78 protein-coding genes (1 of these 78 cut by a window edge) are annotated in these 87,719 nt (G+C 45.5%); 45 read left to right on the plus strand and 33 right to left on the minus strand.

Annotated elements, in window-relative coordinates:
- Together AB4154_RS02340 and rpmE are read right to left on the minus strand one after the other, a co-directional pair.
- On the minus strand, positions 1–480 hold the 5' portion of the coding sequence (locus AB4154_RS02340) for a malic enzyme-like NAD(P)-binding protein (RefSeq protein WP_019821524.1). The gene continues 810 nt to the left of window position 1, outside the view; the window shows 480 of its 1,290 coding nt (coding positions 1–480); it begins with the start codon at positions 478–480; the stop codon falls past the left edge of the window.
- Between the two features lie 334 nt (positions 481–814).
- Entirely contained in the window at positions 815–1,033 is a 219-nt protein-coding gene (gene rpmE, locus AB4154_RS02345) for a 50S ribosomal protein L31 (RefSeq protein WP_004737142.1), read from the minus strand.
- Positions 1,034–1,365: 332 nt separating this feature from the next.
- Between rpmE and priA the strand changes: the two genes are divergently transcribed.
- The 3 genes from priA (at position 1,366) to AB4154_RS02360 (ending at position 5,474) form a co-directional block, all read left to right on the plus strand.
- Entirely contained in the window at positions 1,366–3,567 is a 2,202-nt protein-coding gene (gene priA / locus AB4154_RS02350; RefSeq protein ID WP_102429021.1) for a primosomal protein N', read from the plus strand.
- Between the two features lie 240 nt (positions 3,568–3,807).
- Positions 3,808–4,812, plus strand: a complete 1,005-nt coding sequence (gene cytR, locus AB4154_RS02355; protein ID WP_017061147.1) for a DNA-binding transcriptional regulator CytR — start codon at positions 3,808–3,810, stop codon at positions 4,810–4,812.
- 122 nt (positions 4,813–4,934) lie between these two features.
- Complete coding sequence (locus AB4154_RS02360) at positions 4,935–5,474, plus strand: SPOR domain-containing protein (protein ID WP_017061148.1); 540 nt, start codon at positions 4,935–4,937, stop codon at positions 5,472–5,474.
- Positions 5,475–5,582: 108 nt separating this feature from the next.
- On the opposite strand, the gene AB4154_RS02365 is transcribed toward AB4154_RS02360, so the two are convergent.
- Positions 5,583–5,843 carry a hypothetical protein gene (locus AB4154_RS02365; protein ID WP_017061149.1) on the minus strand — a complete coding sequence of 87 codons (261 nt, stop codon included), beginning with the start codon at positions 5,841–5,843 and terminating at the stop codon, positions 5,583–5,585.
- A gap of 298 nt (positions 5,844–6,141) precedes the next feature.
- Between AB4154_RS02365 and hslV the strand changes: the two genes are divergently transcribed.
- The 4 genes from hslV to rraA all read left to right on the plus strand — a co-directional run bounded on the left by hslV (position 6,142) and on the right by rraA (position 9,754).
- A complete protein-coding gene (gene hslV / locus AB4154_RS02370; RefSeq protein WP_004729692.1) occupies positions 6,142–6,690 on the plus strand; it encodes an ATP-dependent protease subunit HslV in 549 nt (182 codons plus the stop codon).
- A gap of 58 nt (positions 6,691–6,748) precedes the next feature.
- The gene (hslU, locus tag AB4154_RS02375) at positions 6,749–8,089 is read left to right on the plus strand and encodes an HslU--HslV peptidase ATPase subunit (RefSeq protein ID WP_017061150.1); all 1,341 of its coding nucleotides are present in this window, start codon (positions 6,749–6,751) and stop codon (positions 8,087–8,089) included.
- Positions 8,090–8,244: 155 nt separating this feature from the next.
- Positions 8,245–9,162 carry a 1,4-dihydroxy-2-naphthoate polyprenyltransferase gene (locus AB4154_RS02380; RefSeq protein WP_017061151.1) on the plus strand — a complete coding sequence of 306 codons (918 nt, stop codon included), beginning with the start codon at positions 8,245–8,247 and terminating at the stop codon, positions 9,160–9,162.
- A gap of 73 nt (positions 9,163–9,235) precedes the next feature.
- Complete coding sequence (gene rraA, locus AB4154_RS02385) at positions 9,236–9,754, plus strand: ribonuclease E activity regulator RraA (RefSeq protein ID WP_372122104.1); 519 nt, start codon at positions 9,236–9,238, stop codon at positions 9,752–9,754.
- A gap of 97 nt (positions 9,755–9,851) precedes the next feature.
- Here the strand turns inward: rraA and zapB are convergent, their stop codons facing one another.
- Positions 9,852–10,094: a cell division protein ZapB gene (gene zapB / locus AB4154_RS02390; RefSeq protein ID WP_008219652.1), complete on the minus strand. Its 243-nt coding sequence runs from the start codon at positions 10,092–10,094 to the stop codon at positions 9,852–9,854.
- 324 nt (positions 10,095–10,418) lie between these two features.
- On the opposite strand from zapB, the gene glpX reads away from it, so the two are divergent.
- The 3 genes from glpX (at position 10,419) to AB4154_RS02405 (ending at position 12,715) form a co-directional block, all read left to right on the plus strand.
- Positions 10,419–11,426: a class II fructose-bisphosphatase gene (glpX, locus tag AB4154_RS02395; RefSeq protein WP_017061153.1), complete on the plus strand. Its 1,008-nt coding sequence runs from the start codon at positions 10,419–10,421 to the stop codon at positions 11,424–11,426.
- Between the two features lie 198 nt (positions 11,427–11,624).
- The gene (locus AB4154_RS02400; RefSeq protein WP_017063674.1) at positions 11,625–12,245 is read left to right on the plus strand and encodes a metalloregulator ArsR/SmtB family transcription factor; all 621 of its coding nucleotides are present in this window, start codon (positions 11,625–11,627) and stop codon (positions 12,243–12,245) included.
- 122 nt (positions 12,246–12,367) lie between these two features.
- Complete coding sequence (locus AB4154_RS02405) at positions 12,368–12,715, plus strand: DUF3135 domain-containing protein (protein ID WP_017061155.1); 348 nt, start codon at positions 12,368–12,370, stop codon at positions 12,713–12,715.
- 61 nt (positions 12,716–12,776) lie between these two features.
- Here AB4154_RS02405 and AB4154_RS02410 read toward each other — a convergent pair whose 3' ends face one another.
- Together AB4154_RS02410 and AB4154_RS02415 are read right to left on the minus strand one after the other, a co-directional pair.
- Positions 12,777–13,205, minus strand: coding sequence for a DUF805 domain-containing protein (locus AB4154_RS02410; RefSeq protein WP_017063673.1), 429 nt, complete (start codon positions 13,203–13,205; stop codon positions 12,777–12,779).
- 45 nt (positions 13,206–13,250) lie between these two features.
- The gene (locus AB4154_RS02415) at positions 13,251–13,598 is read right to left on the minus strand and encodes a 5-carboxymethyl-2-hydroxymuconate Delta-isomerase (RefSeq protein ID WP_017061157.1); all 348 of its coding nucleotides are present in this window, start codon (positions 13,596–13,598) and stop codon (positions 13,251–13,253) included.
- A 249-nt stretch (positions 13,599–13,847) separates the two neighbouring features.
- Between AB4154_RS02415 and tpiA the strand changes: the two genes are divergently transcribed.
- Positions 13,848–14,618: a triose-phosphate isomerase gene (gene tpiA / locus AB4154_RS02420; protein WP_017061158.1), complete on the plus strand. Its 771-nt coding sequence runs from the start codon at positions 13,848–13,850 to the stop codon at positions 14,616–14,618.
- Between the two features lie 149 nt (positions 14,619–14,767).
- On the opposite strand, the gene pfkA is transcribed toward tpiA, so the two are convergent.
- From pfkA to AB4154_RS02435, 3 genes are all read right to left on the minus strand, one after another.
- Positions 14,768–15,730, minus strand: coding sequence for a 6-phosphofructokinase (gene pfkA / locus AB4154_RS02425; RefSeq protein WP_017061160.1), 963 nt, complete (start codon positions 15,728–15,730; stop codon positions 14,768–14,770).
- A 317-nt stretch (positions 15,731–16,047) separates the two neighbouring features.
- Positions 16,048–16,956, minus strand: a complete 909-nt coding sequence (gene fieF / locus AB4154_RS02430) for a CDF family cation-efflux transporter FieF (protein ID WP_050649603.1) — start codon at positions 16,954–16,956, stop codon at positions 16,048–16,050.
- 164 nt (positions 16,957–17,120) lie between these two features.
- A complete protein-coding gene (locus tag AB4154_RS02435; RefSeq protein ID WP_017063671.1) occupies positions 17,121–17,630 on the minus strand; it encodes a CpxP family protein in 510 nt (169 codons plus the stop codon).
- A gap of 178 nt (positions 17,631–17,808) precedes the next feature.
- Here AB4154_RS02435 and AB4154_RS02440 point away from each other — a divergent pair, with 178 nt between their 5' ends.
- The 4 genes from AB4154_RS02440 (at position 17,809) to trmL (ending at position 21,128) form a co-directional block, all read left to right on the plus strand.
- The gene (locus tag AB4154_RS02440; protein WP_017061163.1) at positions 17,809–18,498 is read left to right on the plus strand and encodes a response regulator; all 690 of its coding nucleotides are present in this window, start codon (positions 17,809–17,811) and stop codon (positions 18,496–18,498) included.
- Complete coding sequence (cpxA, locus tag AB4154_RS02445) at positions 18,498–19,877, plus strand: envelope stress sensor histidine kinase CpxA (RefSeq protein WP_102333890.1); 1,380 nt, start codon at positions 18,498–18,500, stop codon at positions 19,875–19,877. Before AB4154_RS02440 ends, cpxA begins: the two co-directional genes overlap by 1 nt.
- A gap of 76 nt (positions 19,878–19,953) precedes the next feature.
- The gene (locus AB4154_RS02450; RefSeq protein ID WP_372122106.1) at positions 19,954–20,571 is read left to right on the plus strand and encodes a superoxide dismutase; all 618 of its coding nucleotides are present in this window, start codon (positions 19,954–19,956) and stop codon (positions 20,569–20,571) included.
- Positions 20,572–20,648: 77 nt separating this feature from the next.
- On the plus strand, positions 20,649–21,128 hold the full coding sequence (trmL, locus tag AB4154_RS02455; protein WP_009844716.1) for a tRNA (uridine(34)/cytosine(34)/5-carboxymethylaminomethyluridine(34)-2'-O)-methyltransferase TrmL: 480 nt from the start codon (positions 20,649–20,651) through the stop codon (positions 21,126–21,128).
- Between the two features lie 135 nt (positions 21,129–21,263).
- Here trmL and AB4154_RS02460 read toward each other — a convergent pair whose 3' ends face one another.
- A complete protein-coding gene (locus AB4154_RS02460; protein WP_012604974.1) occupies positions 21,264–21,788 on the minus strand; it encodes an FxsA family protein in 525 nt (174 codons plus the stop codon).
- Between the two features lie 284 nt (positions 21,789–22,072).
- On the opposite strand from AB4154_RS02460, the gene aspA reads away from it, so the two are divergent.
- The 11 genes from aspA (at position 22,073) to AB4154_RS02515 (ending at position 36,721) form a co-directional block, all read left to right on the plus strand.
- Positions 22,073–23,524, plus strand: a complete 1,452-nt coding sequence (gene aspA, locus AB4154_RS02465) for an aspartate ammonia-lyase (RefSeq protein WP_017063668.1) — start codon at positions 22,073–22,075, stop codon at positions 23,522–23,524.
- 180 nt (positions 23,525–23,704) lie between these two features.
- On the plus strand, positions 23,705–25,012 hold the full coding sequence (locus AB4154_RS02470) for an anaerobic C4-dicarboxylate transporter (RefSeq protein ID WP_017061168.1): 1,308 nt from the start codon (positions 23,705–23,707) through the stop codon (positions 25,010–25,012).
- Positions 25,013–25,522: 510 nt separating this feature from the next.
- Complete coding sequence (locus AB4154_RS02475) at positions 25,523–26,971, plus strand: YfcC family protein (protein ID WP_017068849.1); 1,449 nt, start codon at positions 25,523–25,525, stop codon at positions 26,969–26,971.
- Positions 26,972–27,776: 805 nt separating this feature from the next.
- Positions 27,777–29,000 carry an arginine deiminase gene (gene arcA / locus AB4154_RS02480; RefSeq protein WP_017062724.1) on the plus strand — a complete coding sequence of 408 codons (1,224 nt, stop codon included), beginning with the start codon at positions 27,777–27,779 and terminating at the stop codon, positions 28,998–29,000.
- A 73-nt stretch (positions 29,001–29,073) separates the two neighbouring features.
- Complete coding sequence (gene arcC, locus AB4154_RS02485; protein WP_017062723.1) at positions 29,074–29,985, plus strand: carbamate kinase; 912 nt, start codon at positions 29,074–29,076, stop codon at positions 29,983–29,985.
- Between the two features lie 141 nt (positions 29,986–30,126).
- Positions 30,127–31,137: an ornithine carbamoyltransferase gene (locus AB4154_RS02490; RefSeq protein WP_017062722.1), complete on the plus strand. Its 1,011-nt coding sequence runs from the start codon at positions 30,127–30,129 to the stop codon at positions 31,135–31,137.
- Between the two features lie 493 nt (positions 31,138–31,630).
- Positions 31,631–32,560: an aspartate carbamoyltransferase gene (gene pyrB / locus AB4154_RS02495; protein ID WP_004729720.1), complete on the plus strand. Its 930-nt coding sequence runs from the start codon at positions 31,631–31,633 to the stop codon at positions 32,558–32,560.
- A 15-nt stretch (positions 32,561–32,575) separates the two neighbouring features.
- Positions 32,576–33,040 carry an aspartate carbamoyltransferase regulatory subunit gene (pyrI, locus tag AB4154_RS02500; RefSeq protein ID WP_059021942.1) on the plus strand — a complete coding sequence of 155 codons (465 nt, stop codon included), beginning with the start codon at positions 32,576–32,578 and terminating at the stop codon, positions 33,038–33,040.
- Between the two features lie 327 nt (positions 33,041–33,367).
- Positions 33,368–33,856 carry an arginine repressor gene (locus tag AB4154_RS02505; protein ID WP_017063664.1) on the plus strand — a complete coding sequence of 163 codons (489 nt, stop codon included), beginning with the start codon at positions 33,368–33,370 and terminating at the stop codon, positions 33,854–33,856.
- A gap of 175 nt (positions 33,857–34,031) precedes the next feature.
- Entirely contained in the window at positions 34,032–35,879 is a 1,848-nt protein-coding gene (locus tag AB4154_RS02510; RefSeq protein ID WP_372122108.1) for a protein-disulfide reductase DsbD, read from the plus strand.
- A gap of 212 nt (positions 35,880–36,091) precedes the next feature.
- On the plus strand, positions 36,092–36,721 hold the full coding sequence (locus AB4154_RS02515; protein ID WP_017062717.1) for a response regulator transcription factor: 630 nt from the start codon (positions 36,092–36,094) through the stop codon (positions 36,719–36,721).
- On the opposite strand, the gene AB4154_RS02520 is transcribed toward AB4154_RS02515, so the two are convergent.
- Complete coding sequence (locus AB4154_RS02520) at positions 36,718–38,469, minus strand: potassium/proton antiporter (RefSeq protein WP_017066561.1); 1,752 nt, start codon at positions 38,467–38,469, stop codon at positions 36,718–36,720. The genes AB4154_RS02515 and AB4154_RS02520 overlap by 4 nt on opposite strands.
- A 448-nt stretch (positions 38,470–38,917) precedes the next feature.
- Here AB4154_RS02520 and AB4154_RS02525 point away from each other — a divergent pair, with 448 nt between their 5' ends.
- From AB4154_RS02525 to AB4154_RS02540, 4 genes are all read left to right on the plus strand, one after another.
- Positions 38,918–39,184 carry a DUF4212 domain-containing protein gene (locus AB4154_RS02525; protein ID WP_010435433.1) on the plus strand — a complete coding sequence of 89 codons (267 nt, stop codon included), beginning with the start codon at positions 38,918–38,920 and terminating at the stop codon, positions 39,182–39,184.
- Positions 39,185–39,194: 10 nt separating this feature from the next.
- Positions 39,195–40,898, plus strand: coding sequence for a sodium:solute symporter family protein (locus tag AB4154_RS02530; protein ID WP_017062715.1), 1,704 nt, complete (start codon positions 39,195–39,197; stop codon positions 40,896–40,898).
- A gap of 200 nt (positions 40,899–41,098) precedes the next feature.
- Entirely contained in the window at positions 41,099–41,485 is a 387-nt protein-coding gene (locus AB4154_RS02535; protein WP_017068852.1) for a hypothetical protein, read from the plus strand.
- A gap of 12 nt (positions 41,486–41,497) precedes the next feature.
- Positions 41,498–42,883: a class II fumarate hydratase gene (locus tag AB4154_RS02540; RefSeq protein WP_372122110.1), complete on the plus strand. Its 1,386-nt coding sequence runs from the start codon at positions 41,498–41,500 to the stop codon at positions 42,881–42,883.
- A 117-nt stretch (positions 42,884–43,000) separates the two neighbouring features.
- Here AB4154_RS02540 and AB4154_RS02545 read toward each other — a convergent pair whose 3' ends face one another.
- Positions 43,001–46,432 carry a PAS domain-containing hybrid sensor histidine kinase/response regulator gene (locus AB4154_RS02545; RefSeq protein ID WP_032545914.1) on the minus strand — a complete coding sequence of 1,144 codons (3,432 nt, stop codon included), beginning with the start codon at positions 46,430–46,432 and terminating at the stop codon, positions 43,001–43,003.
- Between the two features lie 118 nt (positions 46,433–46,550).
- Positions 46,551–47,747 (minus strand): 3-phenylpropionate MFS transporter, encoded by a 1,197-nt coding sequence (locus AB4154_RS02550; RefSeq protein WP_017062710.1) that lies wholly within the window; start codon positions 47,745–47,747, stop codon positions 46,551–46,553.
- Positions 47,748–47,979: 232 nt separating this feature from the next.
- Between AB4154_RS02550 and AB4154_RS02555 the strand changes: the two genes are divergently transcribed.
- The 9 genes from AB4154_RS02555 (at position 47,980) to fis (ending at position 57,769) form a co-directional block, all read left to right on the plus strand.
- Positions 47,980–49,812, plus strand: a complete 1,833-nt coding sequence (locus AB4154_RS02555) for a DUF294 nucleotidyltransferase-like domain-containing protein (RefSeq protein WP_102429028.1) — start codon at positions 47,980–47,982, stop codon at positions 49,810–49,812.
- A gap of 10 nt (positions 49,813–49,822) precedes the next feature.
- A complete protein-coding gene (locus tag AB4154_RS02560) occupies positions 49,823–50,455 on the plus strand; it encodes a 3'-5' exonuclease (protein WP_017062708.1) in 633 nt (210 codons plus the stop codon).
- A gap of 218 nt (positions 50,456–50,673) precedes the next feature.
- Complete coding sequence (acs, locus tag AB4154_RS02565; RefSeq protein ID WP_048605453.1) at positions 50,674–52,623, plus strand: acetate--CoA ligase; 1,950 nt, start codon at positions 50,674–50,676, stop codon at positions 52,621–52,623.
- Between the two features lie 323 nt (positions 52,624–52,946).
- Positions 52,947–53,396, plus strand: coding sequence for a type II 3-dehydroquinate dehydratase (gene aroQ, locus AB4154_RS02570; protein WP_010435475.1), 450 nt, complete (start codon positions 52,947–52,949; stop codon positions 53,394–53,396).
- A 74-nt stretch (positions 53,397–53,470) separates the two neighbouring features.
- On the plus strand, positions 53,471–53,923 hold the full coding sequence (gene accB / locus AB4154_RS02575; RefSeq protein WP_017062707.1) for an acetyl-CoA carboxylase biotin carboxyl carrier protein: 453 nt from the start codon (positions 53,471–53,473) through the stop codon (positions 53,921–53,923).
- A gap of 15 nt (positions 53,924–53,938) precedes the next feature.
- Positions 53,939–55,282, plus strand: a complete 1,344-nt coding sequence (gene accC, locus AB4154_RS02580; protein WP_102429029.1) for an acetyl-CoA carboxylase biotin carboxylase subunit — start codon at positions 53,939–53,941, stop codon at positions 55,280–55,282.
- Between the two features lie 170 nt (positions 55,283–55,452).
- Positions 55,453–56,340: a 50S ribosomal protein L11 methyltransferase gene (gene prmA, locus AB4154_RS02585; RefSeq protein WP_372122112.1), complete on the plus strand. Its 888-nt coding sequence runs from the start codon at positions 55,453–55,455 to the stop codon at positions 56,338–56,340.
- A 140-nt stretch (positions 56,341–56,480) separates the two neighbouring features.
- Positions 56,481–57,449, plus strand: coding sequence for a tRNA dihydrouridine synthase DusB (gene dusB / locus AB4154_RS02590; RefSeq protein WP_032546269.1), 969 nt, complete (start codon positions 56,481–56,483; stop codon positions 57,447–57,449).
- Positions 57,450–57,472: 23 nt separating this feature from the next.
- Positions 57,473–57,769: a DNA-binding transcriptional regulator Fis gene (gene fis, locus AB4154_RS02595; protein WP_004729744.1), complete on the plus strand. Its 297-nt coding sequence runs from the start codon at positions 57,473–57,475 to the stop codon at positions 57,767–57,769.
- Positions 57,770–58,280: 511 nt separating this feature from the next.
- Here the strand turns inward: fis and AB4154_RS02600 are convergent.
- From AB4154_RS02600 to zntR, 7 genes are all read right to left on the minus strand, one after another.
- Complete coding sequence (locus AB4154_RS02600; protein ID WP_019820774.1) at positions 58,281–58,541, minus strand: hypothetical protein; 261 nt, start codon at positions 58,539–58,541, stop codon at positions 58,281–58,283.
- Positions 58,538–58,858 carry a hypothetical protein gene (locus AB4154_RS02605; RefSeq protein WP_108187361.1) on the minus strand — a complete coding sequence of 107 codons (321 nt, stop codon included), beginning with the start codon at positions 58,856–58,858 and terminating at the stop codon, positions 58,538–58,540. Before AB4154_RS02605 ends, AB4154_RS02600 begins: the two co-directional genes overlap by 4 nt.
- A gap of 238 nt (positions 58,859–59,096) precedes the next feature.
- A complete protein-coding gene (locus tag AB4154_RS02610) occupies positions 59,097–59,384 on the minus strand; it encodes a hypothetical protein (RefSeq protein WP_133154716.1) in 288 nt (95 codons plus the stop codon).
- Between the two features lie 84 nt (positions 59,385–59,468).
- Positions 59,469–61,241 carry a DUF5906 domain-containing protein gene (locus tag AB4154_RS02615; protein WP_102459170.1) on the minus strand — a complete coding sequence of 591 codons (1,773 nt, stop codon included), beginning with the start codon at positions 61,239–61,241 and terminating at the stop codon, positions 59,469–59,471.
- A gap of 263 nt (positions 61,242–61,504) precedes the next feature.
- Positions 61,505–61,687: an AlpA family transcriptional regulator gene (locus AB4154_RS02620; protein WP_108187358.1), complete on the minus strand. Its 183-nt coding sequence runs from the start codon at positions 61,685–61,687 to the stop codon at positions 61,505–61,507.
- Between the two features lie 191 nt (positions 61,688–61,878).
- Positions 61,879–63,081, minus strand: a complete 1,203-nt coding sequence (locus AB4154_RS02625; RefSeq protein ID WP_372122115.1) for a tyrosine-type recombinase/integrase — start codon at positions 63,079–63,081, stop codon at positions 61,879–61,881.
- A 400-nt stretch (positions 63,082–63,481) separates the two neighbouring features.
- Positions 63,482–63,922: a Zn(2+)-responsive transcriptional regulator gene (gene zntR, locus AB4154_RS02630; protein WP_017062704.1), complete on the minus strand. Its 441-nt coding sequence runs from the start codon at positions 63,920–63,922 to the stop codon at positions 63,482–63,484.
- A gap of 325 nt (positions 63,923–64,247) precedes the next feature.
- Here zntR and purH point away from each other — a divergent pair, with 325 nt between their 5' ends.
- Together purH and purD are read left to right on the plus strand one after the other, a co-directional pair.
- Positions 64,248–65,855 (plus strand): bifunctional phosphoribosylaminoimidazolecarboxamide formyltransferase/IMP cyclohydrolase, encoded by a 1,608-nt coding sequence (gene purH, locus AB4154_RS02635; RefSeq protein ID WP_372122117.1) that lies wholly within the window; start codon positions 64,248–64,250, stop codon positions 65,853–65,855.
- 133 nt (positions 65,856–65,988) lie between these two features.
- Positions 65,989–67,278, plus strand: coding sequence for a phosphoribosylamine--glycine ligase (gene purD, locus AB4154_RS02640; protein ID WP_372122118.1), 1,290 nt, complete (start codon positions 65,989–65,991; stop codon positions 67,276–67,278).
- Positions 67,279–67,460: 182 nt separating this feature from the next.
- On the opposite strand, the gene AB4154_RS02645 is transcribed toward purD, so the two are convergent.
- Positions 67,461–68,159 (minus strand): DUF1481 domain-containing protein, encoded by a 699-nt coding sequence (locus AB4154_RS02645; RefSeq protein ID WP_017063655.1) that lies wholly within the window; start codon positions 68,157–68,159, stop codon positions 67,461–67,463.
- 47 nt (positions 68,160–68,206) lie between these two features.
- A complete protein-coding gene (gene hupA, locus AB4154_RS02650; RefSeq protein ID WP_004729753.1) occupies positions 68,207–68,479 on the minus strand; it encodes a nucleoid-associated protein HU-alpha in 273 nt (90 codons plus the stop codon).
- A gap of 270 nt (positions 68,480–68,749) precedes the next feature.
- Between hupA and AB4154_RS02655 the strand changes: the two genes are divergently transcribed.
- A complete protein-coding gene (locus AB4154_RS02655; protein ID WP_017068860.1) occupies positions 68,750–69,916 on the plus strand; it encodes a CNNM domain-containing protein in 1,167 nt (388 codons plus the stop codon).
- Between the two features lie 80 nt (positions 69,917–69,996).
- On the opposite strand, the gene AB4154_RS02660 is transcribed toward AB4154_RS02655, so the two are convergent.
- Positions 69,997–70,584, minus strand: a complete 588-nt coding sequence (locus tag AB4154_RS02660; RefSeq protein WP_017062699.1) for a YjaG family protein — start codon at positions 70,582–70,584, stop codon at positions 69,997–69,999.
- Between the two features lie 71 nt (positions 70,585–70,655).
- Between AB4154_RS02660 and AB4154_RS02665 the strand changes: the two genes are divergently transcribed.
- Positions 70,656–71,582 carry a D-2-hydroxyacid dehydrogenase gene (locus AB4154_RS02665; protein WP_017063654.1) on the plus strand — a complete coding sequence of 309 codons (927 nt, stop codon included), beginning with the start codon at positions 70,656–70,658 and terminating at the stop codon, positions 71,580–71,582.
- Positions 71,582–72,175: a uracil-DNA glycosylase family protein gene (locus tag AB4154_RS02670; protein ID WP_372111773.1), complete on the plus strand. Its 594-nt coding sequence runs from the start codon at positions 71,582–71,584 to the stop codon at positions 72,173–72,175. The genes AB4154_RS02665 and AB4154_RS02670 overlap by 1 nt, the downstream gene beginning before the upstream one ends.
- A gap of 103 nt (positions 72,176–72,278) precedes the next feature.
- On the opposite strand, the gene hemE is transcribed toward AB4154_RS02670, so the two are convergent.
- Both hemE and nudC read right to left on the minus strand, forming a co-directional pair.
- The gene (gene hemE / locus AB4154_RS02675; RefSeq protein WP_017060530.1) at positions 72,279–73,346 is read right to left on the minus strand and encodes a uroporphyrinogen decarboxylase; all 1,068 of its coding nucleotides are present in this window, start codon (positions 73,344–73,346) and stop codon (positions 72,279–72,281) included.
- Between the two features lie 300 nt (positions 73,347–73,646).
- Positions 73,647–74,456, minus strand: a complete 810-nt coding sequence (gene nudC / locus AB4154_RS02680; RefSeq protein ID WP_372122120.1) for an NAD(+) diphosphatase — start codon at positions 74,454–74,456, stop codon at positions 73,647–73,649.
- A gap of 165 nt (positions 74,457–74,621) precedes the next feature.
- Here nudC and AB4154_RS02685 point away from each other — a divergent pair, with 165 nt between their 5' ends.
- Entirely contained in the window at positions 74,622–75,119 is a 498-nt protein-coding gene (locus AB4154_RS02685; protein WP_032545724.1) for an Rsd/AlgQ family anti-sigma factor, read from the plus strand.
- 330 nt (positions 75,120–75,449) lie between these two features.
- On the opposite strand, the gene rpoC is transcribed toward AB4154_RS02685, so the two are convergent.
- The 8 genes from rpoC to secE all read right to left on the minus strand — a co-directional run bounded on the left by rpoC (position 75,450) and on the right by secE (position 87,470).
- A complete protein-coding gene (rpoC, locus tag AB4154_RS02690; RefSeq protein ID WP_017060527.1) occupies positions 75,450–79,652 on the minus strand; it encodes a DNA-directed RNA polymerase subunit beta' in 4,203 nt (1,400 codons plus the stop codon).
- Positions 79,653–79,744: 92 nt separating this feature from the next.
- Positions 79,745–83,773 (minus strand): DNA-directed RNA polymerase subunit beta, encoded by a 4,029-nt coding sequence (gene rpoB / locus AB4154_RS02695; RefSeq protein WP_017065638.1) that lies wholly within the window; start codon positions 83,771–83,773, stop codon positions 79,745–79,747.
- Between the two features lie 235 nt (positions 83,774–84,008).
- Positions 84,009–84,377 (minus strand): 50S ribosomal protein L7/L12, encoded by a 369-nt coding sequence (rplL, locus tag AB4154_RS02700; RefSeq protein ID WP_017060525.1) that lies wholly within the window; start codon positions 84,375–84,377, stop codon positions 84,009–84,011.
- 57 nt (positions 84,378–84,434) lie between these two features.
- A complete protein-coding gene (gene rplJ / locus AB4154_RS02705; protein ID WP_372122123.1) occupies positions 84,435–84,929 on the minus strand; it encodes a 50S ribosomal protein L10 in 495 nt (164 codons plus the stop codon).
- 250 nt (positions 84,930–85,179) lie between these two features.
- Entirely contained in the window at positions 85,180–85,884 is a 705-nt protein-coding gene (gene rplA, locus AB4154_RS02710; protein WP_017063651.1) for a 50S ribosomal protein L1, read from the minus strand.
- A 4-nt stretch (positions 85,885–85,888) separates the two neighbouring features.
- Entirely contained in the window at positions 85,889–86,317 is a 429-nt protein-coding gene (gene rplK, locus AB4154_RS02715) for a 50S ribosomal protein L11 (protein ID WP_010435555.1), read from the minus strand.
- 213 nt (positions 86,318–86,530) lie between these two features.
- Positions 86,531–87,079 (minus strand): transcription termination/antitermination protein NusG, encoded by a 549-nt coding sequence (gene nusG / locus AB4154_RS02720; RefSeq protein WP_010435556.1) that lies wholly within the window; start codon positions 87,077–87,079, stop codon positions 86,531–86,533.
- A gap of 13 nt (positions 87,080–87,092) precedes the next feature.
- On the minus strand, positions 87,093–87,470 hold the full coding sequence (gene secE / locus AB4154_RS02725) for a preprotein translocase subunit SecE (RefSeq protein ID WP_010435558.1): 378 nt from the start codon (positions 87,468–87,470) through the stop codon (positions 87,093–87,095).
- Between the last annotated feature and the right edge of the window lie 249 nt (positions 87,471–87,719).

Raw genomic sequence — 87,719 nt, forward strand, 5'->3', positions numbered from 1 at the left:
CTCAAAACAGTCTGGTGCTTTGATGTCTTCCAGGTTAATACCGCCGAATGTATCTGCGATATTCGCAACTGTATCAACGAACTCATCGATTGTGCGGTGTTTTACTTCAATATCGATAGAATCTAAACCAGCAAAACGCTTAAACAGGAGCGCTTTGCCTTCCATAACAGGTTTAGAAGCAATAGGGCCAAGGTTACCTAGGCCAAGAATCGCTGTACCGTTAGAGATAACTGCAACCATGTTGCCTTTACCTGTGTACTTATAAACGTTATCAACGTTCTGTGCGATCTCGCGAACAGGCTCAGCCACGCCTGGGCTGTATGCAAGTGCTAGGTCTTCTGCAGAGTTTGCAGGCTTCGTCAGTTCTACGGCAATTTTGCCTGGAATTGGGAACTCATGGTAATCAAGAGCTTGCTGACGGAATTGTTCTTGAGGTGATAATTCTTGAGAGGATTGAGCTTGGCTGCTGTCTTCAGACATAGGTGTAGGTTCCTAGGATATTATTATTTGGGGGATCTTGTTCATGTTAATGGATGTACTTCAAAGTTCCTAGGTGGTTGAAGCCTCTGTCTCATTAAAAAACGAGATTTCACTACTAATAAGACCAGTGAGCAGTTGAAATTACTATCGCTTGTTGAAGTTTCGTGCTGAATTTTGGTGAAGAGAGATACGCAAGGAATTGCCCTGAAATAGAATAGAGAGGCAACTTATCGTTGGGTGAGAGTGATGCTTGAATAGAAGTCAGTGCTTTCTCAAATTACAGGCAACAAAAAAGGACACCGAAGTGTCCTTTTTCATGTCTAAATAGCGAGAATTACTTCTTGCTAGAAAGAGCACCGAAACGCTTGTTGAAGCGATCAACACGGCCGCCAGTATCTACGATACGTTGCTTACCAGTGTAGAACGGGTGACATTTGTCACATACGTCTAGGTGGATTGATTCTTTTGCTAGCGTTGAGTTGAACTCAAATGTGTTGCCGCAAGAACAAGTTGCAGTAACTGCTTTGTATTCTGGGTGGATTCCAGCTTTCATGGGATAACCTCAAGTAGGCCGTGTCGCTATACGATTCTAAGCCGCACACCACACGTAGTTTAAAAAAAGAAATAAAGACACCGCATCGACACAAAAGAGTGATGAAGCCATACCTTTAAGGCGCAGTATAGTAATGAATCTATAAAGCAGGATCAACCGATTTGATACATTTTTCACCAATTCTCTCTTTATTTCCTTTATCGGCCTGAGATTTCGGGCTGTCGTTGTCGGTATACGCTAACTCGCCGCCTTCATCCAAACTGCTTCTCGAATTTAACCGCCTTATCCTTTAGACTGTTCGCTCTCGTCAACTCAGATAAAGCCGTCCCTTTATGCGTCCAATGATTGCCCGCGTGGCACTGCCTGTTCCACTCGACAAGCAGTTCGATTACAAGATTCCAAACCACCTATTCCCGATTATTGGTGGTCGCGTCTCTGTGCCTTTTGGACGACAAACCTTAACTGGGATTGTCACGGCTCTGGTTAACGAATCAGAATTCGAGCTAGATAAGCTCAAGCCCATTAAAGCCTTATTAGACAACCAACCCGTTTGGCCGGAATCTGTCTATTCACTGTTAATGTGGTGCAGTCAGTTTTATCAGTACCCCCTTGGCGAAACCTTTGCTAACGCCCTTCCGAGCGCTCTAAGAAAAGGCAAAGCCGCCGACTTCGCGACGCTGGTTGAGTGGCAGTTAACACCATCAGGCAAAGACCAACTGATGCAAGGTTTTGGTCGCGCGGTCAAGCAAGCCAAAGTGATGCACATGCTTGAGCACGGTCCGGTTCCTCATCAAGAGTTCATTGATGAAGAAGTTGGCAGTGCCGTACTCAAAACGCTAGAAGAGAAAGGCTGGATTGAATCAGTAGAGAAAAAGCCAAAACGTCAGCCATGGCCAGTTGAACTTGAGAATGACCAAGACAAACCTAAGCTCAATGCCGAACAAGCCATCGCGATTGCGACCGTAAATAGCCAAACCGACTTTGGTTGTTTCCTGTTAGAGGGCGTTACTGGCTCAGGTAAGACCGAGGTTTACCTGAATATGATTAAGCCGATTCTCGATCAAGGTAAACAAGCGTTAGTGCTCGTGCCCGAGATTGGTCTCACTCCTCAAACGATTAACCGCTTTAAGCGACGCTTTAATGTGCCTGTTGAGGTTATCCACTCAGGTTTAAACGATTCAGAACGCCTGAATGCGTGGTTATCGGCGCGCGATAAAATAGCAGGCATCGTGATTGGTACCCGTTCAGCTCTGTTCACGCCATTTGCTGACCTAGGTATTATCATTGTCGATGAAGAACACGACGCGTCTTATAAACAGCAAGATAGCCTGCGCTACCACGCTCGTGATGTGGCGATCATGCGTGCGCACAAAGCGCAGATCCCGGTTGTGTTAGGCTCTGCAACTCCAGCATTTGAAACACTGCACAACGCTCAAATAGGTAAATACAGTTATCTCACCCTGACTTCACGTGCAGGTGTCGCACTGCCGACCACCAATAAGGTGTTGGATGTTAAAGGTGAATATCTAGAAAGTGGTTTGTCTGCGTCGTTAATTGCAGAGATGCAAAGACACCTCAAAGCTGGCAACCAAGTGATGCTGTTCCTCAATCGTCGAGGGTTTTCTCCGGCATTAATGTGTCACGATTGTGGTTGGACAGCCGAGTGTAAACGTTGCGATGCTTACTACACCTATCACCAATACAGCAATGAGATGCGCTGCCACCACTGTGGTTCTCAGCAGCATATCGTGCACAATTGCCAAGGCTGTGGGTCTGCAAACTTAGTGACAGTGGGTGTCGGGACCGAGCAGTTAGAAGCTCAACTTGGTCAACTATTCCCTGAATACAAAACCATTCGTATTGACCGCGACAGCACCCGCCGTAAAGGCAGCTTAGAAAGCGCGCTCGAGTCGATTCGTAAGGGTGAATTCCAAATTCTTATCGGCACGCAGATGCTTGCTAAGGGTCACCATTTCCCTGACGTGACACTTGTGGCGTTATTGGATGTGGATGGCTCTTTATATAGTAGTGACTTCCGTGCCTCTGAACGTCTTGCCCAGCTATTCATCCAAGTAGCGGGACGCGCAGGACGAGCAAGCAAACCCGGTGAAGTGATCTTACAGACTCACCACCCAGAACATGGGTTGTTGCAAGCCTTGCTACACAAAGACTATAACCACTTTGCTCAGACGGCACTGGCAGAGCGTAAGCAAGCAATGTTACCGCCCTATACCTTTATGACGCTGTTTAGAGCAGAAGCCAATGACACTCGCTTGGTGGAAGAGTTCTTGCGTCAGGTTCGTCACACATTGGAATCGCACCCTCTGTTTGACCAATATTGCATGGTGTTAGGGCCAACCCCGGCTCCGTTAGCAAAACGAGCGGGCAAATCGCGCTGGCAGTTAATCTTACAAACTCAGACGCGCTCGTTAATGCAGAAGCTATTGATGAGTGCCAAGCCGGCCATCAATATGTTACCTGCTGCGAAAAAAGTTCGCTGGTCACTCGATATTGAGCCGCAAGATTTGAGTTAAACCCACTTGGGTTAAAACTAATGATAAGTTTGTTCACAAATATTTCATATTTCTCGTGAGCAACTTCACACTAGTCATGTGATTTTTGTTAATCTAGCCGTAACTTTACACGGATTAAACGAATAAAATATTGCAATAAAAAAAGTGTTAGCAACACTTTCATAATATCTATTCGATTACATTTATTATTCACGCCTTAGATGCTTAGGCGACAAAGGAACTTAAAAGAGGGTTTAATTTATGGCGACAATGAAGGATGTTGCCCAGCTAGCAGGCGTCTCAACAGCCACGGTATCACGTGCATTGATGAACCCTGAGAAAGTCTCAGTTTCGACTCGCAAACGAGTAGAAACAGCAGTACTTGAAGCTGGATACTCACCCAATACATTAGCTAGAAACTTACGTCGCAACGAATCAAAAACCATCATCACTATTGTTCCTGATATCTGTGACCCTTATTTCGCCGAGATCATTCGTGGTATCGAAGATGCCGCAGTAGAAAATGATTACCTTGTTCTACTGGGTGATAGCGGCCAGCAAAAGAAGCGCGAGTCTTCGTTTGTTAACTTAGTTTTCACCAAACAAGCCGACGGCATGTTGCTGCTGGGTACTGACCATCCGTTTGATGTCAGCAAACCTGAACAAAAGAATTTACCGCCGATGGTAATGGCGTGTGAGTTTGCCCCTGAGCTTGAACTGCCTACGGTACACATCGATAACCTGACCTCTGCCTTTGAAGCGGTGAACTACCTAGCTCAGTTAGGTCATAAGCGTATTGCTCAAATTTCAGGACCAGTATCGGCAACACTGTGTAAGTTCCGCCAACAAGGCTACCAGCAAGCGCTGCGTCGCGCCGGAGTCTCAATGAATCCAGCCTATAGCACGGTCGGTGACTTCACCTTTGAAGCGGGCGCTCAAGCGGTTCGTCAATTACTGGCACTTCCTGAACAACCTACAGCTATCTTCTGTCACAACGATGCGATGGCGATTGGTGCGATTCAAGAAACGAAGAAGCTGGGCTTGCGCGTTCCTCAAGACCTATCGATTGTCGGCTTCGATGACATCCAATTCGCTCAATACTGCGATCCACCGCTAACCACCATTTCTCAGCCTCGTTATGAGATTGGACGCCAAGCGATGTTGATGATGCTTGATCTATTAAAAGGCAACGATGTGCAAGCAGGTTCGCGTCTGCTTGAAGCTAAATTAGTGGTTCGAGGCAGTACAGCGCCACCTCGAATATAACCCTTAGAAATACCCTTATAAATCTGCGGCACATTTTGATGTGCCGCTTCCATTTCTGCACTATTATCCTCGCGCAATCTGGATTACCATGAGGGCAGAATCAGCAACTATTGAATTGTCTTGTGGCTAATAGAGATTATGTAAAGCGCGGTCGTGGCACGAAAAAACCGACCAAAAAACAAGCCCCTCGCCGTAAACCTTGGCGCAGTGGTCTTTTGGCGATCCTCCTTGCCGGTGGTTTTGGTTACGGACTTTACCTATTGAGTAATGATCCTGAGCCGCCTGCACCAACGCCTGTGGCAACCAAACCAAAACCTAAGCCAAAACCAGCGAAAGTGATTCCGCCACCTCCTGAAGAGAAGTGGGACTACGTTGAAACGCTGCCAAGCCGCGAGATTGAAGTAAAAGCCAAAGAGCAACAGATCTCTAAGATCCCTTACATCATGCAGTGTGGCGCTTACAAAACCTCGTCGCAGGCAGAAGCACGTAAGTTGGATATTGCCTTCCAAGGTATCTCAAGTGAGATCCGCAAGAAAGATGGCAGTAGCTGGTACCGTGTGGTTTTAGGGCCATACAAGTTGAAGCGTGACGCAGAACGCGATCGCCATAAGCTGCAACGAGCGAAAATTGAACCTTGCGCTATTTGGAAAGACGGGTCTTAATCAACTCAATATATAATAGGGGGAAGAGGATTCCCCCTATTGCTGTTTGAAAGCGTTCAATAGTTCATCGCACAAGCAATACCAGTATGTTAATCAAAAGAGTGCGTTTTAACGAAACTGAGGTACTTGTTCGTAGTACTCAAGCCCAAAGTCAGTCAGGTAGACCTGCTCCTTATTTATCTCGATGTAACCAAAAAAATCCAAGTGCGCTAAAACGTTAGGAAATGGACGTTTAAGAAAAACGTTGACCGAGTTTTTTAGATGTTCTGTTGAACACTCGCCCGCCTCCTGATACATCAGATGATGCAGTATAGACAGCTCATCCAGATCCATATCTCTATTAAAAAAACTGATATTGTCACTATTCATCACACTACTCCTTATGCAGTGAATACCACTGATTAGTGAACATCATTCCTTATAAATCAAACAAAAAGTGTTAACCATTTCACGTTAGAAATTTGTTTTATCTTTTTTTATATTTATCACAAACTATTAACCCACCAACCCTTGCCACACATAGGCTCAACAGGTAATGGATGTTTGAAACAACTGGTAACATTTAGTTTTTTTGATATGACATACCATTAAAAGTGGCACTTGAATTCATGATAGTGGAGCCACATATAAGTAGTAACCATAAATAATAATCAAAAGAGGTCGACTCGTGACTACCATTGTATCTGTACGTCGTAATAATAAAGTCGTCATCGCGGGTGATGGACAAGTATCTCTGGGCAATACAGTAATGAAGGGCAACGCCCGTAAAGTACGTCGCCTATACAACAACAAAGTACTGGCCGGTTTTGCTGGCGGTACGGCTGATGCTTTCACGCTATTCGAAAAATTTGAAAGCAAGCTGCAAATGCACCAAGGCCATCTCACCAAAGCGGCAGTTGAGCTAGCGAAGGATTGGCGTAGCGACCGTGCTCTACGTAAGTTAGAAGCACTGTTAGCAGTAGCGGATGAGACCGCTTCACTGATCATCACAGGTAACGGTGACGTAGTTCAACCTGAGAACGACCTGATTGCGATCGGTTCGGGCGGAAACTTCGCTCAAGCAGCCGCTACTGCACTATTAGAAAATACTGATTTAGATGCGCGTGAAATCGCAGAAAAGTCGCTGAACATTGCAGGCGACATCTGTGTCTTCACCAACCATCACCACACTATTGAAGAACTAGAAAGCACCGTTGAGCTGCCAAAGCCAGAGTAACGACCGCTTCCATCAATAACGTTGTATTCAACAGTGATTAAAGAATTAAGGAAAAACCATGTCTGAGATGACTCCTCGCGAAATTGTTCACGAACTCAATCGCCACATTATCGGCCAAGACAACGCTAAGCGCTCAGTGGCTATCGCTCTTCGTAACCGCTGGCGGCGTATGCAGCTTGAAGAAAGCCTACGTGTTGAAGTATCGCCAAAAAACATCCTGATGATTGGCCCAACGGGTGTAGGTAAAACTGAAATCGCTCGCCGCCTAGCGAAATTAGCAAACGCGCCTTTCATCAAGGTAGAAGCGACTAAGTTCACCGAAGTGGGTTACGTTGGTAAAGAAGTTGAAACCATCATCCGTGATCTAACGGACGTTGCGATCAAGATGACGCACCAACAAGCGATGGAAAAAGTACAATACCGCGCTGAAGAACAAGCTGAAGAACGCATTCTTGATGCCCTTCTACCACCAGCGCGTGATGCTTGGGGTCAGAACGAGCAATCAACTGAAGACACAACCTCTTCAAACACTCGTCAGATTTTCCGCAAGAAACTGCGTGAAGGTAAGCTAGATGACAAAGAGATTGAAGTTGATGTAGCCGCACCGCAAATGGGCGTTGAAATCATGTCACCTCCAGGCATGGAAGAGATGACAAACCAGCTGCAAGGCATGTTCCAAAACCTAGCGGGCGACACCAAGAAAAAGCGTAAGATGAAAATCAAAGACGCATTCAAAGCACTGACGGAAGAAGAAGCTGCGAAGCTTGTGAACCAAGAAGAGCTGAAAGAGAACGCGATCTTCAACGCTGAAAACAACGGCATCGTATTCATCGATGAGATCGACAAAATCTGTAAGCGTGGCGACAGTTCAGGCCCAGATGTATCTCGCGAAGGTGTTCAGCGTGACCTACTGCCTCTTATCGAAGGCAGCACAGTATCAACCAAGCACGGTATGGTTAAAACTGACCACATCTTGTTTATCACATCAGGCGCATTCCAAGTGGCTAAGCCATCTGACCTGATCCCTGAGCTACAAGGTCGTCTACCAATCCGCGTAGAACTTGAAGCACTATCAGCACATGACTTCAAACGCATCCTAACTGAGCCAAAAGCATCTCTAACAGAGCAATACATTGCCCTAATGAAAACAGAAGATGTCAACATTGAGTTCACTGAAGATGGCATCAACCAGATTGCGGACGCAGCATGGCGCGTAAACGAAACCACTGAGAACATCGGTGCGCGTCGTCTACACACAGTGATGGAGCGTCTAATGGATGAGATTTCATTCGAAGCAACAGACAAAGCTGGCAGCAAGCTAGTGATTGATGAAGCTTACGTAACATCGAAACTTGGCGAATTCGTTGAAGACGAAGACCTAAGCCGCTTCATCCTGTAGCACACCAAACTCTAACTTATTGCTCTATCTCAAAGAAATAGCAGCTAATAAGCGAATTCAAGGCCCACTTTCGAGTGGGCTTTTTATTACCCGAAAAATGGGCGTATACTCAAATCACAGTATGAAACGAAGACTTACAAAGAATTAGACCTACGATGAAACAATCTCTACTGATCTGGCTTGATGCCGCACGACCAAAAACTCTGCCTCTCGCACTTGTCTCTATTCTTACAGGAAGTAGTTTAGCGTTCGCCGGTGGTCAGTTTTCTTTATCGATAGCCCTACTGGCATTTTTAACCGCCACCCTATTACAGATTTTATCGAACCTAGCCAATGACTATGGCGACGCCGTAAAAGGCACAGACAACGAAAATCGTCTGGGGCCAACACGTGCCATGCAATCTGGCGCGGTAACAGCGAAAACCATGAAGCAAGCGATCATCCTCAACATCGTGTTTACTATGGTCGCTGGGCTGATTCTTATTTTTCATGCCTTAACCTCGATTGAAAGTATCTTATCTTTCATTGCGTTAGGCATATTAGCCATTGTTGCTGCCATCGCTTATACCGTCGGTAATAAGCCTTATGGCTATATTGGCCTTGGCGACTTATCGGTATTTATCTTCTTCGGTTTATTAGGTGTTTCAGGGACTTACTTCTTGCACACTGGCCATGTTGAACCAAGCCTATTCCTTCCGGCATTGGGCTGTGGCTTGATGGCGGTTGCGGTACTCAATATCAACAACATGCGTGATATCGAAAACGACAGCGAATGTGGTAAGCGCACCATGGCGGTTCGCCTAGGACAACGCAAAGCCAAACACTATCATTTTGCTCTGCTTGGCCTCGCCCTTGCGTCTTTCGCTATCTACCTGCTTATTCAAGAAAAGCCGGTCTGGATCAGCCTGCCGTTTTTGCTGAGCATTATTATTGTTTACAAGCATGGCAAAGCCGTTTGGGAAACCGAAAAGCCAGCGCAAATTGCACCAATGATGCCCGTGATTGTGAAATGCTCACTGGTCACTAACCTATTGTTTGCAGGGGTTGTCGTAGCTCAAACTCTATTGAGTTAAATGAGACTAATCATTGCAAAGGGATCAAGCGCCGATATACTCAAAGTAAGCTCATTGTTCAAAAGGTATACTAATGGAATACAACACTTCAGCACTGTGCGACATATATTTGGATCAAGTTGATGTCGTGGAGCCAATGTTCAGCAACTTCGGTGGACGTGCATCCTTCGCAGGACAGATCACGACATTAAAGTGTTTTGAAGACAACGCTTTGATTCGCTCTGTACTAGAGCAAGACGGTCTGGGGCGTGTGTTGTTAATCGATGGGGGCGGCTCACTACGTAAAGCGCTGATCGATGCTGAGATAGCCCTACTTGCCGAAGACAATGAGTGGGAAGGGATTGTGGTTTACGGGTGCGTTCGTGAAGTCGATGAGCTTGAAGACATGAACCTAGGTATCCAAGCCTTGGCTTCTATCCCTGTTGGTGCGAGCCAAGCAGGTGTCGGTGAATTAGACGTTCCAGTGAACTTTGGCAGCGTGACCTTCTTACCTGAAGATTACCTCTACGCAGACAACACTGGCATCATTCTTTCTGCCGAACCTCTAGATGTAGAACTCGATTTGGATGTCGAGGAAGAAGACGTCGAGTAACTCTCACTCAGCTTCAAATAATAAAACAAATCATAAGAACACAAACAAAAACGCCCGCTACTGAGTAGCGGGCGTTTTTTTAAATCTGAAGAGTCGATTACTCTACTTCATCCATTTTACCAAGAAGGTTACGGATGCGATCTTGCCATGCTGAATGCTCTTCCTGCATTTGCTGAGTTTTTTGCTCTAGCTCGTGACGGCTTGCTTTAAGCTCACCAGCTTCTGTTGCTAGTGCTTGTTTCTCTTCTTTAAGCTCTTCCACTTCCATTTGAAGAAGTGCAATTGTATCTACTGCTGTTTGAATTTTTGCTTCTAGCTGCTCTAGTACTTCAAAAGACATTCTGGCCTACCTTTAAGTTATCCGTTTGATGGTGAAGGTTCACTCCACTTATTTCCCCATTCTACTCAGCAGAGCAAGGATAAACACTCAATATATTCGATATTTTGCGCCATTCGATGAAAAAAACAGCGCTTTTTACCGAATATTGACGTGAACGATTACCGCCACAACGGCAAACCGATTATTTTGATGAATAATAACTGTTTTCCACTGCGAATTGATCGAGAGCAATCTCCAAAAAACAAAAAGGCAAACGTTTCCTTTTGGATATGGTAAAATTCGCCGCGAAATTTCTATTCCCCCTTTGAAAATTTTGGAGTCCGCATGAAACGCGATTTAGCAATGTCATTCTCTCGTGTCACAGAAGGTGCAGCACTAGCTGGTTACAAGTGGCTTGGCCGTGGCGATAAAAACGCTGCAGATGGCGCTGCTGTAGAAGTAATGCGTAGCCTATTAAACAAAACCGAAATTAGCGGTGAGATTGTTATCGGCGAAGGTGAAATCGATGATGCACCTATGCTATACATCGGCGAAAACGTAGGTGTGGGCGGCGACGCTGTCGACATCGCAGTTGACCCAATTGAAGGGACACGCATGACAGCAATGGGCCAATCAAATGCATTGGCTGTATTGGCTGCGGGCGAAAAAGGCAGCTTCCTTAAAGCGCCTGATATGTACATGGAAAAGTTGGTTGTTGGCCCTGGCGCTAAAGGCGTGATTGACCTAGAACTGCCACTAACAGAAAACCTAGAAAACATCGCTAAAGCACTAGGTAAAACACTTGATACTCTAGTCGTAACCACGCTTGCTAAGCCTCGTCATGATCAAGTCATCGCCGACATGCAAGCAATGGGCGTTCGTGTATTTGCTGTGCCAGACGGTGATGTTGCGGCTTCTATCTTAACCTGTATGCCAGACAGTGAAGTAGACGTCATGTACTGCATCGGCGGCGCACCTGAAGGTGTGGTCTCGGCGGCGGTAATTCGCGCACTCGACGGCGACATGCACGGTCGTCTTCTACCTCGCCACGAAGTGAAAGGCGACACAGAAGAGAACCGCAAGCACGGTGAACTTGAACTTGAGCGCTGCGCAGAAATGGGCGTAACGGCGGGTATCGTATTGAAGATGGAAGACATGGCACGCAGCGACAACGTTGTATTCTCAGCAACAGGCATCACTAAGGGTGACTTGCTAGAAGGTATTTCTCGTCAAGGTAATATCGCAACCACAGAAACCCTGCTTATCCGTGGCCGCTGCCGTACAATTCGCCGCATCAAATCTATCCACTACCTAGAGCGTAAAGATCCAGAAGTAGTAGGTCATATCCTGTAAGCCTAAATTCGGTGAAACAGAATATTCCAAGGCTGATACCTAGTATCAGCCTTTTGTTTTATTAGCGCACCAGAATCTGACCATGGCAGCCAATAGAGTAAAACGCTATCTATAGAGTAAATTATCATCAATATAGTAAATGGTTTGCTTTATAAACACCTTGCCTCATAATAGTAAGGTTCATTAGGTAGGGATAGTATGAAAACAAGCGACAGAATCTTACAGACCATTAAGCGTCAAGGCGCGGTAACCGCGAAACAACTGTCAGAAGAATTTGGCATGACGACAATGGGGGCAAGGCAACATCTGCAAAGCCTGGAAGATGACGGTATTCTTGCGTTTCATGATGTGAAAGTGAAAGTGGGTCGCCCGACTCGCCACTGGTCCCTGACTCAACAAGGTCATAACCAATTTTCAGACCGACATGGTGAACTCACCATTCAAGTGATTGATGCTGTCGAGAATCTATTTGGTAAAGAAGGGCTGGCTAAGGTTGCTGCCGAGCGTGAACAACACACTCTTAAGCAGTATCAAACTGCGCTGTCTGGCTGTGATTCACTCATCAGCAAGCTTAAAAAACTCACCCAGCTTCGTGAAGACGAAGGCTACATGGCTGAGCTTCAAGAGCATGATGATCACTACATCTTGATTGAGAACCACTGCCCTATCTGTAAGGCTGCAACTCGCTGCCCTAGCCTGTGCCAATCTGAGCTCAACGTGTTTACTGAGTTACTAAAAGATGAGTGTCACGTGAGCCGTACAGAGCACATCATTGCTGGCGAACGACGCTGCACTTACACCTTAACACCCGCCCTTTGATTGCAAAGGTAATCGGCTAATACCGTCTCAATATTGAGAAAATACAAATAGATTAAAATTTGTACAGATTTCTTTCTTAAGCTTAGAGCATATGAAACACGCTTAATGCTAAGGAAGGAATGATGGCGCATCCACAACCCGCTCAAAAACTGCCACCCTTTGATGAACTTGTCCAACTCGCGAAAAGCGACCCGAAAGCATTCAATCAATTCAAACACGAGATGTGCGAACAGATGATTTGTTCGGCTTCAGACGTGATGCAAGACCGACTTCGTGCGCAGCAAAGTCACATCGACTTAGTGGTTAGCCGTTGTAAAAACCCACACCACGCCAATGTCGTACTCATGCAAGAGCTGCGCTGTCAGGTCTGTAAGTTCCAAGATGCACTCGAAGGGCGCTGCGGCTTTGAAGAATCTCTGCCTGAAAATGTCGTGCCTTTTAAGCCGAATACCGAACCTAAAATGTACTGAAATTAGCAAAGCACTAAAAAGAAAAAGGGAGCGTAATGCCCCCTTCTTATTGGTTCGCTGTTCAATATTTACATGGGTCTTCGCCGTAGTCATTACGGCCTTCTGTACCTTTCAACAAACCACACTCAATCAGAATCCAGAAACCACACACTAATGCCGCGACGGTTGCCGCCATATGAATTGGCGATACCGGCTCTGTCGTCGTTGCAACCATTGGCGAAGCTAAACGACCCAATACTAATGGCACATTCAATAGTAGCCAGTAATTAGACTTATTGCGGTCGTGCCAGCGCTTAGCGGTTACCGCAAGGTCTGGGATCACAAGCATCAATAGGATGATTGGTAGCAGGATATAAGAGTAAGCAGGGAACAACACAGAGATACCTGAAGCAAAACCGGTAATCGCTATGTAGTAGAAAACATTCCAAATCCAGTAAGTCTTACGACCAATTCTCCCCTTGAAAGAGAGCAGTAATTCTTTCATCGACATCTTAAATACTCAAATTTATACGCCGCTAAAAGTCAGCAGCAATGGTTAGTTTATTACTTTTTGAAAGCAACTTTTATCCATATCACGAATATTCACCGTTAAGCTTCTTACATGACTCGCTTGTTCTTGCAGGATCTGCATTAACGATCGTGACAATTCTCGCTTTTGCTCTTCCGTTCGTCCCGAAAGTAACTCAAAGCTGATATGAATAAAGTCTACACTATCTTCCTCATCACCGACCAACCAATTATGGCAACGCAGTGAACGAGATTTCACTGATGGCACATCAAACAAGCCACATGTGAGAGCGACTTGGTGGAGATCTTCCAGTAAGCCTTGGATATTTACTCGCTCATCCACTGAATTGGAGTACTCTAGAACTAGATTCGGCATTGTTACTTCCTGTTGTTAACGCAATCGTTTGTCCCTTAATAACAACTAACGATGAAAAATCCGAGAAGTTAGCTATTATTCTGTCTGCCGGATCACTGATATATGCTCAAAATCTACTCTGACCATTGAGTAAGATCCAAGAAAGTCATGACCACAGTCATGATCTGTTGATATTAATCTGTTATATTATTTCGTAATAAAGTTTACTTTTTTACATTCGATTTATTTAAATACTTTGGAGATATTCCTATGCGTCATCCTGTAGTTATGGGTAACTGGAAACTAAACGGCAGCAAAGAAATGGTTGTTGATCTACTAAACGGTCTTAACGCTGAACTTGAAGGCGTAACAGGCGTAGACGTAGCAGTTGCTCCACCAGCACTTTTCGTTGATCTAGCAGAGCGTACGCTTACTGAAGCGGGCAGCGCGATCATCCTAGGTGCTCAAAACTCTGACCTAAACAACAGCGGTGCATTCACTGGCGACATGTCTCCAGCAATGCTTAAAGAGTTCGGCGCATCTCACATCATCATCGGTCACTCTGAGCGTCGTGAATACCACAACGAATCAGATGAGTTCGTAGCTAAGAAATTCGCATTCCTAAAAGAGAACGGCCTAACTCCAGTTCTTTGTATCGGTGAATCTGAAGCACAAAACGAAGCAGGCGAAACTGTTGCAGTATGTGCTCGTCAACTTGACGCTGTTATCAACACTCAAGGTGTTGAAGCTCTTGAAGGCGCTATCATCGCTTACGAACCAATCTGGGCTATCGGTACTGGTAAAGCAGCTACAGCTGAAGATGCACAGCGCATCCACGCTCAAATCCGTGCACACATCGCAGAGAAATCTGAAGAAGTTGCTAAGAAAGTTGTTATCCAATACGGCGGTTCTGTTAAGCCAGAAAACGCAGCAGCTTACTTCGCACAACCAGACATCGACGGTGCTCTAGTTGGCGGCGCAGCTCTAGACGCGAAAAGCTTCGCAGCTATCGCTAAAGCAGCAGCTGAAGCAAAAGCTTAATTTAAACCTCACCGTTTAGATTAGATGAAAGGTCAACTTAGGTTGGCCTTTTTTATTACCTGTCGTTTCTGAAACCCAAACGGCAGGCACAAAAAAACCGCTGAATAATCAGCGGTTTTTAAATTCTTTAAGAGAACGCTAAGCGTGGCTTAGAACAACTCTTCTGCAACGCGGAACAGCTCAGAACGGTCTGGATTCTGCATGTTCTCGATACAATCGATGATGTCGTGGTGAACAAGTTCTTCTTTCTCGATACCCACACAACGACCACCGTGACCTTCTTGAAGAAGGTGAACAGCGTAGTTACCCATGCGAGAAGCCAATACACGGTCAAATGCAGTAGGACGACCACCACGTTGGATGTGACCAAGAACCGTTGCACGAGTTTCACGACCTGTTGAAGATTCAATCTCTTTAGCCAGTTCGTTAGCATCCATCATTAGCTCAGTTAGAGCGATGATTGCGTGCTTCTTACCTTTCGCAATGCCATCTTGGATGTTGCTGATAAGCTGTTCTTTATCTAGGCCAGTCTCTGGAGTAATGATGTACTCACAACCACCCGCGATTGCTGACATAAGCGTAAGATCACCACAGTGACGGCCCATGATTTCAACAATAGAAATACGTTGGTGAGAAGAAGACGTGTCACGTAGACGGTCAATTGAATCAATAACAGTGTTAAGCGCTGTTAGGTAACCGATTGTGTAGTCAGTACCCGCGATATCGTTATCGATTGTGCCTGGAAGACCGATACATGGGTAACCCATTTCAGTCAGCTTCTTAGCACCCATGTAAGAACCGTCACCACCGATAACAACAAGTGCTTCGATACCGTGCTTCTTAAGGTTCTCAATGCCTTTCTCACGAACAGCAACGTCTTTAAATTCAGGGAAACGTGCAGAACCTAAGAAAGTACCACCACGGTTGATCACGTCAGATACGCTTGAACGGTCAAGCTTTTCGATACGGTCTTCAACAAGGCCTTGGTAGCCATCGTAAATACCGTAAACTTCAATGCCAACTGATAACGCAGTACGAACAACGCCGCGAACTGCTGCGTTCATACCTGGAGCGTCACCACCACTGGTCAAAACACCGATCTTCTTAATCATGCTCACCCTCGATTTTTGGGAATCTATTATTCAATTCTTGTTCTTGCTGATTGTATATCAACAAGATTTTAAATCTATATTTGTGCGTTATGTTACATTTCCTCAACAGGAATAGCACTCAAATCGCGTAAAATTATGTAACATTTCTACTTCTGTAAGAGTATTACAGTTTTACTCAATAACTTTGTTGATTCACATCAGAATCAACATTAATTGTTACTAAGGTGGTTTTTGAATCACCTAACAGTTAATAATTTTTACTCACTTTAGTTCAAAAGCCACTCACTTACCATTTGCCCGCTGATTTTTAGCACGCATTACCACGAGTGGAATTTCTGCTGCTTCTCTGGTCCAAATACGACCGAATACGGGTCTTGGTGAATTAATACATCAGCATCAGGGAACACGGAGATAAGCTTAGCCTCTACTTCGTCAGAAATGCGATGCGCTTCAATAAGTGGGATATTATCTTCCAATTCTAGATGCAGTTGGATGAAGCGTATTGGCCCCGAGCGACGCGTTCGTAATTGATGCACACCCAACACGCCTTCCACGCTCAATGATGTCTCTTTAATCTGTTTCAGCTCATCATCTGGCAGCTTATGATCAAGCAGAGACTGAACCGCTTCCATCGCCATTTGATAAGCGCTGTACAGAATGTAGATACCGATACCGACCGCGAATACTGAGTCCGCCTGACCAATCCCAAACCAGCTCAATGCCAGTGCCAGCATGATCGCAGCGTTCATATAAAGGTCTGATTGATAGTGCAGAGAGTCGGCCGCAATAGCTTGGCTGCCCGTTTTGTTGACCACATGTTTTTGGAAGCGAACCAGACCAAAGGTCATCACTATCGCGAACAGGCTGACGTAGATACCAATTTCTGGAGAGTTCAGTTCATGAGGTCGGAAGAAGCGCTCAATACCATTGAGAATAAGGAAACATGCAGAGCCTGAAATAAACATTGCCTGCGCTAATGCAGCGAGAGATTCAGCCTTACCATGACCAAAGGTGTGCTCTTTGTCGGCAGGCTGCAGAGAGTAACGAACCACGATAAGGTTAACGACAGAGGCCGCGATATCCAGCATTGAATCCACGACGGAAGCCAACAGACTCACGGAACCTGTCACCCACCAAGCTGCGACTTTCACTATCAATAAAATAGTGGCGATGGTGGTGGCTGCCCAAGCGGCGAGCGTAACTAAACGTGCGTATTCTTGTTTCATGACTTGGCTATAAAGTGACTGATAGCACAAAGTATAACCTGCAAACCACCAATTGAATATGACAGCCATGATGTAAAACATTCATTTTTAAGGATCAAAAAAAGCGACACTCGGCCGCTTCTTTCTAAACACTTTCATTCAACGCTGATTTTTCAAGCAATGAATTACTTGTCTTTGTTCATGCGTTTTCCCATTTTGTCAGCACACTTAGTCATGCGCTCTTGTTGGATTTCTTTCAGTTGAGTCTTTTGCTCAGCCGTTAGTACGCTCATCATTTGGTGTTGCTTCTTAAGCATTGCTACGCGACGCTCAGTTTGCTTCTCAACCATTTGGCTTGCTAGGTCGTTTGCTGCTGCTTCGTCAAAGTTGTCAGCAAGTACCAATGCTTGAACCTTTTCGTGATGCGCTTTCATTTGCGCCATTTTTGCCGTTTTGTTTGCACCGCGCTTTGCTTTCATCTCAGCACGGTCTGCTTCACGCATCTCTTTTAACTGTTCTTTTTGAGCGTCGGTTAGGTCTAGTTGGCGCATTACTTTTTTATCGAAACCGCCACACTTGTCGTGCATACCTTTGTGGTCACCTTTATCACCACCACCGTAAGCATACGCGCTTGCTGTACCAAAAATAAGTGGAAGTGCCGCAGCTGCTAGTACAAGTTTCTTAGTCATTTTCATAATTGTTGCCTCAATTCGGTATAATAAGTCATGTGTTGCGTCTGTTTCTCAGCGCTTGAATATAGATTAGTCTTTCCCTCGTAAAGTGACGTTTAGAAAGCGTAAAGAATCGTAAAGAGTGAAAGTTGACGAATAATTAGCAGTATTATTAACCTAACTAAATGATTAAGGCTTCCCAATGGCGAACATTCTTCTTATTGATGACGACACCGAGTTGACCAGCTTACTCAAAGACATTCTGAGCTTTGAGGGCTTCACTGTTTCCGAAGCCAATGATGGCTATGCAGGGCTGGAAGCTATCAATGATGAGATTGACCTGATTCTTTTGGATGTGATGATGCCGCGTCTTAATGGCATGGAAACACTAAAGAAACTGAGAGAAAATTGGGAAACACCAGTGCTGATGCTGACCGCAAAAGGCGAAGAGATCGACCGTGTGATTGGTCTTGAACTTGGCGCGGATGATTACCTGCCTAAACCTTTCAGTGACCGAGAGTTGTTAGCGCGTATTCGAGCTATCTTGCGTCGTACTCAAACCAACACCGCACCTAAGGCGGCCAGTGATAGAGTTCAATATCAAGACATCGAAGTCTTCCCTGGCAAACAAGAAGCCTACTGCAATGGGGAGCTCATCGACCTCACCACAACCGAGTTCGCCCTACTGAGTCACCTTATCCAAAACCCAGGGCAAGTGATCACCAAAGAAGCATTGAGTTTGGATGTGCTGGGTAAAAGGCTCGCAGCGTTTGACCGCGCGATAGACATGCACATCTCTAATCTACGTAAGAAGATTCCTGAGCGCACTGACGGCAAATCACGCATCAAAACCTTACGAGGCCGTGGCTACTTATTGGTAGAGGAAGATTAATGCGTATACCTAAAATCACCAGCTTATATGGACGTATCTTTGCTATCTTTTGGTTCACCATGTTACTGGTGCTTTTGTCGGTGCTGTCACTTCCCCATTTAGACCCTCGAGTCGCGCGAGATGTGCCCGCAGATCACCTCGATAAACTCGAGCGTATCGCTAAAATCACAGAGAAACGCTACGCCAAAGAACCTAATCTGGGCAAGATTGTCTTCCAACTGGAGGCACCACGCAGCCGCAAGGATTCTAGAGCTCGCATCTACCTGACCGATCTTGAGGGCGCAGTCCTTACCTCGAAAAGGCATTCAGACTATAAGCTAAAGGCGATTCGTAACTTTGTTACCTCGATTGATAACCCTGAGATGCCGAAGCAAAAACTCTACGGACACTACATGGTCGCAGGGCCAGTGCCAATTACTCTCGCTGGTGAAGAGTTGCTGATGTATGCCGGAGTGAAGTGGAACCAACCACCGCCATTCTTACTGCGCCTGTTTGATAGACCTCTGCAGCTATTGCTTGCCGTGATGTTGGCGAGTACCCCGCTATTACTTTGGTTAGCTTGGGCACTGAGTCAACCCGCTCGCAGGCTAGAACGCGCGGCACAACGCGTGGCGAAAGGTCAATTCGAGGTCGATCCAACACTCGAAAAAGGTACTTCAGAGTTCAGACAAGCTGGTGAAAGCTTTAACCAGATGGTAGAAGCGGTAAACCAGATGATTTCGGGGCAACAACGCCTGCTCTCTGATATCTCACACGAACTGCGCTCGCCACTGACACGTCTTCGCATGGCCAATGCACTGGCGATTCGTAAACAAGGCGAGAGCCAAGAGTTAGAACGCATTGATACCGAAGCACAGCGTTTGGAACAAATGATCAGTGAGCTGCTAACGCTATCTCGTATGCAGGTCGACAGCCATATTACTCGTGAGGTTCAGCCTATCTCGAGCCTATGGGAAGAGATCTTAAAAGACGCAGAGTTTGAAGCCGAACAGATGGGCAAACAACTGACGTTCTCGGAGATCCCAGAACGCTCTATTTCGGGGAACCCTAAACTGCTGATGAGTGCGCTAGACAACATTACACGCAATGCCATCTACTACGGTAAAGACCAAGTGGATGTACAGTTCCATGTGGTTCAAGATCAGCTGACGATTTGTGTGAACGATAATGGCGATGGTGTACCAGAGGATGAGCTGGATTCTATCTTCAGACCTTTCTATCGCGTTTCCACTGCCCGTGATCGTAATACCGGCGGCACAGGTCTTGGATTAACCATTACTGAAAGTGCGATTCGCCAACACAGCGGAACCATCACCGCAACCCGCAGCCAGCTCGGTGGATTACAACTCGAAATCACCCTGCCTATCTTACCGGTGTAATACCCCCACAAAGATCACAGTTGATAATGATTGTCATTATCATTATGGTAAATCCTCTAATTAAGGAGGATTTACCATGTCGCACACTTTCCCTGCTTTACCCTACGCTTACGATGCCCTAGAGCCTTACATTGACGCTAAGACAATGGAAGTGCATTACAGCAAGCACCATAGAACCTACTACGATAAGTTTGTTGCGGCGGTGTCTGGCAGCGAGCTAGAACAGCAATCTCTGACCGAGATCTTTGCCAACATATCTCAGCACAGCCCTGACGTGCGTAACAATGGTGGTGGCTACTACAATCACATCTTGTATTGGAATTGCATGTCGCAAGACGGTGGTGGTGAACCTACGGGCGAGCTTGGTGAGGCTATCAAGAGTACCTTCGGTGATTTCGAGACATTCCAAGATCAGTTCGCCCAAGCGGCGATCAATACCTTTGGCTCCGGCTTTGCTTGGCTAGTGGTAGAGCAAGGGCAACTGAAAATCATCTCGACCTCAAAGCAAGACAACCCATGGATGGATACCATCGCTAGCAACGGTGAGCCGATTCTTGCATTGGATGTTTGGGAACACGCCTACTACATCAGCTACCAAAACCGTCGCCCTGATTACATCAACGCATGGTGGAATGTGGTGAATTGGAAGGCGGTTTCTGAAAACTACGCACAAGCACTCGCGAATAAAGCATAAGCTAATGGTGGTGAACTGTACTCACTCAGCTTGCCACCGTATACTCGGGCTATCTTTGATTACTCTTGTGAACCAACATGTTTGATATCGCTCTATACGAACCAGAAATTGCACCCAATACGGGTAACATCATCCGCCTATGTGCTAACTGCGGCGCAAATCTGCACCTGATTGAACCGCTTGGCTTTGATTTTGAAGAGAAGAAGGTTCGTCGTGCTGGCTTGGATTACCACGACCTTGCGCGAGTTAAGCGTCACAAGAACCTAGAAGCTTTCCTTGAGTATCTAGAGAATGAACGTGAGGGTGATTTCCGCATCTTTGCTTGCACCACAAAAACGACAGGCCACCACGTTGATGCGAAATTCCAACAAGGCGATGTGCTGATGTTTGGCCCTGAGACTCGCGGCCTGCCTGCTGAGTTCATTGAAAGCATGCCAATGGAGCAACGTATTCGTATTCCAATGATGCCAGACGCACGCAGCCTCAACCTGTCTAACGCAGTGGCAATCATTGCTTTTGAAGCATGGCGACAAATGGGCTTTGAAGGCGCGGTATAACCGAACGCTCAAACTGCCTGTTATCTGTAATCGCTAATGCGCAATAAAAAGGCTCTTACCATTATCACTTTCTTGCGAAGGATAAAGGTAAGAGCCTTTTCTGTTTTCCCTCTATATAAAGAGAGAAAAAATTAATTAGTTTAAGCGGTTACGATCGTTGTCGTCGTCTTTCTTCTCAAACTCACCTTCAAAGGTGTTGCCGTCTTTTGATTGGTCAGATGGATCGCGATTGAATGGGTCTTGTCCAAATGGGCTCTGGCCAAAACCAGCTTGTCCACCGGCATGGAAACCACCAGACATGTTGGTCACCACCATTTTTTCCATCATTTTCTTGGCAATCATCGCTCTTGGTGCTGGCAATAATACCAACATACCGAGTGCGTCCGTCATAAAACCCGGAGTCAGCAGCAATACACCGGCAACTGCAAGCATCACGCCTTCAAGAATCTGTTGTGCTGGCATTTCGCCTTGTTGCAAACGACCTTGCACAGACATAAGTGTCTGAATGCCTTGGCTACGAACCAGCGATGCACCCACAAATGCAGTGATCAAAACCAACGCAATAGTTGGCCACAATCCTAAGAAGCCACCAACTTGAATAAATAGCCCAATCTCAATGATGGGTACGAAGATAAATAGTAATAATAAGATAGGAAACACACGCCCTCCTTTGTTACTTGCAGTTTACGCTGAAAGCCCTAACAATCTCAAATTTATCCTGTAAATAAGCGTGTTTATTGACCAAGAATAACTTTGCAAAATATTGACGAAACAAAACCGAAAAAGGTGATCCACTTAATATTTTTATGCGCTAAGTACAGTATCATGTGCCACATAAGTCAGGACGGATTTATCAGCCCAATATTCTAGCGAACGGAGTATTTGCACACAGAATAGGCTAATAACTAACTATATAATCAGAATAATTCTCTAAGGATCCTGTTATGGCTACTCAATCAGAAGCTCAAGTTGAAGCTCCTCAAGCTACTCGTCTCGAAGAAGATCTATTAGGTCAACGTCATGTTCCGGCTGATGCTTACTACGGCATCCACACTCTACGCGCAGTTGAAAACTTCAACATCTCAAATGTAACGATCTCAGATGTACCTGAATTCGTTCGCGGTATGGTGATGACTAAGAAAGCGGCGGCTTTAGCAAACAAAGAGTTAGGTGTAATTCCAAGCGAAGTGGCTAAATACATCATCCAAGCTTGTGACCTAATTCTAGACACGGGTAAGTGCATGGATCAGTTCCCATCGGACGTTTTCCAAGGTGGTGCTGGTACTTCTGTAAACATGAACGCAAACGAAGTTGTTGCGAACGTGGCTCTTGAACTTATGGGCAAAGAAAAAGGCCAATACGAGTTCATCAACCCGAACGACCATGTAAACCGCAGCCAATCTACAAACTGTGCTTACCCAACTGGCTTCCGTATCTCTGTTTACAACAGCGTTCGTAAACTGATTGATGCGATCGAATACCTAAAAGGTGCATTCGAGCTTAAGAGCCAAGAATTCAACACGATTTTGAAGATGGGTCGTACTCAGCTTCAAGACGCAGTTCCAATGACGGTTGGCCAAGAGTTCCACGCTTGGGCTGTAACCATCAATGAAGAAATCAAAAACCTAGAATACACTTCAAAACTACTGCTTGAAGTAAACCTAGGCGCAACGGCTATCGGTACAGGTCTGAACGCAGCACCGGGTTACCAAGGCCTAGCAGTGAAACACCTAGCAGAAGTAACAGGCCTAGAGTGTGTAGCGGCTGAAGATTTAATCGAAGCAACGTCTGACTGTGGCGCATACGTAATGACGCACGGCGCACTTAAGCGTCTAGCAGTTAAGCTATCTAAGATCTGTAACGACTTGCGTCTACTTTCTTCAGGTCCACGTACTGGTTTGAACGAGCTAAACCTACCTGAACTGCAAGCAGGTTCTTCAATCATGCCTGCTAAAGTAAACCCAGTTGTACCTGAAGTAGTAAACCAAGTTTGCTTCAAAGTTCTAGGTAACGACAACACGGTTTCTTTCGCTGCGGAAGGTGGTCAACTTCAACTGAACGTAATGGAACCTGTTATTGCACAAAGCATGTTTGAGTCTCTAGACATCCTAACAAACGCTTGTGTGAACCTACGCGACAAGTGTGTAGACGGCATTACGGTGAACAAAGAAGTATGTGAAGCGCACGTATTTAACTCTATCGGTATCGTCACTTACCTAAACCCATACATTGGCCACCACGAAGGTGACATTGTTGGTAAGATCTGTGCAGAAACAGGTAAGAGTGTTCGTGATGTAGTTCTAGAACGCGGTTTATTGACCGAAGAAGAACTTGATGACATTTTCTCTGTTGAAAATTTGATGCATCCTCAGTATAAAGCGAAGCGCTACGAATAAAGTTAGCGAGAAAGGGTTCCAAACGGAGCCCTTTTTTAGGCTCCAATACGGTTAACCATGATTATTTTGTGGATTTCCGTTGGTTGCGCTTTTGCCAAATTGAATCTAAACCATAGAACTATTATGTGAACATTCCAGCGGCGAATGTTCACATAATAAAATCTAAATGAGGTGTTACTTATGATTGCAGTAGAACTGTTTGTCGTCCTGCTCTTTATCTTTTTGGGGGCCAGAATTGGCGGTATCGGTATTGGTTTTGCCGGTGGTGCTGGTGTTATTGCCCTTTCACTTATTCTTGGCGTTCCAACAAGCCAATCTTTCATCCCGATCGACGTAATCTTGATCATCATGTCAGTTATCACCGCAATTGCTGCAATGCAAGTTGCTGGCGGTATGGACTGGTTGGTACAAATTGCCGAAAACTTTTTGCGTAAACACCCTGAACGCATCACCTTTTACGCGCCGATTGTGACCTTTGTAATGACATTAATGGCGGGTACTGGTCACACAGCATTCTCTACGCTTCCTGTTATTGCAGAAGTAGCGAAAGGCCAAGGTGTTCGTCCTTCTCGTCCACTGTCTATCGCAGTTGTCGCTTCTCAAATTGCTATCACAGCTTCGCCAATCTCGGCTGCAGTTGTGGCTTTCGCAGCAATGTTGGCACCATTTGGTGTTGATTACCTAACGCTATTGATGGTTTGTATCCCAACAACCTTCATCGCTTGTATGGTTGGTGCGGTTGTTGCTAACTACATGGGTAGCGAATTGAAAGACGATCCTGTTTATCAAGAACGTCTAGAGAAAGGTCTAATCAAGCTAGCAACAGAAGAGAAACGCGAAATTCTACCTACAGCGAAGAAAGCAACGTACATCTTCCTAGCTGCAATTGGTTTCGTGGTTTGTTACGCAGCGGCTATCTCTAGCTCTGTTGGCCTAATTGAAAACCCGGCGCTAGGTCGTAACGAAGCGATCATGTCTGTAATGCTGGCAGCAGCAGCGGCTATCGTGATGTTCACTAAGATTGATGCAGCGAAGATTTCTTCAGCACCAACGTTCCGTTCTGGTATGACGGCATGTGTATGTGTACTTGGTGTGGCTTGGTTAGGTTCAACGTTTGTAAACGCACACGTTGCTGAAATCAAAGACGTAGCAGGCGCTCTACTGGCTGACTACCCATGGATGCTGGCTCTTGTTCTGTTCTTCGCTTCTATGCTGCTTTACTCTCAAGGCGCAACAACAGTTGCACTGATGCCTGCAGCACTAGCGATTGGCGTAGCACCACTAACAGCCGTTGCTTCTTTTGCTGCGGTAAGTGCGCTGTTCGTACTTCCAACTTACCCTACGCTACTAGCAGCGGTTGAGATGGATGACACAGGCTCAACGCGTATCGGTAACTACGTATTCAACCACCCATTCTTCATTCCAGGTGTGGTAACAATCAGTACTGCGGTAGCACTCGGCTTCGCATTCGGCGGTCTGTTTATCTAACATTCGCTGGTGATTGAACATTTAAAAGGAAGCTTCGGCTTCCTTTTTTGTTTTCTGCTCAATGTGTTATTTGATACGCATCAAATAACCATTATAAACTTTAAAAACCGCCTAAAAATAAAGTTTGAATAAAATTCCAAGATTATTCTGCCTAATCATAAACAACACCTACCAAATCAATCTCCTTCCACTTCCAGTTAATCCACAACGAATATTAATCCAAGCTAACTAACCAAAAAACCTTGACGATTTTCTGCCATTTTTTAGCCCTTTCATTAGCCATTATTTTTGTGAACAGCACCAAACTTAAATACCGGAGTAAGGAATAAAATAACCGCAGCTAAATTAAATCTAACTTCATTTGGATTAGTAAATATAAAAACAACCTTAATTTAAAGTCAGCAACTTTATATCGTTGAGTGCTTTATAAGTGTCCGTGTATTTACAATCTATAAATCATTAGTCGCTAATTCACATCACTTCTATTTAAGATGATGTAAGGAGATAGCCATGACAACTCAAACGATACCAAGCGAGAAAAAAAAGGGCGGCTTCTTTGCCAACTTTAAATTCCCTTCTGCCTACACCATTCTATTTATTCTGATTGCGTTCGTCGCACTGCTTACCTGGATTGTTCCAGCAGGCCAATACGACCGTGCAATGAATGAAGAGCTAGGCCGAGAAGTACCCGTAACCGGAACCTATCAAGCGGTAGAAGGTAACCCTCAAGGCGTGATTGATGTACTGCTCGCGCCTATTGACGGCTTCTATGACCACAATAGCTATGAAGCGGCGGCTATCGACGTTTCGCTGTTCATCTTAATCATTGGTGGCTTCTTAGGGCTAGTAACCAAAACGGGTGCCATTGATGCCGGTATCGAGCGCGTCACCGCCCGCTTAGAAGGGCGAGAAGAGTTGATGATACCAATACTGATGGCGCTATTTGCCGCAGGTGGTACCGTCTACGGCATGGCGGAAGAATCACTGCCCTTCTATACATTGCTAGTGCCGGTAATGATGGCAGCTCGCTTTGACCCTCTTGTTGCCGCTGCGACCGTACTGCTTGGTGCAGGTATTGGGGTGCTGGGTTCAACGATTAACCCATTCGCAACCGTGATCGCTGCCAACGCCTCTGGTATTCCATTTACAGACGGTATCGTGTTGCGCATTGCGATGTTGATTATTGGTTGGGGTATTTGTGTTGTCTACGTAATGCGTTACGCAAGAATGGTTCAAGCCGATCCAACAACATCAATTGTCTACGACAAATACGAAGAGAACAAAGCGCACTTCTTAGGTAATGCGAGCGGCGAAAAACTTGAATTCACCGCGACTCGCAAACTGATTCTGACCATTTTTGGTGGCTCGTTCGCTGTAATGATTTATGGTGTATCCGTTGCTGGATGGTGGATGGCTGAGATCTCAGCGATGTTCTTAGCAGCAACCATCATCGTTGGTATTGTGGCTCGCATGAGCGAAGAAGAGTTTACCACCAGCTTCATTGATGGTGCCCGCGACCTACTTGGCGTTGCGCTCATCATAGGTATTGCACGTGGTATCGTAGTGGTGATGGACCGCGGTATGATCACCGATACCATTCTCTTCTCAGCAGAACAGATGGTAACGGGGCTTTCTTCGGTTATCTTCATTAACGTGATGTTCTTCTTAGAGATTCTACTGTCGTTCTTAGTGCCATCGACCTCTGGCTTAGCGGTACTGACCATGCCAATCATGGCACCACTGGCCGACTTTGCTGGCGTAGGTCGTGACTTGGTTATCACTGCGTACCAATCTGCATCTGGCTTGGTGAACCTAATCACCCCAACCTCCGCGGTGGTGATGGGTGGTTTGGCGATTGCTCGTGTCCCTTACGTGCGCTGGGTTAAATGGGTGATGCCACTAGTCGGTATATTGATGGTGTTCTGCATTGTTGTACTGAGTATTGGTGCGCTGATCTAACTAACAGCACTTCACTCCTTTCTCATCCAAAGCCGCTTCTCACAGCGGCTTTTTTATTGTTCCCTCTCAATGTAACCCTCTGCCACTGAAACAGCTCCTCAAAGCCATACACGCGATATTCAAGGTTCTTCTGTTCGTAGCCAAGCTCAACCAAACTCAAAGCACTCGCAATAGAAGAATCAATCCTACTTTTAAACATCTAATTTTCTTGATGAAATAACACTCTATTTTCAACCATGATGTTTAAACAAATAGTTAGTCACTTATTAGCGTTAATTATATTTAAAGTAATTAATAGCCTAATAAACAGACGAGGATTAATGCCCTTTTCTATCAAAAAACACACTTAAACAGCCGATTTTAAAATGTGATCGCAACAGCTTTATTCGCATTTACTTTGTTAATAAACAATTAATTCCACATCCAAAATTAAATATCTAAATAAAAACACTGCATACTTCCAAGCTAAGTACACTCTTATCAATAAAACTATTCTGCATATAATCCCTCGTAAATTAGATTCTAGTAAGTTTCGTCAAAAAAGCGTGCATAAAGTTCCCTAACTGCTAACTATTTAGAATGTATTATTCATAACTGAAAGTGCATAAAGTTTGTTAAAACCCTTAATTTTAAAGGGCTGCGGGATAAAAAACGATTTGTGATAGATCTCTAAGAATACCTGACTAGCAGGCGTAATATTAATTCCAGACAAGAGATATGAATAAATAATTCATTCTTCTCAACTGAAAATAAATAATTACTCTTAGCGATAAAAGTAATTCAAATATATAAGAGAGAGACGATCATGAGTAAGTTCTATGTAGGTTCTGAAATAGGTCAATTACGCCGCGTTCTAGTTCACCGTCCAAGACGCGCACTGACTCACCTAACACCCTCTAACTGTCACGATTTACTATTTGATGACGTACTGGCTGTTGAACGTGCTGGTAAAGAGCATGACGCATTTACTCAAACGCTGCGTGATCAAGGTGTTGAAGTTCTTCTTCTTACTGACCTACTAGCAGACACGCTAGCAGTGCCAGAAGCGAAAGATTGGCTTTTGAATCATCAAGTTTCTGATTACCGCTTAGGCAAAACCTTTGCTAACGATGTGCGCTGCTACTTGGGCGACTTACCAAACCTAGAACTAGCAAAAATCCTAACGGGTGGTCTGTCTTACGCTGAGATGCCAATGAAATCATCTTCAATGATGCAAGGCATGCACGCACCAACCGACTTCATTATCGAACCGCTACCAAACCACCTATTTACTCGTGACACATCTTGCTGGGTATACGGTGGCGTATCCATCAACCCGATGGCGAAACCTGCTCGTCAACGTGAAACCAACCACGTTCGCGCTATTTACCGCTGGCACCCAACATTTGCTGGCCAAGACTTCATTAAGTACTTCGGCGATGAAGAAAACATCAGCTACGACAACTCAACCATTGAAGGCGGTGACGTTCTTGTAATCGGTCGCGGTACGGTTCTTATCGGTATGTCTGAGCGTACAACAGCACAAGGTGTTGAGCACTTAGCATCTAGCCTATTCAAACACGGTCAAGCGAAACAAGTTATCGCAATGCAGCTACCAAAACACCGCTCTTGCATGCACTTAGACACCGTTATGACGCACATGAACGAAGATACGTTCTCTGTTTACCCTGAAGTGGTGAGTAAAGACGTACAGTGCTGGAACCTAACTGGTGATGAGTCTGGCGCAGTGAAAGTGAAAGAAGAAGGCTACTTCGTAACAGCTATCGAAAAAGCACTTGGCGTAGACAAGCTAAACCTAATCACGACCGGTGGTGACAACTTCCATGCAGAACGTGAGCAGTGGAACGATGCAAACAACGTTCTAACGGTTAAACCTGGCGTTGTGATTGGCTACGAAGGCAACACCTACACCAATGAAAAATACGATAAAGCAGGCATCACAGTTCTTCCTATCCCTGGAGATGAACTTGGCCGCGGTCGCGGTGGCGCACGCTGCATGAGCTGCCCAATTGAGCGTGATGGTATCTAATCACTAAGACGAAAACGGCCAAGTTGAATGATCTTAAATAATCTCAGCTTGGCCAAAATGAGAGAACACAATTATGACTAAGCAAACTGTTGTTGTTGCACTCGGCGGTAATGCCTTACTTCGTCGCGGTGAGCCGTTAGAAGCCGATGTTCAACGCCGTAATATTGAAACAGCGGTTAAAACCATCTCTGAAATCGCGAAAGTGTACAACGTGGTTCTAGTACATGGTAATGGCCCACAAGTTGGTTTACTGGCTCTGCAAGGTTTGGAATACAAAAAAGTAAACCCGTATCCGCTAGATGTATTGGGCAGTGAGACTCAAGGCATGATCGGCTACATGCTGATGCAAGAGTTCAAGAACTATCTACCTAACCGCAACATCTCGTGCATGTTGACGCAAATGACCGTTGATCCAAACGATCCTGCATTCGCCGATCCAACGAAGCCGATTGGCCCGATCTACGAAGAAGCGGAAGCGCGTGAATTGGCGGAGAAATTCCACTGGATCGTCAAACCAGACGGCCAACACTTCCGTCGCGTTGTGCCAAGCCCACGCCCTACTGGCATTGTTGAGCACGAAGCGATCACCCAACTTATCGATGCAGGCCACCTAGTGATTTGTACTGGCGGCGGTGGCATCCCAGTGAAAAAAGAGAACGGCAAATTAGTGGGTGTTGAAGCGGTTATCGACAAAGACATGTCAGCGGCTTTCTTAGCGAAACAACTGGATGCGGATGCACTGCTTATTTTGACCGACGCGGACGCTGTTTACCTTGATTGGGGCAAACCGACTCAACACGCACTGCGCAGCACCACACCAAGTGAACTGGCGAAATTCGAATTTGATGCAGGCTCTATGGGACCAAAAATTGAAGCATCGTGCGAATTCATTCAGCAAGGCGGCAAAGTCGTCGGTATTGGTGCACTCGAAGATGGTTTGCAAATCCTGCAAGGCTTGGCGGGCACCAACATCACCAAAGATTAATCTACTCGCGAGCTTTTCAAACCTTGCGAGAAAACTGAATCACCGTTTGAACTGAAATTAATACACAAAAATTGAATCGCGCTTTCTTGAATTTTCTTTCCCTGTAACAAGAAAGCGCCTAAATCTAAGAAGGAATACATCATGGCTTTTAACCTACGCAATCGTAACTTCCTAAAACTACTAGATTTCACTCCACGCGAAATTCAACACTTATTAGATCTTTCTATGGAGCTAAAAAAAGCGAAGTACAACGGTTACGAACAGCCAACACTAACTGGCAAAAACATTGCGCTTATCTTTGAGAAAACCTCAACTCGTACTCGCTGTGCATTCGAAGTAGCGGCATTCGACCAAGGCGCTCGCGTGTCTTACTTAGGCCCATCTGGCTCTCAAATTGGCCACAAAGAATCAATGAAAGATACCGCTCGCGTTCTTGGCCGTATGTACGATGGCATTGAATACCGCGGCTTCGGTCAAGAGATTGTTGAAGAGCTAGGCGCTTACGCTGGAGTTCCAGTATGGAATGGTCTGACTGACGAATTCCACCCTACACAAATTCTTGCTGACTTCCTAACCATGACGGAATACGGCCGTGGTAAACAACTGCATGAAATCAGCTTTGCTTACCTAGGTGATGCTCGCAACAACATGGGTAACTCTCTGATGGTTGGCGCAGCGAAAATGGGCATGGACATTCGCCTTGTTGCTCCAAAACAGTTCTGGCCACAAGAAGAACTATTGGCTCAGTGTCGTGAAATCGCAGAGCACACAGGTGGCAAAATTACACTGACTGAAGATGTTCAAGAAGGCGTGCAAGGTTGTGACTTCCTGTACACCGACGTTTGGGTATCTATGGGCGAAGCGAAAGAAGCATGGGCTGAGCGTATCAACCTAATGATGCCTTACCAAGTGAACATGGAAATGCTGAAAGCAACGGGTAACCCACATGTGAAATTCATGCACTGTCTGCCAGCTTTCCATGGCGAAGATACCACGGTAGGCAAACAACTTGCGGCTGAATATCCACAGCTAAAAGACGGTGTGGAAGTGACTGATGAGGTAGTTGAGTCTGAATACTCTATCGTGTTCGATGAAGCTGAAAACCGCATGCACACCATCAAAGCAGTAATGGTTGCAACACTAGGCAGTTAATTACCTAAACAGCTAAGAATCGAAACAACTAAGAAGTTAAGCACTCACTTGTTCGCGAGACATTGACAAGTTAAGTGTAATGACAGGGAAATGCGGGCGGCGAACTTGGGATTTAGCCCTTGGATAAAGCCCGCATTTTTTTTCATGTACTTGAGGGCATTATCGCCCCAAAAACCCTGAGATTTTCTGTTTCAACAAGGGCTTAAATCAAAGCAAAATGTAGAGGTTATTTCGCATAAAAATCCATTAAATGAATACTTTACAGAAAGTATTGCATGCCGTTTTTATCTGAGTATAATCCTCCGCAATTTGTCTTAAGAGAGCAAAAAATGAACTGCAATTCTGTCGCACATGATTGTCAAACTACACGCCAAAGAGTGGCGGTGGTGTCATTTTTATTTTGCTCTATTGATCGTTTCGAAGCCTCCTATTTTTAGGGGGCTTTTTTTTTGTCCGCAATTTGACTGTATGCATAGAAAAAGGAAGACCCGTTATGGCGCATTCGTTATTTAACAAGCACATCATCTCCATTCCAGAGCTCTCTCGTGATGAACTGGAGCTTATCGTCGATACTGCAGCAAGACTCAAAGCAGAGCCAAACCCAGAGCTGCTGAAAAATAAGGTGGTTGCGAGCTGCTTCTTTGAGCCTTCAACTCGAACTCGCCTTTCATTTGAAACCGCAGTTCAACGCCTAGGTGGCACGGTCATCGGTTTTGATAATGGCGGTAACACATCGCTGGCGAAAAAAGGCGAAACACTTGCCGATTCGGTACAGGTTATCTCTTCTTACGTTGACGCCTTTGTGATGCGTCACCCACAAGAAGGCGCAGCACGTTTAGCCTCTGAGTTCTCTAACGGTGTGCCAATTGTAAATGGTGGCGACGGTGCCAATCAGCACCCAACGCAAACCTTGTTGGATCTATTCTCGATTTACGAGACGCAAGGCACGCTCGACAACCTCAATGTGGCATTTGTTGGCGACCTAAAATATGGCCGCACCGTGCACTCATTGACGCAAGCACTATCAAAATTCAACAACGTGCGTTTCTTCTTTATCGCGCCAGAAGTGTTAGCCATGCCGGATTACATTTGTGAAGAACTGGAAGAGATGGGCATCCAATACAGCACCCACAGCAGCATTGAAGAAGTGGTGCCTGAACTGGATGTTCTGTACATGACTCGCGTACAGAAAGAGCGCTTTGATGCGTCAGAATACGCGCACATGAAATCGGCTTACATTCTGACGGCCGATACGCTGAAAGACGCTCGCCAAAACATGAAGGTGCTTCACCCACTGCCACGTGTCGACGAAATCACAACTGACGTCGATAAAACGCCACACGCTTACTACTTCGAACAAGCTGAAAACGGTGTGTATGCACGTGAAGCTTTATTAGCCCTAGTTCTAAACGACACTTTATAAGCAGGAGATACAGTCATGGTTAAACAAACTCAGCTACAAGTAGAAGCGATCCGTAATGGCAGCGTCATTGACCACATCCCTGCTCATCTTGGGATTAAAATTCTCAAACTGTTCAAGCTGCATAAAACAGAACAGCGCATCACTATGGGGTTAAACCTGCCATCATCAGCGCTCGGCAACAAAGACCTAATCAAGATTGAGAACATCTTTCTGACCAAGGAACAAGCCAACCAATTGGCTCTGTACGCCCCGCAAGCGACGGTCAATCAGATTGAAGAGTACAAGGTGGTTAACAAGCTAACATTAGTGCTGCCAGACCAAATCAACAGTGTCTACTCTTGCCCGAATAGCAACTGTATTTCGCACGGTGAGCCAGTCGAAAGCAGCTTTAAAGTGCAGCTAAAACAGGAAAACGTGCAGCTAAAATGTCACTACTGTGAAAAAGTATTCTCTCGCGAGATCATGAGTGAAATTCGCTAACCCTTAGCGCCATTATCACGGTCTCCAAAGCACCCTAATACCGATGGATATTTATGCCAAACTTGGAATAAATATCCATTTAACAAAAGAATAAAACTCCAAAATAAAAGCAATTAACTAGAATTTTATTTGGTGACCCCCTTCAAAAAGATAACTATTCTTTAGTGGTAGACTCAATGGATAGACGATCATACATCACGCATACCTTCCCTCTCTATTTCGGGATTCATCGGTAAGCCCTATTTAACAATCGTACTCTACGGCTTTGGGAGTACGCTCGGCGCTACGGACAAGCGATAACCACATGTTGACCTTAAGGAGTTGTTCATGAACCCAATCACTGAGCACGGTTGCTTGTATTCAGCTGAAGATAAAACACTGACTGCAGCGTGCAAACGCTTACTACAACAACAAAGCTTCTCGACCCAAAATCAACTGCGAGAGAAACTTGTCGATATTGGCTATACAGGTATCAGCCAATCGACCGTCTCTCGTATTTTGTCACAGCTTGGTGTTGTCAAAATTCAGAATGCTTGCGGTAAAAAGGTTTACTGCATCACGGTTGAAAGTGCACCGGTTCGTGTCGATGCATCCATCTCATCGCAAATCGAATTCATCACTCATAACCAAGCGATGGTCATCGTAAAAACTCATCCAGGTTGTGCACAACTAGTCGCAAGATTAGTTGATATCGACCCACACACTGAGATTATCGGCACCGTTGGCGGTAATGATACCGTGCTTATTATTCCAAAAGATACGATGAATATTGATGCTTGCGAACAAGTAGTAAAAGCACGCTTGGGTGTAGCTTAAATGTCTCTTTTACAAAGGCAAGTCACTCAAGTTGAATTGCAGCTCCCCACTCGATTACCCAATAAAATCGCTATCCCGCCTTAGGGGATATTTGTTTGCCGATGAAACTAATAGCAAACTATTACGGTCTGATTGAGTTAAGATACCTTCAACTCCATTTTGATGACTAAATAGTATGCGACGACTTGCCACATTACTTTTTGTTTGTGTTTCCCTATTCACCCAGCCTGCGTGGGCGCTATTTGGGAACGACAACGCCGAGCCAAGCTTCGGAGGCAATAACAATGGTTTTGTCCCTGTAGACCAAGCTTTCCCTTTCAATTACTACCAGCAAGACGACAAAGTCCTTCTCGACTGGCAAGTAAAAGAGGGCTACTACCTCTATCAACATAGCCTCTCGTTCACCGGGCAAAATCTCGCTATCGGTAATGTTGAATTAGAAGATGGTAAGCCGCACCAAGATGAATTCTTCGGTGAGGTGAGCATTTATACTCAGCCGTTATTCGTGCAAGTTCCTCTGCAGAGTTACCAAGATGGCTCACAGCTGATCGTTAAGTATCAAGGCTGTGCGGACGCAGGGTTCTGCTACCCACCAGAGACTCGTATCATCGACATTGAACCTTTCACAGCAACAGGTTCTGCTAATTCGCAAGGTAGTGACTCACAAGCTTCACCTTCTGCTGGCAACGAAACCGATGTTTCTACGCAACCAACATCTCCGAAAGCAGACGTTGTAAGTAACACGACTCAACAGCCAAATGCCCCTGTTTCAAAAGAAGCAGGCTTAGCCGATAAGCTCGGTGACAGTTGGTGGACCCCTCTATTATTCTTAGCACTCGGTGTTGGTTTAGCCTTTACGCCGTGTGTGCTGCCTATGTATCCGATTCTAACGGGTATCGTTTTAGGTGGTGGCAAACTCAGCCAAGGTCGCGCGCTGATGCTGTCCTTTATTTACGTGCAAGGCATGGCGTTAACCTACACCTTATTAGGTTTAGTGGTTGCTTCAGCAGGCATGCAATTCCAAGCCGCTATGCAGCACCCTTACGTGCTGATCGCGCTGAGTGTTCTGTTCGTGGCGTTAGCAATGTCGATGTTTGGCGTTTATAACCTGCAACTGCCAAGCAGCATCCAAACTTGGCTCAACAACCAAAGCAACAAGCAGCAAGGTGGCAATACCTTGGGCGTATTCGCAATGGGCGCTATCTCTGGCTTGGTGTGTTCACCTTGTACCACGGCGCCATTGTCAGGCGCACTGCTGTATGTGGCTCAGAGTGGTGACCTATTTACCGGTGCAATTGCTCTGTACGCGTTGGCTATGGGTATGGGTATCCCACTGATTTTAGTGGCAGTGTTTGGTAATAAGCTATTGCCTAAAGCGGGCAGCTGGATGAACAAGGTGAAGATCGTATTCGGCTTTATCTTGCTTGCCGCGCCTATCTTCCTGCTAGAGCGCATCATTCCTGAATTGTGGGCAACCGTGCTTTGGTCTGGCCTTGGCTTCATCGCCTTTGGTTGGCTTTACCACAGTAAGAATGCACTGCCATTTGGTGGCTGGAAGCAAAGCGCTGTGGGCATCATTGCGATGCTTGGCCTGTTCGCATCAGCTCAACCTGCGCTCAATTACTGGTTTGCAGAAAAGAGCGTGACGGTAGAACAACACATCCAATTTGCACGCATCAACACGGTTGAAGAACTAGAAATCCAGCTCATCGAAGCGAAGAAACTCGGTAAGCCTGTGATGCTCGACTTCTACGCCGATTGGTGTGTGGCATGTAAAGAATTCGAGAAGTACACCTTCCATCAAGCTGATGTGGAAAACAAGCTTTCTGACTTCGTACTGCTACAAGCCGATGTAACGAGAAACATGCCTCAAGACATTGAACTGCTTAAACAATTACAGGTGCTTGGCTTACCTACGATTGAGTTCTGGGATGGTGAGGGTAACCATGTTCCAAATGCTCGTGTAACCGGTTTTATGCCTGCCGATGTATTCTTAAAACACATGCAAAACCACCAGCTATAACGGCAATATTCACTAAAATATAAGCCGAATCGAAAGCCGCACCGCCCCTCCGTAACGAGATGGCAGTGCGGCTTTTTTGCTATTCAGAGTAACGCTTTCTTATTCCGGGGATAAAAGTCGATATGGTTCAGACTTTTAATGCATAGATATTGTCCACATACTCAATCAGGATGATAATAAATATTAACTAAATTGTTAAAAGTATGAACGTCATGGACTCGACCTATACCATCATCATTGCTGATGACCACCCTCTCTTTCGCAACGCCCTGTTTCAGTCAGTTCATATGGCGATCAGTGGTGCGAACCTGCTTGAGGCCGATTCTCTCGATGCCTTACTGACTCTGCTAAAGAAAGAAGGCGAGCCGGATCTATTACTGCTCGATCTGAAAATGCCGGGCGCCAATGGCATGTCAGGCTTAATTCAACTGCGCGCTGAATACCCAGATCTACCGATTGTGGTGGTTTCTGCCAGTGAAGATGCCAGCGTGGTCACTCAGGTGAAGAGCCACGGTGCGTTTGGCTTTATTCCTAAGTCGAGTGATATGCGTGAGTTGGTGAGTGCACTGAATCAAGTGCTGAATGGCGACCCGTTCTTCCCTGAAGGGCTTATCACCAATAATGCAGCGTGTAGCGACCTTGCAGAAAAGATTTCCACACTGACGCCTCAGCAATACAAGGTATTAGGGATGCTTTCTGACGGCTTGCTTAACAAGCAAATCGCGTATGAATTGAATGTTTCGGAAGCGACCATCAAAGCACATATGACGGCCATCTTCCGTAAACTGGATGTGAAAAATCGTACTCAAGCGGTTATCTTGCTACAAGAAGTCCACAATTAAGCTTCACTGATATCCTCTTCTAAAGTCGTCTTAGGTAAACATAAACCCAACCTGACGACTTTATGATCATCTATCTCTGCAACCACCCAAGTGATGTCATGCCACTCAAAGCTATCACCCAATACAGAGTGTGCGCCAAGCTCTTGAGCAACCAATTGTTTTAGCGTCATTTCTCGCTCTTCTTCCGAGCCAAGTTCAATACCATAACAATCACTCACTGCCGCAACTGATAGCTCAACATCCAAGAAGAAGTCACCAAAGAATCGTGCCGCCTCTTCTGCTAGAGGCGCCTCACTGAACAACGAACTTAAGCTGTCCAAATCTTTGTCTTGACCAAGCACACATAAGATATCGTTCGCCTCTAACACGGTGCTGCCTGATGGGTGAAGCAAGGCATCCTTTCTAAACAGTGCAGTAATTCGCGTTCCTTCCGGCATAGACAAACGCTTTAGTGGTTCGCCCACACACCACTTCTCTTCTTTCAGCTTGTAGACAAACATCTCCCACTCACTAGCAGGGTAAATTTCAATGCCAGTACGAGAAATCGGTGTCGGCGTTGGAGGTAGCGTCACTTGAGCCAATCTCGCGACTTTCATCAAGCTGCCGCCTTGAACAATCAGCGACACCATAACCACGAAGAACGCGATGTTGAAGTAAAGCTGAGCATTAGGCAGGCCAGCCATCATCGGGAACACCGCCAGAATGATCGGTACCGCGCCGCGTAGACCGACCCAAGAAACAAACCAACGTTCCTTGGTGGTAAAACTTCTGAACGGCAGCAAACCCAACCAAACCGACAGCGGACGAGCAAACAAAATCATACCGAAGGCCAGTGCCAGCGCAGGCAGAGCAATGTCCATCAACGTTGATGGCGTCACCAATAAACCCAATACCAAGAACATCACGATCTGGCTTAGCCACGTCATGCCATCAAGAACATTAAGAATCGAGTGTCGCGAGCGCGTCGGACGATTACCAATGAACAAGCCCACTAGGTAAATCGATAAGATGCCGCTGCCGCCAAGCATGTTAGAGAACGCAAACAGAGCCACGCCCCCACTGAGTACCAGAATGGAATAAAGGCCATCAGCCAATTGTACTCGATTGATTAAGCTCCATAGAACCCAGCCGCCGCCAATACCAACAAGAGTACCGATACCAAACTGCATCGCAAAACTTTGCAGTAGGAAGTTCATTCCCATCTCAGCGTCAGGGTTACCTAACAGCGCAATTAAGGTCACCGTCAGGAAGACCGCCATTGGGTCGTTAGTGCCCGATTCGATCTCTAGGGTTGAGCCAACACGCTCATTGAGACTCTGTCCTTTCAGCAAAGAGAATACCGCTGCCGCATCGGTTGAACCAACAATCGCCCCGACCAAGATGCCCTGCATTAATGACAAGTCAAACAGCCAAGCCGCCATTAATCCGGTTAAGGTTGCTGTACATGCGACACCTATCGTCGCCAGCGAGAGCGAAGGCCAGAAAGCGACCTTGAAGCTCGCCACCTTGGTTCGCATACCGCCATCCAACAGAATCACGGCAAGCGCAAGGTTACTCACCAAGTAGGTCAGTGAGTAATCATCGAAATGAATATTACCGGGTCCATCTTCACCCGCTAACATACCAACGAACAAAAAGATCAAAAGAATAGGAACGCCCAATCGAGAGGACACTTGTGAGAAAAGCACGCTGATGGCGATGAGTACGGCACCAGTCAAGAATAAGTGGTTAATGGTTATTGCGTCCAATTCGTTCCCCCAAAGAATAAAATCCGAGCTTTAAGCCTGTTGATCTTTTGCCACTAGCTTGTTGATCTTCTGCCGTTTAGCAAGGCACGGTCGGTGAAAGTGCCGTTGTTACTATAACAAACTTATGTTTCGCTTCGTGTCATAAGCAGGGCTAAATACCGTTTCTCGGTCATTTAGTTGTTAAATTTTATGACTCGCAGTCTAATTCATCCCTTTTTGTTAGACCTTTGGCTAATTTAACAACATTTTAACATCACATTTTTCTATGATTATGTCTCCTAGCTCCCATATTTCAGTACATTAGCGCTAATACCATCCCGACTAAAGTTGCACAGATCCCTTGACTTATCCTTGCTACATTCTAAATCGTAACATTACGTTAACACGCTATTTTACAAAACGGTTTCACAAAAACAGTTTCTACGAAAACGGAATAAAGGAGAAGGCAATGGCGTTCGAATCTACGGAACATGCTCAAGCCTACTGGAAGGAAAACTTGGGAATTATGGGAACACTGCTCGCGGTCTGGTTTGCGGTGTCTTACGGCGCTGGCATCTTATTTGTGGATGCCCTCAATACCGTTCAGTTTGGCGGGTTCAAGCTAGGATTTTGGTTCGCTCAGCAAGGTTCGATATACACCTTCGTGGCGCTGATATTTATTTACGTTGTCCGCATGAATGCGCTCGACAAAAAATACAACGTACAGGAAGACTAGAGGCTAGAACATGGATATTCAAACTTGGACGTTTATTCTCGTCGGTATTACTTTCGCGGTATATATCGGCATCGCAATCTGGGCTCGTGCAGGGTCTACTAGTGAGTTCTACGTTGCTGGCGGTGGTGTACACCCAGTAGCAAACGGCATGGCGACCGCCGCTGACTGGATGTCGGCAGCATCATTCATCTCAATGGCAGGTATCATCTCATTCGTTGGTTACGACGGTGCGGTTTACCTAATGGGTTGGACAGGTGGTTATGTACTACTTGCGCTATGTTTAGCACCTTACCTACGTAAGTTCGGTCAGTTTACGGTTCCTGATTTCATCGGTGAGCGTTACTACTCGAAAACGGCACGTATGGTAGCGGTATTCTGTGCAATCTTCGTATCGTTTACGTACGTTGCAGGCCAGATGCGTGGTGTGGGCGTTGTATTCTCTCGTTTCCTAGAAGTTGATATTAACCTAGGCATCATCATTGGTATGGGTATTGTGTTCTTCTACGCAGTACTAGGTGGCATGAAAGGCATCACTTATACGCAGGTAGCTCAATTCTGTGTCCTCATTTTCGCCTTCCTTGTTCCAGCAATCTTTACCTCAATCATGATGACAGGTAACCCACTTCCACAAGTTGGTATGGGCTCTACGCTATCAGGCACAGATGTTTACCTTCTTGATAAACTGGATGGACTGACCGAAGAACTCGGATTTACCGCCTATACCGAAGGTAACAAGAGCATGGTAGATGTATTCTTCATCTGTGCGGCTCTAATGGTCGGTACTGCGGGTCTTCCACACGTAATCATTCGTTTCTTCACGGTACCAAAAGTACGTGATGCTCGTATCTCAGCGGGTTGGGCACTACTGTTCATCTCATTGCTATACACAACAGCACCAGGCGTTGCAGCATTCGCTCGTGTAAACATGATCGAAACAATCAACGGCCCTGACATGCAAGGTGTCGCTGCAGCGGACGCACCAAGCTGGTACAAAAACTGGGAAAGCACTGGCCTAGTAGGTTGGGAAGATAAGAACGGCGATGGCAAAATGTTCTACTCGGGCGATGAGCGCAACGAGATGAAGATTAACCGTGACATCATCGTACTGGCTTCTCCAGAGCTAGCGAAACTACCAAACTGGGTTGTAGCACTGCTTGCAGCCGGTGGCCTAGCAGCCGCACTATCAACAGCCGCGGGTCTACTATTGGTCATCTCAACGTCGATTTCACATGACTTGTTGAAGAAAGGCTTCAGACCAAACATGACCGACAAGCAGGAGCTGTTAGCCGCTCGTCTGGCAGCCATGGTCGCGATTGTCGGTGCCGGTTACTTAGGTATTAACCCACCAGGCTTTGTAGCACAGGTAGTAGCGTTTGCCTTCGGCTTAGCCGCAGCATCCTTCTTCCCAGCGATTATCCTAGGTATCTTCTACAAGAAGATGAACAAGGAAGGCGCAATTGCAGGTATGTTGTCAGGTATTGCCTTCACAGCAAGCTACATCATCTACTTCAAGTTCATTAACCCAGCAGCAAGCACACCTGAAAACTGGTGGTTTGGTATCAGCCCAGAAGGCATCGGTACGCTAGGTATGTGTCTAAACTTCGTAGTATCGATTGCTGTAAACAAAGTAACTGCTGAAGTACCACAAGATGTACAAGATATGGTTGAGAACATCCGTTACCCGAAAGGTGCAGGTGAAGCTCACGACCACTAAGCACGACCATTAAACAAAGATGTTTAGCAAAAAATGAATCAGTACTTACATTGTAGGGATTAGGTACTGACTCCAGAAAGCCGATACTTCGTGTATCGGCTTTTTCTTTTTCTGCTCACTTTATAAAAAGATAAACAAAGGGTTGTTTTTAAAATTTTATTTGATAATAATTATCATTAACATCCAATAAAGAGATGCAGATGATGATGAAAGAGCAGCAGGTTCTCTATTCGAGATTTTACAAAGCACAGGATCGCTTTGCTTCATTAGAACAAGTTCAAGGCCATGAGCCGTTTGTAATTCGAGAGTATATCGAGTGTGCACTGACGCTTTCGGCTTACTATGAAAAGCATGCCGCTCAAGAAAACATCTTGTTGTGCGAGCTGTATCTACGCCAAGTTTTCTTTCATTTGATTGAAGCGATTGAGTCTCCTCAGCGCAGTTTCGCCTTTCGTCATATCTGCCTAGACTCTATTCACTCACCACTATTTTATTTGAAGCGCCACTACTGCCAGCAACCTCAAGGCCAAGCGCGTTTTTTGAATCTCAGCCAAACACTAAAACAAGTCCAAGCCCCACTTGGCTAACAAGGATAGAACATGACCCTACAATTTCGGATTGAAAAAGACAGCATGGGCGAAGTGAAAGTCCCTGCCGATGCGCTATACCAAGCACAAACTCAGCGTGCAGCGGATAACTTCGCGTTTAGCTCTCACAAGATGCCGACAAGTTTTATTCAAGCACTGGCGTTAATTAAACAGGCAGCGGCAGATACCAATGCTCAGTTAGGTCTACTGGAAGGTGATATTGCCAACGCGATAGCCGAAGCCAGCCAAGAGATCATTGAGGGTAAACACCTCGATCAATTCCCTATCGATGTCTACCAAACCGGTTCAGGTACCAGTTCCAACATGAATGCCAATGAAGTGATTGCTACGCTTGCCTCAAGAAGCTTGCAAGGCGACGTGAACCCCAATGATCACGTCAACATGGGCCAAAGCAGTAACGATGTGGTGCCAACCGCCATTCAAGTGAGCGTTGCTTTGATGGCTGAAAATAAGCTATTACCTGCATTAACTCACCTTTCTGAAGCACTCACCATCAAACAACAGGAACTTGCGGAGGTCGTGAAGACCGGCCGCACTCATCTAATGGATGCGATGCCAATGACCTTTGCTCAAGAGCTAGGTGGTTGGAAATTTCAGATAGAACACGCTAAGCAAGCAATAGAGAACACCCTGCCCGCTATCAAGGCTTTAGCACAAGGTGGTACTGCGGTTGGAACAGGGATCAATGCTGACCCACGCTTTGCCGATAAGTTTGCGAGTAACCTGTCTCAATCGACAAAGATCAGTTTTAGCTCGAGTGAAAACTTCTTTTTTAGCCTCAGCAGTCAAGACGCGATCGTTGCGCTGTCAGGTCAGCTCAAAACGGCAGCAGTTGCGATCATGAAGATCTCAAACGATCTTCGCTGGATGAACTCTGGGCCGTTGGCTGGCTTAGGGGAAATTGAATTACAGGCTCTACAACCAGGCTCATCGATCATGCCTGGCAAGGTAAATCCTGTGATTCCAGAAGCTGCAGCTATGGCGGCGGCGCAAGTCATTGGCAACGACACCACCATTACCGTAGCCGGACAATCAGGTAACTTCCAACTTAATGTGATGCTGCCAGTGATTGCTCATAACGTGTTGGAAAGTATTGAGTTATTGGCAAACAGCTCAGTCGCTTTAGCGGACAAAGCCATCGCGACCTTCACGATACGCCAAGACAATCTCGATTTGGCACTGTCAAAGAACCCAATCCTAGTGACCGCACTTAACCCTGTGATTGGCTACTTGAAGGCGGCTGATATTGCCAAGAAAGCTTACAAAGAAGGCTTACCAATTCTGGATGTCGCAGAAAGAGAAACCGATCTTAGCCGAGAAGAGCTCAGTAAACTGCTTGATCCAACCACACTGACACAAGGTGGCATTGCTGGTTAGTTATTGAATTAACAAGCGAATCGGCGTTCGCAAAAAAAACAGAGACAAAAAAGGCCTCATCTGAGGCCTTTTCACTATCCGCTCACGAACGTACTAATCCGAGCCTGTTAACCCAAACTAGCTCACTCGATTCAAGACCGCTCTTAACTTAAGTGGCTTCACTGGCTTGGCAATAAAGCGAAAGCTGTTGGCCTTTATCGCTGCCAACATGTCATCGGTTCTATCGGCACTAATGATGACCCCTTCAAAAGAGTCTCCGAGGCGCAAGCGACACTGCTGCAGGACTTCGAGACCCGTTCTGCCATTATCTAAACGGTAATCAGAGAAAATCACATCAGGTAGCCAACCCTCATCTAGGCACTGCAAGCTTTCGACCAAATCAACCGCCGTCTTAACCTCACAGCCCCAACGTCCGATCAGGTTTTCCATACCGACTAAGATTTCTCGTTCATTATCGACACACAATATCTTGAGATGTTCGATGTCGCTGGTCGCCATTGGCGTCGAAGCTTGCACAACTGGAGCCACTTTTTCCGCTCTAGCTAAGGTGATGGAAAAGACACTGCCTTGCCCCGGCCATGAGCGCATCGAAATTTGATGGCCAAGCACATGAGCAATACCTTTCGAGATAGCCAGCCCTAACCCCAATCCTTGATCGGCTCGTACTTGGCTGCCACGAGTAAACTCTTCAAAGATTTCTTGTTGCTTGTCTTCATCGATACCGGTTCCATTATCCCACACATCAATTCGAACCTGTCCATTCACTCTTCTCGCACCCAGTACCACTTTCCCTTCCGGGTTATAGCGGAACGCATTGGTCAAAAAGTTCTGAATCACACGCCTCAACAGCTTAGGGTCTGAATGAATGAACAATGACGACGGAATCATCTTAAACTCAATTTTCTGTTGTCTCGCTAGAGCGCTAAATTCCGCGTTCAAATTGGTTAATACGTCATGCACGGCAATCGCGTGAATGTTGGTTTCTAACTTTCCGGACTCCAATCGAGAGATATCTAGCAAGTCACCAATCAAATCTTCTGCGGCGCCAAGTGCACTCTCGATGTGAGATGACAATTGCTTCACCTCTTGCTCTTTTGCCACCTCAGACAGTGACGAAGCAAATAGACGTGCGGCATTGAGCGGCTGCATCAAATCGTGGCTTACCGCGGCTAGAAAACGACTCTTAGATTGTGATTCTTGATCCGAAATCTGCGTGGCTTTTACCAAGCGATGGTTCAGTTTTTCGAGTTCTTGAGTTCGCTCATGCACTCTCGATTCCAAACTTTCGTTGGCATCTTTTAGCGCTTGCTCTGCTTGTCGGAATACCGTGATGTCGGTAAAGCTCATCACAAAGCCACCACTTGGCATCGGGTTACCTTGCACTTCAATCACTCGACCATCAGGACGAATGCGAGAAGAGGTATGTCGAGTGCCTTGCTCCAAATGATAAACACGGCGACGCACATGATCTTCAGGGTCACCCGGACCACACAAACCTTGCTGAGCATTATGGCGAATCACATCGGAGATCGGCCTGCCCACTTGTATCAAACCAGCAGGGAACTCAAACAATTCTAGATAGCGCTGATTCCACGCCACCAGCCTCATTTGTTTGTCGATTACTGCGATGCCTTGGCCAATATGTTCAATCGCGCCTTGCAGTAAACCACGGCTGAAGTCGTACAGTTCCGAAGCTTCATCCACGATGGTCGCGACTTCTTCAAGCTGCATGTTTCTTCCCTGTAAAGCGGAAGTAAGTACTAACTTAGCAGACGAAGCACCGAATACTCCGGCGAGCACGCGCTCTGCGTGTCGAATCAGACTTGCAGGCGCTTGTTGATTAGGAAGCAGCGGCTGACCGTGTTGTTGCCAATAGCTGTGTAAGGCACTTTTGGCACGCTTACGGCCTACAAAACGCGACGCCAGCATCTCTAATTCAGCGACCGTCACTCGGTTCTGGTAAAGGCTGATATTCTCGTTTTCAGGCAGCGGCGTGCCAACAAATGCTGCTGATTGTAAGCGCTCACTTAGGCTTGGGCGAGTCGTCATCGAAACCACGGCATAGCACAAGGTATTAAGTACAATACTCAGCACAATGCCCCAGTTTGAACTGCTGATATTCCAGCTACTGAGCAGTTCTGGCGGCGTGATAATCCACAGTAAAAGGTTACTTTCACTGTCGCCAGCCAACATGCTGGTTTGGCTCATCAAGGTAATCAGCCAAATCAACGAGCCCACCATTAAGCCGACATACACGCCCTTGCGGTTACCCGGGCGCCAGTACAAACCACCAATAAGTGCTGGCGCGAATTGAGCAATCGCAGCAAAGGAAAGAAAGCCAATCGCTGACAGTGAATGGATGGTATCGAGCGCCTGATAAAACAGCCAAGCACCCAGTAACAGCAGTAAAATTAGCCCGCGGCGAATCACCAATAGCAGGCCAGAAAAGTGTCGATGGGTTCTTTGAGTTAGGCGCATACGGCGCAGTAACAATGGCATCACTAAATCATTCGACACCATGATCGCCAAGGCGATGGTCGACACTATCACCATGCCACTTGCCGCAGACGTACCACCAAGGAAAGCCAGCAAGGCAATGTGATTAGCGCCTTCTGACATTGGCACACTGATCACATAGGTATCCGCTGGCATACCAGTAAGTAGTCCTTGTCCTGCCCAAGCAATTGGCAGCACGAACAGTCCCATCAAAATCAGGTAAAGCGGAAACAACCAACGAGCGGTATGCAGGTCTTGAGGACGTTCGTTCTCTACCACCATGGTATGGAACTGGCGTGGCAGACAGACAATCGCCAACATGGTCAAAACGGTATGAATAATTAAGGTCGGAATATTGGGTGATTCGTAGGTGGAAGCCGCCACATCAAGCAAGTCGATCTTGTCGCTGCTCATCGCCAGATACATGATGAATAGGCCAACGATCAGGAATGCCGCGAGCTTAACGATGGATTCAAACGCCACCGCCATCATCATGCCACGGTGATGCTCTGTGTTATCAATGTGTCTTGTACCAAACAGCATGGTGAAAATAGCCAAAGCACCGACCACAAACCAAGACACATGATAGTCCTGATAACCGAAGTCAGCCGCTAGGTTGGGTGCAACAATATCCAACCCCATGGTAATACCACGCAGTTGCAGAGCAATATAAGGAAGGATACCAACCACGGCGATAACCGTCACCGCCACCGCTAAGCCCTGAGATTTTCCATAACGAGCCGCGATAAAGTCGGCAATGGAGGTGATATGTTCCCGCTTCGCAATCAGGATCAGCCGCGCCAAGATCCGCCAGCCTAGTGTAAAGACTAGAATCGGGGCGAGGTAAATGGGTAAAAAAGACCAAGGGTTGTTACTCGCCTGCCCGACCGTTCCATAGAAGGTCCAAGAGGTACAATACACGGCAATCGAAAGGCTATAGATCCACGGGCGCCAACGCGATAGCCAACGAACCTGCCTGTCTCCATACCAAGCGATCAGAAATAACACGCCCAAGTAGGCTAAAGAGACTGGAATTACTATCCATCCTTGCATTGAAAACCCTTTTTTCATCCATAAAAAAACCTCTCCATAAGGGAGAGGTTTCATTTAACTAAGGATGGGTGATTAACTCAATCGCATCGCTTAAATTCTGTGCTTTAGACTCTAATTATCAGCATTTGCTGTGAGATTCTGACTGTTCCGAATCTGATTGATTAATCTCAACCACTGAACTTCTTTCATCCAACTTAATGAACAGAGCAAGTGCACCCATTGCAGCCATGCCCCAGAAGATATTTGCGCCCCAAAGCTCATAACCCCAACCACTTAAGGTGGTCATCAGTGCAATAAAGGCACCTAATGGAATCGCGTTATACAGGGCTTGTAGCGCAACCATCTTGTTTTGTTCTTCAGATTGGATGTATTGAATCGCGGCGATGTGTGCCATGGCAAATGTCACACCGTGCAGCAACTGCACCATCACCAGTGCAAAAATCGCCGTGGTTGATGCGGTAATACCCCAACGCGCCATCACCCCAATAGCCGCGACGACAAACAAAGTACGCAGTGACCAGCCTGAGAATAATCGCTTACTCAGAGCAAATACGGCCACTTCAGCAACAACACCTAAACTCCACAAATAACCGATGATAGCTTCTGAGTGACCCGCTTCTTTCCAATAAATCGCACTAAAACTGTAGTAAGCCGCATGACTACCTTGCAGCAGCGCCATCAAGGCTAAAAACTTTACCACTGACGACTCACGCAGCAGTTCACCTAGTTTTGGTCGCGCCGCTTGTTGCTCAGATTGTGTTACTGGCATCACATTGGGGTTTCTCATCGCAAGAATCAATGACAGCAACACACCGGCAAGCGCAGTATACAAAATCATGTCGGTGCCGAATTGTGCCACCAAATAGCCAACAACCGTTGAACCTGCGATAAAGGCAATTGAGCCCCAAAGGCGAGTTCGGCCGTAGTCGAGCATTTTCAAACGACTGTAATGGTTAGCCATCGCATCAGAAAGAGGAATGATCGGCCCACAACAGAGGTTAAACAGTACCGTTGCCAACAACATCAGTATAAAACTGCCACCGGTGAAGAAGTGGAAACCGACAAACAGCAGCGCAGCGAAACTCAAACAGCGTAGCGCTGGCATCAAGTGTTCCACTTTATGGATACGCGGCGTAATCACTAAGTTGGCCACACAACGAGTTGCAAAGCCGATACCAATCAATACGCCAATATCACCAGCAGACACGCCTTGGTCTTCAAACCACAACGCCCAAAATGGCAAATACACGCCATACGCAAAAAAGAAACCAAGAAAATACTGAGAGATCCAGCCATAGGGTGAAGGGCTAAACATAAATGACCTATAAAGTGTGCGGAAAAAGGCAGCACCAATTATGCCTATCTCGCATACGATGAAAAAGGGAATTATTACTGGGATAGTATTCCCATATTCAATGGGTCTGGATATCGCATTTCAACAAGAGATTTCACGCTCATCAATACTCATACTCGCATTTAGACTAAAGTCGTCTGGAGCTTCGCTGGTATTTTGTCAGACTGATTAAAGACTCCCATTTCTTCTTGTGATGCTTATGCCTGACAAATTTAATATGCAGCACCCGCCCTTCGATAGCCTGTCCGACGCCGAACAGTTGAAGCTTCGCTCTTCATTAGACGTGGTGTATTACCGCTCTCAAGAAGTGATACTGGAAGCTGAAAGGCCGAGCCGACACCTGCATATTTTGATCAAAGGAGCTGTTGAAGAGCGCGCGAGCAGTGATGGTGAGATTTACGCACACTATGCCAATGACGATATTTTTGATGTCCGCAGCCAGTTTGAACCCCACACCAAACACCAATATATCGCACTCGAAGATACATTAAGTTATCTGCTGCCCACCGATATTTTTCTTGAGCTTTACCACGCCAATGGCCAATTCGCTGCCTACTTTGATAGCAACCTATCAACACGAAAAGCTTTGATAGAAGCCGCCCAGCAGCAACAGAATCTTGCCGAGTTTATATTAACCAAAGTGGATGACTCTATCTATCACCCACCACTGATACTTGAACCAAACCAACCGATCAACCAAGTCACTCAAACCCTTAAAGAACAAGGGTTAGACTCGGCCCTAGTCCATTTGGAACATAATGATCCAAAAGCTTTTGGATCATCATGTTCCTTATCGTATGGAATCGTCACTCGAACCAATTTATTGCATGCTGTGATGCTCGATAATTTCACACTGGATGCGCCTGTCGGTGAGATCGCAACGTTTCCGGTGATGCACGTGAACCAAGGCGATTTCTTATTTAACGCCATGATTACCATGACCAGAAATCGAGTAAAAAGGTTGATGGTTTGTGATGGTAAAAATGCGGTCGGCATGGTGGATATGACACAGATTCTCAGTGCATTCTCCACACACTCCCACGTTCTTACTTTGCGTATTGCGCGCGCCACCAGCGTTGAAGAATTGGCAATGGCATCCAACAAACAACGTCAACTGGTCGAGAGCTTGCTCAGTAATGGGATTCGCACACGCTTTATCATGGAGCTGATTTCTGCGGTCAACGAACAGATCATAGAGAAGGCTTTTGAGTTGGTGATCCCACCTGCACTGCATAATCATTGCTGCCTAATCGTGTTGGGTTCTGAGGGGCGTGGAGAGCAAATTCTCAAAACCGATCAAGACAACGCTCTGATTATTCAAGATGGTTTGGAATGGCATCAATGCCAAAGTGCCATGAACGACCTCACCCATACCCTTCAACAATTGGGTTACCCACTGTGCCCGGGCAACGTAATGGTCAACAATCCGAAATGGGTGCATTCAGAACAAGAGTGGAAACAAACCCTCACCCATTGGGTAAAAAAAGCCACGCCAGACACCGTGATGGATATCGCGATCATGGCAGATGCACACGCAGTAGCGGGGAATAGAGAGTTATTAAAACCTGTAAAGCAGCACCTCAGTGATTTAATGCTCGGACAAGAATTGATTCTGACGGAGTTCTGCCGCCCGGCGCTGAACTTCTCAGTTCCCCTGACCCTGTTTGGTAATGTGAAGCAATCTAAGTCCGGACTCGATATCAAACAAGGCGGTATTTTCCCTATCGTGCATGGTGTGAGAGCGCTTTGCCTAGAACATGGTGTCACGGTCAACAACACCTTCGAACGCATTGAGCAGCTGGTCAGCAAGAAAGTATTAGAGCAAAGTACTGCCGATAATCTCAGTGAAGCACTCAAGCAATTCTTTAAGTGGCGCTTAGCCCAAAGGCTTTCTCAGCAGCACAGCAGCAACAAGATTAACGTCAAACTGATGGAACGAGCAGACAGGGATCTGCTTCGTCATAGCCTGCACGTGGTGAAGAAATTCAAGCAATGGCTCGGCTACCACTATCAGATACGGGATTAGGCATTGCACGATGAATAGGTTGGTTCGCTATTACTGGCATCACAAGCTCAAAGGCTCCCTCTATCAGCCTCTGTTTACTGCGCCTATTGATCATGAATATGTATCGCTCGATTGTGAAACCACCAGCCTAGATCCCAATCAGGCAGAATTAGTTACCATTGCCGCGACCAAGATCATCGGTAACCGAATCATTACCAGCCAACCTTTTGAAGTCCGGTTGCGCGCCCCCCAATCGCTCGATTGCAATTCAATAAAAATCCACCGTATCCGTCATCAAGATCTAAAGCACGGCATCGAAGAAAAACAGGCTTTAATCGAGCTACTGAACTTCATTGGAAATCGTCCTTTAGTCGGCTATCACATCCGCTATGATAAAAAAATTCTCGACCGCGCCTGTTTAAAACAGCTTGGATTTCCACTGCCTAACCGATTAGTCGAAGTGAGCCAACTCTATCAAGACAAACTCGAAAGACAGCTGCCCAATGCCTATTTTGATCTCAGTATGGACGCCATCTGTCGCCAACTCGATTTACCTATCCCGGTCAATAAACATGATGCATTACAAGACGCTATCTCCGCTGCGCTGATCTTTGTGCGCCTGAAACATGGTGACCTTCCCCGTTTCAACTCTTCTTATTCTTAATTCAACCACTGGCGCTTCACATAGAGAGCAACATCTCAAAATTGAACTTAACTCGCTATTTTGTAAGTGAAAAGCAGCGTCTCATCCTAAAGTCTAATTGTGGAAATCGCCGTCCTAGCCGAGAGTGATAACACAAAGACGGTTCTGTAATAGACCTAGAAACTGAACACAAAGGAAGTTGCCAGTTCATTAGGAATGTAGGCACAAGGAGAGATGCAATGAGTGAAGCCCACGTTTATCCGGTAAAAGAAAATATTAAATCAACCACACACGCGGATAATGACACTTACCTAGCCATGTACCAGCAATCTGTTTCTGACCCTGAAGGCTTTTGGGGTGAACACGGAAAAATCGTTGATTGGATCAAACCTTTCACACAAGTAAAAAACACCTCTTTCGACCCTGGCCACATTGATATTCGCTGGTTTGAAGATGGCACGCTTAACGTTTCGGCTAACTGTATCGACCGCCACCTTGCTGAGCGCGGTGATGAAGTCGCTATCATCTGGGAAGGCGATGACCCGACAGATGATAAAACTCTAACTTTTAATGAACTGCATAAAGAAGTGTGCCTGTTTTCGAATGCTCTAAAAGAGCAAGGCGTGCGCAAAGGTGATGTGGTTTGTTTATACATGCCAATGGTGCCAGAAGCGGCAGTAGCCATGCTGGCGTGTACCCGTATCGGTGCGGTTCACACAGTCGTATTTGGTGGTTTCTCACCAGAAGCACTGTCTGGTCGTATTATCGATTCAAATTCTAAAGTCGTTATCACTGCCGATGAAGGCGTGCGTGGCGGCCGTGCTGTTCCACTGAAAAAGAATGTCGATGAAGCACTGACGAACCCTGAAGTGAAAAACATCGAGAAGGTTGTTGTATTCAAACGCACTGGCGGTGATGTGGCATGGCACGAACATCGCGATGTGTGGTGGCACGATGCTATTGCTAATGTATCTGCAGATTGCCCACCAGAAGAGATGAACGCAGAAGATCCACTATTCATCCTTTATACGTCAGGCTCAACAGGTAAACCTAAAGGCGTTATGCACACCACAGGTGGCTACCTTGTTTATGCTGCGATGACCTTCAAATACGTATTCGATTACCAAGAAGGCGAGACTTTCTGGTGTACAGCCGATGTGGGTTGGATTACCGGTCACACATATCTTGTTTACGGACCGCTTGCTAATGGCGCAAAAACGATTCTGTTTGAAGGCGTGCCAAATTACCCGAACACCAGCCGCATGAGCGAAGTGGTCGATAAGCACCAAGTTAATATTCTTTATACGGCGCCAACGGCTATTCGTGCATTGATGGCGAAAGGCAATGAAGCCGTTGAAGGTACTTCTCGTGACAGCCTAAGAATCATGGGCTCAGTGGGTGAACCTATCAACCCAGAGGCGTGGGAGTGGTACTACAAAACAATCGGTAATGAGCAATCTCCAATTGTTGATACATGGTGGCAAACAGAAACGGGCGGTATCTTGATTGCACCGCTACCAGGCGCAACAGACCTGAAACCGGGCTCTGCAACTCGTCCATTCTTCGGTGTGCAACCGGCACTGGTTGATAACATGGGTAACATCATTGAGGGTGCAACAGACGGCAACCTAGTGATTCTTGACTCTTGGCCAGGCCAAATGCGTACCGTTCATGGCGATCATGACCGCTTCGAACAGACTTACTTCTCGACCTTTAAAGGCATGTACTTCACCAGTGACGGCGCTCGTCGTGATGAAGACGGTTACTACTGGATTACGGGGCGTGTCGATGATGTACTTAACGTATCAGGTCACCGTATGGGTACTGCTGAGATTGAATCGGCTCTAGTCGCGTTCGATAAGATTGCAGAAGCCGCGATTGTGGGCATCCCTCATGATATTAAAGGCCAAGCGATTTACGCTTACATCACGCTGAATGATGGTGAGTTCCCAACCGCAGAGCTTCATAAAGAAGTAAAAGACTGGGTACGTAAAGAGATTGGCCCAATTGCAACGCCAGATGTACTGCACTGGACCGACTCTCTACCAAAAACTCGTTCGGGTAAAATCATGCGTCGTATCCTGCGTAAAATCGCGACTGGCGATACAGGTAACCTAGGTGATACCTCGACACTGGCCGACCCAAGTGTGGTTGATAAGCTGATTGCCGAGAAAGCAGAACTGGCATAAGCAACCAGTCACAGCAGCTAATCACTGTTTAAAACAGCACTTTCTAAACCGTCACCTATGTGGCGGTTTTTTTTATGGCTGATCTTGATCTCAAATATCCCGCCCCAAATTAAGGCTAAGACGCTTTTTTGTTAAGTTGGTAACAATTCCAAGCTGTATCAATAGGAGATTAGACCAGTAAATTGCTGCGATTTGCGCTGAATTAGCTATAATCTGGTTCTAATTTTTAAATTTGGGTTTTTCTCACTGGAAATTAACCGCAAATTTTCAATAAAATGGCAACATTCACGTTCGTAAACACGATAAAGGAAGATAGCCCCACGATGTCTACAAAGTTTCGCATTCTAGTTTTAAATGGCCCAAACCTTAACCTGTTAGGCCTTAGAGAGCCCGCACACTACGGTTCTCAAACACTTGACCAGATTATTAGCTCACTGACCGAGCAAGCGAAAGCACACGATGTTGAGCTATCTCACTTACAGTCAAATCGTGAGTACGAACTGATTGAAGCTATCCATAGTGCTTATCAAAATGTTGATTTTATTATTATCAACCCAGCAGCCTTTACACATACCAGTGTGGCACTGCGTGATGCACTACTTGGCGTTGCCATACCATTTATTGAGGTTCATCTATCGAATGTTCACGCGCGTGAACCATTCCGTCACCACTCTTACCTATCTGATAAAGCAGAAGGTGTGATTTGTGGCTTAGGTGCCCAAGGTTATCAATTTGCTTTGACCGCTGCGCTCAGCAAGCTCAACTCAAAGTAAACATAAACAACGAACTATTACTAACCTACTCAGTCATAGAGTAAGTTCAATTAACAGATAAAGAGAAAGAAACAATGGATATTCGCAAAATCAAAAAGCTAATCGAATTGGTTGAAGAGTCTGGTATTTCTGAGCTAGAAATCTCTGAAGGTGAAGAGTCAGTACGAATCAGTCGTAACAGCACTGCACCTGTAGCACCTGTTCAATATGCAGCTGCTCCAGCACCTGTAGCGGCAGCAGCTCCTGCGGCGGCACCTGTAGCAGCAGAAGCAGCAGCTCCTGCAGTTCCAGCTGGTCACCAAGTTCTTTCTCCAATGGTTGGTACTTTCTACGGCGCTCCAAGCCCAGACGCAAAACCATTCGTTAAAGTTGGTCAATCTGTAACTGCTGGCGAAACGCTATGTATCGTTGAAGCAATGAAAATGATGAACCAAATCGAAGCTGATAAATCTGGTGTTGTAACAGCTATCCTAGTTGAAGACGGTCAACCAGTAGAATTCGACCAAGCTCTAGTAATTATCGAATAATAGAGAGCACTCATTATGTTAGATAAATTAGTAATCGCGAACCGTGGTGAGATTGCACTACGTATTCTGCGTGCATGTAAAGAGCTTGGCATTAAAACGGTAGCGGTTCACTCAACTGCTGACCGTGACCTTAAGCACGTACTGCTTGCAGACGAAACCATTTGTATCGGTCCAGCTCGTGGTATCGATAGCTACCTAAACATCCCTCGTATCATCAGCGCAGCTGAAGTTACAGGTGCAGTAGCTGTTCACCCTGGCTACGGCTTCCTATCTGAAAATGCAGACTTTGCAGAACAGGTAGAGCGCAGTGGCTTTATCTTCGTTGGCCCTAAAGCTGAAACCATTCGCATGATGGGTGACAAAGTGTCAGCTATCACGTCAATGAAGAAAGCTGGCGTACCTTGTGTACCAGGTTCTGACGGCCCTCTTGATGATGATGAAGTGAAAAACAAAGCGCACGCTAAACGCATTGGCTTCCCAGTTATCATCAAGGCATCTGGCGGCGGCGGCGGTCGTGGTATGCGTGTTGTTCGTTCTGAAGCAGAATTAACAGAAGCTATCGCGATGACTCGTGCTGAAGCAAAAGCATGTTTCAACAACGACATGGTTTACATGGAGAAATTCCTAGAAAACCCACGTCACATTGAAGTACAAGTGCTTGCAGATGGCCAAGGTAATGCTATCCACCTAGGTGAGCGTGACTGTTCAATGCAACGTCGTCACCAGAAAGTTGTGGAAGAAGCGCCAGCTCCAGGTATCACTGAAGAGATGCGTAAGTACATTGGCGAACGTTGTACTCGTGCATGTATTGAGATCGGTTACCGCGGTGCAGGTACATTTGAATTCCTATACGAGAACGGTGAATTCTACTTCATCGAAATGAACACTCGTATCCAGGTTGAACACACGATTACTGAAATGGTAACGGGTATCGACCTAGTGAAAGAACAGCTACGTATTGCAGCTGGTCAGCCTCTATCATTCACTCAGGATGACATTAAGCTGCGTGGCCACTCAATCGAATGTCGTATCAATGCTGAAGATCCAGTTCGTTTCCTACCTTCACCAGGTAAGATTGAACGTTTCCACGCACCAGGCGGCATGGGCGTACGTTGGGAATCTCACATCTACACGGGTTACACAGTGCCACCACACTACGATTCAATGATTGGTAAGCTGATCACTTACGGTGAGAACCGTGATGTTGCTATCGCTCGTATGAAGAACGCATTGGGTGAAATGATTGTTGAAGGTATTAACGTTAATACTGAGCTTCAACTGTCTATTATGAACGACGAAAACTTCCAACACGGTGGTGCAAACATCCACTACCTTGAGAAGAAACTTGGTTTGTCATAATCCGTTCGTTTAAGAACAGTCAAAATGCTCACTTCGGTGAGCATTTTTGTTTTTGAACCGCCGAAAAAATCAATCTTTAATCCCCATTATATTCCGTGGGGTTTTGGTGAATTTGCTCATATTTTCTGCTAGACTCGCCATCCAATTTTTCTCATATAGAAGATGCAGCCATGCCTTGGATTCAAATCAAGCTTAATGCTACCAATGAAAATGCCGAACAAATCGGCGACATGTTAATGGAAGAGACTGGTGCTCTTTCTGTAACTTTCCTGGATGCACAAGATACCCCTGTATTTGAGCCTCTGCCAGGCGAAACTCGCCTTTGGGGTGATACTGACATTCTCGCGCTTTACGACGCTGAGACTGATACTGGTGTCGTTCTAGCGCAGATTAAAGCAAGCAACATGTTCCCTGCAGACTTTGCTCATAAAGTAGAGCAAATTGAAGACAAGGATTGGGAGCGTGAATGGATGGACAACTTCCACCCAATGAAGTTTGGTGAGCGTTTATGGATCTGCCCTAGCTGGCGCGATATCCCTGAACCTGACGCTGTTAACGTAATGCTAGACCCTGGCCTTGCATTTGGTACAGGTACTCACCCGACAACGGCATTGTGTCTTGAGTGGCTTGAAGGCTTAGACCTTGCAGGCAAAACCGTGATCGACTTCGGTTGTGGCTCAGGCATCCTAGCGATCGCTGCGATCAAACTAGGCGCAGCAAAAGTTATCGGGATCGACATTGATCCTCAAGCTCTGCTTGCATCAAAAGACAACGCACAACGCAATGGCGTTGCTGAGCAACTAGAGGTGTTCTTGCCACAAGATCAACCGGAAGGTTTGCTAGCAGACGTTGTTGTTGCCAACATTCTTGCGGGTCCATTACGCGACCTTTCTGGCATCATCAAGGGCCTAGTTAAGCCAAATGGTGTACTTGCGATGTCGGGTGTTTTAGATACACAAGCAGAAGATGTTGCCACTTATTATCGTGATGAGCTTCACATTGAACCGATCATCGAACACCAAGAATGGTGTCGAATCTCAGGTCGCAAGCAAGGCTAGACAAGACTTTGGGCGCTAATTGACTGAAATTTAAACAAATTACAAAAACAAATTGTAAATGCTCAAATATTAGTCTTTTCACGCAGCGAAAAAATGCGTAAAATGCGCGCCCTTGCTGGTACAGAACTGTGATGACATTTTTGAAAATCGGAAATTATCAACTTAAGAACAATCTAATCGTCGCTCCTATGGCTGGCGTAACGGATAGACCATTCCGTGAGTTGTGTCTTCGCTACGGTGCGGGGATGGCAGTCAGTGAAATGATGTCCTCCAATCCGAAAGTTTGGAAAACGTCAAAGTCTCAGCAGCGTATGGTACATGAAGGCGAATCGGGCATTCGTTCAGTACAAATCGCTGGTGCAGATCCACAGCTTATGGCCGAGGCTGCTCAATTTAATGTCGATAACGGTGCGCAAATCATCGATATCAACATGGGTTGTCCAGCCAAAAAAGTGAATAAGAAGCTTGCGGGCTCAGCCTTACTGCAGCATCCAGAACTCATTGAAGACATTCTGAAAGCGGTGGTAAATGCTGTCGACGTTCCAGTAACGTTGAAAACGCGCACAGGCTGGGATACAGACAATAGAAACTGTGTCCAAATCGCGAAAATAGCCGAAGACTGCGGCATACAAGCTCTTGCGCTCCATGGAAGAACTCGCGCTTGTATGTACAAAGGTGAGGCAGAATACAAACACATTAAAGCAGCGAAACAAGCAGTATCTATTCCGGTTATCGCTAACGGTGATATCGATAGTCCGGAAAAAGCGAAGTTTGTGCTGGAGTACACCGGCGCTGATGCTTTAATGATAGGTCGACCTGCCCAAGGACGTCCTTGGATTTTTAACGAAATCCTACACTATTTGGAAAACGGCACCACGATGGACCCACTCCCGATTTCGGAAGTGAAAGACATCATGCTTGGTCATGTGCACGCTCTACATGAATTTTATGGAGAGTTTTTAGGCCCTCGCATCGCTCGTAAGCATGTGGGTTGGTATCTAAAAGAACATGAACAAGCGAGTGAGTTTCGCCGTACCTTCAACGCATTCGAAGCAGGTGATCTGCAGCTTGAAGCGCTAGAAGGTTTTTTTGATAACGTTGCACCATAATTACGAGAAGAGCTAGACCGAATATGTTCGAACAAAATCTGACTTCAGAAGCATTGACAGTAACTACAGTTACATCACAAGACCAAATCACGCAGAAGCCACTACGTGACTCAGTTAAAGCATCATTGAAAAATTACCTTGCTCAATTAAACGGTCAAGAAGTCAGCGAGTTATACGAATTAGTATTAGCTGAAGTTGAACAGCCACTACTAGACACTATCATGCAGTACACTCGCGGTAACCAAACTCGCGCAGCAACCATGATGGGTATTAACCGCGGTACTCTTCGCAAGAAACTTAAAAAATACGGCATGAATTAATAAAAAATTCATAAGTTATTGTTTTTAAAGGCCATTCATTTTACTGAGTGGCTTTTTTATTTTATAGCTACCACACAAACTACCAATTCCGTTTTTTTACACTAAAAACTGCGCATTAATTTTTATCATGCGACCTCCCAAACTCATCAAAAAAATCCCCCGCGTTTTTTTCAAAAAATAAGGTGGAAAAGGTGACTAATGTGACCAGCCCTTATGTAGCAAGGGTTTCAAAAACACGCTCTTATGACGCCCGTCATATTAGAAACGTGACCAAAACATGACAGGCACAAAAAAAGCGCCGTTCCTAGCGCCTCTCTCAATTCAATAATTTGTATTTTAGCTCTTTTCTTCGGGTGGTACGGACTTCACCGATTTAGGGAAAAAGTTGGCTAAGTGGTCGTTCATTTTCTTATAGGCCGGATTGGTCATATCTTTTCCAGTGCTCGATTTTGGCGGATATGAATTACTCATGATGTGTTTTCCTTGTTTGGGGTTTCTGTGCTTGGGTCGGTTACTTTAGTCTACGTAAAACTCCAGTTAACCCGCCCGTGTTAATCGATGGGTCACGATAATTCATGATTAAGTTGAACTCTTCCTGCCCTGCGCGCTCGTATACGGCTTTTAGGTACTCATCGATACACTGGCGTAGCTTTTTACCTTTAAGTTCCTTAGAAGAGAAATTGGGATGCCTTGCGACCATAATCTGAATAATTGCATCGTCAGCGGCCTTTGACATATTAAGCAGCTCTAGTAATTTGTCCTTTTTGCTCATTTCAAACCCTCCACTTCCTCGATTAGCTTCTGTAATTCCATTTCGTGATTCTTGTTTGCCTCCCTTAGCGAACCCTCTAATTCTGCAATTCGAGCTTGGTAGTTACTGTGAACGTGATCAGTCAGCAAGTCGCGAGCGTTAATCTCAATCAGTTTTTCTATTCCTGCAATTAATGCAGCCTTTGCGCGACTTGAGTCCTTTTCCTGCATATGAGAAGGCGCGTCTAAATCCACATTGTGAGCAACAGCAAAGCCCAGTTTAGCTGCCAGTTCTGAGATTGCTTTTGCTCGCGCTTGTTCAATGGTTAATAGCTTCAAAATGGTAATCCTGTGTTTTTTTTTGCCAGTAGATCTAACCAATGCCTTGTAGTTAGTTAGTGGGCAATAATTCATGTGAAAATCAATATTCTGTGTTTGTGTAGTGATATTTGCTGTTTTTGCTAATTTCGTTATCTGAAAATCAATATTATTGTTATTAGAATGGGAATTAAGACTCTAAAAATCAGCCTTTTTACATTCCCAACTTCGTAGGGTTGATATTCCCATTTCGCTATTTTTAAACGATTTTTCGCCATCCATGATCGCAAAACGGGTCAAATCCAACATCAATCATAATCAGGCTTACATCATATGATTTACCCATATCCTTTAATGCCTGAGCAATATCCGCAGTTGCGTAAATTGTGGCGCGTTCATAGGGTGCTGAGTTAATGCCGGTCTCAAACACAGTTATTAGTTTTTCCATCATTTCATCGTTCTGAGAATCGCCCGCAACATAATCCTTAATAACCGCTTTTGTGTCGCAATACTCGCAACCACTAAATAGCCTGCTTTGCTTTGCCATCTTCACTGTCTTTCGTGCGTTTCGCTCAACCAGTAACGACTTTAAACTTCCCTTATCACTCATAATCAATTTACCCGCTCTCAATTATTGGTACTCATAAGCTTTATCAAATGCGCTTTTCATTTCTTCTAGCAATGGCACTTTGTAACAAGTGGTGCGCTTACCGTTGATTGTGGGTCTTCCTCCATCGGTCAAACTCACTGTCCCAATCAAGTACCGCCCTAGCTTTTTCTCGTTTATTATTCGATGGCCTGAAACACTCAATTTCTGGCAATACCCTGTATAAGATTCAAAAAAACTGCCTTTGGGAACGATTGCCCCACCCTCAAGATCGTATGACTGGTTCCCGTCAATTATTTCGCCATTTTCTATGATTCCAGACAGCCATTCCTCATGTGGTTCTAGCGACTCCATAACTTGTTGTTGTGTCGCCTCAGTCCTTGGTGCTTTTCTTAAATCGAAGCTCGATAAATCGTAATCTTGTAGGAAGTTCAAAAACTGCCCTATGGTTTGCTCATCTTCAATGTCAGCATTAAGCGGCTTAAAATAATCGCGGTTATTGGCCTTTTCGTCCGAAACCTCCAACACAAAAAAGCGTCTTTCATTAGCAGTTTGAGGTACTACCCAATCATTGTTAGTAATCATTAAAAAGCGATGAAAGCTGTCAACCTCAATAGCGTCCTTTCCTTTTGCCTCAATAGATATCGTGCTCTCAGTGATTAATGTTCTTATCTTGCCGGCATCCTTAGGTGATCCACTCCAAAATGCCTCCTCAATCGTCACTAACAGCTTGTTAGCTAAATGGCTATTAAACGCCCCCAGTAAATGCTTAGAATCCTGCACAGTGATTGCGTGCTGCCCCAACAATCGACTTAACAGCCTAGACACGGTGCTTTTACCCGTTCCCCTTGCGTCTGATTTTAGAGCGACACAAATGCCACTTTTTTCCTCAGGTTTTTGGATCAGGTGAGCCATCCACGCCAGTAAAAATCTAAAATGCTCATCATTACCACAACAAATAATATGCTTTAAATGCCACATAATCCGGTCTAGGAGATCGTCACCATCGGCGGGTTTAACCGCAAAACCTTGCCACATATTTAAAAAACGATTGCTAGCGCGTCCGGACGGGTCAAATACCACACCGTGAAAGGTGCTGCGTGAGAAGTCTTTCATCCAGACGCCATAACAATTTGCCTTTTTAGTTTGTTCGCCCTGTTGGTATGAAAAGTTGAGATTTCCGTAAAACTGCCTTTTGTCTTCCGGCTTGGAGAATGCGTAACTCACACCACCTTTATGATCGGTAGCTCTCTCGCAAATAAGCGTTTTACTTCCATGCAAAACAACAGAATGCGTAGAATTGAAAATGGAAATAATTTCAGGAGTAATTTCATTTAAAACCGTTGCCCCTGTAGATTCCCTACAGAGGATAAGCAGTGCGTCATAAGCTACCGGATGAGCGCTTTCGCTAATTTCGTGTAAGTACGTAGGTGCGGTGGTGTCCGTTCTCAGCCCTTTTAGTGCTCGCCTGATTAAAAGTGTATCCGGCTCTATACCGTGAAAGTCTTCAACCCTGTCAGCTATGCGTTCCGCATCCTCCATAGCCATACCGCTTCGAGTAAGCCTAATTTGAATTTCCTTTGCTACATCCTGCCCTGTTGGGCGAACGTGTGGGCGCTCAAATAAGTCTACATAGGTTGAAATTACCCGTTTGTAGTGTTCATCCTGTATTAAGCTCACATCAATTTCTTTAGCGTCACCAAATGCAATATTCATATCCGAGCAAATGCCATCATGAATAGCCTTTTCAAACTTTCGCTGATCACCACTTACGGAAGTCCGTGCGTTTTTAGCCATAATTTTCTATACTCTTAGCGTTGGCTAATGGTTCGAATCTTGCTGGAATCTACCGTTAGCCAATGATTTTTTAAGGACGCTCAGCATTTATTTGTTGGGCGTTTTTTCTTTCTGGCGCTTGATTGACTTCGTTCATTCGATAAATTCAAAGTTTTTGGTATTTAACATGGTAGCCACTTCGTTTTTAAATCCCAAAAATCAATAATTTCAATTAATAATCAACAACTTAAAAATAAAGATTAATTCATAAGTGATTATCTAACCTAAGATTCACTACTTTCTTTAATCCAGTTTTCAATATCCAATTGCTTCCAACCAATTGTACGGCCAAGGTGCTTTACCGGTTGCGGGAACGTGCCATTCTGTACCCATCTCCAAATGCTTTTGTAACTTCGATTTAGCATCGGACAAAGGTCTGCGTATGTGAGTAATTTTTCTGTATTCATAGTTATTATCTCAGTAAATTCCAATCAGTCTGCGTGTGTCTAATTATGCGCACTTTGAGGGCTCGTTCAATCGCCTCCAAATCGTAACCAATTGAAAAAACACACATAAGTAAAGTTTTACTTTTCATTGAAAATTTAAGTAACTGAAAATGTTGACGTTTATTTTTTTGTTTTTTTTATGAAAACCGCCACTATTTAAACCCCACCACGTTTGATTGTTGCTTTGTGTCAGTTAGTTTTGATAACCAAAGGTCTAAAGCTGCTCTTTTTTTCTCTATATGCTGCGATCTGTTGTAAATAGCCATCACCCCACCTAAGGCGTGTCCTAGCATCTGCTCAACCACATAAGGCTCTATCTCCATATCATTTAGGTGGGTAGCAAAACTTCTGCGTAAATCATGTAAATTCCACTTTTCATGACCTAGTTTTTTGCTAATTCCTGCACCATAAGCAGATACAGCCTCTGGTCGTTTTTCTTCACCCAAAAGAAATTCATTTTTTGAGTTTTCAACTAGCGTTCGAATAACACTTTCTAGCTCTATCGGGATTGGACGTTTAATTTCAGAACCCGTTTTACTGTTAGATTTCGGAACAGTCCAAAGCATCGAATCCAAATCCCATTCTTTGATTTTTGATAAACGCAACTCTTGAGTTCTGCAGCCAAAAACAACCAATAAACGAACTAGATTTCTGTAGTACCAATGGTTTTTTCCGTTATCACACCATTCCCAGGCCTCCATAAGCTCAGGCCACGACAAAACGCGATCTTTTTTATTTTGGTGTTCGCCAATATCAGCAATGTTCAAATCTTCCAGTGCTGTCGAATAAGCAAACTGGCGGTTTCGGCAAAATCTAAGGGCTTGTTTCGCATTTTGAAGAATATACCCGCTTGCTTTTGGGGCGGGGCGAGAGTGCGCTCCGTTAGTAATATCGTCAAAGACTTGAACCCAGTGCCGCGTTTCACACAGCTCTAAAGGCAAACGACCAATGAACGGATATATGTGCTTTTTGAATTGAGCTCGGTGCTTTTCAAAGTTTGCACGTTTTTTAACTGCATCATTATCTATCCAGTGCTCGAGAGCATCCCTGACCGTTACCGCTTCCAATGTCTTCTCTCGTTGGAGTTGTGCCTGCACCTTTGGATCTAAACCTTTATCTAAATGCTTTTGATGCTCGGTAGCTGCCGTTCTCGCTTCTAGCAGCGATGTTGCGGGATAGGAGCCTAGTTTTAATTCGTATTGCTTTTTGTTGTATCTATAGCGAAGTACAAACGAAACTTTCCCTGTTTTGTAGTGGAACGCGTAAAGCCCGTCTCGATCTGCAATCTTTATAGGGTTAGCGTTGTCGTGTTTCTTTCCACTGAGTGCTTTTAGCTTGCTGTCACTGATTGCCATGTCATAAGCCTTTCATTATCCGTCACAAGAAAAACAAGTCTTATGACGCCTCTAAGCCCTTATATTTAAAGGCCTAGTCATAAGAGTCATAAGAGTCATATTAAATATTAGAATTGTTTTGAAACTTGCTAGCGATAGGGATTAGCTACCACAACAAATACCACACAATTGCTGATACATCTGAGGATATTACGGGAGAAGGTGAGACACAATAGGATAGCAAACCGTTGCTACAAGGGGCATTAGGAGAACTAAAGTGAGATATAATGAGTTTGAGGGTAATGGCTTATTTGATAATACGGCATGAACTAATCGTTCTTTCGTAATTTATTGAATTGAAAGCCAAGCTCATTGTTGAGTTTGGCTTTTTTTTGGCTTGTCGATCCGTGATAGTCGCTGATTACTCTCCAGTGCGACAGCAGCGACCTTTGTCGACGTTTGCTGAGTCCAAGGCTGCTAGAATCGAACAATGGCTTGCATCATCGTCTACGTGACCACAACACGCATCATTAATCTTTTTAAGTGCGGTGCGAATCTTAGTTAACTCGGTAATCTTCTCATCAATCATCTCTAATTTTGCTGAGGTAATCGACTTCACTTCAGCGCAACTGTGCTGTGTGGCCTCGAGGCGAATCTCAAGCAATTCTTTAATCTCGTCCAAACTCAGCCCCAACGCTTTAGATTTGAGAATAAACGTCACCTGTTTCTGGTTATTTTCATCATATAGGCGATAACCCGAGTCACTGCGACTGGCTGGCGCGATCAGGTTATTCTTCTCATAAAATCGCAAGGTATCGGCTGTCACACCGCATCGCTTCGCTAATTCACCGATCTGAAACATGTTTTTTCCTACTGTTTCGTCCATTCCACAATTAACCTTATCGTTACTTTTCAGGCTGAAATGGCACTTTTCATAATTAATTTTGAGATGCCAAACGATTGCGCGAGCTTTTTTGTAATAAATTAGTTAGAATCTGCGCCATCAAATTTGGAGTTGGTTATCTTATAGCTTAATCATAAGACTAACCCAAAAGGTCTTTACCAAAACTGGCCAATATTTTATCTCTTACTGGTATCTAAGATAATCCACGCTAAGAAGATAGAAACAAGTTCTTTTTTGGCAAATATCTTTATTTTAACCCCATGAATTTGAGGAAGATGGAAGCATGAATAACGCTCGTCCAATTCGCCGCGCTCTAATCAGCGTATCAGACAAAACTGGTATCGTTGAATTTGCACAAGCTCTTGCTAACCGTGGTGTAGATATCCTATCTACCGGTGGCACTGCTCGCCTGCTTGCTGAAAAAGGCATCTCTGTTACAGAAGTATCTGACTACACTGGTTTCCCAGAAATGATGGATGGCCGTGTTAAGACTCTGCACCCAAAAGTTCATGGTGGTGTTCTAGGCCGTCGTGGCCAAGATGATGACGTTATGGAAACTCACGGTATCAACCCTATCGATATGGTTGTTGTAAACCTATACCCATTCGCAGAAACCGTTGCTAAAGAAGGTTGTACCCTTGCTGATGCTGTTGAGAACATCGACATCGGCGGCCCTACAATGGTTCGCTCTGCAGCGAAAAACCACAAAGACGTAACGATCGTTGTTAACGCACACGACTACGAGCGCGTTGTCGCTGAAATGGACACGAACGATAAATCTCTAACACTAGAGACTCGCTTCGACCTCGCTATCGCAGCATTCGAGCACACCGCTTCTTACGACGGCATGATCGCAAACTACTTCGGCACTATGGTTCCATCTTACGGTGAGAACAAAGAAGGTGACGAACCTTCTCCTGAAAACAAGAGCAAATTCCCTCGCACGTTCAACCAACAGTTCGAGAAAAAGCAAGACATGCGCTACGGTGAGAACAGCCACCAGGCAGCCGCATTCTACGTTGAAGCAAACCCTGAAGAAGCATCAGTTTCTACAGCTCGCCAGATTCAAGGTAAAGCCCTTTCTTACAACAACATCGCTGACACCGACGCAGCACTTGAGTGTGTGAAAGAGTTCGACCAGCCAGCATGTGTGATCGTTAAGCACGCTAACCCATGTGGTGTTGCACTAGGTGAAGACATCCTAGAAGCTTACGACCGTGCATTCAAAACAGACCCAACGTCTGCATTTGGCGGCATCATCGCTTTCAACCGTGAGCTAGACGCTGCAACAGCAACGGCTATCACTGAGCGTCAATTCGTTGAAGTTATCATTGCACCATCAGTTTCTGCTGAAGCAGTAGCAATCGTAGCGGCTAAGAAAAACCTTCGCCTACTTGAGTGTGGTGAGTGGACAACGAAGACAACTGGCTTTGACGTTAAACGCGTTAACGGTGGTTTGCTAGTTCAAGACCGCGACCAAGGCATGGTATCTGAAGATGACCTGAAAGTGGTTTCTAAGCGCCAGCCAACAGCTGAAGAATTGAAAGATGCTCTATTCTGCTGGAAAGTAGCGAAATACGTTAAATCTAACGCTATCGTTTACTCGAAAGGCGACATGACAATTGGTGTTGGCGCTGGCCAAATGAGCCGCGTTTACTCTGCGAAAATCGCAGGCATCAAAGCTGCAGACGAAGGTCTAAAGGTTGAAGGTTGTGTAATGGCATCTGACGCGTTCTTCCCATTCCGTGACGGTATCGACGCGGCAGCAGAAGCTGGCATCAAGTGTGTTATCCAACCGGGTGGTTCTATGCGTGATGACGAAGTTATCGCAGCAGCAGACGAACACGGCATGGCGATGATCTTTACGGGCATGCGTCACTTCCGCCACTAGAAAGAAAAGATACGAGAGCGCTTCGCTACGGGAAACGAGAACGCTGCGCTCCGAGATGAGCAACACTATCATTTAGTGTTGCTCAGACATTTTTTAGTTCTACTACTATCAATTTTGATTGAAGGTTTAAAACATGAATGTATTGATTATTGGTGCTGGCGGTCGTGAGCATGCACTAGGTTGGAAAGCAGCACAAAACCCAAACGTTGAAAAAGTATTCATCGCTCCAGGTAACGCAGGCACCGCACTTGAGCCTAAACTTGAGAACGTAAACATCGGCGTTGAAGACATCGCTGGGTTAGTCGCGTTTGCTCAAGAGAAAGAAATCGAACTGACCATCGTTGGCCCTGAAGCACCGTTAGTCATTGGTGTGGTTGACGCATTTCGAGAAGTAGGTCTACCTATCTTTGGTCCAACTCAAGCAGCAGCGCAACTTGAAGGTTCTAAAGCATTCACCAAAGACTTCCTAGCTCGTCATGACATCCCAACAGGTTCTTACGCTAACTTCACTGAAATTGAGCCAGCTCTCGCTTACGTTCGTGAGCAAGGCGCGCCAATTGTAGTTAAAGCTGACGGCCTTGCGGCTGGTAAAGGCGTTATCGTTGCGATGACACTGGAAGAAGCAGAAGACGCAATCAAAGACATGCTAGCAGGCAACGCATTTGGCGAAGCAGGCAGCCGTGTGGTTATCGAAGAGTTCCTTGAAGGCGAAGAGGCAAGCTTTATCGTAATGGTCGATGGCTCTAGCGTTCTCCCTATGGCCACCAGCCAAGATCACAAACGTGTTGGCGACAAAGACACAGGCCCTAACACGGGCGGCATGGGTGCTTACTCTCCTGCGCCGGTTGTAACTCCAGAAATCCACAACCGTATCCTTGAGGAAGTTATCTACCCAACGGTACGTGGTATGGACGCAGAAGGCGCACCTTACACAGGTTTCCTTTACGCTGGCCTAATGATCGATGCTGACGGCACACCTAAAGTTATCGAATACAACTGCCGCTTTGGCGACCCTGAAACGCAACCTATCATGATGCGTATGGAGTCAGACCTTGTTGAACTTTGCCTAATGGCTATCGACGAGAAGCTCGACGAAGCAGAATCGAAGTGGGATCCACGCGCTTCTATCGGTGTTGTTCTTGCGGCTGGCGGTTACCCTGCTGACTACGCAAAAGGTGACGTTATTTCACTACCAACAAGCGAAGTTGAAGGCCAAAAGGTTTTCCACGCGGGTACGACAAATAATGAAGCTGGCGACGTTGTGACAAACGGCGGTCGTGTACTTTGTGCAACAGCACTGGGCAATACGGTTTCTGAGGCTCAAGAGCGCGCTTACGCGTTGACGAAGCAAGTTAGCTGGAATGGTATGTTCCACCGCAATGATATTGGTTACCGTGCGATTGCGCGCGAACAAGAGCAGTAAACAATCTTGTTGCTCGCTTACTTTCCAATAACAGTAAGCAAATGACAGCAAGTGAATAACAGAAAAAGGCGCCTCAATAGGCGCCTTTTTATTATCTCATTTACACAAGAATCTGTATTTGTACAGACAAATAGGCACTTAGCCTACAGTAGGCCAAATACTCTTAATTCTTTGATTACTCGCTATTCTTTCAACAATGATGGCCTAACGACACAATCATGGCTGTCTTCAGCCAGCATCAGTAACTCTTCCACGCTCATCTTACCCAGTGAATCACTGCCAAGAAACGCCGCATAGCTTTCCACAGACGCCAATCGGTCAATCACGAAGCCTGGCAAGGTCTGGTTAAATTCAATGCGATCAAACTCACCACCAGCGCACGTTTTAAAAGAGCTGCCATTCCAGTAACCCTGAATCAGCCTAAGCCCTTCATCATGCTGCTTCGTTGTGGTCTCTAGAACCGACGTCGCTTCTTTCTGATAGTTTTCAAGCTGCTTGGCTTGGATAGGTAAGATTTTGCTATCAATACGATACTGTTGATACACAGCTTCGCCTGACTTATTGAAACGCACATGGACTCGATAGGGAACCAGCTCATTAGAAGAGTTACGCTGCTCGCCTTCACGAATGAATTCTCGAAGCACGCCTTCTGACCAAGCATAATCAGTTTGGTACCAGCCGTAATCGCCGACAGTGACGTAGTCAGCTGAAGTATGAGGTTGTGTTAGCTTGTTTGTAACCCAGTAGAAACTCGTCGCGTCGCCCATGACTTGGCCGCCAGTGTGAGTTTCAAATTGCTCTAGGTTTTTGCGAGGGCTTGTTGAAGAACAGCCAATAAGAAATGTAGATAATAGTGAAACGAGAAGAAATGCTTTTTTCATAAAAACCTGTACCGAGGTGGAATACGACTACCTCGGTACAGTTTAGATTATTTCACTGAATCTTTCAGCGCTTTACCTGCAACAAATGCTGGAACATTTGCAGCAGCGATTTGGATCTCATCACCAGTTTTTGGGTTACGACCAGTGCGAGCTGCACGGTGGTTTACTTTAAAAGTACCAAAACCAATTAGCTGAACTTGATCGCCATCTTTAAGAGCATCTGTAACACCGCCAAGAGTCGCTTCTAGAGCAGCTTTAGCTTGTGCTTTAGAAAGGTCCGCTTTTTCAGCAATAAAGTCGATTAATTGAGTCTTGTTCATTTTAGGTTTCCCTTCTTTGTATTTTTGAATTCAATTCACTCTAAAACATAAATGCCCCATCTGGCAAAGGTTTGTCGTCGATCTTTAGCTCTAATGCCGTAGTTTTAGCCATAATATGAGTAATAACTCACAATTTGTTACTGATTTTATTAAGCAAGCCCTTGTTTAAAAGGGGCTGAGAGCAAAATTAATGATGACCTAGCCACTACTTTTTCACTATAATCCACGCTGAATCGCTGCTAAAGCGTACAATTTAATTTAAGGGCAAACATGCTGCTGCTATCTATTTACGTCTCCATTGCTATTGGAGTTTCTTTCATTTGTTCTGTTTTGGAAGCTGTACTTTTGAGTATTAGTCCGAGCTACATTGCTCAACTAAAACAAAATGGGCACCCTGCAGCAGAGTCTTTAGACAAACTGAAAACAGATATTGACCGCCCGCTTGCGTCAATTTTAACGCTCAACACCATCGCCCATACTATCGGTGCTGCGACAGCAGGTGCACAAGCGGCTGTCGTTTTTGGTAGCCAATGGTTAGGTGTCTTCTCTGCCGTGCTAACGCTAGGTATCTTGGTATTATCTGAGATTGTTCCAAAGACCATTGGTGCAACCTACTGGCGTCAACTTGCCCCTGCTTCGGCAAGCGTGCTGCGCTGGATGGTGTTCTTCCTAACACCGTTTGTCTGGTTCTCAGAACAGATCACCAAACGTCTTGCTCGTGGCCACCAAGCACCAAAAATGCGTGATGAGCTATCTGCAATGGCGATTTTGGCAAAAGAGAGCGGCGAGTTTGCAGAAGGCGAATCAAAAATCCTGAGCAACCTACTGGGTATTCAAGATGTACCCGTGACTCAAATAATGACGCCGCGCCCAGTGGTATTCCGTGTTGATGCGGAAATGAGTGTCAATACCTTCCTAGAACAACATAAAGACACGCCATTCTCACGCCCGCTGGTTTACAGCGAGCAGAGTGACAACATCATCGGTTTTGTTCACCGCTTAGAGCTGTTTAGATTGCAGCAAGCCGGTTGTGGTGAGAAAGCTCTGGGTGAAGTAATGCGCCCTATCCACGTGTTGCTGAACAACATGGGCTTGGCTAAAGCCTTTGACCAGATGATGGCAAACCGCCTGCAACTGTCTTTAGTTGTGGACGAATACGGCACTATTCAGGGCATCATCACCCTAGAAGACATCTTTGAGCACCTAGTGGGCGAAGAGATTGTCGATGAAGCGGATAAGACGACTGATATGCAAGAACTGGCGTTCCAACGCTGGGAGAAGTGGAAAGAGACACACGGTGTTATCGAAAACCGCGATGACGAGGACGAGCTAGAGGAAGAAACTCCAGCAGACAACGACTCTTCAGATGCAAAATCAACGAATGACGACGACGCATCAAAAGACAAAGTGCAGAACGAAGACAAAAAAGACGCTTAATCTCAATTTGATACCGTCAGATACCACAAAGGCTCCCTAGGGAGCCTTTGTTTTTATTCGTACCTTGGTGCAATTGCGAATTATAGCGCAACACCAATGTTACTGACTGGGTCTTCACGCAGTTCGTGGCGTAGGTCTTTGATCAGCTCTAAGTCACGCTCAGTCGTTTCACGTAGAGGTCGGAAAATGGCCCACTGAACGTCCCACTCTTCACACACCGCTTCGTTTTCTTTCTGGTTTTCGTTCGTCACTTCTTCAGCGCCTTGAGCAAACTCAAGCTCAGCAACCGTCTTCACCGATTGTTGACTCACTTTAATTACCGCTTCCAACATATGTTCACGGTCAAGCAGACCATGAATTAGCGTTGCTAGGCCTTGGCATGCGTCCATTGCTGGGTAAACACCATAAAAATCAAAATCATCACCGCTAGGGAATAGCTCTTCAACCTTCTCAAGTTGACGCTCAAAGTTCACCTTTGCTGTTTTAACCGTCAGGATTTCCCAAATGCTATCCAAAACATCACGATAGATTCGAGCTTCCGCAAATTCTGTATTCTCACAAAACATGGCATAGTTAGGGTACATACGCTCACATAGACACGCCATAAAGGTAATTTGTTGCCAAGGTTCTAACTTTTCAAGACGAACCTGCAGTGGATTCTGAAGCATAGTCACTCAATAATTGCAGAAAAAGACAGCGAAAGTGTACTTGATAAACCCTGGGGGGAAAAGGTAAGCCGATGAACAATTTTACGAATAAGCTCTATATTCTTACTGAGCATGACGATACCTATACGCAACTGATTCTAAACCAGGATTTACCCGACCTAGAAATCACTCAAAACCCCAAATCAGCACAGATTGTCTTGGCGTCACCACCTCTAATCGCAGAGCGCCTCGGCGAGTTTAAAGAGCTAGACTGGGTACAGAGTACCTATGCCGGAATCAATAAACTCACTCAGCCAGATCTGCGTCAGGACTATACGCTAACCAACGTCAAAGGCATCTTTGGTCCGGCTATCGCAGAATACGTATTGGGTTACACAATCAGTCACTGTAGACACTTCCCTCATTACCACCAGCATCAACAACAACGAAACTGGCAGCCACAGCTTTATACTAGCCTAACTGACAAAACTATGGTGATTTTAGGAACAGGTTCAATCGGCAGTCATTTGGCAAAAACCGCGGCGGCTTTTGGTATTCATACCATAGGTGTCAACCGTACCGGCATCCCATCCAAACAAGAAACCTTTAAAGAGACTTTCCACATCAATGAGATAGAGGCTGCCCTTAAGCAGGCCGATATTGTGGTCAACACCTTGCCATCAACCGCTGAAACCTATCAGCTGTTGAACCAAACCACGTTAGGTTACTGCTCTAATGTGTTGCTGTTTAATGTCGGTCGAGGGGAAAGCATCGACAATAAAGCCTTGTTGCTCGCCATAAAAAACAGATGGGTAGAACACGCATTTTTAGATGTGTTTGAAAGTGAACCCCTCTCTCAGGAACATCCTTTCTGGAAACTACCGCAAGTCACCATCACTCCACACATCGCTGCACTCAGTGAGCCAAGACAAGTAGTCGAGATCTTCGCAGAGAATTACAAACAGTGGCGAGATGGCTTTACACTTAATCATGTCATCGATTTTGATAAAGGTTACTGATGTCCTCTTCGTTACTTAAAGAGATTCGACAATGCCGAGCTTGTGAGCCTCACCTATCACACGGTGCTAACCCGGTGATTCAAGCGCATCCAAACGCGCGCTTGCTGATCATAGGTCAAGCGCCGGGTATCAAGGTGCATGAGTCGTCGACCCCTTGGAATGACGCGAGTGGCGAACGATTAAGAGGATGGTTAGGGATAGATAGCGATACTTTTTACGACGAGCAAAAAGTCGCGATTGTGCCTATGGGGTTTTGTTATCCGGGGAAAGGGAAAAGTGGTGATCTTCCACCACGCAAAGAGTGCGCGGAGCTTTGGCATAACAAAGTGCTGCAATCTCTACCCAATATTCAAATGACACTGCTGATTGGCCAGTACGCACAAAACCATTACCTAACAAACAAGACCACCAGCACATTGACCGAAACCGTGCGTGATTGGCAAAGGTGGGCGCCTGAGTTTTTGCCATTACCCCACCCTTCGCCACGCAATAATATCTGGCTCAAGAAGAACCCTTGGTTTGAAAGTGAAGTCATTCCTTATATCAGGAAACACATCTCTGAGCATTTGGCCTACCATGATCCAAATACCTAATTAACTGCACACAACAAGATTAAACCGCCATCAAATGCCAATTTCAGGCAATAAAAAAGCGCTGTTGGTTTCCCAACAGCGCTTTCAATAATCTTACTCAGAATTACTTGTGGTAAGGCTTAGACAATTCGTGAACAGCGTCAACGAATACACCAGCGTTCTCTGGCGGTACATCTAAGTGGATACCGTGGCCTAGGTTAAATACATGACCTGTACCACCGTCGCCGAAGCCTTCAAGGATGCTGCCCACTTCTTCGCGAATACGTTCAGGCTGAGCGTAAAGCATTGAAGGATCCATGTTACCTTGCAGAGCAACTTTGTCGCCGATGCGAGCTTTTGCATCTGCGATGTTGATAGTCCAGTCTAGACCAACCGCATCACAACCTGTTGCTGCGATAGACTCAAGCCACATGCCACCGTTCTTAGTGAACAGAGTAACCGGTACTCGACGACCTTCGTTTTCACGGATTAGGCCATCAACGATTTTGTGCATGTATTGCAGTGAGAATAGGTTGTAGTCACGAGGAGTCAGTACACCACCCCATGTATCAAATACCATTACCGATTGAGCACCCGCTTTAATTTGCGCGTTCAGGTATTCGATAACACTGTCAGCCAGCTTATCTAGAAGCAGGTGCAGCGTTTGTGGTTCTGCGTACATCATCTTCTTGATCTTAGTGAATGCTTTAGAGCTTCCACCTTCAACCATGTATGTCGCTAGAGTCCATGGGCTACCAGAGAAACCAATCAGTGGCACTTCGCCTTTCAGGTCTTTACGGATCTGACGAACCGCATTCATTACGTATTGAAGCTCGCCTTCTGGATCAGGTAGGCCAATCTTCTCTACGTCAGCTTTACACGTGATAGGACGCTCAAACTTAGGACCTTCACCTGTTTCAAAGTACAAACCTAAGCCCATTGCATCAGGGATAGTTAGGATGTCTGAGAACAAGATTGCCGCATCAAGCGGGAAACGACGTAAAGGTTGAAGTGTTACTTCTGATGCCAGTTCCGCGTTTTTGCACAAAGACATGAAATCGCCCGCTTCAGCGCGCGTTGCTTTGTATTCAGGAAGATAGCGGCCAGCTTGGCGCATCATCCATACCGGTGTGTAATCAACAGGCTGTTTTAAAAGTGCGCGTAAATAGCGATCGTTTTTTAATTCGGTCATTCCGTTAAATTCCAATTCAATCTTGTCTAGTTTTGATGGCAAGTATTCTAACACTGATTGAAGGGTAAAAGCTGTGTGCTTTGCAACCTAGATCAAGTTATTAACTTTTAAATCAATGCTTAATTTGCACCCAATTACGGGAGCATGTTAAAAATTTGTTCGCTAGCGAAAATTACAATTATAACATCTGAGTAGTCACTACTCAGCATCTCATAACGACATCTTACTTACCCCCTCCACTTGTGGAGGGTTTTTTTTTAGCTTTTGACCACCCATAGGCCAAATACTATCACAGGCAAATTAGTGCTCTAGCATCTGCTCCGTCACACCATCTTTTATCACGTCATCAACGGTTTTCTCAATCAACTGTCTCGCAATAGTTCCAACAGGAGCAACATCAGGTAGGCTTGTTACGTCAAACCATTGAGCATCCGATAGCTCGCTGTAGTCAGGCTTAAGCGTACCACCAGCATAATCTGCGAGAAAGCCCATCATCATACTCGATGGAAACGCCCATGGTTGGCTGCCAAAATAACGAATATTATCGACATCGATACCCGTTTCTTCTTTGACTTCTCTTGCCACACACTGCTCTAAGGTCTCTCCAACCTCTAGGAAGCCCGCTATCACGGTATACATGCCTGTTTTATGTCTTGGGTGCTGCGCAAGCAATATCTTGTTGTCGTTTCGTACAGCGACAATGATGCATGGGAAGATACGAGGGTAATGAAGTGTGCGGCAATCTCCACACTGCATCGCCACCTGGTTATGATTGAGATGATTTCGACCACCACACTGAGGGCAAAAACGCATACTTTGAGTCATATGCCCATATTGGATGGCTTTGCTTGCAGTCAAGAAACTCACTTCAGGCCAGTGCAGTAACTCTCTTAGGCTAACCATGTTCAGCTCATTCTCCACATCACAATCGTTGAGCCAATACACCTTGCGACCTTGATGCTGACCAATACAGATTGCATGCTCCACACTCAGCCCAAGCTCTTCAGCAGAGCCAAACGGAAACTGATCATTATTAACCCAAATATCACTACCAGAAACGACGCACCAATAAGCTTGCTCTGTCATTTTGTTATCACTTTTTTTTAACATCCCTATGCCTCATTGCTTGCAGTTCGTTCATTTTACTGGCAATCTAATTTCATACTAGAGTTGTAGCAGAGAATATTTCAAGCTATTAATTTTAGTAGCTACCAATAAAACGGACCCTGCTTAGGCAATTACTTGATCACAAGGTTGTGATCAGATCATGAGGACATGGTCATGCTAAATAAATTCAAACAAATACAAGAACAATGGGGTGGCTCTAATGAGGTCATCGATCATTGGCTCGAAACTCGACAGTCTCTAATCGTTGAGTATTGTAAGCTAGGTGCCCTGCAGCCAGCTAGCAACGGGCAATCAAACGTTGTTGAACTCCCTTCCCCTAAAGAAATAAGCTCATTCTGTGATCATGTTGTCGATTATATCTCAGAGGGTCATTTTAAGATCTACGATATGGTCATGAAAAAATGGCAAGCAACAGGCTTTAAAACCAATGACGAGATTGATACAACTTACGCGAAGATCGTACTTACAACCGAGCCGCTTCTAGAATTCAATGATAAGTACGTTAAAGTAAATGCAGACGATGAGTTGCCTAACTTCGAAGGAGATATGTCCAAAATAGGTGAACTACTCGAACTACGTTTTGAAGTAGAAGATAATCTTATCCAGCTTATTGCAGACAGTTTAGCGATTCCACCAGGCGCTTAGTTAGCCGAATCCTTAATAAGCTTGCCTCTGTGCAAGCTTTTTGTTTTGTCTGTAAGGTTATCCAAACTACCCAGAACCTTTCAGACAGAGCTTACTCGCTCGCCCTGACCTTTAGCCATAAGCATATGGTTACAGCCCTAATCAGCCTAATCATCTCTACCCTTTATCTTACTGGCCTCAAAGAGCACTCTTCAGGACATAAATCCAACCTCACCAGCTAGATAAGCACACCTATCACTTTATAAGTCATAGCTAAATACCAATACGCCAGATACAAAAAAGGCACCCGAAGGTGCCTTTTTCTTATCTCTTAGAGACTACTCGTAGAGCTTACTCTTCTGAAGAGAAGCCAGCGTTTAGAAGTGCTGCTAGATTGTCAGTAGCTTGTTCAGCTGAAGGACCTTCTTGCTCTTCTTCACGTTGTTTTTGACGCTCTTGGTGGTATGCGAAACCAGTACCAGCTGGGATCAGACGACCAACAATTACGTTCTCTTTCAGACCGCGAAGGTCATCACGCTTACCAGAAACCGCAGCTTCTGTTAGTACGCGAGTCGTTTCTTGGAACGATGCAGCTGAGATGAATGACTCAGTTGCAAGAGATGCTTTAGTAATACCTAGTAGATCACGTTCGAAACGTACTAGTTCTTTACCTTCAGCTTCTAGCTTACGGTTAGCAATCTTAACATTGTGGTACTCAACTTGTTCGCCAGGTAGGAACGGAGAGTCACCAGAATGAGTGATTGTACACTTACGTAGCATTTGACGAACGATAGTCTCGATGTGCTTATCGTTAATCTTTACGCCTTGTAAGCGGTAAACTTCTTGAACTTCGTTCGCGATGTACTGAGTTACTGCGTGGATACCACGTAGACGCAGGATATCGTGTGGAGTTTCAGGACCGTCGGCGATTACATCACCACGTTCAATCTTCTCACCTTCGAACACGTTCAATTGACGATGCTTAGGAATCATCTCTTCGTAAGCGTCACCGCCTTCACGAGTGATTACTAGACGACGCTTACCTTTCGTTTCTTTACCGAAAGACACAGTACCTGTGTGCTCAGCAAGGATCGCAGGCTCTTTAGGCTTACGAGCTTCGAATAGGTCAGCTACGCGTGGTAGACCACCGGTGATATCTTTGTTTCCGCTCGATTTTTGAGGGATACGAGATAGTGTGTCACCGATGCCAACTTCAGCGCCATCTTCGATGTTTACAATCGCTTTGCCAGGTAGGAAGTAGTGAGCTGGCATATCAGTACCAGGGATCATTACGTCGTTACCTTGCTCATCAACAAGTTTGATAGCTGGACGCATATCTTTACCTGCTGCTGGGCGAGCTGCTGCGTCTGTAACTTCACTTGAAGAAAGACCCGTTAGATCGTCAGTTTGACGAGAAACTGTAATACCATCGATCATATCTACGAATTGGATACGACCTGCCACTTCAGTGATGATTGGCATGGTATGCGCTTCCCAGTTAGCTACAACTTCACCAGCAGTAACTGCTGCGTTGTCGCCTTTGGTTAGCATCGAACCGTAAGGAAGTTTGTGCTTCTCTTTAGTACGGCCGAATTCATCAATAATCGTCATCTCAGATGCACGAGAAGTGATAACCAGTTTCTTATCTTTGTTAACTACGAACTTAGCATTGTGAAGTTTCACAGTACCAGTTGTCTTAGCTTGGATGCTGTTCTCTGCTGCTGCAGTAGATGCCGCACCACCGATGTGGAACGTACGCATCGTTAGCTGTGTACCCGGTTCACCGATAGATTGTGCAGCGATAACACCAACTGCTTCACCTTGGTTCACTAGGTGACCACGTGCTAGGTCACGACCGTAACACTGTGCACAACAACCGAAGTCTGCATCACAGGTAACAACAGAGCGCACTTTCATGCTATCTACTGAGTTGTCTTCCATGATTTGACACCACTTCTCATCAATCAGAGTATTACGTGGAATCAGTACATCTTCAGTACCAGGCTTAAGAACGTCTTCAGCTACTACACGACCTAGAGCAAGCTCAGAAAGTGCAACTTTAACGTCACCACCTTCGATGTGAGGCATCATGTCGATACCTTCATGCGTGCCACAGTCATGTTCGTGTACTACAACGTCTTGAGCAACGTCTACTAGACGACGAGTTAGGTAACCCGAGTTTGCTGTTTTCAGTGCTGTATCCGCAAGACCCTTACGAGCACCGTGCGTTGAGATAAAGTACTGAAGGACGTTTAGACCTTCTTTAAAGTTCGCTGTGATCGGCGTTTCGATGATTGAACCATCTGGACGCGCCATCAGACCACGCATACCTGCTAGCTGACGAATCTGAGCTGCAGAACCACGTGCGCCCGAGTCGGCCATCATGTAGATGCTGTTGAACGATTCTTGCTGTTCTTCTTCGCCGTCACGGTTGATAACTGTTTCAGAAGATAGGTTATCCATCATTGCTTTCGCAACGCGGTCATTCGTAGATGCCCAGATATCGATAACTTTGTTGTAACGCTCACCCGCAGTAACAAGACCAGATTGGAATTGCTCTTGGATTTCGCGAACTTCTTCTTCAGCAGATTCAATTTCATCGTATTTCGCTTGAGGTACAACCATATCGTCGATACCTACAGAAACACCAGAAAGTGCAGCGTATGCAAAACCTGCGTACATGATTTGGTCAGCAAATACTACTGTATCTTTTAGACCAAGCTTACGGTAACACTCGTTAAGAAGAGTAGAGATCTGCTTCTTACCTAACTTTTGGTTAACGATGCTGTACGGTAGGCCAGCTGGAACGATTTGCCATAGCATTGCACGGCCGACAGTTGTATCAACCATCTTCGTTTCAGTAGTGCTGTTACCATCTTCGTCTACTACAGTTTCGGTGATACGTACTTTAACGCGAGCGTGTAGCTCAGCAGTCTTAGTACGGTATGCCTTTTCAGCCTCAGCAGGGCCAGCAAGGTACATACCTTCGCCTTTCACGTTGATCTTGTCACGTGTCATGTAGTAAAGACCCAATACAACGTCCTGAGAAGGTACGATGATCGGATCACCTGACGCTGGCGACAGAATGTTATTCGTCGACATCATCAGTGTACGTGCTTCAAGCTGTGCTTCTAGAGTTAGAGGCACGTGTACCGCCATTTGGTCACCATCGAAGTCGGCGTTGTATGCCGCACACACTAGTGGGTGAAGCTGAATCGCTTTACCTTCGATTAGTACTGGTTCAAACGCTTGGATACCTAGACGGTGAAGTGTAGGTGCACGGTTAAGCAGTACTGGGTGTTCGCGGATTACTTCGTCCAGGATATCCCAAACGATAGCTTCTTCGCGCTCTACCATCTTCTTAGCAGCTTTGATTGTCGTAGCCATGCCACGAGTTTCTAGCTTGCTGTAGATGAACGGCTTAAATAGCTCAAGTGCCATCTTCTTAGGAAGACCACACTGATGTAGACGAAGGTATGGACCTACTGTGATTACAGAACGGCCAGAGTAGTCTACACGTTTACCTAGAAGGTTCTGACGGAAACGACCTTGTTTACCCTTGATCATATCAGCAAGAGATTTCAGAGGACGCTTGTTAGAACCAGTGATAGCACGACCACGACGACCGTTATCTAGAAGTGCATCAACAGACTCTTGCAGCATACGCTTTTCGTTACGTACGATGATGTCCGGAGCAGCTAGCTCTAGAAGGCGCTTCAAACGGTTGTTACGGTTGATCACACGACGGTAAAGGTCGTTCAGATCTGAAGTCGCAAAACGACCGCCATCTAGTGGTACTAGAGGACGTAGATCTGGCGGCAGAACCGGAAGTACAGTCAGAATCATCCATTGCGGATCGTTACCCGATGCAATGAACGCTTCAACTAGCTTCAGGCGCTTAGTAACTTTTTTACGCTTAGTTTCTGAGTTAGTCGTTTCTAACTCTTCGCGCATTTCTTCCACTTCTTGATGAAGGTCCATTGTTGCAAGCAGATCTTTGATCGCTTCAGCACCCATCTTAGCAGTAAATTCGTCACCCCACTCTTCTAGGCGATCCAGATACTCTTCTTCAGTAAGCATCTGAGATTTTTCTAGATCAGTCATACCTGGTTCAGTTACTACGTACATCTCGAAGTAAAGAACACGTTCGATATCACGTAGAGGGATATCCATTAGTAGACCGATACGAGACGGCAGTGATTTTAGGAACCAGATGTGAGCAACTGGTGAAGCTAGCTCGATGTGGCCCATGCGGTCACGACGAACTTTAGTTTGTGTAACTTCAACGCCACACTTCTCACAGATAACACCACGGTGCTTCAGGCGCTTGTATTTGCCACAAAGACATTCGTAGTCTTTAACTGGACCAAAAATACGTGCACAGAACAGACCATCACGTTCAGGTTTGAACGTACGATAGTTAATTGTTTCCGGCTTTTTAACTTCACCAAAAGACCATGAACGGATCATGTCTGGTGAAGATAGACCGATTTTGATTGCATCAAATTCTTCGGTCTTATGCTGTGCTTTTAGAAAGTTTAATAAGTCTTTCACATTCAGCTCCTGTAAGGAGTTAAAGGAGCTCACTGCTGTAGCAAGCTCCCTTTTACCAAATAATCCTATCTTCTTTTAAAAAGAAGGAGGGATTACTCTTCGTCTTCTAGCTCGATGTTGATACCTAGCGAGCGAATCTCTTTCAACAGTACGTTGAACGACTCAGGCATACCAGGTTCCATGCTATGGTTACCGTCTACGATGTTCTTATACATCTTAGTACGGCCGTTAACGTCATCTGACTTAACTGTTAGCATTTCTTGTAGAGTATATGCAGCACCGTATGCTTCTAGTGCCCATACTTCCATCTCACCGAAACGCTGACCACCGAACTGAGCTTTACCACCAAGTGGTTGCTGAGTTACTAGGCTGTAAGAACCAGTTGAACGAGCATGCATCTTGTCATCAACCAAGTGGTTCAGTTTCAGCATGTACATGTAACCAACAGTTACAGGACGCTCAAACGAATCACCAGTACGACCATCAAACAGTTTAAGCTGACCAGATTCTGGCAGATCACCCAGTTTAAGTAGTTCTTTGATTAGAGACTCAGAAGCACCGTCGAACACAGGAGTAGCAATCGGTAGACCGCCACGTAGGTTCTTGATCAGTGTACGAACTTGATCATCAGACAGTTCAGCAATATCAACTTTCTGACGAGTATCACCAAGATCGTAAACCTTCTGTAGGAACTCACGGAACTTATGCAGTTCTTGTTGTTCCTTAACCATTTGGTTGATCTTGTCACCGATACCTTTCGCAGCCAAACCTAAGTGAACTTCTAGGATCTGACCGATGTTCATACGCGATGGTACACCCAGCGGGTTAAGTACGATGTCTACAGGCTGACCTTTCTCATCGTATGGCATGTCTTCAACAGGGTTAATCTTAGAGATTACACCTTTGTTACCGTGACGACCGGCCATCTTATCACCAGGCTGGATACGACGTTTAACCGCTAGGTAAACTTTAACAATCTTAAGAACGCCAGGCGCTAGATCATCACCTTGAGTGATTTTACGACGCTTAGTTTCAAACTTCTTATCGAAGTCTGCTTTTAGCTCATCCCACTGCTCAGCAAGTTGCTCAAGCTGTGTTTGTAGCGCATCGTCTTCTAGAACTTGCTCTAGCCATTGCTTACGACCGATAGTATCAAGCTTAGCTTCAGAGTAACCACCAGACAGAAGTACAGCTTTAACACGGTTAAGAAGGCCACCCTCAAGAATTTGGAACTCTTCAGTTAGGTCTTTCTTAGCTTCTTTAAGCTGCATCTGTTCGATTTCAAGTGCACGCTTGTCTTTCTCTACGCCATCGCGAGTGAAGACTTGTACATCGATGATAGTACCCGAAACAGAGTTTGGTACACGTAGAGAAGTATCTTTAACATCAGATGCTTTCTCACCGAAGATAGCACGCAGCAGCTTCTCTTCAGGAGTCAGTTGAGTTTCACCTTTAGGGGTTACTTTACCAACTAGGATGTCGCCACCCTTAACTTCAGCACCAATGTAAACGATACCTGACTCGTCTAGTTTAGACAGAGCAGACTCACCTACGTTTGGAATATCAGCTGTGATCTCTTCAGAACCCAGCTTAGTATCACGAGCCACACAAGATAGTTCTTGGATGTGGATTGTCGTGAAACGGTCTTCTTGAACTACGCGCTCAGATACTAAGATCGAGTCTTCGAAGTTGTAACCGTTCCAAGGCATGAATGCGATACGCATGTTTTGGCCAAGAGCTAGTTCACCAAGGTCTGTTGAAGGACCATCAGCAAGAACATCGCCACGTGCAACTGGTTCACCAGGAAGTACAGTTGGACGTTGGTTAATACATGTGTTTTGGTTCGAACGCGTGTACTTAGTTAGGTTGTAGATATCGATACCAGCTTCGCCAGGTACCAATTCATCTTCGTTAACCTTAACTACGATACGAGAAGCGTCTACAGACTGAACTTGACCACCACGTTTAGCAACCGCTGTAACACCAGAGTCAACTGCGATGTTACGTTCGATACCAGTACCTACTAGAGGCTTATCAGCCTTAAGTGTTGGTACAGCTTGACGTTGCATGTTGGCACCCATCAATGCACGGTTCGCATCATCGTGTTCTAGGAACGGGATAAGCGAAGCAGCGATAGATACTACTTGGTTTGTCGCAACGTCCATGTAGTCAACGTGATCGCGTGGGTGAAGACCAGATTCACCTTTTTGACGAGCTGTGATTAGCTCATCTGCAAACGTACCTTCTTCAGTAAGAATGGTGTTTGCTTGCGCGATTACGAATTGACCTTCCTGGATTGCAGACAGGTAATCAACTTCTTCTGTTACTACACCATCTACTACACGACGGTACGGAGTTTCTAGGAAACCGTAATCGTTACAACGTGCAAACGCAGATAGTGAGTTAATTAGACCGATGTTTGGACCTTCAGGCGTTTCGATCGGACATAGACGACCGTAGTGAGTTACGTGAACGTCACGTACTTCGAAGCCTGCGCGCTCACGAGTAAGACCACCAGGACCTAAAGCAGAGATACGACGTTTGTGCGTAACTTCTGACAATGGGTTGTTTTGGTCCATGAACTGTGAAAGCTGTGAAGAGCCAAAGAATTCTTTAACTGCAGCAGAGATCGGCTTAGCGTTGATAAGATCTTGAGGCATGATTGCATCAAGGTCACCAAGGCTTAGGCGCTCTTTAACGGCACGTTCTACACGAACTAGACCAACACGGAATTGGTTTTCTGCCATTTCACCTACAGAACGGATACGACGGTTGCCAAGGTGGTCGATATCGTCCACTTCACCAATACCGTTACGGATACCAATCAGTTTCTTCATCACTTCGATGATGTCTGATTCATCCAGAGTACCGCGCTCTTCTTCTTCTTCACGCTCGATAGAGCTGTTGAACTTCATACGGCCTACAGTTGATAGGTCGTAACGTTCTTCAGAGAAGAATAGGCTTTCGAATAGAGACTCTGCAGCTTCTTTCGTTGGTGGCTCGCCAGGACGCATCATGCGGTAGATTTCTACCAATGCAGAGATGCGATCTACTGTGCTATCTGCACGTAGAGTGTCTGACATGAATGGACCGTGATCTAGGTCATTCGTGAACAGAGTTTGTAGAGACTTGTGACCTGCTTGAGACAGGTTAGCAAGTGCTTCTAGGCTAATCTCTTGGTTCGCGCCAACGATGATCTCGCCAGTTGCTTCATTGATGTAATCTTTAGATGCAACTTTACCAACGATGTACTCTACTGGTACTTCGATGTGCTCAACGCCATCTTTTTCAAGTTGACGGATATGACGAGCAGTAACACGACGACCAGTCTCAACGTAAGTTTTTCCGTTTGCTTCGATGTCGAATGACGCAGTTTCACCACGTAGACGATCAGGAACCAACTCCATAAGAAGAGTTTGGTCTTTAACTTCGAAGTTCACCTTGTCGAAGAACAGATCTAGGATCTCTTCAGTCGATTTACCAAGTGCACGAAGAATAATCGATGCTGGTAGCTTACGACGACGGTCGATACGTACGAATAAGTTATCCTTAGGATCGAACTCAAAGTCTAACCATGAGCCACGGTAAGGAATTACACGTGCGTTATAAAGAACTTTACCTGATGAGTGGGTCTTACCCTTATCACTGTCGAAGAACACGCCTGGGCTTCGGTGCAGCTGGGATACGATAACCCTCTCGGTACCATTAATTACGAAAGTACCATTGTCTGTCATAAGCGGAATTTCGCCCATGTAGACTTCTTGTTCTTTAATGTCTTTTACAGTACCTGCTGGTGCATCTCGATCAAAGATAACTAGACGTAGTTTTACGCGTAGTGGCTTTGAGTAAGTAACACCGCGGATTTGACATTCTTTAACGTCAAAAACTGGCTCACCAAGACGGTAGCTAACGTATTGCAGCTCAGAATTGCCGTTGTAGCTCTGAATTGGAAATACAGAACGGAAAGCAGCTTCAAGACCGTATTGACCTTCTGGATCCTGTTCGATGAATTTGTCGAAAGAATCAAGCTGGATCGATAACAGGTATGGAATGTCCAAAACTTGTGGACGAGTACCAAAATCCTTACGGATGCGCTTTTTCTCGGTATAAGAGTAAACCATGGGGTTCCTCAGCTCGCTGATAAGTGACCCAAACCACCCAAAACACTCTTCAGAGGGGGTGGTGACAAACAGCTGTTTAGTGGTAGTGAACAATCATTTCGAAAAAATGACTGTTTTTTTGCTCGGATTATGACGGTTAAACAGCGGAAATTTCGTCATAGCCCTACAGCGCAAAAAGGCCGGTGGTTAATAAACCACCAGCCATTAGCCTTGCGGCTATGAAATTAAGTAATAATTACTTGATTTCAACAGAAGCGCCAGCTTCTTCTAGCTGTGCTTTAAGAGCTTCAGCTTCAGCTTTGTCAACGCCTTCTTTAAGCGCTGCAGGAGCTGAGTCTACAAGACCTTTAGCTTCTTTAAGACCTAGGCCAGTTGCGCCACGTACAGCTTTGATAACTTGTACTTTGTTAGCGCCAGCAGCAGTTAGGATAACGTCGAATTCAGTTTGCTCAGCAGCAGCGTCGCCGCCAGCTGCGCCACCAGCTACAACTGCAGCTGCAGCTGAAACGCCGAATTTCTCTTCCATAGCTTCGATAAGCTCAACAACTTGCATTACAGACATTTCTGCAACTGCGTCTAGGATTTGCTCGTTAGTAATAGACATAACAATTCTCTTTTAAGTCAACAATAAGTTTAATTTGCAACCAGTGAAAAGCAAGGCTTAAGCCACTGCTTCTTCTTTTTGGTCACGTAGTGCAGCGATAGTACGAACCAGCTTGCCAGCAGAAGCTTCTTTCATGCACATCATTAGGCGTGCGATAGCTTCGTCGTAAGTTGGTAGTGTCGCTAGTACTTCAGCATCAGTAACTGCGCCTTCAAATGCAGCAGCTTTGATCTCGAAATCTTTGTTCTCTTTAGCGAAGTCTTTGAAAAGACGCGCTGCAGCACCTGGGTGCTCGTTAGAGAACGCGATCAGAGTTGGACCAGTGAAAGTGTCTACTAGACACTCGTAGTCTGTACCCTGAACCGCACGGCGTGCTAGTGTGTTACGAACAACTTTCATGTAAACACCCGCTTCGCGAGCTTGTTTACGTAGAGAAGTCATTGCGCCAACTTCAACGCCACGAGAATCAGCTACAACTGCAGAAAGTGCACCACTGGCAGCTTCGTTGACTTCAGCAACAATTGCTTTTTTGTCTTGAAGATTTAAAGCCATTTGGATTAACCTCTGGTTGTGATTACAGCACCCAATACAAAATGTATTGAGCGTTTACGATGTTATTTAAAAATGAATAAATCCACTTCAAACCACAACATCGCCTACGTAGGTTTTATTAAGCTATCAATAATCTAATGAAAATCGACAGCGCCTACGGTCTTGGGATAGATGATTTCAAATTGCTTTAAAACCACCCAACCACAAATATTAGGCGCAGAATTATACACTAAATCTGCGCCTAAGCAAATTAGTTTGCTTGAGTATCAAGACTAGCTTGATCAACAGCAACACCAGCACCCATCGTAGTAGAGATGCTTACTTTCTTCAGGTAAGAACCCTTAGCTGAAGAAGGCTTAGCTTTCTTAAGAGCAACTAGAAGTGCTTCTAGGTTCTCTTGAAGCTGGTTAGCTTCGAAAGATGCTTTACCGATAGTAGTGTGGATGATGCCGTTCTTGTCGTTACGGTAACGAACCTGACCAGCTTTAGCGTTCTTAACCGCTTCAGCAACGTTAGGAGTTACAGTACCAACTTTAGGGTTTGGCATAAGGCCGCGTGGACCTAGGATTGTACCTAGTTGACCAACAACACGCATTGCATCTGGAGAAGCAACAACTACGTCGAAGTTCATTTCGCCTTTTTTCACTTGCTCAGCAAGATCTTCCATACCAACGATATCTGCGCCAGCAGCTTTAGCAGCTTCTGCGTTTGCACCTTGAGTGAAAACAGCAACGCGGATGTCACGGCCAGTACCGTGAGGTAGCACAGTTGCGCCACGAACGTTTTGGTCAGATTTACGAGCATCGATGCCTAGGTTAACAGCAACATCTACAGACTCAACGAATTTAGCAGTCGCTAGTTCTTTAAGAAGAGCAACAGCTTCGCTGATTTCGTATTCTTTAGTTGAGTCAACTTTGTCGCGGATTACGCGCATACGCTTAGTAAGTTTAGCCATGATCTTATCCCTCTACCACTAGGCCCATTGAACGAGCAGTACCAGCAATAGAACGTTTCATTGCTTCGATGTCAGCACCAGTCATATCAGCAGCTTTAGTTTCTGCGATTTCCTGAACTTGAGCGTCAGTAACAGTACCAACTTTCTCAGTGTTTGGACGACCTGAACCAGACTTAACGCCAGCAGCTTTCTTAAGAAGAACAGCAGCAGGTGGAGTCTTAGTTACGAACGTGAAAGAACGGTCGTTGTAAACAGTAATAACTACTGGAGTAGGTAGACCTTTCTCAACAGATTCTGTTTTTGCGTTGAACGCTTTACAGAATTCCATGATGTTCACGCCGTGTTGACCTAGAGCAGGACCAACCGGTGGACTTGGGTTTGCCATACCAGCTGCAACTTGCAGTTTGATATAAGCTTCAACTTTCTTAGCCATGATATTTCCTAATATTTTGGGTACATGCGCTAGCCGCAAGGCGAGCTCCCCATAAATTCAATTAACTCTTTTTTACTTCCACAGAAGCAAAAAGGCGCGAAATTATAATCATAATTCGCGCCTTTAACAACCCTAAAAAGGTGATTTTTTATACTCTTTTATTTTGAACAACTTATGAAGTATTTATCCACAGCTTGTTCAAAACTTAGAGTTTTAGTCCAGTTTTTCAACCTGACCAAATTCAAGCTCAACCGGTGTTGCACGACCAAAGATCGATACAGATACCTTAATGCGGCTTTTCTCGTAATCTACTTCTTCAACAGTACCGTTGAAGTCAGCAAATGGACCATCGTTCACACGAACCACTTCACCCGCTTCGAACATTGTCTTAGGACGTGGAGACTCGCTCGCTTTCTCTAGACGGTTCAAGATAGCATCAGCTTCTTTATCAGTGATTGGTGCAGGACGATCAGAGGTACCACCAATGAAGCCCATAACACGCGGAATGCTGCGTACTAAGTGCCATGATTCATCATTCATGATCATTTGAACTAATACGTAGCCAGGGAAGAATTTACGTTCACTTTTACGGCGTTGGCCTGCACGCATTTCCACTACTTCTTCAGTAGGTACTAGCACATCGCCAAATAGTTCTTCCATGTTGTGCATTTTAATATGCTCGCGTAGCGACTGTGCAACACGACCTTCAAAGCCAGAAAAGGCTTGAACTACATACCAACGTTTTTTTGGAGCTTCACTCATGAATCAGAACCCTCTACACCCCAGTTGCTAGAGAAACTAGACGGACCATAATGCCGTCAATTCCCCAAAGCACTAGAGACATAACAATACATACAGCTAAAACGATCAATGTAGTTTGCATAGTTTCTTGGCGAGTAGGCCAAACAACTTTACGAATCTCCATACGAGATTCTTTTGCAAAATCGATCGCAGCTTTACCTTTAGTTGTTGTTGCTGCAACGCCTAGTGCGGCAGCAATCAGCACAACTACACCTGCAGCGCGAATTACAACAGACAATTCACCATACAGGTAATTACCCACAACAGCAGCAGCCAACAGAACAAAAGCGACAATCCACTTCATTGTATCTGCTGCACCTGAGCTATCAGGAGTTTCAGCGTTTGCTTTCATAAAACCAACCTGTGATAAGTCTTAAATATAGACGACAATAACCCCGCTGTTGCAGGGCACATTCCTTTGCGTTGCAAAACAACACATCTAACAGTCATTTTAGTCAAAAAGACCGTTTAATTCTTTGCTAAGAGCAAAAATCGATGTCAAAACATCCAACTCTTTTTTTAGCGCAGAAAAAGGGCATCAAATGATGCCCTTTTTACTAGTGGTTCGTCAAATCTTATGCAAAGATTTTAGCTACAACAC

The sequence above is a fragment of the Vibrio sp. 10N.286.51.B11 genome, assembly GCF_041469245.1.
GTDB lineage: Bacteria > Pseudomonadota > Gammaproteobacteria > Enterobacterales > Vibrionaceae > Vibrio > Vibrio crassostreae_C.

Bases quoted from the DNA above. Each gene is read 5' to 3' on its own strand.
- rpmE (WP_004737142.1), bottom strand. From the start codon at position 1,033: ATGAAAGCTGGAATCCACCCAGAATACAAAGCAGTTACTGCAACTTGT.
- priA (WP_102429021.1), top strand. From the start codon at position 1,366: ATGCGTCCAATGATTGCCCGCGTGGCACTGCCTGTTCCACTCGACAAG.
- cytR (WP_017061147.1), top strand. From the start codon at position 3,808: ATGGCGACAATGAAGGATGTTGCCCAGCTAGCAGGCGTCTCAACAGCC.
- AB4154_RS02365 (WP_017061149.1), bottom strand. From the start codon at position 5,843: ATGAATAGTGACAATATCAGTTTTTTTAATAGAGATATGGATCTGGAT.
- hslU (WP_017061150.1), top strand. From the start codon at position 6,749: ATGTCTGAGATGACTCCTCGCGAAATTGTTCACGAACTCAATCGCCAC.
- AB4154_RS02380 (WP_017061151.1), top strand. From the start codon at position 8,245: ATGAAACAATCTCTACTGATCTGGCTTGATGCCGCACGACCAAAAACT.
- rraA (WP_372122104.1), top strand. From the start codon at position 9,236: ATGGAATACAACACTTCAGCACTGTGCGACATATATTTGGATCAAGTT.
- zapB (WP_008219652.1), bottom strand. From the start codon at position 10,094: ATGTCTTTTGAAGTACTAGAGCAGCTAGAAGCAAAAATTCAAACAGCA.
- glpX (WP_017061153.1), top strand. From the start codon at position 10,419: ATGAAACGCGATTTAGCAATGTCATTCTCTCGTGTCACAGAAGGTGCA.
- AB4154_RS02400 (WP_017063674.1), top strand. From the start codon at position 11,625: ATGAAAACAAGCGACAGAATCTTACAGACCATTAAGCGTCAAGGCGCG.
- AB4154_RS02405 (WP_017061155.1), top strand. From the start codon at position 12,368: ATGGCGCATCCACAACCCGCTCAAAAACTGCCACCCTTTGATGAACTT.
- AB4154_RS02410 (WP_017063673.1), bottom strand. From the start codon at position 13,205: ATGTCGATGAAAGAATTACTGCTCTCTTTCAAGGGGAGAATTGGTCGT.
- AB4154_RS02415 (WP_017061157.1), bottom strand. From the start codon at position 13,598: ATGCCGAATCTAGTTCTAGAGTACTCCAATTCAGTGGATGAGCGAGTA.
- tpiA (WP_017061158.1), top strand. From the start codon at position 13,848: ATGCGTCATCCTGTAGTTATGGGTAACTGGAAACTAAACGGCAGCAAA.
- pfkA (WP_017061160.1), bottom strand. From the start codon at position 15,730: ATGATTAAGAAGATCGGTGTTTTGACCAGTGGTGGTGACGCTCCAGGT.
- fieF (WP_050649603.1), bottom strand. From the start codon at position 16,956: ATGAAACAAGAATACGCACGTTTAGTTACGCTCGCCGCTTGGGCAGCC.
- AB4154_RS02435 (WP_017063671.1), bottom strand. From the start codon at position 17,630: ATGAAAATGACTAAGAAACTTGTACTAGCAGCTGCGGCACTTCCACTT.
- AB4154_RS02440 (WP_017061163.1), top strand. From the start codon at position 17,809: ATGGCGAACATTCTTCTTATTGATGACGACACCGAGTTGACCAGCTTA.
- cpxA (WP_102333890.1), top strand. From the start codon at position 18,498: ATGCGTATACCTAAAATCACCAGCTTATATGGACGTATCTTTGCTATC.
- AB4154_RS02450 (WP_372122106.1), top strand. From the start codon at position 19,954: ATGTCGCACACTTTCCCTGCTTTACCCTACGCTTACGATGCCCTAGAG.
- trmL (WP_009844716.1), top strand. From the start codon at position 20,649: ATGTTTGATATCGCTCTATACGAACCAGAAATTGCACCCAATACGGGT.
- aspA (WP_017063668.1), top strand. From the start codon at position 22,073: ATGGCTACTCAATCAGAAGCTCAAGTTGAAGCTCCTCAAGCTACTCGT.
- AB4154_RS02470 (WP_017061168.1), top strand. From the start codon at position 23,705: ATGATTGCAGTAGAACTGTTTGTCGTCCTGCTCTTTATCTTTTTGGGG.
- AB4154_RS02475 (WP_017068849.1), top strand. From the start codon at position 25,523: ATGACAACTCAAACGATACCAAGCGAGAAAAAAAAGGGCGGCTTCTTT.
- arcA (WP_017062724.1), top strand. From the start codon at position 27,777: ATGAGTAAGTTCTATGTAGGTTCTGAAATAGGTCAATTACGCCGCGTT.
- arcC (WP_017062723.1), top strand. From the start codon at position 29,074: ATGACTAAGCAAACTGTTGTTGTTGCACTCGGCGGTAATGCCTTACTT.
- AB4154_RS02490 (WP_017062722.1), top strand. From the start codon at position 30,127: ATGGCTTTTAACCTACGCAATCGTAACTTCCTAAAACTACTAGATTTC.
- pyrB (WP_004729720.1), top strand. From the start codon at position 31,631: ATGGCGCATTCGTTATTTAACAAGCACATCATCTCCATTCCAGAGCTC.
- pyrI (WP_059021942.1), top strand. From the start codon at position 32,576: ATGGTTAAACAAACTCAGCTACAAGTAGAAGCGATCCGTAATGGCAGC.
- AB4154_RS02505 (WP_017063664.1), top strand. From the start codon at position 33,368: ATGAACCCAATCACTGAGCACGGTTGCTTGTATTCAGCTGAAGATAAA.
- AB4154_RS02510 (WP_372122108.1), top strand. From the start codon at position 34,032: ATGCGACGACTTGCCACATTACTTTTTGTTTGTGTTTCCCTATTCACC.
- AB4154_RS02515 (WP_017062717.1), top strand. From the start codon at position 36,092: ATGGACTCGACCTATACCATCATCATTGCTGATGACCACCCTCTCTTT.
- AB4154_RS02525 (WP_010435433.1), top strand. From the start codon at position 38,918: ATGGCGTTCGAATCTACGGAACATGCTCAAGCCTACTGGAAGGAAAAC.
- AB4154_RS02530 (WP_017062715.1), top strand. From the start codon at position 39,195: ATGGATATTCAAACTTGGACGTTTATTCTCGTCGGTATTACTTTCGCG.
- AB4154_RS02535 (WP_017068852.1), top strand. From the start codon at position 41,099: ATGATGATGAAAGAGCAGCAGGTTCTCTATTCGAGATTTTACAAAGCA.
- AB4154_RS02540 (WP_372122110.1), top strand. From the start codon at position 41,498: ATGACCCTACAATTTCGGATTGAAAAAGACAGCATGGGCGAAGTGAAA.
- AB4154_RS02545 (WP_032545914.1), bottom strand. From the start codon at position 46,432: ATGCAAGGATGGATAGTAATTCCAGTCTCTTTAGCCTACTTGGGCGTG.
- AB4154_RS02550 (WP_017062710.1), bottom strand. From the start codon at position 47,747: ATGTTTAGCCCTTCACCCTATGGCTGGATCTCTCAGTATTTTCTTGGT.
- AB4154_RS02555 (WP_102429028.1), top strand. From the start codon at position 47,980: ATGCTTATGCCTGACAAATTTAATATGCAGCACCCGCCCTTCGATAGC.
- AB4154_RS02560 (WP_017062708.1), top strand. From the start codon at position 49,823: ATGAATAGGTTGGTTCGCTATTACTGGCATCACAAGCTCAAAGGCTCC.
- acs (WP_048605453.1), top strand. From the start codon at position 50,674: ATGAGTGAAGCCCACGTTTATCCGGTAAAAGAAAATATTAAATCAACC.
- aroQ (WP_010435475.1), top strand. From the start codon at position 52,947: ATGTCTACAAAGTTTCGCATTCTAGTTTTAAATGGCCCAAACCTTAAC.
- accB (WP_017062707.1), top strand. From the start codon at position 53,471: ATGGATATTCGCAAAATCAAAAAGCTAATCGAATTGGTTGAAGAGTCT.
- accC (WP_102429029.1), top strand. From the start codon at position 53,939: ATGTTAGATAAATTAGTAATCGCGAACCGTGGTGAGATTGCACTACGT.
- prmA (WP_372122112.1), top strand. From the start codon at position 55,453: ATGCCTTGGATTCAAATCAAGCTTAATGCTACCAATGAAAATGCCGAA.
- fis (WP_004729744.1), top strand. From the start codon at position 57,473: ATGTTCGAACAAAATCTGACTTCAGAAGCATTGACAGTAACTACAGTT.
- AB4154_RS02600 (WP_019820774.1), bottom strand. From the start codon at position 58,541: ATGAGCAAAAAGGACAAATTACTAGAGCTGCTTAATATGTCAAAGGCC.
- AB4154_RS02610 (WP_133154716.1), bottom strand. From the start codon at position 59,384: ATGGCAAAGCAAAGCAGGCTATTTAGTGGTTGCGAGTATTGCGACACA.
- AB4154_RS02615 (WP_102459170.1), bottom strand. From the start codon at position 61,241: ATGGCTAAAAACGCACGGACTTCCGTAAGTGGTGATCAGCGAAAGTTT.
- AB4154_RS02620 (WP_108187358.1), bottom strand. From the start codon at position 61,687: ATGAATACAGAAAAATTACTCACATACGCAGACCTTTGTCCGATGCTA.
- AB4154_RS02625 (WP_372122115.1), bottom strand. From the start codon at position 63,081: ATGGCAATCAGTGACAGCAAGCTAAAAGCACTCAGTGGAAAGAAACAC.
- zntR (WP_017062704.1), bottom strand. From the start codon at position 63,922: ATGTTTCAGATCGGTGAATTAGCGAAGCGATGCGGTGTGACAGCCGAT.
- purH (WP_372122117.1), top strand. From the start codon at position 64,248: ATGAATAACGCTCGTCCAATTCGCCGCGCTCTAATCAGCGTATCAGAC.
- purD (WP_372122118.1), top strand. From the start codon at position 65,989: ATGAATGTATTGATTATTGGTGCTGGCGGTCGTGAGCATGCACTAGGT.
- AB4154_RS02645 (WP_017063655.1), bottom strand. From the start codon at position 68,159: ATGAAAAAAGCATTTCTTCTCGTTTCACTATTATCTACATTTCTTATT.
- hupA (WP_004729753.1), bottom strand. From the start codon at position 68,479: ATGAACAAGACTCAATTAATCGACTTTATTGCTGAAAAAGCGGACCTT.
- AB4154_RS02655 (WP_017068860.1), top strand. From the start codon at position 68,750: ATGCTGCTGCTATCTATTTACGTCTCCATTGCTATTGGAGTTTCTTTC.
- AB4154_RS02660 (WP_017062699.1), bottom strand. From the start codon at position 70,584: ATGCTTCAGAATCCACTGCAGGTTCGTCTTGAAAAGTTAGAACCTTGG.
- AB4154_RS02665 (WP_017063654.1), top strand. From the start codon at position 70,656: ATGAACAATTTTACGAATAAGCTCTATATTCTTACTGAGCATGACGAT.
- AB4154_RS02670 (WP_372111773.1), top strand. From the start codon at position 71,582: ATGTCCTCTTCGTTACTTAAAGAGATTCGACAATGCCGAGCTTGTGAG.
- hemE (WP_017060530.1), bottom strand. From the start codon at position 73,346: ATGACCGAATTAAAAAACGATCGCTATTTACGCGCACTTTTAAAACAG.
- nudC (WP_372122120.1), bottom strand. From the start codon at position 74,456: ATGTTAAAAAAAAGTGATAACAAAATGACAGAGCAAGCTTATTGGTGC.
- AB4154_RS02685 (WP_032545724.1), top strand. From the start codon at position 74,622: ATGGTCATGCTAAATAAATTCAAACAAATACAAGAACAATGGGGTGGC.
- rpoB (WP_017065638.1), bottom strand. From the start codon at position 83,773: ATGGTTTACTCTTATACCGAGAAAAAGCGCATCCGTAAGGATTTTGGT.
- rplL (WP_017060525.1), bottom strand. From the start codon at position 84,377: ATGTCTATTACTAACGAGCAAATCCTAGACGCAGTTGCAGAAATGTCT.
- rplJ (WP_372122123.1), bottom strand. From the start codon at position 84,929: ATGGCTTTAAATCTTCAAGACAAAAAAGCAATTGTTGCTGAAGTCAAC.
- rplA (WP_017063651.1), bottom strand. From the start codon at position 85,884: ATGGCTAAACTTACTAAGCGTATGCGCGTAATCCGCGACAAAGTTGAC.
- rplK (WP_010435555.1), bottom strand. From the start codon at position 86,317: ATGGCTAAGAAAGTTGAAGCTTATATCAAACTGCAAGTTGCAGCTGGT.
- nusG (WP_010435556.1), bottom strand. From the start codon at position 87,079: ATGAGTGAAGCTCCAAAAAAACGTTGGTATGTAGTTCAAGCCTTTTCT.
- secE (WP_010435558.1), bottom strand. From the start codon at position 87,470: ATGAAAGCAAACGCTGAAACTCCTGATAGCTCAGGTGCAGCAGATACA.